The sequence below is a fragment of the Methylobacterium hispanicum genome (assembly GCF_022179285.1).
Classification (GTDB): Bacteria; Pseudomonadota; Alphaproteobacteria; order Rhizobiales; family Beijerinckiaceae; genus Methylobacterium; species Methylobacterium hispanicum.
In genome coordinates, this window is sequence record NZ_BPQO01000002.1 from 170,247 (window position 1) to 278,852 (window position 108,606).

The 108,606-nt window shown below is 71.0% G+C and carries 119 protein-coding genes, 1 tRNA gene, 1 pseudogene and 1 other annotated feature (2 of these 122 running past the window's edge); of the genes and pseudogenes, 62 read left to right on the forward strand and 59 right to left on the reverse strand.

Annotated elements, in window-relative coordinates:
* On the forward strand, positions 1–923 hold the 3' portion of the coding sequence (locus MFF56_RS02795; RefSeq protein ID WP_066926968.1) for an MBL fold metallo-hydrolase. 142 nt of this gene lie to the left of the window's left edge; 923 of the gene's 1,065 nt are visible here — the last part of the coding sequence; its start codon lies off the left edge, out of view; its stop codon occupies positions 921–923.
* A gap of 8 nt (positions 924–931) precedes the next feature.
* Here MFF56_RS02795 and MFF56_RS02800 read toward each other — a convergent pair whose 3' ends face one another.
* From MFF56_RS02800 to hslV, 4 genes are all read right to left on the reverse strand, one after another.
* Complete coding sequence (locus tag MFF56_RS02800) at positions 932–1,747, reverse strand: EamA family transporter (protein ID WP_082773332.1); 816 nt, start codon at positions 1,745–1,747, stop codon at positions 932–934.
* Positions 1,748–1,885: 138 nt separating this feature from the next.
* On the reverse strand, positions 1,886–3,199 hold the full coding sequence (gene hslU, locus MFF56_RS02805) for an ATP-dependent protease ATPase subunit HslU (protein WP_066926974.1): 1,314 nt from the start codon (positions 3,197–3,199) through the stop codon (positions 1,886–1,888).
* 244 nt (positions 3,200–3,443) lie between these two features.
* Positions 3,444–5,114 (reverse strand): methyl-accepting chemotaxis protein, encoded by a 1,671-nt coding sequence (locus MFF56_RS02810; RefSeq protein ID WP_066926976.1) that lies wholly within the window; start codon positions 5,112–5,114, stop codon positions 3,444–3,446.
* A gap of 70 nt (positions 5,115–5,184) precedes the next feature.
* On the reverse strand, positions 5,185–5,724 hold the full coding sequence (gene hslV, locus MFF56_RS02815) for an ATP-dependent protease subunit HslV (protein ID WP_066926978.1): 540 nt from the start codon (positions 5,722–5,724) through the stop codon (positions 5,185–5,187).
* 170 nt (positions 5,725–5,894) lie between these two features.
* Between hslV and MFF56_RS02820 the strand changes: the two genes are divergently transcribed.
* Complete coding sequence (locus tag MFF56_RS02820) at positions 5,895–7,169, forward strand: aspartate aminotransferase type Ic (protein WP_066926984.1); 1,275 nt, start codon at positions 5,895–5,897, stop codon at positions 7,167–7,169.
* A gap of 44 nt (positions 7,170–7,213) precedes the next feature.
* Here the strand turns inward: MFF56_RS02820 and MFF56_RS02825 are convergent, their stop codons facing one another.
* The 4 genes from MFF56_RS02825 to MFF56_RS02840 form a co-directional block, all read right to left on the reverse strand.
* Positions 7,214–8,332 (reverse strand): ATP-dependent DNA helicase, encoded by a 1,119-nt coding sequence (locus MFF56_RS02825; protein WP_066926986.1) that lies wholly within the window; start codon positions 8,330–8,332, stop codon positions 7,214–7,216.
* The gene (gene hemF / locus MFF56_RS02830; RefSeq protein ID WP_066926988.1) at positions 8,329–9,267 is read right to left on the reverse strand and encodes an oxygen-dependent coproporphyrinogen oxidase; all 939 of its coding nucleotides are present in this window, start codon (positions 9,265–9,267) and stop codon (positions 8,329–8,331) included. Before hemF ends, MFF56_RS02825 begins: the two co-directional genes overlap by 4 nt.
* 49 nt (positions 9,268–9,316) lie before the next feature.
* Positions 9,317–9,709, reverse strand: a complete 393-nt coding sequence (locus MFF56_RS02835; protein WP_066926990.1) for a RidA family protein — start codon at positions 9,707–9,709, stop codon at positions 9,317–9,319.
* 217 nt (positions 9,710–9,926) lie between these two features.
* On the reverse strand, positions 9,927–11,078 hold the full coding sequence (locus MFF56_RS02840) for an alanine racemase (RefSeq protein WP_066926991.1): 1,152 nt from the start codon (positions 11,076–11,078) through the stop codon (positions 9,927–9,929).
* Between the two features lie 214 nt (positions 11,079–11,292).
* Between MFF56_RS02840 and MFF56_RS02845 the strand changes: the two genes are divergently transcribed.
* The 14 genes from MFF56_RS02845 (at position 11,293) to MFF56_RS02900 (ending at position 22,752) form a co-directional block, all read left to right on the forward strand.
* Entirely contained in the window at positions 11,293–11,556 is a 264-nt protein-coding gene (locus MFF56_RS02845) for a hypothetical protein (protein ID WP_066926993.1), read from the forward strand.
* 197 nt (positions 11,557–11,753) lie between these two features.
* Positions 11,754–12,518: an ABC transporter ATP-binding protein gene (locus MFF56_RS02850; RefSeq protein WP_373324014.1), complete on the forward strand. Its 765-nt coding sequence runs from the start codon at positions 11,754–11,756 to the stop codon at positions 12,516–12,518.
* A complete protein-coding gene (locus MFF56_RS02855; RefSeq protein WP_066926995.1) occupies positions 12,511–13,251 on the forward strand; it encodes an ABC transporter ATP-binding protein in 741 nt (246 codons plus the stop codon). The genes MFF56_RS02850 and MFF56_RS02855 overlap by 8 nt, the downstream gene beginning before the upstream one ends.
* Before the next feature lie 83 nt (positions 13,252–13,334).
* The gene (locus MFF56_RS02860; RefSeq protein ID WP_238229389.1) at positions 13,335–14,540 is read left to right on the forward strand and encodes an ABC transporter substrate-binding protein; all 1,206 of its coding nucleotides are present in this window, start codon (positions 13,335–13,337) and stop codon (positions 14,538–14,540) included.
* Between the two features lie 57 nt (positions 14,541–14,597).
* The gene (locus MFF56_RS02865; protein ID WP_066922598.1) at positions 14,598–15,485 is read left to right on the forward strand and encodes a branched-chain amino acid ABC transporter permease; all 888 of its coding nucleotides are present in this window, start codon (positions 14,598–14,600) and stop codon (positions 15,483–15,485) included.
* Between the two features lie 23 nt (positions 15,486–15,508).
* Positions 15,509–16,507, forward strand: coding sequence for a branched-chain amino acid ABC transporter permease (locus tag MFF56_RS02870; RefSeq protein WP_066922600.1), 999 nt, complete (start codon positions 15,509–15,511; stop codon positions 16,505–16,507).
* A complete protein-coding gene (locus MFF56_RS32055) occupies positions 16,504–16,635 on the forward strand; it encodes a hypothetical protein (protein ID WP_280949077.1) in 132 nt (43 codons plus the stop codon). The genes MFF56_RS02870 and MFF56_RS32055 overlap by 4 nt, the downstream gene beginning before the upstream one ends.
* A 93-nt stretch (positions 16,636–16,728) precedes the next feature.
* Entirely contained in the window at positions 16,729–16,857 is a 129-nt protein-coding gene (locus MFF56_RS32060) for a hypothetical protein (RefSeq protein ID WP_280949078.1), read from the forward strand.
* 20 nt (positions 16,858–16,877) lie between these two features.
* Positions 16,878–17,636, forward strand: a complete 759-nt coding sequence (locus tag MFF56_RS02875; RefSeq protein ID WP_066922602.1) for an SDR family NAD(P)-dependent oxidoreductase — start codon at positions 16,878–16,880, stop codon at positions 17,634–17,636.
* A gap of 30 nt (positions 17,637–17,666) precedes the next feature.
* Positions 17,667–18,863 carry an acetyl-CoA C-acyltransferase gene (locus MFF56_RS02880; protein WP_066922604.1) on the forward strand — a complete coding sequence of 399 codons (1,197 nt, stop codon included), beginning with the start codon at positions 17,667–17,669 and terminating at the stop codon, positions 18,861–18,863.
* Positions 18,864–19,209: 346 nt separating this feature from the next.
* Complete coding sequence (locus MFF56_RS02885) at positions 19,210–19,563, forward strand: hypothetical protein (RefSeq protein ID WP_066926437.1); 354 nt, start codon at positions 19,210–19,212, stop codon at positions 19,561–19,563.
* Between the two features lie 121 nt (positions 19,564–19,684).
* Entirely contained in the window at positions 19,685–20,071 is a 387-nt protein-coding gene (crcB, locus tag MFF56_RS02890; protein WP_238229390.1) for a fluoride efflux transporter CrcB, read from the forward strand.
* A 49-nt stretch (positions 20,072–20,120) separates the two neighbouring features.
* Entirely contained in the window at positions 20,121–22,091 is a 1,971-nt protein-coding gene (gene mutL / locus MFF56_RS02895; RefSeq protein WP_238229391.1) for a DNA mismatch repair endonuclease MutL, read from the forward strand.
* A gap of 235 nt (positions 22,092–22,326) precedes the next feature.
* Positions 22,327–22,752: a helix-turn-helix domain-containing protein gene (locus MFF56_RS02900; protein WP_066918966.1), complete on the forward strand. Its 426-nt coding sequence runs from the start codon at positions 22,327–22,329 to the stop codon at positions 22,750–22,752.
* Between the two features lie 24 nt (positions 22,753–22,776).
* Here the strand turns inward: MFF56_RS02900 and MFF56_RS02905 are convergent, their stop codons facing one another.
* Entirely contained in the window at positions 22,777–23,247 is a 471-nt protein-coding gene (locus MFF56_RS02905; RefSeq protein WP_066918970.1) for a nucleoside deaminase, read from the reverse strand.
* A 137-nt stretch (positions 23,248–23,384) separates the two neighbouring features.
* On the opposite strand from MFF56_RS02905, the gene MFF56_RS02910 reads away from it, so the two are divergent.
* The 6 genes from MFF56_RS02910 to rsmD all read left to right on the forward strand — a co-directional run bounded on the left by MFF56_RS02910 (position 23,385) and on the right by rsmD (position 28,298).
* A complete protein-coding gene (locus MFF56_RS02910) occupies positions 23,385–23,579 on the forward strand; it encodes a CsbD family protein (protein ID WP_066918968.1) in 195 nt (64 codons plus the stop codon).
* Between the two features lie 60 nt (positions 23,580–23,639).
* Positions 23,640–23,816 carry a DUF1328 domain-containing protein gene (locus MFF56_RS02915; protein WP_082772855.1) on the forward strand — a complete coding sequence of 59 codons (177 nt, stop codon included), beginning with the start codon at positions 23,640–23,642 and terminating at the stop codon, positions 23,814–23,816.
* A 117-nt stretch (positions 23,817–23,933) separates the two neighbouring features.
* Positions 23,934–24,557: a LysE family translocator gene (locus MFF56_RS02920; RefSeq protein ID WP_238229392.1), complete on the forward strand. Its 624-nt coding sequence runs from the start codon at positions 23,934–23,936 to the stop codon at positions 24,555–24,557.
* Positions 24,554–25,726: a hypothetical protein gene (locus tag MFF56_RS02925; RefSeq protein ID WP_066920732.1), complete on the forward strand. Its 1,173-nt coding sequence runs from the start codon at positions 24,554–24,556 to the stop codon at positions 25,724–25,726. The genes MFF56_RS02920 and MFF56_RS02925 overlap by 4 nt, the downstream gene beginning before the upstream one ends.
* A gap of 41 nt (positions 25,727–25,767) precedes the next feature.
* Positions 25,768–27,741, forward strand: coding sequence for a pseudouridine synthase (locus tag MFF56_RS02930; protein WP_066920734.1), 1,974 nt, complete (start codon positions 25,768–25,770; stop codon positions 27,739–27,741).
* Positions 27,738–28,298, forward strand: coding sequence for a 16S rRNA (guanine(966)-N(2))-methyltransferase RsmD (rsmD, locus tag MFF56_RS02935; protein WP_066920736.1), 561 nt, complete (start codon positions 27,738–27,740; stop codon positions 28,296–28,298). Before MFF56_RS02930 ends, rsmD begins: the two co-directional genes overlap by 4 nt.
* 43 nt (positions 28,299–28,341) lie before the next feature.
* Here rsmD and MFF56_RS02940 read toward each other — a convergent pair whose 3' ends face one another.
* Positions 28,342–29,250, reverse strand: a complete 909-nt coding sequence (locus MFF56_RS02940; protein WP_066920738.1) for an alpha/beta fold hydrolase — start codon at positions 29,248–29,250, stop codon at positions 28,342–28,344.
* A 377-nt stretch (positions 29,251–29,627) separates the two neighbouring features.
* Here MFF56_RS02940 and MFF56_RS02945 point away from each other — a divergent pair, with 377 nt between their 5' ends.
* Positions 29,628–29,879, forward strand: coding sequence for a hypothetical protein (locus tag MFF56_RS02945; RefSeq protein ID WP_066920740.1), 252 nt, complete (start codon positions 29,628–29,630; stop codon positions 29,877–29,879).
* 4 nt (positions 29,880–29,883) lie between these two features.
* On the opposite strand, the gene MFF56_RS02950 is transcribed toward MFF56_RS02945, so the two are convergent.
* Positions 29,884–30,900: an alpha/beta fold hydrolase gene (locus MFF56_RS02950; RefSeq protein ID WP_066920741.1), complete on the reverse strand. Its 1,017-nt coding sequence runs from the start codon at positions 30,898–30,900 to the stop codon at positions 29,884–29,886.
* 69 nt (positions 30,901–30,969) lie between these two features.
* Positions 30,970–32,832: an ABC-F family ATP-binding cassette domain-containing protein gene (locus tag MFF56_RS02955; protein WP_066920743.1), complete on the reverse strand. Its 1,863-nt coding sequence runs from the start codon at positions 32,830–32,832 to the stop codon at positions 30,970–30,972.
* Positions 32,833–32,948: 116 nt separating this feature from the next.
* On the opposite strand from MFF56_RS02955, the gene MFF56_RS02960 reads away from it, so the two are divergent.
* On the forward strand, positions 32,949–33,884 hold the full coding sequence (locus tag MFF56_RS02960; protein ID WP_066920747.1) for an AEC family transporter: 936 nt from the start codon (positions 32,949–32,951) through the stop codon (positions 33,882–33,884).
* Positions 33,885–33,897: 13 nt separating this feature from the next.
* Here the strand turns inward: MFF56_RS02960 and MFF56_RS02965 are convergent, their stop codons facing one another.
* Positions 33,898–34,803: a UDP-3-O-acyl-N-acetylglucosamine deacetylase gene (locus MFF56_RS02965; RefSeq protein WP_066920745.1), complete on the reverse strand. Its 906-nt coding sequence runs from the start codon at positions 34,801–34,803 to the stop codon at positions 33,898–33,900.
* Positions 34,804–35,180: 377 nt separating this feature from the next.
* Between MFF56_RS02965 and MFF56_RS02970 the strand changes: the two genes are divergently transcribed.
* The 5 genes from MFF56_RS02970 (at position 35,181) to MFF56_RS02990 (ending at position 39,048) form a co-directional block, all read left to right on the forward strand.
* Positions 35,181–35,867 carry a Crp/Fnr family transcriptional regulator gene (locus MFF56_RS02970; RefSeq protein WP_066920679.1) on the forward strand — a complete coding sequence of 229 codons (687 nt, stop codon included), beginning with the start codon at positions 35,181–35,183 and terminating at the stop codon, positions 35,865–35,867.
* Between the two features lie 8 nt (positions 35,868–35,875).
* Positions 35,876–36,973 carry an ABC transporter ATP-binding protein gene (locus MFF56_RS02975; protein WP_066920681.1) on the forward strand — a complete coding sequence of 366 codons (1,098 nt, stop codon included), beginning with the start codon at positions 35,876–35,878 and terminating at the stop codon, positions 36,971–36,973.
* On the forward strand, positions 36,970–37,875 hold the full coding sequence (locus tag MFF56_RS02980) for an ABC transporter permease (RefSeq protein ID WP_082772790.1): 906 nt from the start codon (positions 36,970–36,972) through the stop codon (positions 37,873–37,875). Before MFF56_RS02975 ends, MFF56_RS02980 begins: the two co-directional genes overlap by 4 nt.
* 19 nt (positions 37,876–37,894) lie before the next feature.
* Positions 37,895–38,659 carry an ABC transporter permease gene (locus tag MFF56_RS02985; protein ID WP_066918024.1) on the forward strand — a complete coding sequence of 255 codons (765 nt, stop codon included), beginning with the start codon at positions 37,895–37,897 and terminating at the stop codon, positions 38,657–38,659.
* A gap of 224 nt (positions 38,660–38,883) precedes the next feature.
* Positions 38,884–39,048 carry a Flp family type IVb pilin gene (locus MFF56_RS02990; RefSeq protein WP_082772789.1) on the forward strand — a complete coding sequence of 55 codons (165 nt, stop codon included), beginning with the start codon at positions 38,884–38,886 and terminating at the stop codon, positions 39,046–39,048.
* A 119-nt stretch (positions 39,049–39,167) separates the two neighbouring features.
* Here MFF56_RS02990 and MFF56_RS02995 read toward each other — a convergent pair whose 3' ends face one another.
* Entirely contained in the window at positions 39,168–41,276 is a 2,109-nt protein-coding gene (locus MFF56_RS02995; protein WP_238229553.1) for a glycosyltransferase family 2 protein, read from the reverse strand.
* 47 nt (positions 41,277–41,323) lie between these two features.
* Complete coding sequence (locus MFF56_RS03000) at positions 41,324–42,436, reverse strand: hypothetical protein (protein WP_238229393.1); 1,113 nt, start codon at positions 42,434–42,436, stop codon at positions 41,324–41,326.
* A gap of 132 nt (positions 42,437–42,568) precedes the next feature.
* On the opposite strand from MFF56_RS03000, the gene MFF56_RS03005 reads away from it, so the two are divergent.
* Positions 42,569–42,643, forward strand: a tRNA-Val gene (locus MFF56_RS03005).
* Between the two features lie 329 nt (positions 42,644–42,972).
* Positions 42,973–45,927, forward strand: coding sequence for an N-6 DNA methylase (locus tag MFF56_RS03010; protein ID WP_238229394.1), 2,955 nt, complete (start codon positions 42,973–42,975; stop codon positions 45,925–45,927).
* Positions 45,928–46,034: 107 nt separating this feature from the next.
* On the opposite strand, the pseudogene MFF56_RS03015 reads toward MFF56_RS03010, so the two are convergent.
* Positions 46,035–46,858, reverse strand: a pseudogene (locus MFF56_RS03015) (IS5 family transposase).
* A 289-nt stretch (positions 46,859–47,147) separates the two neighbouring features.
* On the opposite strand from MFF56_RS03015, the gene MFF56_RS03020 reads away from it, so the two are divergent.
* The 5 genes from MFF56_RS03020 to MFF56_RS03040 all read left to right on the forward strand — a co-directional run bounded on the left by MFF56_RS03020 (position 47,148) and on the right by MFF56_RS03040 (position 50,388).
* The gene (locus MFF56_RS03020; RefSeq protein WP_238229396.1) at positions 47,148–47,303 is read left to right on the forward strand and encodes a hypothetical protein; all 156 of its coding nucleotides are present in this window, start codon (positions 47,148–47,150) and stop codon (positions 47,301–47,303) included.
* A 457-nt stretch (positions 47,304–47,760) separates the two neighbouring features.
* Positions 47,761–48,234, forward strand: coding sequence for a hypothetical protein (locus MFF56_RS03025; RefSeq protein ID WP_238229397.1), 474 nt, complete (start codon positions 47,761–47,763; stop codon positions 48,232–48,234).
* 152 nt (positions 48,235–48,386) lie between these two features.
* Positions 48,387–48,731 (forward strand): hypothetical protein, encoded by a 345-nt coding sequence (locus MFF56_RS03030; RefSeq protein ID WP_238229398.1) that lies wholly within the window; start codon positions 48,387–48,389, stop codon positions 48,729–48,731.
* Positions 48,728–49,831 carry a relaxase/mobilization nuclease domain-containing protein gene (locus MFF56_RS03035; protein WP_238229399.1) on the forward strand — a complete coding sequence of 368 codons (1,104 nt, stop codon included), beginning with the start codon at positions 48,728–48,730 and terminating at the stop codon, positions 49,829–49,831. The genes MFF56_RS03030 and MFF56_RS03035 overlap by 4 nt, the downstream gene beginning before the upstream one ends.
* Before the next feature lie 86 nt (positions 49,832–49,917).
* Positions 49,918–50,388 (forward strand): hypothetical protein, encoded by a 471-nt coding sequence (locus tag MFF56_RS03040; RefSeq protein WP_238229400.1) that lies wholly within the window; start codon positions 49,918–49,920, stop codon positions 50,386–50,388.
* 49 nt (positions 50,389–50,437) lie between these two features.
* On the opposite strand, the gene MFF56_RS03045 is transcribed toward MFF56_RS03040, so the two are convergent.
* The 6 genes from MFF56_RS03045 to MFF56_RS03070 form a co-directional block, all read right to left on the reverse strand.
* Positions 50,438–51,100, reverse strand: coding sequence for a hypothetical protein (locus tag MFF56_RS03045; RefSeq protein ID WP_238229401.1), 663 nt, complete (start codon positions 51,098–51,100; stop codon positions 50,438–50,440).
* Between the two features lie 322 nt (positions 51,101–51,422).
* Entirely contained in the window at positions 51,423–52,730 is a 1,308-nt protein-coding gene (locus MFF56_RS03050) for a hypothetical protein (RefSeq protein ID WP_238229402.1), read from the reverse strand.
* 131 nt (positions 52,731–52,861) lie between these two features.
* Entirely contained in the window at positions 52,862–53,197 is a 336-nt protein-coding gene (locus MFF56_RS03055) for a hypothetical protein (protein WP_238229403.1), read from the reverse strand.
* On the reverse strand, positions 53,194–53,364 hold the full coding sequence (locus MFF56_RS03060; protein WP_238229404.1) for a hypothetical protein: 171 nt from the start codon (positions 53,362–53,364) through the stop codon (positions 53,194–53,196). The genes MFF56_RS03055 and MFF56_RS03060 overlap by 4 nt, the downstream gene beginning before the upstream one ends.
* Positions 53,365–53,423: 59 nt before the next feature.
* Complete coding sequence (locus MFF56_RS03065; RefSeq protein ID WP_238229405.1) at positions 53,424–53,660, reverse strand: hypothetical protein; 237 nt, start codon at positions 53,658–53,660, stop codon at positions 53,424–53,426.
* Between the two features lie 220 nt (positions 53,661–53,880).
* A complete protein-coding gene (locus tag MFF56_RS03070) occupies positions 53,881–54,654 on the reverse strand; it encodes a BRO family protein (protein WP_238229406.1) in 774 nt (257 codons plus the stop codon).
* 214 nt (positions 54,655–54,868) lie between these two features.
* Between MFF56_RS03070 and MFF56_RS03075 the strand changes: the two genes are divergently transcribed.
* The gene (locus tag MFF56_RS03075) at positions 54,869–55,303 is read left to right on the forward strand and encodes a hypothetical protein (RefSeq protein ID WP_238229407.1); all 435 of its coding nucleotides are present in this window, start codon (positions 54,869–54,871) and stop codon (positions 55,301–55,303) included.
* Between the two features lie 167 nt (positions 55,304–55,470).
* On the opposite strand, the gene MFF56_RS03080 is transcribed toward MFF56_RS03075, so the two are convergent.
* The 8 genes from MFF56_RS03080 to MFF56_RS03115 form a co-directional block, all read right to left on the reverse strand.
* A complete protein-coding gene (locus tag MFF56_RS03080) occupies positions 55,471–55,647 on the reverse strand; it encodes a hypothetical protein (RefSeq protein WP_238229408.1) in 177 nt (58 codons plus the stop codon).
* Complete coding sequence (locus MFF56_RS03085) at positions 55,637–55,822, reverse strand: hypothetical protein (protein WP_238229409.1); 186 nt, start codon at positions 55,820–55,822, stop codon at positions 55,637–55,639. The genes MFF56_RS03080 and MFF56_RS03085 overlap by 11 nt, the downstream gene beginning before the upstream one ends.
* 168 nt (positions 55,823–55,990) lie before the next feature.
* A complete protein-coding gene (locus MFF56_RS03090) occupies positions 55,991–56,434 on the reverse strand; it encodes a hypothetical protein (protein WP_238229410.1) in 444 nt (147 codons plus the stop codon).
* A gap of 1 nt (position 56,435) precedes the next feature.
* Positions 56,436–56,882, reverse strand: coding sequence for a hypothetical protein (locus MFF56_RS03095; protein WP_238229411.1), 447 nt, complete (start codon positions 56,880–56,882; stop codon positions 56,436–56,438).
* 1 nt (position 56,883) lies between these two features.
* A complete protein-coding gene (locus MFF56_RS03100; RefSeq protein ID WP_238229412.1) occupies positions 56,884–57,189 on the reverse strand; it encodes a C40 family peptidase in 306 nt (101 codons plus the stop codon).
* Positions 57,190–57,237: 48 nt separating this feature from the next.
* A complete protein-coding gene (locus MFF56_RS03105; RefSeq protein ID WP_238229413.1) occupies positions 57,238–57,429 on the reverse strand; it encodes a hypothetical protein in 192 nt (63 codons plus the stop codon).
* Positions 57,422–57,676, reverse strand: coding sequence for a hypothetical protein (locus tag MFF56_RS03110; RefSeq protein ID WP_238229414.1), 255 nt, complete (start codon positions 57,674–57,676; stop codon positions 57,422–57,424). Before MFF56_RS03110 ends, MFF56_RS03105 begins: the two co-directional genes overlap by 8 nt.
* A 91-nt stretch (positions 57,677–57,767) precedes the next feature.
* Entirely contained in the window at positions 57,768–58,124 is a 357-nt protein-coding gene (locus MFF56_RS03115; RefSeq protein ID WP_238229415.1) for a hypothetical protein, read from the reverse strand.
* A 486-nt stretch (positions 58,125–58,610) separates the two neighbouring features.
* Here MFF56_RS03115 and MFF56_RS03120 point away from each other — a divergent pair, with 486 nt between their 5' ends.
* On the forward strand, positions 58,611–60,551 hold the full coding sequence (locus tag MFF56_RS03120) for a hypothetical protein (RefSeq protein ID WP_238229416.1): 1,941 nt from the start codon (positions 58,611–58,613) through the stop codon (positions 60,549–60,551).
* 39 nt (positions 60,552–60,590) lie between these two features.
* Positions 60,591–61,469, forward strand: coding sequence for a hypothetical protein (locus tag MFF56_RS03125; protein ID WP_238229417.1), 879 nt, complete (start codon positions 60,591–60,593; stop codon positions 61,467–61,469).
* Positions 61,470–62,068: 599 nt separating this feature from the next.
* Here MFF56_RS03125 and MFF56_RS03130 read toward each other — a convergent pair.
* From MFF56_RS03130 to MFF56_RS03145, 4 genes are all read right to left on the reverse strand, one after another.
* Complete coding sequence (locus MFF56_RS03130) at positions 62,069–62,980, reverse strand: cation diffusion facilitator family transporter (protein ID WP_238229418.1); 912 nt, start codon at positions 62,978–62,980, stop codon at positions 62,069–62,071.
* 56 nt (positions 62,981–63,036) lie between these two features.
* Positions 63,037–64,308: a cation:proton antiporter gene (locus MFF56_RS03135; RefSeq protein WP_238229419.1), complete on the reverse strand. Its 1,272-nt coding sequence runs from the start codon at positions 64,306–64,308 to the stop codon at positions 63,037–63,039.
* Positions 64,309–64,630: 322 nt separating this feature from the next.
* Positions 64,631–65,158, reverse strand: coding sequence for a DUF421 domain-containing protein (locus tag MFF56_RS03140; protein WP_238229420.1), 528 nt, complete (start codon positions 65,156–65,158; stop codon positions 64,631–64,633).
* A gap of 91 nt (positions 65,159–65,249) precedes the next feature.
* Positions 65,250–65,585 (reverse strand): hypothetical protein, encoded by a 336-nt coding sequence (locus MFF56_RS03145; protein ID WP_238229421.1) that lies wholly within the window; start codon positions 65,583–65,585, stop codon positions 65,250–65,252.
* Between the two features lie 305 nt (positions 65,586–65,890).
* Here MFF56_RS03145 and MFF56_RS03150 point away from each other — a divergent pair, with 305 nt between their 5' ends.
* From MFF56_RS03150 to MFF56_RS03160, 3 genes are all read left to right on the forward strand, one after another.
* Positions 65,891–66,352: a PRC-barrel domain-containing protein gene (locus MFF56_RS03150; RefSeq protein ID WP_238229422.1), complete on the forward strand. Its 462-nt coding sequence runs from the start codon at positions 65,891–65,893 to the stop codon at positions 66,350–66,352.
* 26 nt (positions 66,353–66,378) lie between these two features.
* Positions 66,379–66,663, forward strand: a complete 285-nt coding sequence (locus tag MFF56_RS03155) for a hypothetical protein (RefSeq protein WP_238229423.1) — start codon at positions 66,379–66,381, stop codon at positions 66,661–66,663.
* Between the two features lie 107 nt (positions 66,664–66,770).
* Positions 66,771–67,730, forward strand: a complete 960-nt coding sequence (locus tag MFF56_RS03160) for a mechanosensitive ion channel family protein (protein ID WP_238229424.1) — start codon at positions 66,771–66,773, stop codon at positions 67,728–67,730.
* A 9-nt stretch (positions 67,731–67,739) separates the two neighbouring features.
* Here MFF56_RS03160 and MFF56_RS03165 read toward each other — a convergent pair whose 3' ends face one another.
* Both MFF56_RS03165 and MFF56_RS03170 read right to left on the reverse strand, forming a co-directional pair.
* The gene (locus MFF56_RS03165; protein WP_238229425.1) at positions 67,740–68,510 is read right to left on the reverse strand and encodes a potassium channel family protein; all 771 of its coding nucleotides are present in this window, start codon (positions 68,508–68,510) and stop codon (positions 67,740–67,742) included.
* A gap of 388 nt (positions 68,511–68,898) precedes the next feature.
* Positions 68,899–69,573, reverse strand: coding sequence for a Crp/Fnr family transcriptional regulator (locus tag MFF56_RS03170; protein ID WP_024830156.1), 675 nt, complete (start codon positions 69,571–69,573; stop codon positions 68,899–68,901).
* 185 nt (positions 69,574–69,758) lie between these two features.
* On the opposite strand from MFF56_RS03170, the gene MFF56_RS03175 reads away from it, so the two are divergent.
* From MFF56_RS03175 to MFF56_RS03185, 3 genes are all read left to right on the forward strand, one after another.
* Positions 69,759–70,559 carry a pentapeptide repeat-containing protein gene (locus MFF56_RS03175; protein ID WP_238229427.1) on the forward strand — a complete coding sequence of 267 codons (801 nt, stop codon included), beginning with the start codon at positions 69,759–69,761 and terminating at the stop codon, positions 70,557–70,559.
* A 278-nt stretch (positions 70,560–70,837) separates the two neighbouring features.
* Positions 70,838–71,920, forward strand: coding sequence for a YeiH family protein (locus MFF56_RS03180; protein WP_024830154.1), 1,083 nt, complete (start codon positions 70,838–70,840; stop codon positions 71,918–71,920).
* Between the two features lie 65 nt (positions 71,921–71,985).
* Positions 71,986–73,077: a molybdopterin-dependent oxidoreductase gene (locus tag MFF56_RS03185; RefSeq protein WP_024830153.1), complete on the forward strand. Its 1,092-nt coding sequence runs from the start codon at positions 71,986–71,988 to the stop codon at positions 73,075–73,077.
* Positions 73,078–73,090: 13 nt separating this feature from the next.
* On the opposite strand, the gene MFF56_RS03190 is transcribed toward MFF56_RS03185, so the two are convergent.
* From MFF56_RS03190 to MFF56_RS03200, 3 genes are all read right to left on the reverse strand, one after another.
* Positions 73,091–73,975, reverse strand: a complete 885-nt coding sequence (locus tag MFF56_RS03190) for a LysR substrate-binding domain-containing protein (RefSeq protein ID WP_238229428.1) — start codon at positions 73,973–73,975, stop codon at positions 73,091–73,093.
* A 61-nt stretch (positions 73,976–74,036) separates the two neighbouring features.
* Positions 74,037–74,834 carry an anti-sigma factor family protein gene (locus MFF56_RS03195; protein WP_238229429.1) on the reverse strand — a complete coding sequence of 266 codons (798 nt, stop codon included), beginning with the start codon at positions 74,832–74,834 and terminating at the stop codon, positions 74,037–74,039.
* Complete coding sequence (locus MFF56_RS03200; RefSeq protein ID WP_056459972.1) at positions 74,831–75,340, reverse strand: sigma-70 family RNA polymerase sigma factor; 510 nt, start codon at positions 75,338–75,340, stop codon at positions 74,831–74,833. The genes MFF56_RS03195 and MFF56_RS03200 overlap by 4 nt, the downstream gene beginning before the upstream one ends.
* Before the next feature lie 197 nt (positions 75,341–75,537).
* Here MFF56_RS03200 and copM point away from each other — a divergent pair, with 197 nt between their 5' ends.
* Both copM and MFF56_RS03210 read left to right on the forward strand, forming a co-directional pair.
* Positions 75,538–75,936, forward strand: coding sequence for a CopM family metallochaperone (gene copM / locus MFF56_RS03205; protein ID WP_056459976.1), 399 nt, complete (start codon positions 75,538–75,540; stop codon positions 75,934–75,936).
* A 49-nt stretch (positions 75,937–75,985) separates the two neighbouring features.
* Positions 75,986–77,425: a YncE family protein gene (locus tag MFF56_RS03210; RefSeq protein WP_238229430.1), complete on the forward strand. Its 1,440-nt coding sequence runs from the start codon at positions 75,986–75,988 to the stop codon at positions 77,423–77,425.
* Between the two features lie 49 nt (positions 77,426–77,474).
* Here the strand turns inward: MFF56_RS03210 and sorB are convergent, their stop codons facing one another.
* The 4 genes from sorB to MFF56_RS03230 form a co-directional block, all read right to left on the reverse strand.
* Positions 77,475–77,795, reverse strand: a complete 321-nt coding sequence (sorB, locus tag MFF56_RS03215; protein ID WP_091970929.1) for a SorB family sulfite dehydrogenase c-type cytochrome subunit — start codon at positions 77,793–77,795, stop codon at positions 77,475–77,477.
* Between the two features lie 13 nt (positions 77,796–77,808).
* On the reverse strand, positions 77,809–79,020 hold the full coding sequence (sorA, locus tag MFF56_RS03220) for a SorA family sulfite dehydrogenase catalytic subunit (RefSeq protein ID WP_056459983.1): 1,212 nt from the start codon (positions 79,018–79,020) through the stop codon (positions 77,809–77,811).
* Between the two features lie 123 nt (positions 79,021–79,143).
* Positions 79,144–79,860, reverse strand: a complete 717-nt coding sequence (locus MFF56_RS03225) for an anti-sigma factor family protein (protein WP_056459988.1) — start codon at positions 79,858–79,860, stop codon at positions 79,144–79,146.
* Positions 79,860–80,348 (reverse strand): RNA polymerase sigma factor, encoded by a 489-nt coding sequence (locus MFF56_RS03230; protein WP_056459991.1) that lies wholly within the window; start codon positions 80,346–80,348, stop codon positions 79,860–79,862. The genes MFF56_RS03225 and MFF56_RS03230 overlap by 1 nt, the downstream gene beginning before the upstream one ends.
* Positions 80,349–81,108: 760 nt before the next feature.
* Between MFF56_RS03230 and MFF56_RS03235 the strand changes: the two genes are divergently transcribed.
* Positions 81,109–81,432 carry an ArsR/SmtB family transcription factor gene (locus MFF56_RS03235; RefSeq protein WP_238229431.1) on the forward strand — a complete coding sequence of 108 codons (324 nt, stop codon included), beginning with the start codon at positions 81,109–81,111 and terminating at the stop codon, positions 81,430–81,432.
* Positions 81,433–81,438: 6 nt separating this feature from the next.
* Here the strand turns inward: MFF56_RS03235 and MFF56_RS03240 are convergent, their stop codons facing one another.
* Positions 81,439–82,755, reverse strand: a complete 1,317-nt coding sequence (locus MFF56_RS03240; protein ID WP_238229432.1) for an ATP-binding protein — start codon at positions 82,753–82,755, stop codon at positions 81,439–81,441.
* Positions 82,752–83,414, reverse strand: a complete 663-nt coding sequence (locus MFF56_RS03245) for a response regulator (protein ID WP_238229433.1) — start codon at positions 83,412–83,414, stop codon at positions 82,752–82,754. The genes MFF56_RS03240 and MFF56_RS03245 overlap by 4 nt, the downstream gene beginning before the upstream one ends.
* 102 nt (positions 83,415–83,516) lie before the next feature.
* On the opposite strand from MFF56_RS03245, the gene dsbD reads away from it, so the two are divergent.
* The 9 genes from dsbD (at position 83,517) to MFF56_RS03290 (ending at position 90,491) form a co-directional block, all read left to right on the forward strand.
* On the forward strand, positions 83,517–85,256 hold the full coding sequence (gene dsbD / locus MFF56_RS03250) for a protein-disulfide reductase DsbD (protein ID WP_238229434.1): 1,740 nt from the start codon (positions 83,517–83,519) through the stop codon (positions 85,254–85,256).
* Between the two features lie 40 nt (positions 85,257–85,296).
* Positions 85,297–85,932: a DsbA family protein gene (locus tag MFF56_RS03255; protein ID WP_238229435.1), complete on the forward strand. Its 636-nt coding sequence runs from the start codon at positions 85,297–85,299 to the stop codon at positions 85,930–85,932.
* On the forward strand, positions 85,932–86,780 hold the full coding sequence (locus tag MFF56_RS03260) for a L,D-transpeptidase (protein ID WP_238229436.1): 849 nt from the start codon (positions 85,932–85,934) through the stop codon (positions 86,778–86,780). The genes MFF56_RS03255 and MFF56_RS03260 overlap by 1 nt, the downstream gene beginning before the upstream one ends.
* Positions 86,767–87,228, forward strand: a complete 462-nt coding sequence (locus MFF56_RS03265) for a DsrE family protein (RefSeq protein WP_238229437.1) — start codon at positions 86,767–86,769, stop codon at positions 87,226–87,228. The genes MFF56_RS03260 and MFF56_RS03265 overlap by 14 nt, the downstream gene beginning before the upstream one ends.
* Before the next feature lie 253 nt (positions 87,229–87,481).
* Positions 87,482–87,907, forward strand: a complete 426-nt coding sequence (locus MFF56_RS03270; RefSeq protein ID WP_238229438.1) for a YeeE/YedE family protein — start codon at positions 87,482–87,484, stop codon at positions 87,905–87,907.
* A gap of 3 nt (positions 87,908–87,910) precedes the next feature.
* Entirely contained in the window at positions 87,911–88,357 is a 447-nt protein-coding gene (locus MFF56_RS03275; RefSeq protein ID WP_238229439.1) for a YeeE/YedE family protein, read from the forward strand.
* Positions 88,354–89,163 (forward strand): sulfite exporter TauE/SafE family protein, encoded by an 810-nt coding sequence (locus MFF56_RS03280; RefSeq protein ID WP_238229440.1) that lies wholly within the window; start codon positions 88,354–88,356, stop codon positions 89,161–89,163. The genes MFF56_RS03275 and MFF56_RS03280 overlap by 4 nt, the downstream gene beginning before the upstream one ends.
* 21 nt (positions 89,164–89,184) lie before the next feature.
* Positions 89,185–90,096 (forward strand): MBL fold metallo-hydrolase, encoded by a 912-nt coding sequence (locus tag MFF56_RS03285; RefSeq protein ID WP_238229441.1) that lies wholly within the window; start codon positions 89,185–89,187, stop codon positions 90,094–90,096.
* Between the two features lie 11 nt (positions 90,097–90,107).
* Positions 90,108–90,491, forward strand: a complete 384-nt coding sequence (locus MFF56_RS03290; RefSeq protein ID WP_238229442.1) for a rhodanese-like domain-containing protein — start codon at positions 90,108–90,110, stop codon at positions 90,489–90,491.
* 112 nt (positions 90,492–90,603) lie between these two features.
* Here MFF56_RS03290 and MFF56_RS03300 read toward each other — a convergent pair whose 3' ends face one another.
* The 5 genes from MFF56_RS03300 to MFF56_RS03320 form a co-directional block, all read right to left on the reverse strand.
* Positions 90,604–91,374, reverse strand: a complete 771-nt coding sequence (locus MFF56_RS03300) for a potassium channel family protein (protein WP_238229443.1) — start codon at positions 91,372–91,374, stop codon at positions 90,604–90,606.
* A gap of 48 nt (positions 91,375–91,422) precedes the next feature.
* Entirely contained in the window at positions 91,423–92,625 is a 1,203-nt protein-coding gene (gene nhaA, locus MFF56_RS03305; RefSeq protein ID WP_238229444.1) for a Na+/H+ antiporter NhaA, read from the reverse strand.
* A gap of 250 nt (positions 92,626–92,875) precedes the next feature.
* Positions 92,876–94,360, reverse strand: a complete 1,485-nt coding sequence (locus MFF56_RS03310) for a SulP family inorganic anion transporter (protein WP_238229445.1) — start codon at positions 94,358–94,360, stop codon at positions 92,876–92,878.
* Positions 94,361–94,467: 107 nt separating this feature from the next.
* Positions 94,468–94,523, reverse strand: a sequence feature (sul1 is cis-regulatory element that is thought to sense ions involved in sulfur or methionine metabolism; They are found in Alphaproteobacteria).
* Positions 94,524–94,982: 459 nt separating this feature from the next.
* Positions 94,983–95,261, reverse strand: coding sequence for a hypothetical protein (locus tag MFF56_RS03315; RefSeq protein ID WP_238229446.1), 279 nt, complete (start codon positions 95,259–95,261; stop codon positions 94,983–94,985).
* Between the two features lie 22 nt (positions 95,262–95,283).
* Complete coding sequence (locus tag MFF56_RS03320) at positions 95,284–95,484, reverse strand: hypothetical protein (protein ID WP_238229447.1); 201 nt, start codon at positions 95,482–95,484, stop codon at positions 95,284–95,286.
* A gap of 197 nt (positions 95,485–95,681) precedes the next feature.
* Here MFF56_RS03320 and nhaA (MFF56_RS03325) point away from each other — a divergent pair, with 197 nt between their 5' ends.
* Both nhaA (MFF56_RS03325) and MFF56_RS03330 read left to right on the forward strand, forming a co-directional pair.
* Complete coding sequence (gene nhaA / locus MFF56_RS03325) at positions 95,682–96,854, forward strand: Na+/H+ antiporter NhaA (RefSeq protein WP_238229448.1); 1,173 nt, start codon at positions 95,682–95,684, stop codon at positions 96,852–96,854.
* Between the two features lie 75 nt (positions 96,855–96,929).
* The gene (locus tag MFF56_RS03330; protein ID WP_238229449.1) at positions 96,930–98,234 is read left to right on the forward strand and encodes a DUF2254 domain-containing protein; all 1,305 of its coding nucleotides are present in this window, start codon (positions 96,930–96,932) and stop codon (positions 98,232–98,234) included.
* Positions 98,235–98,681: 447 nt separating this feature from the next.
* Here the strand turns inward: MFF56_RS03330 and MFF56_RS03335 are convergent, their stop codons facing one another.
* The 6 genes from MFF56_RS03335 to MFF56_RS03360 all read right to left on the reverse strand — a co-directional run bounded on the left by MFF56_RS03335 (position 98,682) and on the right by MFF56_RS03360 (position 103,311).
* Positions 98,682–99,347, reverse strand: a complete 666-nt coding sequence (locus MFF56_RS03335; protein ID WP_238229450.1) for a response regulator transcription factor — start codon at positions 99,345–99,347, stop codon at positions 98,682–98,684.
* An 18-nt stretch (positions 99,348–99,365) separates the two neighbouring features.
* The gene (locus MFF56_RS03340; protein WP_238229451.1) at positions 99,366–101,438 is read right to left on the reverse strand and encodes a PAS domain-containing sensor histidine kinase; all 2,073 of its coding nucleotides are present in this window, start codon (positions 101,436–101,438) and stop codon (positions 99,366–99,368) included.
* A complete protein-coding gene (locus tag MFF56_RS03345) occupies positions 101,422–101,757 on the reverse strand; it encodes a hypothetical protein (RefSeq protein ID WP_238229452.1) in 336 nt (111 codons plus the stop codon). Before MFF56_RS03345 ends, MFF56_RS03340 begins: the two co-directional genes overlap by 17 nt.
* A 139-nt stretch (positions 101,758–101,896) precedes the next feature.
* Positions 101,897–102,112 carry a ribosome modulation factor gene (locus MFF56_RS03350; protein ID WP_238229453.1) on the reverse strand — a complete coding sequence of 72 codons (216 nt, stop codon included), beginning with the start codon at positions 102,110–102,112 and terminating at the stop codon, positions 101,897–101,899.
* Between the two features lie 186 nt (positions 102,113–102,298).
* A complete protein-coding gene (locus MFF56_RS03355) occupies positions 102,299–102,796 on the reverse strand; it encodes a PRC-barrel domain-containing protein (protein ID WP_238229454.1) in 498 nt (165 codons plus the stop codon).
* 86 nt (positions 102,797–102,882) lie between these two features.
* A complete protein-coding gene (locus tag MFF56_RS03360; protein WP_238229455.1) occupies positions 102,883–103,311 on the reverse strand; it encodes a hypothetical protein in 429 nt (142 codons plus the stop codon).
* 875 nt (positions 103,312–104,186) lie between these two features.
* Between MFF56_RS03360 and MFF56_RS03365 the strand changes: the two genes are divergently transcribed.
* The gene (locus MFF56_RS03365) at positions 104,187–104,354 is read left to right on the forward strand and encodes a hypothetical protein (protein WP_238229456.1); all 168 of its coding nucleotides are present in this window, start codon (positions 104,187–104,189) and stop codon (positions 104,352–104,354) included.
* Between the two features lie 123 nt (positions 104,355–104,477).
* Positions 104,478–105,224, forward strand: coding sequence for a MauE/DoxX family redox-associated membrane protein (locus MFF56_RS03370; protein WP_238229457.1), 747 nt, complete (start codon positions 104,478–104,480; stop codon positions 105,222–105,224).
* Positions 105,225–105,336: 112 nt separating this feature from the next.
* Here the strand turns inward: MFF56_RS03370 and MFF56_RS03375 are convergent, their stop codons facing one another.
* The 3 genes from MFF56_RS03375 to MFF56_RS03380 all read right to left on the reverse strand — a co-directional run bounded on the left by MFF56_RS03375 (position 105,337) and on the right by MFF56_RS03380 (position 107,425).
* Positions 105,337–105,735 carry a response regulator gene (locus MFF56_RS03375; protein ID WP_373324016.1) on the reverse strand — a complete coding sequence of 133 codons (399 nt, stop codon included), beginning with the start codon at positions 105,733–105,735 and terminating at the stop codon, positions 105,337–105,339.
* 222 nt (positions 105,736–105,957) lie between these two features.
* Positions 105,958–106,092 (reverse strand): hypothetical protein, encoded by a 135-nt coding sequence (locus MFF56_RS32065; RefSeq protein ID WP_283207400.1) that lies wholly within the window; start codon positions 106,090–106,092, stop codon positions 105,958–105,960.
* Positions 106,093–106,330: 238 nt separating this feature from the next.
* The gene (locus MFF56_RS03380; RefSeq protein ID WP_238229458.1) at positions 106,331–107,425 is read right to left on the reverse strand and encodes a PAS domain-containing protein; all 1,095 of its coding nucleotides are present in this window, start codon (positions 107,423–107,425) and stop codon (positions 106,331–106,333) included.
* A gap of 272 nt (positions 107,426–107,697) precedes the next feature.
* Between MFF56_RS03380 and MFF56_RS03385 the strand changes: the two genes are divergently transcribed.
* Positions 107,698–108,606, forward strand: partial view of an HWE histidine kinase domain-containing protein gene (locus tag MFF56_RS03385; protein ID WP_238229459.1) — the 5' end (the start) only. The gene runs 1,653 nt beyond the window's last position; the window shows 909 of its 2,562 coding nt (coding positions 1–909); it begins with the start codon at positions 107,698–107,700; its stop codon lies off the right edge, out of view.

The window sequence follows — 108,606 nt, forward strand, 5'->3', positions numbered from 1 at the left end:
ACAGCCCCGAGCAGGGCGCCGACAAGAACCTCTCGGAGGTGATCCGCTGGCAGCTCACCCGCGAGGGCGAGCGCTGGCCGACGCATTTCCCGAGCCCCTTCCCGGCGGACAAGCCGCCGGAGCGCGTGGACACCCTGCGGGTCGTGCTGATCGGCCACGCGAGCTACCTCGTGCAGGTGGCGGGCCGGAACATCCTGATCGATCCGGTCTTCGCCAAGCGCGCGAGCCCGCTGCGCTTCGCGGGACCCAAGCGCGTGAACCCGCCCGGCATCGCCTACGCCAACTTGCCGCCGATCGACGCGGTTCTGATCACCCACAACCACTACGACCATCTCGAGGGGCCGACCGTCGCGCGGCTCTGGCAGGACCACCAGCCGACCATCGTGGCGCCGCTCGGCAACGACGCGATCCTGCGCGGCTACGACGATTCGATGGTCGTGGAGACCCGGAACTGGGGCGAGGCCGTGGATCTCGGCGGCGGCCTCGCCGTACACCTCACGCCGGCCAACCACTGGTCGGCGCGCGGCGTCAACGACCGGCGCATGGCCCTGTGGTGCGCCTTCGTGCTGACCTCGGAGCAGGGCGTGCACTACCATGTGGGGGATACGGGCCTCGGCGATGGCGCGATCTTCCGGGCGATCGCCGAGCGCTTCGGCCCACCCCGGCTCGCGACGCTGCCGATCGGCGCCTACGAGCCGCGCTGGTTCATGCAACCCCAACACATGAACCCCGAGGACGCGGTGACGGCCCTCGGGCTCCTCGGGGCCGCCCAGGCGCTCGGCCACCACTGGGGCACATTCCGGCTCACCGACGAGGGGGTCGAGCGGCCCGCCGAGGCCCTGGACGCCGCCCTCGACGCCGCCGGGCTGCCGCGCGAGCGCTTCCTGGCGCTGCGCCCGGGACAGGTCTGGATGCCGGGCTGAGGCGCCGCTCAGGGCGCGGCCGGCACGGGCCGGGGCCGGCTCCGCGCCGTGATGCCGACCGAGGCGGCGATGACGCAGCCGATCGCGAACCATTGGACCGGGCTCAGGCGCTCGCCGAGCAGCGCCAGCGCGGCGAGCGACGCGATCGCCGGCTCCAGGCTCATCATCACGCCGAAGGCCTGCCGGTCGAGGCGGCGGAGCGCCACCATCTCGAGCGAGTAGGGCAGGGCGCTCGACATCACCGCGACGACGAGCCCGCTCGCGAGCGTCGCGGGGGCGAACAGGTCGGTGCCAGCCTCCGCGAGCCCGAAGGGCGCGATCACGAGGGCCGCGGTCGTCATGCCGAGCGCGACCGCCTGACCGCCATGGAGGCGGCCCGCGCGCTGGCCGAACAGGATGTAGAGCGCCCAGGCCAGAGCCGCCCCGAGCGCGTAGGCGACGCCCACCGGGTCGAGCGCGCCCGCTCCGCCCAGCGGCAGCAGCAGGCCGAGCCCCAGCACCGCGAGCCCGATCCAGGCGAGGTCGGCGAGACGCCGCGAGGCGGAGAGCGCCACCGCGAGCGGCCCCGCGAACTCGATCGCGACCGCGGGCCCCAGCGGGATGGTCAGGAGCGCCCGGTAGAACAGCAGGTTCATCAGGCCGAGCGCGGCCCCGTAGAGCACGATCCAGCCCGCATCGCGGGCGGCCAGGCTGCGCCGCCAGGGGCGCCAGAGCGCGAGCAGGATGAGGGCCGAGAAGCCGACGCGGAGCGCCGAGACGCCGGAGGCGCCGACCGCCGGGAACAGGCTCTTGGCGAAGGCCGCCCCGCTCTGCAGCGAGACCATGCCGGCTACGAGCGCGGCGACGGGCAGGAGCGGGCTGCCGCCGGGATGAGTGTCGTTCACTGGGCAGACGTCTCGACGGTCGCGCCGTCCGCGCGAGCGGCTCCCTCCCTCCCGCCGGGGAGGAAGAGAGCGCTGAGGTTACAGGATGAACCGGCTCAGATCGGCGTTCGCCGCGAGGCTCTCCACCCGTGCCCGCACATAGGCGGCGTCGATCGCCACCGTCTCGCCGGAGCGGTCGGTGGCCGTGAAGGAGATGTCGTCGATCACCCGCTCCAGCACCGTCTGCAGCCGGCGCGCGCCGATGTTCTCGACCGAGCCGTTCACCTCGACGGCGACACGGGCGAGCGCGTCGACGGCGTCCTCCGAGAAGGTCAGCGTCACGCCCTCGGTCTCCATCAGGGCGACCGTCTGTTTGAGGAGGCTCGCCTCGGTGGCGGTGAGGATCTGCTTGAAGTCCTCGACCGTGAGCGGCTGCAGCTCGACGCGGATCGGCAGGCGGCCCTGAAGTTCGGGCAGCAGGTCCGCGGGCTTCGAGACGTGGAAGGCGCCCGACGCGATGAACAGGACGTGGTCGGTCTTCACCGGGCCGTGCTTGGTCGCGACCGTGGTGCCCTCGATCAGCGGCAGGAGATCGCGCTGCACGCCCTCGCGCGAGACGTCGCCGGAGGCGCGGCCCTCGCGGGCGCAGATCTTGTCGATCTCGTCGAGGAAGACGATGCCGTTGTCCTCGACCTCGCGGATCGCCTCGCGGATCAGGGCCTCGTCGTCCACGAGCTTGTCGCTCTCTTCCGCCAGCAGCGGCGCGTGGGCGTCGCGCACGGTGATGCGGCGCGGCTTCCCCCGCTGGCCGCCGAGCGCCTTGCCCAGCATGTCGCCGATGTTGATCGCACCCATCGAGGCGCCGGGCATGCCGGGGATCTCGAACATCGGCAGGCCGGCGGACCCGCCGGCGGCGAGTTCCAGCTCGACCTCCTTGTCGTCGAGCTGGCCGTCGCGGAGCTTCTTGCGGAAGCTGTCGCGGGTGGCCTGGGATGCGGTCGGGCCGACCAGCGCATCGAGGATGCGGGATTCGGCCGCCGCCTCGGCCTTGGCGCGGACCGACTTGCGCTTCTCCTCGCGGGTCAGCCCGATCGCCACCTCGACGAGGTCGCGCACGATCTGCTCGACGTCGCGGCCGACATAGCCGACCTCGGTGAACTTGGTGGCCTCGATCTTCAGGAAGGGCGCGTTGGCGAGCCGGGCGAGGCGGCGGGCGATCTCGGTCTTGCCGCAGCCGGTCGGGCCGATCATCAGGATGTTCTTGGGCGCCACCTCCTCGCGCAGCGGCCCGGTGAGCTGCTGGCGGCGCCAGCGGTTGCGCAGCGCGATCGCGACGGCGCGCTTGGCGTCGTGCTGGCCGACGATGAAGCGGTCGAGTTCGGAAACGATCTCGCGGGGGGAAAACGTGGTCATCGCCCTGGGCTGCCTCGGCGCTCGTCCTCGTGTGCGGCTGAGCCCGGAATGGGGTCTCGGCGCCTGCGGCGCAAGGGCAGCCAGGGGATCCCAAAGGGCCCGAGGCCCTTCGGCGGGGTCCCGGGGCGCGTAGCCCCGGGCTTGGCTCTTCCGACCGGCAAAGCCGGGACGGAAGAGCCACATGCAGGGCTCTGCCCTGCACCCGCGAAAGGTCTCGGACCTTTCGAAACCATGCCCCCCGCGCTCAGGCCGCCCGGACCTCCGCAACGAAGCCGTCGACCTGCACGCCGAGGTCGCCCGCCCGGCGGGCGAGTTCGCCGGCCGCGGACAGGACCTGCGCGGCGCCCGCACCCGCAGCCTGGGCGTCGCCCCGCATCTCCGCCATGCTGCCGGTGACCGCCCGCGTCCCCTCGGCGGCGCCCGCGACGCTGCGAGCGATCTCCCGGGTCGCGGCCTGCTGCTCCTCGACCGCGGCGGCGACGCCGAGCGCGATCTGGTGCACGCCGCCGATCGTCGCGTCGATCTGGCCCATCGCCGAGACGGTCTCGCGGGTGGCGTCCTGGATGGTGGCGATCTGGGCGGTGATCTGGTCGGTCGCCCGAGCGGTCTGGGCGGCCAGTTCCTTCACCTCGGACGCCACCACCGCGAAGCCGCGCCCAGCCTCGCCCGCGCGCGCCGCCTCGATCGTGGCGTTGAGCGCCAGGAGGTTCGTCTGGCCCGCGATGCTGGCGATGAGGCCCACGACCTCCCCGATGCCGCCGGCGCTGCGGGCCAGGATCTCGACCTGCTCGCGGCTGCGCCGCGTGCCGGCGACCGCGCTCGCGGCCGCGTCGGCGGTGCGGGCCACCTGCGTGCCGATCTCGTTCGCGCTGGCGGCGAGTTGCTGCGCCGCCGCCGCCACGGCCTCGACGCTCCCGGCCGTCTCGCCGGAGCGGTAGGCGGCCGCCTCCGAGCGGCGGCTGGTCGCCTCGGCGGTCGTGGTCAGGCTGCGGGCGGTGGCCTCCATCTCGGTCGCGGCGGCGGCCAAATGCTGGACCAGCTCGCCGACGCTGCCCTCGAAGCGGTCGGCGAGCGCCGCCATCTCGGCCTGCCGCGCGGAGCGGACCGCCGCGCCGGACCGCGCCTGCTCGGCGCGCAGGGTCTCGGCGGTCCGCATCGCCTCGGCGAAGACCTGCATGCTGGCCCAGATCGCGCCGATCTCGTCGCGGGTGGGCCGCACCGGGGGCAGATCGTGCCGCCCGCCGGCGAGCGCCCGGATCGCCTCCGAGACCGCCGCGAGCGGCCGGGCGATCTGGCGCCGGCCGATCAGGCCGCCGATCACGAGGCAGCCGAGCGTGCCCCCGAGCGCCAGAGCCAGCAGGAGGGCCATGCGCTGGCTGTAGAGCGTGTCGGTGGCCGCATCGATCGCCTCGACCTCGTCGCGCCCGCGCTTGACCAGCTCGGTGATGCCGGCCTGGAAGGCGCGGCGGTTGCCCTGGTTGGCCTCGTTGAAGCCGAGCGCGGCGGCGGCCTTGGGCGAATCCTCGGTGCCGGCGCGGGCGATCTCCGTGCGCATCCGCGCGAAGGCGGCCGCGTCGCGGGAGACGGCCTCGAAGAGGGCCCGGTCCCTCTCCTCGACGATCGGCGCCCAGGCCTTCAGCAGCGCGTCCATCGCGGCGAGGCCCCGGGCGATGCCCTCGGCGTATTTCCTCGCCTCGGTGCGGTCGGCGGAGGCATAGACGCCGCGGGAATCCATCGTCACCTCGGAGGCGAGGCGGTTGAGGTTCGCCCCGTTGAGCGCGCGCGTGGCCGCGAACCGCGTCTCGCCGATGGCCGCGTTGAGGGTGCGCAGCGATCCGATGCCCAAAGCCGCCACCACGAGGGTGACGGCGCTGCAGCCGCCGACGAGCCCGAGGAGTTTGGTTCCGATCTTCATGGTGCCCAGCGTTCCGTTCCCGGGGCTGCACCATGCGCACAATATCTCAAGCTCTGATTAATGATCGGATCTATGTTGCAGAAGCGCTGTCCAGGCTCTCGATGACGAGGGAGCCGTTGGTATAGACGCAGATGTCGGCGGCGATCTTCATCGCCTTGCGGACTATAGTCTCCGCATCGTACGCGCCGTCCTCCAGGGCGCGGGCGGCCGCGAGCGCGTAGTTCCCGCCCGAGCCGATCGCCATAACGCCGGTCTCCGGCTCCAGCACGTCGCCCGCGCCGGAGAGGAGCAGGCTCACCTCCCGGTCCGCCACCAGCATCATCGCCTCGAGGCGGCGCAGGTAGCGGTCGGTGCGCCAGTCCTTGGTCAGCTCGACGCAGGCGCGGGTCAGCTGGCCGGGATACTGCTCCAGCTTGGCCTCCAGCCGCTCGAACAGCGTGAAGGCGTCCGCGGTGGCGCCCGCGAAGCCGCCGATCACCTGGCCCTTGGCGAGCCGCCGCACCTTGCGGGCGTTGCCCTTGACGATGGTCTGGCCGAGGCTGACCTGGCCGTCGCCGCCGATGACGACGCGCCCGCCCTTGCGCACCATCAGGATCGTCGTCGCGTGCATCGTGGGTAGGGCGTCGTGCTCGGCCAAGGCTGTCTCCGTCCGGTCCGGGAGTTGCGTCCCGCGCCGCAGGTAAGCGCTGACGCGCCCGAATGCCAACGCGGTGCTTGACGGCGGCGGAGATTTGGGCCGGAAGGGCGCGCAACCACCAACATCCCATCAGGAGCCGGCCGATGCCGCCGCTATCCGAACTGTCGCCCGACGCCCTCGCGGACCTGCGCGCGGGGCTGCGCAAGGAATACGATGCCCTGAAAGGCCAGGGCCTCAAGCTCGACATGACCCGCGGCAAGCCGGCCTCGGCCCAGCTCGACCTCTCGGCGGAGATGCTCGCCCTGCCGGGCAACCGCGACACCACCGCCGAGGACGGCACGGACGCGCGCAACTACGGCAACCTGCAGGGCTTGGCCGAGACCCGCGCCCTGTTCTCGACCCTGATGGGCGCGCCCGCCGACCAGATCGTGGTCGCCAACAATTCCAGCCTCGCGCTGATGCACGACACCATCGTGTACGCGCTGCTCAAGGGTGTGCCGGGTGGCCGGGGCCCGTGGTCGAAGGAGGAGCCGATCACCTTCCTGTGCCCGGTGCCGGGCTACGACCGCCACTTCGCGCTCTGCGAGGGTTACGGCATCCGCATGATCCCGGTGCCGATGACCGGCGAGGGCCCGGACATGGACGCGGTGGAGAAGGCCGTCTCCGATCCGAGCGTCAAGGGCATCTGGTGCGTGCCGAAATACGCCAACCCGAGCGGCGAGACCTACAGTGCCGAGACGGTGCGGCGCCTGGCCTCCATGAAGACCGGCGCACCCGATTTCCGGATCTTCTGGGACAACGCCTACGCGGTGCACCACCTCACCGCCGAGCGGCCGGAGCTCGCCAACATCCTCGAGGCCTGCGCGGCGGCCGGCAACCCGAACCGGGCCTTCGTGTTCGCCTCGACCTCGAAGGTGACGCTGGCCGGCGCCGGCCTCGCGCTCTGGGCCTCCTCCCCTGAGAACCTGCGCTGGTACCTCGCCCAGGCCGGGCGCCGCTCGATCGGCCCGGACAAGCTCAACCAGCTTCGCCACGTCCGCTTCCTGCGCGACGACGCGGGCATCGCGGCGCACATGGAGAAGCACAGGGAGCTGATCGCGCCGAAATTCGCGGCGGTCGAGGAGGCCTTCGCGGCCCGGCTCGCCGGGCAGGGCGTGGCGCAGTGGAGCGCCCCGAAGGGCGGCTACTTCATCACGCTGGACGTGCAGGACGGCACCGCGAGCCGCGTGGTGGCGCTCGCCAAGGACGCCGGCCTCGCGCTGACGCCCGCGGGTGCGACGCATCCCTACGGAAAGGACCCGAACGACCGGACGCTGCGCATCGCCCCGACCTTCCCGAGCCTCGCCGAGGTGCGCAAGGCGGCCGAGGCCGTGGCGCTCTGCACGCTGCTGGCGGCCGTCGAGGCGCGGCTGGGCTGAGGCGACACAATCCCTCCCCCTCCGCGGGGGAGGGAACGGTGGCATTACACCACCACCGTCACCGCCTCCGCGGCTCGCGTAAGCCCCGTGTAGAGCCAGCGCGCCCGGTGCTCGCGGAAGGCGAAGGATTCGTCGAACAGCACCACCTTGTCCCACTGCGAGCCCTGCGCCTTGTGCACGGTCAGCGCGTAGCCGTAGGTGAACTCGTCGGTCTCGCGGCGGAGGTAGAGCGGGATTTCCTCCTCGCTGCCGGCGATGATCTGGCGCAGCACCTTGATCTCGGTGGCGCGGCGCCGGAGCGCCGGGTCGTCCTCCGGCACCACGTCGAGGCGCACGAGGTCGGGACGCGGGGGCGCGCGCAGTGCCTTGACGGTCCAGGTCGAGCCGTTGAGCAGGCCCTTGGTGCGGTCGTTGCGCAGGCAGACCAGCTTCTCGCCCACCGCCGGCATCGGGTCGGTGTGGCCGGCGAGCTCCCGCAGGCGGTTGTTGTAGAGCCGCCGTGTCTTGTTCATGCCGACCAAGACCTGATCGCAGTCGAGCACCTGCTCGGAATCGATGTCGCGCCGGGAGACCACCTGGCTCGCCCCGTAGCTCCCGAGCGCCAGGCGTCCGCCCTCCCGCACCGTCATCGCCATGCGGATGATCGGGTCGTCCTCCGCCTGCCGGTGCACGTCGGTGAGCATCACGTCGGGCTCGGCCTCGGTGAAGAAGCCGCCGCCGCGCACGGGGGGCAGCTGGGCCGGATCGCCCAGCACCAGAACCGGCTTGTCCAGCGAGAGGAGGTCGTTGCCGAGGTCCGAATCGACCATCGAGCACTCGTCGATGACGATGAGGTCGGCTTTCGCGGCGGGGCCCGAGCGGTTCAGCGTGAAGGTCGGGCCGCCTTCCTCCGCCTCCTTCGTGCGGTAGATCAGGCTGTGGATCGTGCCGGCATCGTGGCAGCCCTTGGCGCGCATCACGGAGGCCGCCTTGCCGGTGAAAGCGCCGAAGACGACCGAGCCATCGACGTCCTCGGCGATGCGGCGCGCCAGCGTGGTCTTGCCGGTGCCGGCGTATCCGAACAGGCGGAAGACCTGATCGCCCCCGCCCTTGCGCCAGTCCGAGATGGCCTTGAGCGCCGCCTCCTGCTGCGGCGCGAACCGGGTCGGGACCGAATCCGTCACGGCCAGCGGACGGTGGGCGGCAGGGACGAGAGAATCGAGGCGACGTTGCCGCCGGTCTTCAGGCCGAAGATGGTGCCGCGGTCGTAGAGCAGGTTGAACTCGACGTAGCGCCCGCGCCGCACCTGCTGCTCGTGGCGGTCCTCCTCGGTCCAGGGCGTGGCGAGGTTGCGCCGCACGATCGCCGGATAGGCGTCGAGGAAGGCCAGACCCACGTCGCGCGTGTAGGCGAGGTCGGCCTGGGGGTCGCCGGTCCAGTGATAATCGTAGAAGATGCCGCCGACGCCGCGCGGTTCGTTGCGGTGCTTGAGCCAGAAGTACTCGTTGCACCACGCCTTGTATCGGGCGTAGTCGACGGCCGGCGCGTGCGCCTCGCAGGCCTCCCGCAACCGGTCGTGGAAGAGCCGGCTGTCCGGGTCGTCCTGCGTGCGCCGCCGCTCGAGCACGGGGGTGAGGTCGGCACCGCCCCCGAACCACGCCTTCGTGGTCACCACGAAGCGCGTGTTCATGTGCACGGTCGGCACGTTCGGATTCCAGGGGTGGACGATCAGCGAGAGGCCGGTGGCGAAGAAGCGCGGATCCTCCGCCGCGCCCGGCATCTGCGCGCGGAATTCGGGGGCGAACTCGCCGTGCACGGTCGAGACGTGGACGCCCGCCTTCTCGAACACACGGCCCTTGAGGATCGCCATGGTGCCGCCGCCGCCATGCGCGCCGCTGTGATCGGTGCGCTCCCAGGGCGTCTTCACGAAGGCCTGCGGCTCAGCCGGCGCGTCCGGGTGGAAGGGGCCCGCGGCCTCCGCCTCGATCGCCTCGAGCGCGGCGGTGATGCGGTCGCGCAGGGCGGTGAACCACGCGCCGGCCTCGGCCTTCAGGGCGGCGAGGTCGGCCTCGGAGGGCAGGGGATGGGGCGAGGAATTGGGGATGTCGGGCCGCGTCATGGCTCCAGGCTTTCCCATCCCGCCCCGCGAGCGTCAATGCGCCGGATCGCTACGCCGGTCGGGCCGCGATCGCCTCGATCTCCACGAGGTAGCCGTGGTTGAGCGCGGGCACCGGTACGACGGTTCGGGCGGGCTTCGCGTCGCCGAAGACCTCTGCGTAGATCCGGTTGAAGTGCGGCCAGTTCTCGACCCCGACGAGGTAGGCGGTGACGCGCAGCACCCGATCCGGCCCGCAGCCCGCCTCGGCCAGGATGGCGAGGAGGTTCGCCAGCGCCTGCCGCACCTGCGTCTCGAAGGGCTCGCCGGACGTGTGCGTGCCGTCCGGGCGCGGCCCGAGTTGGCCGGAGACGAACACGAGGTCGCGCCACGCCGTGCCCTGGACGTAGTGCCCGGCCGGCGTCGGCACGGCGGCGGTGGCGATGCGCTCGATCGGATCGGTCATGAGATCGATGGACTCCTCTGCGATGGCTGAAAGGGCGCGGGTCCCCTCTCCCATAGGGAGAAGTCTGCTCTCGCGGAACGCCGGGTGAGAGGTATGAGGCTGCCTGATCAGACGCTGTTCTGATCGCGCGTCGATGGCGTGCGCAGTCCTGTGAGGTCATACCCCTCGCCCCAACCCTCTCCCTATGGGAGAGGGGGCCTGTCGTGGTCCCGGCGCCTCACCAGCCGTTGATGCGGGGCCAGACCGCCGCGACGCGGCCGGCGCCGTCGAGGACGTGGTAGCTCCCGTGCTGCGCGCCCGTGGCGCAGGCGTGGTTGGGCAGGATGCGCAGGCGCGTGCCGATCGGCAGGTCCGGGAGCGCCGCCGTGGACCCACGGCGTAGCGCCACGATGCCGTGCTCCTGGTTGGCGTCGGCCACGATCAGGTCCGGGTAGGGCGTTCCATCACGGTCGCAGACGACGCCGTAGCCCTGGTCGAGCCCTTGGCGCGCCGTGCCGCGGTCGCGCGAGAGCGCCATCCAGCCGGCGTCGACGATGATCCAGCCCTTGGCGCGCTGGTGCCCGATGACGGTCGCCAGCACGCTCAGCGCGATGTCCTCCGGCTCGACGGCCCCGACGCCCGCCTGGAACAGGTCGCCGAACATGAAGACGCCGGCCCGGACCTCCGTGACGCCCGTGAGATTGCGGGCGAAGCGCGCGGTCGGGGTCGAGCCGACGCTGACGACCGGGCAGGGCAGGCCGTCCGCCCGCAGGATGCCGGCCGCCGTGACGGCGGCGACGCGCTCGGCCTCCGCCGCGGCCGCCAGCGCCTCCGGATCGCTCAGTGCGTAGCTGTCGCCCGCGTGGAGCAACACGCCGCGCAAGTCCGCCCCACCCGCGACAAGCCTGCGCCCGATCGCCACGAGCGCGTCCGCGTCTTCCGGCGCGACGCCGGAGCGGTGCCCGTCCGCGTCGACCTCGATCAGCACGGGTAGCCGATCGCCGCTGCGGGCCGCGTGCGCGGCGACCGCCTCGGCCTGTTCGGAGGAATCGAGGATCACCGCGAGGTCCGCGCCGGACGCCCGAATCCGCGCGACGCGCGCGAGCTTGTCCGGCGCGATGCCGACCCCGTAGATCACGTCGCGCAGCCCGGCCTCGCAAAAGTACTCCGCCTCGCGCAGGGTCGAGACGATGGCGGGCCCCGCCGGCGCCCCCATGGCGAGCCGGGCGACCTCGCGCGACTTCGCGGTCTTCAGGTGGGGACGGAACGCTACGCCGAGGCTGGCGAGACGCGCGCGCATCCGCGCGACATTCGCCCGGACGCGGGCTTCGTCGAGGAGCAGGCAGGGTGTGTCGAGCGCCTCGACTTCGGTCCCCTGCGTTGCCGCCATGATCGCCTCCGTCCGAGCCCGCCTCCGGCTTACGCGCTCGCCCGCGAGGACGCCAGCCCGACGGTCCGTTCGTATCGGCCATGTGCTCGCCCACACGTCGAGCCGGCGGCGCCCCACCCATATCGGTCTCGCGCAAGAAAAAAAACATTCGGATGCATGGACTGGAAGCTTTTCCAGAATCCGACCTCCGCAGAGAAGAGACCGGATACTCTCGATGACCAGCCGTTTCGCCACCGCCGCTGTCGCGATTGCTCTGAGCCTGACCGCCCCGGCCGCGTTCGCTCAGGCCGGCAACTGGCCGCACGCGGAGCGCGCGCCGGTCGGCGCCTACGACGACATCACCACGGGCTCGATCGGAATCGCCCGCCCGCAGGCTCGCGGCGGCTGGGAGTCTGTCAGCTCTGCCAAGGCCGGCAACGCGAACCAGCAGAACTTCCCGGTGCAGCAATACGGCCAGACCGCGGGCGGTCCGGCCTAGGGATCCGGTCGGAGGCAAGCGGAGGCGGGGCGCGAGCCCCGCCTTTTTCCCGCTTCGGCAACGACGACACGCAACGGCGCCATCCGCGCAACCGCTGGCGGTATCAGCGCCCGAGCTTTGTCCCCGGCTGAATTCGAAATGCGGTGGACGCGGGCCGCGACCGACGGTTAAACCTCCCCGGAAATCACATGGGAGGGATGCGTTTGGCACAGGACGTGATCCTGGCGACGAGCGGCCTGACGAAGGAGTTCAAGGGGTTTCGCGCCGTCAGCGGCGTGAATCTTGAGGTCGTACGTGGCACGATCCACGCCCTGATCGGCCCGAACGGGGCCGGCAAGACGACCTGCTTCAACCTTCTCACCAAGTTCCTACATCCCAGCGCCGGCTCGATCCGCTACAAGGACCGGGACATCACCGGCATGAAGCCTGCCGACGTCGCCCGCCTCGGGCTGGTGCGCTCCTTCCAGATCTCGGCGGTGTTCCCGCACATGAGCGTGCTGGAGAACGTGCGCATCGCGCTCCAGCGAAGGCGGCGCGGCGATTCCTTCGATTTCTGGCGCCCCGAGCGGGTGCTGCGGGCGCTCGACGGCGAGGCGCTCGACCTCGTCGAGGCGGTCGGGCTCTCCGCCTTCGCGGAGCATCAGGCGGCCGAGCTCTCCTACGGCCGCAAGCGGGCGCTGGAGATCGCCACGACGCTCGCCCTCGATCCCGAGATGCTGCTCCTCGACGAGCCGATGGCCGGGATGGGCCACGAGGACGTGGACCGCACCGCCGCCCTGATCCGGCGGATCGCGAACGACCGCACGATCCTGATGGTCGAGCACAACCTGTCCGTGGTGGCCTCGCTCTCCGATCGCATCACCGTGCTGGCGCGCGGTCAGGTGCTGGCCGAGGGCGACTACGCCAGCGTGTCGAAGGATCCTCGCGTGGTCGAGGCGTATATCGGGTCCGGTCATGCCTGAGGCGGCGCGCGCGATGGATCCGGCGGCCTCGGCCGCGCCCCTGCTGGCCCTGCGCGGCCTCCAGGGTTGGTACGGCGAGAGCCACGTGCTGCACGGCGTCGATCTCGACGTACGGGCCGGCGAGGTGGTGACGCTGCTCGGCCGCAACGGCGCGGGCAAGACCACGACGCTGCGCGCCATCATCGGCATCCTGGGCAAGCGCGCCGGCTCGATCACCTACGAGGGGGTCGAGACGATCGGGATGCCCTCGCGGTCGATCGCCCGGCTGGGGATCGGCTACGTGCCGGAGGAGCGCGGCATCTTCGCGAGCCTCACCGTGCAGGAGAACCTGATGCTGCCGCCGCGGGTGAAGCCCGGCGGCATGTCGGTGGCCGAGATCCACCAGCTCTTTCCGAACCTGAAGGAGCGGGCGTCGAGCCAGGGCACGAAGCTCTCGGGCGGCGAGCAGCAGATGCTGGCCATCGGCCGCATCCTCAGGACCGGCGCCAAGCTGATCCTGCTCGACGAGCCGACGGAGGGCCTCGCCCCCGTCATCGTCCAGCAGATCGGCCGCACGATCCTGAAGCTGAAGGCGGAGGGCTACACCATCGTGCTGGTGGAGCAGAACTTCCGCTTCGCCCAGACGCTGGCCGACCGCCACTACGTGGTCGAGCAGGGCCGCGTCGTGGACATGATCCCGAACGCCGATCTCGACGCCAACATCGACAAGCTCCACGCCTATCTGGGCGTCTGAGCGGGAACACGGGGCCGACGGGCCCGGAACGGCCGACCGCGCGGGCGCGGGACGGTGGACGCCCACACGGAGGACGACGACAGATGGTGAGATCCGTTCTATTCGCGAGCGCGATCAGTGCCCTGGCCATGGGCGGGGCGCTCGCCCAGACCGCCGTCAAGGTCGGCGTGCTCGGCGACCGCTCGGGCGTCTACACCGACATCAGCGGCGAGGGCTCGGTGGTCGCCGCCCGCCTCGCGGTCGAGGACTACGCCAAGATCGACCCGAGCGTGAAGGTCGAGGTGGTCTCCGCCGACCACCAGAACAAGCCGGACGTCGGCGCGGCCATCGCCCGGCAATGGTACGACCGCGACGGCGTGGACGTGATCGTGGACGGCGTCACCTCCTCGGTGGCGCTCGCCGTCAACCAAGTGACCCGCGAGAAGAACAAGGTCCTGATCGATTCGGGCGCGGGCACCGCCGACCTTACCGGGCCGCAATGCACGCCCAACACGGTGCACTGGGTCTACGACACGGTGGCGCTCGCCAACGGCACCGGCGGCGCCATGGTGAAGCGCGGCGGCGACACGTGGTTCTTCCTCACCGCGGACTACGTCTTCGGCCAGACGCTGCAGCGCGACACCGCCGCGGTCGTCACCAAGAACGGCGGCAAGGTGGTGGGCTCGGTCAAGACGCCGTTCCCGACCGCCGACTTCTCCTCGTTCCTTCTGCAGGCGCAGGGATCCGGCGCCAAGGTGATCGGGCTGGCGAACGCCGGTGGCGACACCATCAACGCGATCAAGCAGGCGGGCGAGTTCGGCATCACCGAGGGGGGCCAAGCGCTCGCTGGCCTCCTCGTCTTCTCCTCCGAAGTGCACGCGCTCGGCACCAAGGTGGCGCAGGGGCTGGTGCTGACCGAGCCGTTCTACTGGGACCTCAACGACGGCACCCGCGCCTTCTCGGAGCGCTTCTCCAAGCAGATGAACGGGCGCAAGCCCACCGCCAACCACGCGGGCGTCTACGCGGGCACGATCCACTACCTGAAGGCGGTGTCGGCGCTCAAAGGCGAGGCCAAGGACGGCGCCAAGGCGGTCGCCAAGATGAAGGAGCTGCCCACCGACGACCCGCTCTTCGGCAAGGGCACGATCCGCGCGGACGGGCGCAAGATCCACGATATGTACCTGTTCGAGGTGAAGAAGCCCGCCGAGTCGAAGGGCGAGTGGGACCTCTACAAGACGCTGGCCACCATCCCCGGCAACGAGGTCTTCCGGCCGCTCGGCGAAGGCGGCTGCCCGCTGGTGAAGGGCTGATCCTCTTCTCGCCCCGCCCGGCACCGGGCGGGGCGCCGCACTGACGCGTGAGCCATCATGACGACGATCTTCGGCGTGCCGACCCAGGCCCTGTTCGGCCAGCTCCTTCTGGGGCTGATCAACGGCTCGTTCTACGCGATCCTCTCGCTTGGGCTCGCGATCATCTTCGGACTCCTCAACATCATCAACTTCGCCCACGGTGCCCTCTACATGATGGGCGCCTTCGTGGCCTGGATGCTGCTCACCTATCTGGGGCTGGGCTACTGGTGGGCGCTCGGCTTGGCCCCGCTGGTGGTGGGCCTGTTCGGCATCCTGCTCGAGCGGCTGCTGATCGCGCGGCTGTACAAGCTCGACCACCTCTACGGCCTGCTGCTCACCTTCGGGCTTGCGCTGATCATTCAGGGCCTGTTCCGCAACCAGTACGGAGTCTCGGGCCTGCCCTACGCGATTCCGCCTGAACTCTCCGGCGGCCAGCGCCTGCCCTTCATGTTTCTGCCGAACTACCGGGCCTGGGTGGTGGTGGCATCGCTGACCGTCTGCTTGGCCACCTGGCTCGTCATCGAGAAGACGAAGCTCGGTGCCTATCTCCGCGCGGCCACCGAGAACCCGACGCTGGTCCAGGCCTTCGGCGTGAACGTGCCGCTCTTCCTGACCCTGACCTACGGCTTCGGCGTGGCGCTCGCCGGCTTCGCGGGCGTGCTTGCGGCACCGATCTACTCGGTCAACCCGAACATGGGCGCCGACATCATCATCGTGGTCTTCGCCGTGGTGGTGATCGGCGGCATGGGCTCGATCCTCGGCTCGGTGATCACCGGGTTCGCCCTGGGGCTGGTCGAGGGTCTGACCAAGGTGTTCTATCCGCAAGGATCGGCCACCGTGATCTTCGTCATCATGGTGCTGGTGCTGCTCGTGAAGCCCGCCGGCCTGTTCGGCCGCACGGCCTGATCGCGGTCGAAGGAGACGATCCCATGGCCGATACCGCCGCCGTCACCGCACCCGTGACCGACGCCCCGATCGCGGCCGCGCGGCCGGAGAGCCGCGACGACCGGGCACTCCACCGCCGCGTCTTCGTTGGCATCGCCGTGGCGCTCGCGCTGGCGCCGCTGGTGCTCTACCCGGTCTTCCTGATGAAGGTGCTGTGCTTCGGGCTGTTCGCGCTCGCCTTCAACCTGCTGCTCGGCTACGGCGGCCTGCTCTCTTTCGGCCATGCCGCCTATTTCGGCATGGCGAGCTACGTCGCGGCCAACGCCGCCAAGCACTGGGGCCTGACACCGGAACTCGCGATCCTCGCCGGCACCCTGGTGGCGGGCCTACTCGGCCTCGCCTTCGGCGCGCTCGCGATCCGGCGACAGGGCATCTACTTCTCGATGATCACCCTGGCGCTCGCCCAGATGGCGTTCTTCTTCTCGCTGCAGGCGCCCTTCACGGGCGGCGAGGACGGCATCCAGGCGGTTCCGCGCGGCCACCTGTTCGGTGTGGTCAGCCTCGCGGACGACCGGGTGCTCTACGCCGTGGTCGCCGCGATCTTCTTCCTCGGCATGCTGGCGATCTACCGCATCATCCACTCGCCCTTCGGGCAGGTCTTGAAGGCGATCCGCGACAACGAGCCCCGCGCGGTCTCGCTGGGCTACCGGGTCAACCGCTACAAGCTCGCGGTCTTCGTGCTCTCGGCCTCGCTGGCCGGGCTCGCCGGTGCCACCAAGGCCATCGTCTTCCAGCTTGCCTCGCTCACCGACGTGCATTGGACGATGTCGGGGGAGGTGGTGCTGATGACGCTGGTCGGCGGCATGGGCACGGTGTTCGGCCCGATCATCGGCGCGCTGGTGATCGTCACGATGGAGACCTACCTGGCACCCTTCGGCGCCTGGGTCACGGTGATCCAGGGCCTCGTCTTCGTGCTCTGCGTGCTGCTGTTCCGCGAGGGCATCGTGGGCGTCCTGGCCCGGAGGCTCGGCCGGCCGCTGTGAGCCTCGTCGGTGACGAGCCGACGAAGCGCCTCGCCACGGCGCCCGATACAGCGGCAACCGCGCGCCTCACGGGCGGCATCGCGACGCCGCTCGCGGGCAACGTCCACACCCTCGGCAGCGGGGCTTAGCGTAGCCGGGCTGTCCTTCGGACTGCTCGGTTGGCTGGCGGCCGCGATCTGCCTACAGTCCCCGGCGCGACGTGCCTTCCGGAGCCTCGTCCCATGAACGAGTACGCCAGCCCCGCCTTCGTGACCCCGCCGGCCCTCGCGGTCGCCATCGGCTACGGCGCCGTGCCCCTGCGCGAGCCGCGCCGGCTCGGCTACGGGGGCCACGCGCCCAAGATGCGCTGACGGCTCCGGAATCCCGCCTCATGCAGATCGCCGAGCGCGTCTTCCTCGTCACCGGCGGCGCCTCCGGCCTCGGTCGGGCGGTGGCCGAACACCTCGTCGCCGCGGGCGGGAGCGTGGTGATCGCCGACATCGCCGAGACGGGCGCCGAGACCGCGTCCGCTCTCGGGTGCCGCTTCGTGCGCACCGACGTCGCCGACGAGGCCGCGGGCCGCGCGGCGGTCGCGACCGCCCTGGAGGTCTACGGAGGGCTCGACGGCCTCGTCACCTGCGCCGGCATCGTCGCGGGCGCGCGGGTGCTCGGGCGCAACGGTCCGCATGACCTGGACGCCTTCGCGCGCACCGTCCGGGTGAACCTCGTCGGCACCTTCAACATGGTCCGGCTCGCCGCCGAGGCGATGGCCGCGCGCGATCCCGACCCGGACGGCTCCCGCGGCGTCGTGGTGACGACGAGCTCGATCGCCGCCTTCGACGGGCAGGTCGGCCAGGCGGCCTACGCCGCCTCCAAGGGCGGCGTCGCGAGCCTCACCCTGCCGCTCGCGCGCGACCTCGCGGCCCACGGCATCCGGGTGGTCTCGGTGGCGCCCGGCATCTTCGAGACCCCGATGATGGCAGGCCTGCCGGCCGAGGTGCAGGAAGCGCTCGGCCGCTCGGTCCCGTTCCCGCCGCGCCTCGGGCGTCCCTCCGAGTTCGCCGCCCTCGTCGCCCACATCATCGGGAACCCGATGCTGAACGGCGAGGTCATCCGCCTCGATGGGGCGCTTCGAATGGCGCCGCGCTGAGCCCCCGCGCCCCCTCCACAGGAAGACGCCATGCAGGATCCCGCCCGCGACCCCGTCGTCATCGTCGGCGCGGCCCGCACGCCGATCGGCGCACTCCAGGGGGATTTCGCCGACCTCGCCGCGCCCGATCTCGGCGCCGCTGCCATCCGGGCCGCGGTCGAGCGGTCCGGCGTCGCGCCGGAGGCGGTCGAGGAGGTGATCTTCGGCTGCGTTCTGCCGGCCGGCCAGGGGCAGGCCCCGGCCCGGCAGGCGGCGCTGAAGGCCGGCCTGCCGCTCGCGGCCGGGGCCACCACCGTCAACAAGATGTGCGGCTCCGGCATGAAGGCCACGATGCTCGCCCACGACGCGCTGGCGCTCGGACACGTCGCGGTCTCGGTGGCGGGCGGCATGGAGAGCATGACGAACGCCCCCTACCTGCTCGACCGGGCGCGGGCCGGCTATCGCATGGGCCACGGGCAGGTGCGCGACCACATGTTCCTGGACGGGCTCGAGGACGCCTACGAGCGCGGCCGCCTGATGGGCACGTTCGCGGAGGATTGCGCGGGGACCTACGGGTTCACCCGCGCGGCGCAGGACGCCTACGCGCTCGAATCGCTCAGCCGGGCGCGCGCCGCGATCGCGCAGGGGCGCTTCGCGACGGAGATCGTTCCGGTCACGGTGCGGACCGGGAAGGCCGAGCGCTCGGTCGCGACGGACGAGCAGCCCGGCAAGGCCCGTCCGGACAAGATCCCGGATCTGCGGCCCGCCTTCCGCCCCGACGGCACGGTGACGGCGGCCAACAGTTCGTCGATCTCGGACGGGGCCGCGGCGCTGGTGCTGATGCGGCGCTCCGAGGCCGAGCGGCGCGGCCTGCGACCGCTCGCGGCGATCCGCGGCCACGCGACCCACGCCCAGGCCCCGAACCTGTTCACCACGGCTCCGGTCGGCGCGATCCGCAAGCTTCTGGAGCGGACCGGCTGGCAGGCGGGCGCCGTCGATCTCTGGGAGATCAACGAGGCCTTCGCGGTGGTGGCGATGGCGGCGATGCGCGATCTCGACCTCGACCACGCGCGGGTCAACGTCCATGGCGGCGCCTGCGCGCTCGGCCACCCGATCGGCGCTTCGGGCGCGCGCATCCTCGTCACGCTGCTCGCCGCGCTGGAGACGCACGGGCGCACGCACGGCGTGGCGAGCCTCTGCATCGGCGGCGGCGAGGCCACCGCGGTAGCGCTGGAGCGGCTGGTCTGAGCAGCTCGCGCCGCCGTACCGGTTCCCGCGCGTCTTCGGTGGAACGGATGGAACAAGCTTCGCAGTGCCGCGTTTCACATCGGCATGCCGGGACCCGCTCCGGATCCTGCGACGCGCGCCCGCACGGCCCGCAGCCTGCAGGTCACGCCTGCGCCCCCATAACTTCTAGACTGGCTTGATCGACCCCGGACACGCGTGGGTACGAGGCGCGTTCAGTGCTCGCGGCGGCACGGCCAAGCTTAGACTGTAGCGCCCGCGCCACTGTCCTTGCGACATCTCGATCCGTTACCCTTCGTTAACCAATCGACGGCACCCTCGAGGCAACCTCTCATCCCAAGGTGCCGCCATGAATCGAGCCGCCGTGCTCAGCGTCGACGATCCCGTCCGCGACTGCCCCGTCCCCCCGGAGACCCTCGGCCGCATCGCCCGCGCCGAGGCGGATGCCCTGGACGAACTGGTCGAGGGCATCCCCGAGGCCGTGCGGGCGCGGCTCGCGGTCTACCTCTATGGCCGCAGCCACACGCACGAGCTTGGCATCCGGATCGCGGCGACCTGCGAGGGCGCGACGCTGCGACGCGCGGCCGGCCTCGTCGGCAACATGCTCCACGACCTCTCGCGCCGGCCCTACGCCCCGCCGAGCCACGGCCTGCGCGGATCGGCCCGGATCAGCCTCGGCGGCCCGGCGGCGCGCCGGGCCTGAGAATGCGGGGCCTCGACGCGCCGCCGCACCCAGCCTGCCGCATCGCCCGCGCGCTTTGACAGCCGCGCGGGCCCTTCGCTAAGGCGGCCGGACCATCGCCCGACCGCCACCGGACATCGCCATGAACGCGTTCCTCGTCATCCTCGGCGCCGGGCTGGGCGGGGGCGTCCGCCACGGGGTGAACCTCGCCGTCGCGCGCCTCCTGCCGACGATCGGCTTCCCGCTCGCCACGCTGCTGATCAACGTCGCGGGATCGTTCCTGATGGGCGTGCTGGCCGGTGCCTTCGCGCTGCGCGGCGAAGCCTCGCAGCCCCTGCGGCTGTTCCTGACCACCGGGATCCTGGGCGGCTTCACCACCTTCTCGACCTTCTCCCTCGATGCGGTCGCGCTCTGGCAGCGGGGCGAGGGCGGCGCGGCCCTCCTCTACGTGGCGGCCTCGGTCGGGCTCGGTCTCGCCGGCTTGGTCGCCGGCCTCGGCCTGAGCCGGGTGCTTCTGCCGGTGGCCTGAGGGCCGGGCACCGTGGCTCCGCAGGCGGGGCAGCGCTATACTCGGTTCGATGCCCGCCTCGTCCCGCCCGGTCCGCCGCCTCGATCCGATCCTCGTCGACCGCATCGCGGCAGGCGAGGTGGTGGAGCGCCCGGCCTCCGCCGTGAAGGAACTGGTCGAGAACGCGATCGATGCGGGCGCGCGGACGATCGAGGTGGCGATCGAGGGCGGCGGGCGCCGGCTGATCCGCGTGATCGACGACGGGGTCGGCATGGGGCCGGAGGATCTGGCGCTGGCGGTCGAGCGCCACGCCACCTCGAAGCTGCCGGACGGCGACCTCTTCCGCATCGACAGCCTGGGCTTCCGCGGGGAGGCGTTGCCCTCGATCGGCGCGGTCTCGCGGCTCACGCTGACCTCGCGCACGGACGGGGCCGCGCAGGGCGCGACGCTGACGGTCGATTCCGGCCGCAAGGGCGAGGTCCGCCCGGCCCCCGCCCAGCGCGGCACGCGGATCGAGGTCACCGAACTCTTCGCCGCGACCCCGGCGCGGCTCAAGTTCCTCAAGTCCGACCGGGCCGAGACGGCGGCCGTCGCCGAGATCGTGCGGCGTCTCGCGGTGGCCCAGCCGGGGATCCGCTTCACCCTGCGCAGCGAGGGCGGGACGCCTCTGGTCCTGCCGGCGGAGGAGGGGGAGGGCGGGGCGGCCGGCCTGCGCCGGCTCGCGGGCGTGCTGGGACAGGAGTTCGCCCCGAACGCGCTGCCGGTCGATCTCGTCCGCGAGGGCTTCGCGATCGGCGGGCATGTCGGGCTGCCGACCTTCCACCGGGGCGCGGCCAACCACATCCACCTCGTGGTCAACGGGCGCCCGGTGCGCGACCGGCTGCTCCTCGGCGCCGTGCGGGGCGCCTACGCCGACACCATGAGCGCCGACCGGCACCCGGTCCTCGGCCTGTTCATCGCCTGCGACCCCGCCCTCGTCGATGTCAACGTGCACCCGGCCAAGACGGAGGTGCGCTTCCGCGACCCCGGCCTCGTGCGGGCCCTCGTCGTCAGCGCGATCCACGACGCGCTGCGCCGGGGCGGCGCGCGCTCGGCGACGACGGGCGCTGCCCGCGCCCTCGAAGCGCTGCGGCCGGCCGCGGCGGCGCCGGCGTTGCGCAGCTACGGCGGCGGGAGCGCGCCGGGCCTGTTCCAGCCGGCGCGCACGTCGCCGCCGATGCACGCCCCCTCCGTCGCGGCGCCGCCGGGCTACGCAGGCCGGGACCGGACCGGCCGCTTCGGCGGATTCGGAGAGGCTCCGCAGGCCCTGCTGGACCCGTCCCCGCCGGATCCGATCCCACCCGGCACGACCCCGACCGGTACGCCGCCCGATGCGGGCTTCGCCCCCCAGGCCGCGGCTTTCGCGCCGGATCCGGAGGGCGAGGACGCCCTCGACTTCCCGCTCGGCGCCGCCAGGGCCCAGCTCCACGAGACCTACATCGTCGCCCAGACCCGCACCGGCATCGTCATCGTCGATCAGCACGCGGCGCACGAGCGCCTCGTCTACGAACGGCTCAAGCGCGAGCGCGCGGCCGGCGGCATCGCGCGCCAGGGCCTGCTGATCCCGGACGTGGTCGAGCTCGGTCCCGATGCGGCGGAGCGCCTCGTGGCGGCGGCCCCCGACCTGGAGCGGCTCGGCCTCACGATCGAGGCGTTCGGCCCGGGCGCGGTCCTGGTGCGGGAGGTGCCCGCGATCCTGCGCGGCGCCTCCCCGCGGGCGCTCGTCGCCGACATCCTCGACGCCCTGGAGGCGAGCGGCGACGAGGAGGGGGGCGCCCCTGCGGCCGAGACCGGCCCGCTCGGGCGCCGTCTCGACGCGATCCTCTCGCGCATGAGCTGCCACGGCTCGATCAGGGCCGGCCGGCGCCTGCATCCCCAGGAGATGAACGCCCTCCTGCGCGAGATGGAGGTGACTGAGAACGCGGGCCAGTGCAACCACGGCAGGCCGACCTCCGTCGCGCTCGCGCTCCACGACATCGAGCGGCTGTTCGGACGCCGCTGAGCCCGCGGTGTGCGCCCCCGCACGCTATCGTATCGTCACGACTGGATCCCGGTTCGAAGCGTCGGGCGGCGGCGCGCCGAGGCTCCGCACTGAACGTTTTTTGTTCACCACCGACAGAGTTCTTGATATAGATTAGCCTCGCGCCTTGGGACGGACCGGCAGGCCTTGGTGGGCAGCCCACATCCCGGATCAGCAATCTCCCGTGCTTTGCTCAACTCAGGGTCGTGCTGTCACCATGCCCAAAGCCTCCGCGCCGCCTGCGAAGCCGAAGCAGACTACGGAAACCGATCACAGCATCGGCAACCGCATCGCCCTGCTGCGCTCGGCGAGCGGCATGAGCCAGACCATGCTGGCCGATGCCCTCGGGATCAGCTTCCAGCAGGTGCAGAAATATGAGACCGGCAAGAACCGGATCGGCGCCGGCCGGCTGCATGCGATCGCGGACAGGCTCGGGGTGCCGGTCTCGGTGTTCTTCGGCGAGGATCAGGGCCCGGACGGGGGCTGCAGCGGCATCGCCATCCTGCAGGAGGACGGCGCGCTGACGCTTCTCCAGGCCTACGAGTCGATCGCGGACGAGGAGATGCGCCGCGAGATCCTGACCTTGGTGAAGGCGGCGGCGTGTATCTGCCAGCGCGCCCGCGGCGCCGACGGCACGCGCTGAAGAGGCGCCCGTCCGGCCGGCGGCTCAGGTCCGCCGCGCCGAGAAGAACGCCCGCAGCAAGCGGGCCGCCTCGCGCTCGCGGAAGCCGCCGTAGACCTCCGGCGCGTGGTGGCAGGTGGGCTGGTCGAACACGCGCGGCCCGTGCTCGACGCCGCCACCCTTCGGATCGGGCGCGCCGAAATACAGGCGCCTGATGCGCGCGAAGCTGATCGCCCCGGCGCACATCGGACACGGCTCCAGGGTGACGTAGAGGTCGCAGCCGACGAGCCGCTCGTCCCCGATCGCCCGGCAGGCGGCGCGAATCGCCAGGATCTCCGCGTGGGCCGTCGGGTCGCGGAGCGCGCGCGGCCTGTTGTGGGCGACGGCCAGCACCGTCCCGTCGCGCACCACGACCGCGCCCACCGGCACCTCGCCGGCCTCGGCCGCCCGGCGTGCCGCCGCGAAGGCGAGATCGAGCGGATCGGAGCGGATCGGCCCGGAAGTTGGCGCGGCCATCGCGGCGCCCTCAGGCACGATCGGGCGCGGCCGCGCCAACCGGACCGGGACCGGATCCCTGGAACACTTTCCCCGAGCTCACCGTTCTGTCCCCGAAGCGGCCAAGCCGCAGAGATGACCATCGCGAGGACAGAGCCATGAGCAGCACCACCGACAAGATCAAGGGTGCCGTCAACGAGGCGGTCGGCAATGCCAAGCAGGGCATCGGCAACCTCACCGACAACGATCGCCTTAAGGCCGAGGGCAAGGCGCAGGAGCTGAAGGGCACCGCCCAGCGCGGTGTCGGCGAAGCCAAGGACACGGTGAAGGACGCCGTCGGCGGCAAGCTCTGAGACGTCCGCGCTCCGCGCGAACAGTCGAGACAGAACGCAGAACAAGCACCGGAGATTACCATGATCGGTTGGGCCGTTACCTTCCTCGTCGTCGCACTCGTCGCAGCCCTGCTCGGCTTTGGCGGGATCGCGGGCACCGCCATGGAGGCGGCCAAGATCGTATTCTTCGTCGCGATCGCCCTCTTCCTCATCTCCGCCGTGTTCGGCGTGATGCGGGGTCGTGCGCCGAGGCTCTGACCCCGGCATCACGGGACCGAAATTGAGACAATCCGAGAGGCGGCCCGACCGGGCCGCCTCTTTGCATGCGGGGAACCGTGATTTGAGGCCGGCGCGCGCCCGCGCTATCAGGCGGGCATGACGCTCCAGACGTGGTGGCTCTTCCTCGGCGCGGTCTTCCTGCTCTCGGGAACGCCCGGCCCGAACATGCTGCACGTGATGACCCGCAGCGCGCGCTACGGGCTGGGGCCGAGCGTCTTCGCGATGGCCGGCTGCCTGTCGGGCCTCGTTCTTGTGCTGCTCGCGGCCGCCGCCGGCCTCGGTGCGGTTCTGGCGGCCTCGCCGCTGCTGTTCGAGGGTCTACGCTACGCGGGGGTGGCCTATCTCACCTGGGCGGGGATCCGGTCCTGGCGCGGCGGGGGCGCGGCCGCCGATCCCGCCACGGGCCTCGCGCCCGCACCCGCCGCCGCAGGCCTGTTCCGCGGCGGCTTCCTGATCGGGGTGAGCAACCCGAAGCTCCTGATGTTCGTGGCGGCCTTCCTGCCGCAATTCATCGATCCGGCTCGCGCGCAGGCGCCGCAATTCGTCGTGCTGATCCTCACCTTCGCGGCGGCGGAGGCGCTCTGGTACGGCGTCTACGGGATCGGCGGCCGGCGGATCGCCCGGTTGCTGGTCCGGCCCGGCGCGCGGCGCCTGTTCGATCGGGCGACGGGAGCGATCTTCCTCGGCTTCGGCGCCGCGTTGCTGGGCGGGCGCCCGTGAGCCGAACCCTCGACTCCGCCCGGATCCGCGACCTCGAAGGCCCGCAGGAGGAGGACGGCCCTGCACGGGGCGGCGACATCGCCGCGCGCCTGCACGCCTTCCGCAGCCTCGGCGGCAATTGCGAGTTCGGCTTCGTGCAGCGCTACGGCGGCGCGGAGCCCTCGGGGCTGCTGCGCTTCTCCTACACGCCGCTCCCGGACCTGATCCACGCGCTCGACACCGACCTCTCGGAGTTCGGCGCGCCGGGCGACCTTCACCTCGCCGAGGCCGAGAGCGGGACCTACTACTGCGCGAGCCGCCGCTACGGGATCTGGTCGAACACGGCGCAGACGGTCGGCGCCGTCGATCCTGCGGCGCTCTTGGAGCGCGAATACGGCCGCGTCGCCCACCTGAAGCGGCGGATGCTGGAGGAACTCGGCCAGGGCTCGAAGATCCTCGTGCGCAAGGTCGGGAGCGCGGACGACCCGGCCGATCTCGAGCGCTTGGTCCGGGCGATCCGGCGGCACGGCCCGTCCAGGCTGCTGCGCGTCGCGGCGGCCGGCCCGGACTGGAAGCCCGAACCGGCCCGCTGGGTCGGGGACGGCATCCTGGAGGGACATGTCCGCCGGTTCGCCCCCCAGGAGGAGGCCTGGGACGTCGATCTCGAGCCCTGGCTCCTCCTCTGCGACAGCGCCGAACGGCTCTGCCGCGGGCAAAGTCCCGAGCCGGTGCGCCCCTCGGCGCTGCCCGTGCGGACGTTCCCCGGCCTGCGCGCGCACACCGCGCGCGGGGCGGAGATCTCCTCGTTCCGGCAGGATTGCGATGCCCGGGCCCTACCGCACGGACCGGTCCACACGTTCTCGGCCTGGATCTGGTTGCCGAAGAGCTTCGCGGGCGAGGCGCTCTTCGCGGCGATCGACTACGAGCGGCTCGCCTGCACCGGGGCCGACCTCGCGCGCCGCGGCGCGTGGCAGCGGATCTGGGTCTCGGCGCGAATCCCGGACGAGCGCGAGCGGATCCGCATCGGGCTCGTCGCCCGCGCGCCCCGCGGCCAGCGGTTCTGGTCGACGGGCTGGCGCCTCGACGAGGGACCGCTGCCGCCGCCGGACCCGGAGCCCGGCATCCGGCCCGCGACCGGCCTCGGATCCTGGCTGGCCAGGCTGCGAGGTCGTGCGCGGGGCCGTATCTGACGTCTCGCGCGCCGGGTCGGCCTCTGTTATGGGCTTGGCCCATGAGCGACAATTCATCCGAGAGCGGCCGCGACGGGCGGGCCGACGAGCCGTCCGCACAGGCCTGGACGCCCGCGACCGACGCCAACACCCAGAAGCCGGACCCCGATCGGCGGCCCAAGGCCCGCGACGCGCGGGCGGAGCGCGTGGGCGGCGACGCCCCCCTGCGCCGCCGCGCGCCGGAGCCGGCCACGAAGGCGCCTCCGTCCGCGGCTCCCGAGGAGAGCGCCTTCGAGGGCGAGCGGATCGCCAAGGCGATCGCGCGCGCCGGCATCGCCTCGCGGCGGGACGTCGAGGCGATGATCGCGGCGGGCCGCGTCAGCCTCAACGGGCAGGTGCTCGATTCGCCGGCCGTGAACGTCACGGAATCCGACCGCATCCTCATCGACGGCGAGCCTTTGCCGGAGCGCGAGCGGACACGACTCTGGATCTTCCACAAGCCCCGCGGCCTCGTCACCACGGCGCGCGACCCCGAGGGGCGCCAGACCGTGTTCGAGGCATTGCCGGAGGACATGCCCCGGGTCGTGGCGATCGGCCGGCTCGACATCAACACCGAGGGCCTGCTGCTGCTCACGAACGACGGCGGGCTGGCCAAGGTCATCGCCCACCCGGACACGGGCTGGCTGCGCCGCTACCGCGTGCGCGCCCACGGCGACACGGACCAGGCGCAGCTCGACCGGCTGCGCAAGGGCGTGACCATCGACGGGATGGAGTACGGCCCCGTCGAGGCGACGCTCGACCGGGTCCAGGGCGACAACCTCTGGATCACGATGGGCCTGCGCGAGGGCAAGAACCGCGAGGTCAAGCGCATCCTCGAACATCTGGGTCTCCAGGTGAACCGGCTGATCCGGCTCTCCTTCGGCCCCTTCCAACTCGGCGACCTCGAGATGGGGCTGACCGAGGAGATCCGCACGAAGGTGCTGAAGGAGCAGCTCGGCAAGACGCTGGCCGAGCAGGCCGGCGTCGATTTCGAGAGCCCGGTGCGCGAGCCGATCGCGCCCTTCGGCTCGCCGAAGCAGAAGGAGACCCCGCAGCAGCAGGAGGGCGGTCGCCAGGAGGGCCGTCCCGAGCGCCGGAGCCGCGACGATGCGCGGGGCGAGCGTCCGTGCCGCGAGGATCGCGGCGAGCGCCCGGACCGGCCCGCGCGCCAGGCGACGCCCGAGCGCGTGCCGACCGGCGGCATGGGCCCGGGCCCGCGCCGCTCGGTCTGGCGGGCCGACGAGGGCGAGGCCCAGCGGCCCGGCCGTCCTCCCCGCCGCGGCGCCGACCCGAAGATCGAGCGCGCGGCCGCTGCCGAGCGCGGACGCGAGCGCGTCGGCGCCATCAAGAGCGGCGAGCGGCGCGTGCTGGTCGAGCGTCTGGGCCCCAGCCCTCAGGAGCCGGCTCCCGAGGCGCCGAAGCGGCGCGGGCGCTACGCCCGTTCGGACGAGGCGGGCGCGCCCCGCGCGGAGGCACGTCCGCAGCGCTACCCGCGCGACGAGGCCCGCGGCGAGCGGGCAGCCCACCCCGACCGCGCTCCGCGCCCGGATCGCGCTCCGCGTCCCGACCGAGCGGCGCGGACCGACCGGCCGGCGCGCCCCGAGCGCGCCCCCCGGGCGGAGGGTGCGGAACGGCCGCGCGGCGAGCGCGCGCCGCGTGCCGAGGGCCGGTTCACGGGAGCTGAGCGGCCTCAGGGTCGCGGCTTCGGGGATAAGGGTGCCGGCGCCCGCCCGGGCGGCGGCAAGTTCGGTGCTGGAAAGTTCGGTGCTGGAAAGCCCGGTAGCGGCAAGTTCGGCGATAGGCCGGGCGGCGACAGGCCCGCGGGCTTCAAGGGCGGGGCCAAGCCCGGGGGCTTCGGCGGACGCAGCGAAGGCGGCGCCCGGTCGGGCGGCTTCAAGGGTGGCGGCAAGCCCGGTGGCGGGCGTCCGGCCGGTGCGGGCGGCAGGCCCGGCGGCGGAGGGCGTCCGGGGGGCCGGCCGCCGCGCGGGGACCGGTGAGGATCGTCGGCGGGGCTTGGCGCGGCCGACGCCTCGCCACGCCCCGCACGGACGCGATCCGCCCGACATCGGACCGGCTGCGCGAGGCGTTGTTCAACGTGCTGGCCCACGCCCACGACGACCCCGTACCGGGCGCGCGGGTGCTCGACCTCTTCGCCGGCACCGGAGCCCTGAGCTTCGAAGCCCTGTCGCGCGGTGCCGCCTACGCGCTCCTCGTCGATGAGGGTACCGAAGCGCGGGGTGTGATCCGCTCCAACATCGAGACCTTCGGGGCGGAGGGCACGACCCGCCTGTTCCGGCGCGACGCGACGAAGCTCGGCCCGATGGGGCCCGGGGCGCCCTACGGCCTCGTCTTCTGCGATCCGCCCTACGGCCGCAACCTCGCGCCCACGGCACTGGCGAGCGCCGCCGCGGGCGGTTGGCTTGCGCCGAACGCGCTGGTCGTCGTGGAAGAGTCAGGTTCCGCCGCCGTGACGCTGCCCGAGGGTTTCCAAGAACTCGAGCGGCGCAGCTACGGCGAGACGGCCGTGGTGCTCGGACGCTTCGGAACGCCCTAAGGCTCGCTCCATCGCCACCGCGCGGGAGAACGGACGACGATCTTCAGCCCGTCAGAAAATCACGCATCGCCCGCAGCGTCTCTTCCGCATTCTCCTCCGGAAGGAAGTGCCCGCCCGCGATTGATGCGCCGACCGCGTTCGGCGCAAGGGTGCGCCGCCACGCTTCCAGCGCGGTCTCCGACTTGTCCTTGTCGAGATAGTCGCGGCTCGACAGGACCAGCACCGGCATGGCGAGCGTCCGGCCCGCCGCGATGTCGGCCTCGTCGGCGGCGCGGTCCGGGCCGGCGCCGGCCCGGTAATCCTCGCACATGGCGTGGATCCGGTCCGGCACGTTCCAGGCCTGCCGGTAGAGGTCGAGCGCGCGAGAGTCGAAGGCTCCGAGGTCGTGCTCCGCCGCCCACGCCTTCAGCAAGTCCTCGAAGTAGGCGTCGGGCCCGGCCGCGATCTTCTGCTCGGGGCCGGGGGCCGGCTCGGCCAGGAAGCGCCAGTGCGGGTTCATGCCGGGCCGGCTCGCGATGCGCTCCCACTGCACCGAGGTCGGCACGATATCGACGAGCATCAGCCGCGAGACCCGGCCGGGGTCGTCCAGGGCGAGGCGGTAGGCGACCCGCGCGCCGCGGTCGTGCCCAGCGACAGCGAAGTGGACGTGGCCGACCCGCTCCATCAGAGCCACGATCTCCCGGCCGAGCGTGCGCTTGGCGTAGGCCTCGTGCGCCGGGTCGCCCGTTGGCGCGGCCGACCAGCCGTAGCCCTTGAGGTCGAGACAGAGCACCCGGTGGTCGCGGGCGAGGTCGGGCGCGATCCGGTGCCACATCGCGTGACTCTCGGGAAAGCCGTGGAGCAGGAGAAGCGGCGGCGCCTCTTCGGGCCCGCCGGCCCGCGCGAAGGCCTTGCCCCAGGGCGCCTCGAGCCAGAGCGCCTCGAAGCCCGGAAACAGATCGGCGCCGTCCATGTGCTCGTGATCTCCCGCGTCGCGACATCGTCAACGCGGCCGGGCGTGGCGGGCTCCGTGCCGACTCAGCCGATCTGCGTGAGCAGGGTGAACGCCCCGAAGGCCAGCACCGAGACGACGGCGACCGCGAGCAGGATCAGGGCCGCGCGCGATTCCCTGAGTTCCGGCGACATGCCCACCTCCGCGTTCTACCCTCTGCGCCGGCCTATGCACCGGCCCGGACTGTGCCAGCGTAAGCGGTCCGCGCCGCCCGGCACAACGGGCGGGTGGGATGCGCGATGTGCCGCACCGCACAGATTGCAGCGATGACCGAACCTAGCTTGGCCGCAATCGGGCGTGGCGTGCTCCGCCCCGCCGTTGGAGACAGGATCGCGGTCATGTCATCGCATCGTCGCGCCGTCGCACTCGCCGGCCTGCTCGCCGGCCTCGTCGCACTCCCGACGCTGGCCACCGCCCGCGAGTTGCACCCTGCCAAGCCATCGGCGCAGCAGGCGGCAAAGCCGCCGAGCCGGGCGGCGATCGCCGCCTCGGAGGGTTTCACGGCCCGGATGAGCCGTCTCGACGCCCTGATGGGCGGCCCGCGGCAGATCGCGCCGCGCTCCCGCTCGGCCAGCGCCCTCGCGAACTGACCCCTCAGGCCAGCTCGGCCAGGAAGGCGTCGTAGCGGGCGCGGACCTCACCGAGCCGCTCGAAATGCGGGAAGGCGCCGGTCGGCAGCGCCGCGATCTGCCAGTTCGGCCGGGCGGCGAAGCGCGGCGCATCCCTGTAATCGACGAAGTCGCCCCGCTCCCCGTGCAGCATCAGCACCGGTAGCCAGAGCGCCTCGTAGAGCCGGGTCGTGTCGGTCGGGAACAGGTAGCCGGACACGAAGCTGAACGGGGCGTGCTCCGCGCCCGGCTGGTGCGTCGTGGCGTAATCGTAGTCGAGCAGCCCCTCGTCGATCTCCGGCGAGCCCCAGGTCTTCTCCAGGAAGAAACGCAGGCTCGGCCGGCTGGTCAGCGCGTCGAAGAGCGCCCGGCCGTGCGGCGGCGCGTCGAGGAGCGCCCGCGTCGTCGGGCGGCGCCGGTCTCCGTCGGGAGCTCCGCGGCCCGAGAGCCGCGCGTCGAAGCCCGCCGGGCTGATCAGCGCAAGGCTGCGGTAGTCCTGCGCCCGCTCCAGCGCCGCGCGGGCGAGGTAGGCGCAGGAGAGCGATAGCCCCAGCGCGTCGATCCGCACGCCGCCGTGCCGACGCCGAATCTCGCCGGCCGCCGCGTGGATCGCCTCGACCATCAGGCCCGGCGTGTAGGCGCGCCGGGACCGCTCCGAGAAGCCGAAGCCCGGCAGGTCGAGGGCGTAGACCGGGCGCTCGCGCCGGTAGACCCCGTAGAGCGGGCGCACCTCGTAGGCGCTCGCTGCCGCGTTGATCGAGTGGACGAGGAGCAGCGGCACCCCGGCAGCTGCGTCGTCCCCGTAGAACGACACGCGGCCGGCGCGGGCGGTATCGAGGTCCTCGCGGCGGCCGGGTAGGGCCGGGTGGAGCGGAACCCGATGCGGCACGGCGAGCCGGCTCCAGGCAAGCCAGGCCGCCGCCCCGCCGAGAGCCGCGATGCCGAGCCCTTTCGCGGCGCCCCGCGCCAGGACCGGTCCGATGCTGTGGGGTCGCCGTGCCATGCCCGTCCCGTTCCGCCGTCTCGCTCGTCTCGGGCGACAACGCTGCGGCCGCGACCCCGTTGCGGCGGATCACGCCGCCTCGATCTCGGCGCTCAGGTTCAGCCACTCCTCTTCCGCCAGGGCGAGCGCGTCGGCGGCCTCGGCGCGCATGCGGGCGATCTCGCCGGCCTTGGCAGCGTTCTCGCGGAAGGCGGTACCGTCCTCGAGCGCCGCGTCGATCTTGGCGATGGCGGCCGTGAGCTTGGTCATGCGGGCCTCGACACCCTCCAGGCGCTTGCGGAGCGGCGCGAGCGCGGCGCGGCGCTCGACGCCCGCGCGGCGGGCCTCGGCCTGCTTGCCGCCGGTGCCCTCCGCGTCGCGCTCCTCCCGCTCGGGGCCGGCCAGCACGAGGCGGCGGTAATCGTCCATGTCGCCGTCGAAGGTCTTCACCGTGCCGTCGGAGACCAGCCAGAGCCGGTCGGCGCAGGCCTCGACCAGGAAGCGGTCGTGGCTCACCAGAATGACGGCGCCCTCGTAGTCGTTGATCGCCTCGACGAGCGCCTGCCGGCTCTCGATGTCGAGGTGGTTGGTCGGCTCGTCGAGGATCAGGAGGTGCGGCCCGCGGAATGCCGCGAGCCCCATCAGCAGGCGCGCCTTCTCGCCGCCCGAGAGCTGCTGCACCGGAGTGTCGGCCTTGGCGGCGCCGAAGCCGAGGCGGGCGGCGGCCGAGCGCACCTTGGCCTCCGGCTCGCCGGGCATCAGGGTGCGCACATGCGCGACCGCGCTCTCGGCGGGCCTGAGTTCGTCGAGCTGGTGCTGGGCGAAGTAGGCGACATCCATCTTGGAGGAGCGCTTCACCTGGCCCGTGAGCGGGGGCAGGCGCCCGCCGATCAGCTTGCAGAAGGTCGATTTGCCGTTGCCGTTGGCGCCCAAGAGCGCCACCCGGTCGTCGGGCGCGAGGCTGAGGTTCAGCCCCGAGAGCACGATCCGGTCGGCGTAGCCCGCCTGCACCCGCTCCATCGCGACGATCGGCGGCGAGAGCGGCTTCTCCGGGCTCGGCAGGTGGATCACCGGCACGTCGTCCTCGATCAAGGCGGCGATCGGCTCCATCTTGGCGAGCCGCTTCATGCGCGACTGAGCCTGCCGCGCCTTGGTGGCCTTGGCCTTGAAGCGGTCGATGAAGCTCTGGAGATGGGCGCGCTCGACGTCCTGCTTGGCCTTGGCCTTGGCCTGGAGCACGCGCTTCTCGGCGAGCTGGCGCGCGAAGCTGGTGTAGCCGCCGCGGTAGATCGTGAGCTTGCCGCGGTCGAGGTGGAGGATGTGGTCCACGCTCTCGTCCAAGAGGTCGCGGTCGTGGCTGATGATGATCGCGGTGCGCGGATAGCTCTGCAGGTAGTCGTAGAGCCAGAGCGTGCCCTCGATGTCGAGGTAGTTGGTCGGCTCGTCGAGGAGCAGCAGGTCGGGCTCGGAGAACAGCACGGCGGCGAGCGCCACGCGCATGCGCCAGCCGCCGGAGAAGTCCGCGCAGGGTCGGGCCTGCGCCGCCGCGTCGAAGCCGAGGCCGTGCAGAATCGCGGCCGCGCGGGCCGGGGCGGAGTGGGCGCCGATATCGACCAGCCGGGTCTCGATCTCGGCCCGGCGGATCCCGTCCGCGGTCTCGGCCTCCCGCATCAGGCGGGCGCGCTCGGTGTCGGCGGCGAGCACCACCGCGTGCAGGGTCTCGGGGCCGGCCGGCGCCTCCTGCGCGACCGCGCCGATGCGCATGCCCTTCGGCATGCCGATCGCCTTGTCGTCCGTCGGCAGGTCGCCGAGGATCGCCCGGAACAGGGTGGTCTTGCCGGCGCCGTTGCGCCCGACGAGGCCGACCCGCGCGCCCTCGGGGATGGTGAAGCTCGCCCCGTCCAGGATGACGCGATCGCCGATGCGGTAGGTGAGGTCGTTGACGCGCAGCATGGCCCGCGTTCTGGCCGGGGCCGGGTGCGGTTGCAAGGGGACGCGCGGGCGGGCGGTGTCACCGGCGCATGGCGGCCGCGCTTCCCGCGGCGGCGCGGGCCGGTATACCGCGCGCCATGACCCTGACGATTCTCGCGGCGCTCGTGCCGATCGCGCTCCTGATCGGCCTCGGCGCCGGCCTGAGACGTTGGGGTTTCCTGGCGCCCGCCTTCTGGCCGCAGGCGGAGCGGCTCGCCTACTACGTGCTCCTGCCGAGCCTGCTCGTGCACGGCCTCGCCACGGCGCGCCTCGACGGCGTGCCCGTCCTCGAACTCGCCGCCGTATTGGTGCTCTCGACGGCGTGCGTCGCGGGGGTGCTCGTCGCCGCGCGCCCGCTGTTCCGGATCGACGGGGCGGCCTTCACCTCGGTGTTCCAGGGCGGCATCCGCTTCAACAACTACGTGGGCGTCTCGGCGGCGGCGGGGCTCTACGGGGCGCAGGGCGTCGCGCTGGCAGCGGTGGCCAACGCCGCGATCGTGCCGACCGTCAACGTGCTCTGCGTGCTGATCTTCGCCCGCTACGGCACTGCCGAGCGGGCGCGGCCCGGCATGATCCTGCGGCAGCTCGCCCTCAACCCGCTGGTGCTCGGCAGCCTCGGCGGCATCGTCCTGCAGGCGGCGCACGTTCCCCTGCCGCCGGGCCTCGAGCCCGCCCTGAAGGCTCTGGGCCTGGCCTCCCTGCCGCTCGGCCTGCTCTGCGTCGGGGCGGCGCTCGATTTCGGCACGGCGCGGGCCTGGATCCGGCCCGTGGCGGCGGCCTCCCTGTTCAAGTTCGGGCTGATGCCGGCAGCGACGGTGCTCGCCTGCCTCGCGCTCGGGCTCAGCGGCCCGGCCGCGGTGACGGCGCTGCTGTTCCAGGCGCTGCCGACCGCCTCGTCGGCCTACATCATGGCGCGCCAGCTCGGCGGCGATGCGCCCCTGATGGCCGGCATCACGGCGACCCAGACCGTGCTGGCAGCGGCCCTGCTGCCGCTGGTGATGATCGGCCTCGTCGCCCTCGCGGGTCTGACCTGAGCGGGGCTGCCGTTCAGACCAACTCCCAGGCGTCCGGCTCCGCCATCAGCTTGGACACCAGCGCGTGGTTCAGCTCGTGGCCCGTATGCGCCGCCCTGACGTGCCCGAGCAGGGGGTGACCGATCAGCGCGAGGTCGCCGACGAGGTCGAGCGCGCGGTGCCGCACGGGCTCGTCCGGCACGTGCATGCCGCCGACGACGCGGCTCCCGACGATCCCCGCCGTCGTCCGGAGGTTCGCGCCGCGCAGCACTGGCTTCCCGGTCAGGAAGCTGTAGAGCTTCAACGGCACCGCCCATTTCAGCCGTCCGAAGCTGCGCGAGGGCGCGAGATCGCGGTCGAAGGTCGCCGCATCGACGGGCCCGGTCCAGTCCATGGCCGGGAAGCGCGCCAGGGCGAGATGCGCCGAGACGCGGAGATGGTCGCAGGGCTCGACGCTCAACGAACGCTCGCCCATCCGCACCGCGACTGAACGCCGTAGCCGCAGAGACCGGCGTGGAGCGTCCTGCTCGATACGGCCAGCCCCGCGGATGCCCGCGCACCAGGGCAGGGCGCTGCCGTCGAAGATCGGCAGTTCCTCGGCATCGATCTCAACCAGCGCGTTGTCGATGCGGTGGGCGGAAAGCGCCGCCATCAGGTGCTCGACAGTGCGCACGAGGACGCCGTCGGGCGAGCGGAGCGCCGTGCACAGCGGCTGCGATTCGCGGTGACGCCAGAGCGCCGGCACCTCGGCGATCTGTCCGCCCTTCAGCCGGCGCCGGAATAGGATGCCGGCGCCGGGAGCGGCCGGCGAGACCCGCACATGCGCCCGGCGACCGGTATGCAGCCCCGGCCCGGCGCGTTCGAAGACGGCGGCAAGCGTCGCCTGCCGGGCGCCCCGCACCGCGGTCTGGGGCAGGATCGTCGAGAGGGGGGCGGACATCGCGCGGATTCGGTCGGGGCCGGAAGAGGCGCGAGGGCCGGCGGAGTGCCGGTTCGACCGGCCGGCGCGGCCCGCCGGGCCCCCCGGGGCCGGCCGCGCTCGGCCAGGGGACCTCGGTAGCGCGGGGCCAGGGCACCGGGAAGCGGCCCGCGTCTCACAATGGTGTCAGCGCGGCCCATCCACCCGAATCGTGCGGCGGGCGGGCGGGAATGGCCGGCCCAGCCTTGACCGCACCGGAGGGTGCCGTCACGATCGAGCGGTACGTCACGGCCACGTCGAAGCCCCGACCCGGACCAACCGGCCACGGGGCGCCTCCTGCGAAGAACCGGCTCCCGGGTCCCGCGGCGACGGGCCCGCGCAGCGAGGGGCTTATCCGGATGGCGCGGCTGTCCACCATACCGTTCTTCAAGGAGCCGGGCATCGACCTCGCTCCGTTCGAGACCCGCTGCCACTGGCGCCGCTTCGACGAGCACGAAGTGCTGGTCGATTTCGACGACATCTCCACGGACGTCTACTTTCTGGCGGGCGGCGAGGTGCGCATCCTCAACCGCACCCAGTCGGGCAAGGAAGTGATTCTCGGCGAGATGCGCGGCGGCGCCTTCTTCGGCGAGCTGTCCGCGATCGACGGGGTCGGGCGCTCGGCCAACGTCACGGCGCTCACCCGTGGCGAGGTCTGCGTGGTACCGGCCGCCGTGTTCCGGCAGATCGTGTTCGCCTCCGAGCCCATCGCCGACCGGCTGTTCCGCCTGCTCGCTAAGCGCGTGCGCGAGTTGAACACCCGTCTGATGGAGCACGCGCTGCTCGACCTGCGCCACCGGCTCTACGCCGAGCTCCTGCGCCTCTCGGTGCCGCGGGCGGGCGGGGGCGACGAGCGGGTGGTGAGCCCGCCGCCCTATCACCACGTGCTCGCCGCCCGCATCGGCTGCCGCCGCGAGCAGGTGACCCGCGAGTTCACCGCCATGGCGAGCGAGGGGCTGGTCGACCGCACTCGCGGCGCCCTGGTGATCCGCCGGCCGGACCTCTTGGAGGCCCGCGTCGCCGAGGCGCTGCGCGAGGACGGCTGAGCGGGATCGTGGCCGCGACGACCGAGGCCTCCGCGCCGCTCCTGCGGCTCGCGGGCGTGACGAAGCGCTTCGGCGGCGCGGCGGCCGTCGATGCCGTCGATCTCGCGCTCGCCGAGAACGAGGTGTTCTGCCTGCTCGGCCCTTCGGGCTGCGGCAAGAGCACGCTGCTGCGCCTGATCGCCGGCTTCGAGCAGCCGGATGCCGGTACGATCCGGCTGGGCACGCAGGATCTCACCGGGCTGCCCGCACACCGGCGCCCGATCAACATGATGTTCCAGTCCTACGCGCTGTTCCCACACATGAGCGTGTCGCGGAACGTCGCCTACGGCCTCGCGGATCGGCCCCGCGCGGAGCGGGCCGCACGCGTGGCGGACCTGCTGCGGATGGTGCGCCTGGAGGATTTCGCCGATCGCCGGCCGGACACGCTGTCGGGTGGCCAGCGCCAGCGGGTGGCGCTCGCCCGCGCGCTCGCCCGCGAGCCCCGGCTGCTGCTGCTCGACGAGCCGCTGACCGCCCTCGACCGGGCGCTCCGGGAGGAGACCCAGAGCGAGCTCCGCGCCCTGCAGCGGCGCCTGCGCACGAGCTTCATCGTGGTCACGCACGATCCGGAGGAGGCGATGCGGCTCGCCGACCGGGTCGGCGTGATGGCGCAGGGGCGCATCGTGCAGGTCGGGGCGACGGCCGAGCTCTACGACCGGCCCGCGAGCCGCTACGTGGCGGGGCTACTCGGCGACGTGAACCTGATCCCGGGCCGGCTCGGTCCGGGCGAGCCGGGCGGCCTCCGGGCAGTCGAGATCGCGTCCGGATCCCTGCGCGCCCGCTCTCCCGCCGCCGACTTGTCCGAGGGGGACGCGGTCGTGGTGGCGGTGCGTCCGGAGCGGGTCGCGCTCGGGCCGGACCAGGCGGGGGAGGGCGCCACGGTGGGGATCCCGGCGACGGTCGCGGAGCGCGTATTTCTTGGGGACCGCATCGCCCGCACCCTGCATCTCGGGGACGGCAGCGCGGTCCGCGCGAGCGGCCCGCCCGAGGGCGCGGACGCCTTCCCGGCCGGCGCCCGCGTGCGCCTGCGCTTCGCCGCCGAGGCGGCCACCATCCTGCCGGCATGAGGGCGCGGGCGGGAGAGCGCTGGCGCGCGCGCCTGGTGCGGCTGCCGCCGCTCATCTGGCTCACGGCCTTCTTCCTGGTGCCGTTCCTGATCACCCTTAAGATCAGCCTCTCGGACGCCGCCACCGCGATGCCGCCCTACCTGCCTGTGCTTGACTGGCAGGGGGGCCGGGAGGGCTGGGCGAGCTTCCTCGAAGCGCTCGACTTCGAGAACTACGCGGTGCTCTGGTTCGACACGTTCTACCGCGACGCCGCGCTCAGCTCGCTCGCCTACGCGGGTACGGCGAGCCTCGTCCTCGTGCTCTTCGGCACGCCGCTCGCCTACGCGCTTGCCCGGGCGCCCGCGCGGCTTCAGACGCTCCTCGTCGCGCTGGTGGTGGTGCCGTTCTGGACGAGCTTCCTCGTGCGGGTCTACGCCTGGATCGCGATCCTGAAGCCCGAGGGGCTGCTGAACGCGGGCCTGCTCCGCCTCGGCCTGATCGCGCGCCCCCTGGAGATCCTGAACACGCCGGCCGCCGTACTGATCGGCCTCGTCTACGCCTACCTGCCCTTCATGGTGCTGCCGCTCTACGCCGTGATGAGCCGCCTCGACGGCAGCTTGCGCGAGGCCGCCGCCGACCTCGGGGCCGGGCCGGTACGGGCGTTCTGGAGCGTGACCCTGCCGCTCGCCGCCCCCGGCATCGCGGCAGGCGCCCTGCTCTGCTTCATCCCGATGGTCGGCGAGTTCGTCATTCCGGACCTGCTCGGGGGCTCCGACACGCTGATGCTCGGGCGCGTCCTGTGGAGCGAGTTCTTCTCGAACCGCGACTGGCCGCTGGCCTCCGCGGTCGCCGTGCTGCTCCTGCTCATCGTGATCGGCCCGGTCCTGCTGTTTCGCGGCGCCGGCCGGGAGGCGGCCCGGTGATCCGGCGGGCGCGTCGACCATGAGTCTGTTCCTGCGCGCCGTGCTTGGGCTCGGGCTCGCCTTCCTGTACGCGCCGATCCTGGTCCTGGCGGCCTACTCGTTCAACGCCTCGCGGCTCGTCACCGTCTGGGGCGGCTTCTCGACCCGCTGGTACGCGGCGCTCCTCGCGGATGGGCCGCTCGTCGCCGCCGCCTGGGTCTCGCTCCGCGTGGCCCTCGCCTCCGGCGCCGTCGCCACCGTGCTCGGGACGCTCGCGGCCCTGGCGCTCGCCCGGCACGGGCGCTTCCGCTCCCGTCCGCTGCTCGTCGGCCTCGTCTTCGCCCCGATGGTGATGCCCGAGGTGATCGTCGGCCTGTCGCTCCTGCTGCTCTTCGTCGGCATCGGGCTCGACCGGGGCGTCGGCACCCTCGTGATCGCGCATGCGACCTTCTGCACGGGCTTCGTCGCCGTGGTCGTCGGCGCGCGCCTGCGCGGCCTCGACCGCAGCCTCGAGGAGGCCGCCGCCGATCTCGGCGCCGGTCCCGTGCGGGTCTTCGCGACCGTGACCCTGCCGCTGCTCGGGCCGGCCGTGCTGGCGGGCTTCCTGCTCGCCTTCACCCTTTCGCTCGATGATCTCGTCATCGCGAGCTTCGTCTCAGGCCCCGGCGCCACCACGCTGCCGATGCGCCTCTACAGCCAGGTCCGGCTCGGGGTGAACCCGGAGATCAATGCCGCCTCGACGCTGCTCGTGCTGGCCGTCACGCTCGCGGTCCTCGGCGCCTCCCACCTCAGCGCCCGGCGCTGAACGACGGACCTGCGTACAACCCGTTGGCGCACAACTCTCTGGCGCATTCGCGCCATCACGGCACCGCGATCAAGATTTGCAGGTGTTTAGGTCGAGTTTTCCCCGATCGCACGACAGGTTTCCTTCCGCGGCGAGACTCCGTTAAGTTGTATCCTGCTAACTCTCCGCCGTCGGGAGCGCTGGTCCGAGGCCGGACGGGCACCACGAACGGAGTGCGAGAGGACATGATGCAGCTGATCACCCGCTTCCTTAAGGATCGCGACGGTGCGACCGCGATCGAGTACGGCATGATCGCGGCGCTCATCGCCGTGGTGATCATCGGCACGCTGCAGATCATCGGCACGCAGCTCAACGCGAAGTTCAACAGCATCTCGGCCCAGCTGAACTGACCGGGCGGCGCGGACGCGCCCGATGGACCGGTCCGCTCGCGGATCCGGCTCACCCGGGCCCTCTTCGGGCCCGCGACGACGAGGAACTTGTCCCGTGGCCCGGCCGCGGGACCTTTTGCCTACAGGCGGTAATGCGCCGAGACCCGTGACAGGTTGATGTTGTAGTAGGGGTCGGCGCGCAGCTCGGGTCCCCAGCGCTCCTGCATCACCGCCGTCTCCGCCTGGAAGCGGGCGCGCTTCTCGGGCGTGTCCTCGGGCCCGCGGCTCTTCGATTCGTGGTGGACGAGCTTGGCGAAGGGCGTCCAGACGATGCGGTAGCCGGCAGCCCTTACCCGGAGGCAGAGGTCGATGTCGTTGAAGGCGACCTTCAGCGCCTGCGCGTCGAAGCCGCCGACCTCCCGGAACACCGCCGCCCGCATGGCGAGGCAGGCTCCCGTCACAGCCGAGACCTCCTGCACCAGCACCATCCGGGCGAAGTAGCCGGGATCCTCGTCGGGCAGGCCGAGATGGCCGTGGCCGGCCACCCCCCCGATGCCGAGCACCACGCCTCCGTGCTGAACCGTGCCGTCCGGGTAGAGGAGCTTGGCTCCGACCGCGCCGATGTCCGGCCGCACCGCCTGCGACACGAGCTCGGTGAGCCAGCCCGGCTCGATCACCTCGACGTCGTTGTTGAGGAAGAGCAGCACCGCGCCGCTCGCCGCAGCGGCACCGCGATTCGACAGGTCCGAGAAATTGAACGGCCCGGGTGCCGCCACGACGCGCAGGCGCGGGTCGCCCCGGTAGCTCTCGAAGAGGGCTCTCGTCCGCGGCTCGCGGCTGTCGTTGTCGACGACGACGACCTCGATGTCGGGATAGTCCGTCGCCGCGAACAGGCCATCGAGGGTGACGCGCAGGAGCTCGGCCCTGTCGCGGGTCGGGATGATCACCGAGACGCGCGGCGCGGGGTCCGGCAGCGGCCGGATCACGCGGACGAAGCCGTGCGGCCCCCGCTCCGCCCGCGCGCCCTGGCGCTCCACCACCTCGGCGACCGCCCGCAGCCGCGCCGCCTCGGTGCGGGCGAGCGCCCGGTCCGAGAAGGTGCCGGAGCCGCCCGCCGCCCGCCAGTGGTAGAGCACCATCGGGATGTGCCGGATCCGTGCGGGATCGAGATGTTCGGTCAGGCGCAGGAGCAGGTCGTGGTCCTGGCTGCCCTCGTAGCCGGGACGCAGGCCGCCGAGCGCCCGGATGGCCGCGGTGCGCATCACCGTCAGGTGGTTGATGTAGTTCTGCCCATAGAGCAGCTCGCGGTCGAAATCCGCCTTGAAATGCGGCTCGAACCGGCGCCTGCGCCCCTCGATCTTGTCCTCGTCGCTGTAGACGAGCACCAGTTCGGGATCGTCCCGGACGGCGCGGGCGACCTCGTAGAGCGCCTGCTCGGGGAGCGCGTCGTCGTGGTCCATGAAGGCGCAGAAGGCCCCTGCGGCCAGCGCCAGCGCGTCGTTGGTGGCGCGCGCGATATGACCGTTCTGGGCGCGCCGGACCACGCGGATGCGGGCATCGCGCGCGGCGAGCCGGTCGATCAGGCGGACCACCGCCGGTTTGCGCGAGGCGTCGTCGCAGAGGCAGAGTTCCCAGTGCGGGTAGAGCTGGGCCTGCAGCGAGCGGATCGCCGCGGCCAGCACCCGCGGGGCGGGATCGTGCACCGGCATCAGCACAGAGATGAGCGGGGCGCCATCCCACCCCGCGACCTCCGTCCGGATGCGGGCGCGGTCGGCGGAGCTGAGCGAGGCGCTGCGGCGGATCCAGGCGCCGTAGCCGGTCTCGCGCCGGTGCCGGAGCGCCCGGTCGAGGAAGGCGCGTCCGCGTACCCGCTTGCCGAGGCTGCGCCAGAAGGCGGCCCGCGCGGTGAGGACGGGGTCGCGGAGCAGGCCACGCGCCAAGAGGGCGGGGCGGGTGCGGCGGCGCAGCTCGATCCGCCGGAGCGAGAGCGGACGGCCCGGCACGAGCCCGGTGACGCGGAGCGCGCGCACGTCCTCGGGCAGCCGGCCGGTCCAGGCGAAGACGCCGCCCCCGAGCGCCTCCTCGGCCAGCGGCGCGCCCGGCCGCGCGGACTCGCCCGCCACGAAGCTCATCAGCAGGCGGGCGTTGCGCGCGGCGCCCGGATCGTCCGTGAGCGTGATGGTGACCCAGGTGCCGCCCAGGCCGGCGAGGTCGAGTCTCACCCCATCGGGCTCGCGGTGCAGCCGCAGGGGACGCGGGCGACCGCGCCCGGAGAGGAGGGCGTCCGGCTCCACGCTCAGCGCGTCCAGCCCTTGGCCAGGGAGGCGGTGACCGCATCCGCCATGGCGACGTCGAAGACCAGCATGGATTCCACGGCTCGTACCGCCCGCAGGCGCTCGGCCAGCGCCAGCGCATCGGCCGGGATCGGGGCGGGAGCCGGGATCGGCGCGGCGATGCCGAGCCGGTCGAACAGGGTCGAGGCGAAGGCGTCAAAATAGTCGCGGTGGCCCACGATGGCGACGCGGGCCAGGATCTCGATCGCCACGATGGAGTTGCCGGGATTGAGCGGGTCGTCGGGCAGCCGCGTGCCGAGCTGGCGCGTCAGCGGATTGTAGAGCAGGTAGTAGGCCGGCTCGGGCAGCAGGCGGAAGAAGCGCTTGAGGCTGCGCGGGTCGGCATAGTCGAAATCCGCGCTGAACCGCGCGGCCTCCGCGAAACGCCCAAGGCGCCAGGCGCGGGCGGGATCGTTCGCCACCGGCGCGTGCGCGCGCATCCAGAGCATCCGGGTCGCCATCTCGACATAGGGGTCGTGCAGCAGGATCGCCGCAACCGCGACGTCGGGTGTGAAGTGGCCCTCGTAGCGCGGCACGGTGACGGCGCCCGCGAGCAGGGCGGAGGCGACGTAGCGGCAGCCGAAGATGCTGGTGAGGACCTCGTCGGAGAGGCGCTCCAAGCCGAAATGGCACTGCTGGAAATGCGGGAAGAGCGCCGACTGGAGCACGCTCTCAGGCTGGATGCTGGTGTTGATCAGCATGACGCGCTCGGCCACGAGACCCTCCGGCGGGGCGCGGCGATAGACCAGCACGTTGGTGTCGGCGTCGTAGAGCTCGAGGCGCGGCAGGCTCGCGATGCCCGGCACCTCCGTCTCGGTGAGTTCGAAGGTGCATTGGCCGGTGGAGTGCCAGCCGTTCTGCTTGAACACGATGTCGGTGTGGGCGGCCTCGACCTCGGCGACGCGGCGCCCGTCGACCGCCACCGCGACCCGGCTGATCGCGAGCGGGTTGTCCGGCACGATCCAGCCGCGGATGCGCTCGCCGTTGTCGTAGTCGATGAAGAAGCGCATGTCCCGTCGCTGCGGCCCGGGCGGGCGCCGCCCGCCGCCGGCCACCGGGCCGGCCGGAGCGCGCATAGCGCATTTTCGGTGCGGGTGCAGCGGTGCGCGCGGACCACCCGCTGCGGGGCTCCCCGGTAAAAACCCGCTTGCGTACCCGGGGAGCACCCGTTATAGCCCCGTCTCACCGGAGCCGAGGCGCTCCGGACCGGGCGCGTAGCTCAGCGGGAGAGCACTACCTTGACATGGTAGGGGTCACAGGTTCGATCCCTGTCGCGCCCACCATTCCAACCCACCGGAATGGCTATGAAAATCGGCTCCCTAGCGGGAGCCGTTTCCGTTTCGGGACCAGAATTGGGACCAGAACGCGCTGAAACCCCGCCCGGAATGCCATCCGGCGGGGTGGTCGGCGACGCGGGTGCCGGCACGCGGCCGGCCGCTGGAGGGTCACGGGACCAGCCTGCCACCGCCCCCGTGGCCCGTTCCAGGCCACGCCCCATCCGGGTGTTGCATCACGGGCATTGCCAACGACGGCCCCAGGTGCCCGATACAGCCAGGTTTCTTTACCGCCGCGCCGCAAGGTCGGCGGCGGGCGGCTGGTTAGGGTCAATGGCGTGAGCGCAACAGCAAAGCCGGCCGGCGCGGCCGGCGCAACGCGGGCCTATAGCTCGCTCAACGCCCGCAACGAGCTCGAACAGCGCGTCTCCGAGGACCTCCGGCGGGCGCTTGCCCCGCGCGGGGCATCCGTCACCCATTACGGCACCGCGGCCTCGCACGCCCCTGCGAGCGCCCCCTGCGACATCTCCGTCGAATACGGGACGGCGAGCACCAGGCGCCACCTCATGGTGGAGGTGGCCCAGCGGCCCGACGCAAGCGAGTTCGAGTCCATCGTTTCGCACCTCGACGCTTGGGTCGATACCCGGGGCTCGCGGGTCAACCTGCTCTACTCCGGCCGTTCGACGTCGGCCAGGATGGCGCGCCTCATCCGCAACGAGAACGAGCGCCGCGCCTCGCTCAAGCGGGCTGGTCGCATCGTCTTCATCAAGCTCGACGACCTCCAGGCGTACCTGGCGCGTTGGGCTGCGCTTCCGGCGGCGGAAGTGCCGGCGACGGCCATCGACGCGATCTTCAAGCGCTCCGACGCGTTCCGGGACGACAGCGCGACCGCGGAGGTTATCCGCGCCGCACTGTTCCCGACCTGGACCGAGAAGGCCGAGTCCCTCCAGAAGGAGGCGGCCCAGCGCCTGGTGCTGGAGCAGGAGCGGCTGAAGAAGGACATCCAGTCGCTGGAGAACAAGCTGCGCGAGCGGGGCGTCACCGGTGCAAGGTCGCACAAATACCTGATTTACCTTTTCTTCATGGCGCTGTTCGAGGACAAGCGCGGCATGCGTACCCGCGCAACTCCCGCCGGGTTCGTCACCTATAAGGAGGGCATCCCGGCCGCGGACAGTCTCGAACCGGAGTTCGCCAACCACACCGTCCACCACCTCATGGTGAAGGAGATCCTGGCGCACGCGGACGTTCGGGCGGCAGGCATCCACACCCAGTACGAGCGTATCGAGCTCGCCGACGAATTCGTGCTCCGGCAGGTCATTCCGGTCTTCGAGAAATACTCGTTCAGCGACGCGTCCATCGACGCCATAGGCGCCGTCTTCGAGGCGCTCGCCCGTCGCGCGGAGAAGGACAACCGGATCGGTCAGTTCTTCACGCCGGAGACAGCGGTGGCGGCCACCTGCAGGTTGGCGGGCATCAGGCCGACCGACCTCGTCCTCGACCCAGCCTGCGGGACCGCCCGATTCCTCATCCGGGCCATGGCGATGATGCTGGCCCGCGCCTCGGAGGTTACGGGGGCCACCCTCGCCACGACGAACGCCAGGATACGGGAGCGGCAGCTCCTGGGCACCGACATCGACCCGTGGGTGTCCATCATCGGCAAGATGAACATGTACATCCATGGGGATGGCAAATCGAACATCCGGCACGCCAACGGGCTGACGCTCGCGGCGAGGCCGATCTTCGCCCCTCAAGTCGCGGGTCCCCTCGTCGAGACCATCGATGTGGTCGCCACGAACCCACCACTCGGCGACATCGACTTCGCGGCGGTGGCCGAGGAAGTCGGCAATCTCATCGCAGGACCCGACGCGCCACCGGAGGCGGTAACCGCGGCGGCGAGACAATGGTCGAGCGAGGCGTTCGACGTCGTGCCGCACGCTTTGCGGGAGGAAGGCGAACGCGACGTCGCGAGGGCCAAGGTCGAGGAATACGCCATCAAGGTCGCGACGCTGAAGGCTGCCGGTGAAGAGGGCAAGGCGGCGCGTGCCAGACAGCGCTTGGTGGAGTGGCAGGCGAAGGCTGACGCGGCGACATCGGCAATCGCGGCCGGTCGCGTGACGCCGGTACCTGCCGGTCGCACCGCGAAAGGCGGCGCCTTGTTCATCAGCGCCCTTGTGCGTGTGCTCAAAATGTCCCGCGACGCCGGAATGCCGGCCGAGTGGCAAGGCGGGGTACTCGCTCTCGTTATCGACGAGGCCGTTCTGAACACCCGTGAGTATGCTGCCGCGCGCGGCTTCATCCGCCGCAACTTCTACCTCAAGGCAGTCGTGTCGTTGCCTCGGGACGCTTTCGAGGAGATGGCACGCACCACCGCCAAGACATCCATCCTGGTGCTTGTCCGGAAGGAGCCGGGCGTAGTGCAACGCGAGCCGGTGTTCTTCGGCCAAGCACTACGCACGGGTCCGAGCGGTGGCGACCTGCTCCGCCCGAACGACCTCGACGTACTCTGTGACGCTTACGACGTGTGGCGCAACGCGATCCTGACCGCTTGCCGAGCCGACGGCACGCCGGTGCCGACCCCGGACCGGATCGCGGAGGCGACCGAAACCGCTCAAGCCGTACTGGCCGGCCTCGGGGACGAGGCGAGCTTCGGCACGTGGGAGCTCGATCCAGAACGGCCGCAGGAGCGCCTCGACGTCGCGCATTGGCGGATGAAGGCCGTCGTCTCCGAGTTGCCGGCAACCATACCGCTCTCGGATCTCGCCGACCTCGTGCCGACCGGACGCACCCCGGGGCAGGCCGACTTCTACTCGTTCGCCTTCGTTTCGTGGGGGTCCGCCCTGGTTGGCCTGAAGCCTCTCACTGCGACACGGTATGCGACCGAAGAACTGCAGCAGGTCGAAGAGGGCGACGTGTTGGTGTCGGGCATCGACTTGATCAACGGAGCCGTCGGGGTGGTGGGTTCGGACTGCGAGGGCGCCGTCGTGTCGAAGGAATACTACATCCTCCGCACCAAACCCGGCGTCGATCCGCATTGGCTCGTCGCCATGCTGAGGACGCCGCTCGTCCGGCGCATCATCGAGGGCATGGTGACGGGCACGTCGAAGCGGACGCGCTTCGAGAGCGGGGATACACTTCTGGCACTGCAGGTGCCCCCTATGCCCCCACCCGATGTCCAGAAGGCATCTGGGGATCTGTTGCGCGAGGCCCACAAGCACCAGCGGCTGGTGACCTTCGAGGTCACGGAGGCAAGCCGATTGGCGCTCGGCGAGGAACCAGCGCCCGACGCAGACTGACGCCGGTCGCTCAACACGTCGTTCCTCGACCCGCGGTACCCGGCGGGCCGGAAATCCGGCGAAACATCTCGGAATTCGGCGATCCGTCTCACCGCTCCTTAGAGCGCCTAACAGAACCGTCTGATCTGGTTGAGGGTGATGAGGCTGGCTGCGAGGGTGGTGAAGGCGTCGTAGATGTCGGCGCGGCGCTCGTAGCGGACGGGCAGGCGGCGGAAGCGGTTGAACCAAGCGTGAGTGCGCTCCACGACCCAGCGGTGGCGGCCGAGCTTTTGGCTGCTCTCGATGCCTTTGCGGGCGATGCGTGGGACGATCCCACGCGCCCGACACTCCTGGCGGCGCGCCTTGGCCTCGTAGGCCTTGTCGGCGTGCAGCTTGTCGGGGCGTCGGCGCGGTCGACCGCGCCGGCCCGTGCTCAGCGGCGGGATGGTATCGAGGGTCGGCGCCATCTCCGGACTGTCGTGCCGGTTGGCGCCTGTCAGTCTTACGCCAAGCGGCGTGCCGCGAGCGTCGGTGACGAGGTGGCGCTTCGTACCCGGCTTGCCCCGGTCCGTCGGGTTCGGGCCGGTGGCAGGCCCCCCTTTTTGGCCGGGACGGAAGCACTGTCCAGGCTCGCCCGACGCCAGTCGATCTCACCGGCCGCGTGCAGGCGCTCCAACAGGACCTGATGCAGCCGCGCCCACACGCCGGCTGCCTGCCAGTCGCGCAGACGCCGCCAGCAACTCATGCCGCTCCCGCAGCCCATCTCGGCCGGTAGCATCTCCCAGGGTAGGCCGGAGCGCAGCACGAACAGGATGCCGGTCAGCGCCGCCCGATTGTCGATCGGAGGCCGTCCGCCCTTCGGGCGCGGCCGAGGCGGCGGCAGGAGCGGGGCAATCTCCGTCCAGAGATCGTCGGGAAGCAGAGCGCGAGCCATGCCACACCAACGCACCATCCACCGCTTCGTGCCGTTCTGTTAGGCGCTCTTAGTGTTGGCGCACTACCTTCACGACATGCGCCTCGCGACTCTCGCCCTGCTCCTCGTCGCCACCCCGGCCGTGGCCGGCGGGGTGGAGCACACGACCGCTGAATACACGGCGGCGTACGCCCGGGCGCGATCCTACGCCTTGGCGCATCCCGGGGAGGAGAAGCCACTATCCTGCCGGCGCGCCATCGGGGCGCGAGCGGCAAGCGTCGTCGTGCAGCGTTGCCTCGACGTCTCGGCGTCATCCCGGAACAGGTGCATGCCCCGGGACGGCTGCGAGGACGTCGTGCAGCGGCTGACCTGGCACTGCCTGTTCTGGAAGGGAGATGTCCCCTGCGTCTACCTGGAGGACGGTGGCGAGGTCCGCCAGCCTTCCGACCGGATCGACTGGCGAGCGAAGCCCGCCAAGTCGTAGGGCCTCGTCAGCCCCCTGAAAGGCGCTGCCTGGGCGGTCGACGGGCCTGTCTGAACCGCCGCGGCGAGGCGTCCGTCCGACACCCCGCACGTTTCACGGCATCACGTGCGCACACCGTAGCACGCGAAACTGAACGGACGTTCAGGTAACAGCAGACGAAGACGGGGGGAGTCAACCTGTCGCGGCCAAGCTTCGCTTTCTCAAGGACAGCGACCAGGCAACGCGCGGGTCCGAGTGCTTCAATCCCAATGGCGGCACCACGCTCGCCTGGGAGATCCCGTTGCCCGTCGTCGGAGCCATTCTCGCCTTCATCGGGCTGACGCCCGCCCCCAAACCGCTGCCCCGCCGGCGCCGTCGCCCGTCCGGCGCAACACCCGTCAATGTGCCGGCGCCGGTTGCCCCGACCACGGTTGCCCCGGCTCGCCCGGCCGCTAGTCCTCTCGCATTCCCGAGCCCGTTGCCCGCGGCCAAGGCGGTGCGCGTCCTACAGGCTGCCGCCGGCCTACCGGTGCAGCACGACGGCCTCGGCGGGAACGGGAAGACGCCCGCCGATGCCCGCGAGGCGCTCGGTCGCGACCTCGCCGCCTACGTCGACCTGTGCATCGTGGCGGGGCAGCCACTTCCGGGACAGAGCATCGCCACCGAACGGGCAGACGATGCCGCGTACCGAGGCCGCCTGCGCCGGGCCTGTGTTTCCGACCTGGATCTCTGGGAGCGGGCACGATCCCGCCGCGAGCGCGAGCGGGCCGAGGCCGCCGAGGACGGGCGCCAGGAGCCTCCGGCCCTGTACGTCCCCGCGGCCGTCGTCGAGGCGCTCGCCACGAGGAAGGCCGCCCGCGAGGCGGAGCGTACGGCGCGCAGGGGCGATCGTGGTTCCGGTACGCCGCCCCACGGTCCCAGGCCGGCCCCGCCCGCCGGCCTGCAGCGCTAAGGGAGGATCGCATGACCGCACCTGTTGCCCCGACCCCGTTGCCCCAGGCGTTGCCCTGCGGTGGAGAAGATGGATTTAAGCCAGCCATGGCGGGGCAACTGTGCCCCGCCAGCGCCCCCGTCCCGGCGGCGGCTAGCCAGGGGCTCCGCCCCGTGGACCCCTCCAAGAAGCTGCCGTCAGTCCTCGGCGTCAAGCTGACGTCAGACCTGCGCGGGAGGATCGCGGCGGCGGCCCGCGCGGCCGGCGTTTCGGATTCGGCGTGGCTCCGCCAGCGGGCGCTCGACGCGCTCGGGCTAGTGAGCGCCCCGGACACCGCATCCGGACGCCGGCCGCGCGTCGCCCTGGAGGATCAGGCGGCACTCGCCGGTGTCGTGCGCGAGCTCGGCGAGGCCACGCTCGCCGCCAGGATCGGACGCACCGGGGAGGCCGTCGCCGCCATGGAGAGAGCGAGGCAGGTGCTGGTGCCTGTCGTCGTCGGGTTCGAGAGGCGCGCATGATCTCCGGCGCCATGCGCGGCAAGGGTGGCCGCGCCCTTTCCGCCCATCTGCTCAAGGCGGAGAACGAGCAAGTCGTCGTCATAGGTCCGCGCGGCCTCGGAAGTCCGGACCTTCACGGCCAGCTCGGCGAGCTCGTCGCGTTGTCCCTTGGCGGCCGGACGGACGCACCCTGCTACCACGTGCACGTCGATCCCGAGATCGGCATCTCAGACAACGTGGCGGCCAGGGCGATGTGGTGGCGACTGTTCGAGGCCGAGTTCGGCCTTGGCCAGCAGCCGTACTGCGGGGCCGAACACGTCAAGCACGGCAGGGCGCACGAGCACCGGGTCTACTCCCTGGTCCGGCGGGACGGGTCCGTCGTCGACGTCGGATTCGACTTCATCCGGCGCGAGAAGGTTTCGCGACGGGTCGAGCACGCGTTCGGGCTGGAGCCGGTGCCGAGCAAGCACGCGCGCGGGATCGAGCGAGCGCTCCGGGGCGAGGGCCACGTCGCCGTCGCGGACTGGCTCGTCGCCTCCGGGAGCCTAGACGCCGAGCGGCCGGTCGCGCCGCTCTCACCCCAGGAAAGGCTCATCCAGGAGCGGACGGGCGTGCGCCTCGCCGACGTGAGGGCGGCCGCGCTGGACGCCTGGCGCGCGTCTGAGGACGGCGAGGGACTGCGGGACGCGCTGGCGGCGCGAGGGCTTCGGCTCCACGCCGGCCGGGCCGGTCCCGTCGTCGTCGACGCGTCCGGGACGGCCCATCTCCTGAAGCGCGTCATCGGAGCGGCGTCGCGGGCCGAGGGGCAACGCATCCCTGCGGCTGCCGTCCGGGCGCGGTTGGCGGGCGTTGTCCTGACGCAAGTCGCTGACGTCCCGGCGTCCGGGACAACCCGGCCGGCGTCGGAGCCCCGGGACGACAGTGGGCGCGGTGCCGCACGGGAACCGCAGGTGGCGGTTTACGGGCCGCGTCGGCGGTTGGGTCAGTGGCCGTTGGGCGGCTTGCGGTACGACCAGCGCCGCCGCCTGGAGGAGATCGACCGGGCGCGCGAGCGGCTCGGGAACGGCCTCGCGGTCACGGACCAGAACGGCGTAGGCATCCTGGCGCCGCCGGGTCCGTAACGGCTTGGTAATGCTATCCGGGAAATGCCTGGGGAGAGCCGTGGCGAGGGGATTCGGTGGATCGGCGGGGTCGGTAGCATCGCCCAATGAAAAGCTTTTCCGCCTCCCTCGCCCTGGCCCTCGCGATCGCCCCGGCCGCCGCGCAGAACGCGAACCCCGCGCCCTACTTGCCCGACGACGGCCCGGGGTCGGTTTTTCCGAGGACGGGGGACCGCTGGTATTACGAGGTGCGGCAGCCCGCCGGCCGCCACGCGCAGCGCTACACGCGCGTCGATGCAGTGCCGGCGCGGGGGAGCGGGTCATGGACCGTGACGGTGACGTGCGGTCTGGTCTCCACGCGCAACGGGAAGGAGACGGACGTCATCACCGGCACCGGCACGGTAGGACGTGGCCGCATGCCGATGATCGGCCTAAATTTCATTTTCCGCGACGGCTCGCCCCGCACGGGCGGCATGATCAATCAGGCCCCCTCCGACGGCGACCGTCTCGACCTGCTGTCCACTTTTTCGGACAGCAGGTGCGCCTCGGGACGGGGCGATCTCTCGACGGGCGATTGAGGATCGCGGCTCGCCCCGAGCGGGCGGGCCGGGCGCCGGATTTCCGGCGCTAGTTCGCCCGTGGTGGCCTAGCGAGGGACACGAAGAACCGCGGGCTAGCGATGGTCTCGGCGGCGATCTTGGTCCGCCTCGCGCAGTCGGTTTTCCACCAAGCCTCGAAGCGCGCGAGCCTGGCGTCCTCCTTGGCTAACGCCGCGGCCTTCTTCGCGTCGGCGATGGCGACGTTCCTTTCATGGATCTTCACTGCGCGCTCTTGGGCGGCGCTCCTTCGGCCCGCTTTGAGAGCGACCAAGGGGGTCGCGAGATCCGTTTCTCCGATGGCTACCAGCGCCTTGATCGCAATTTCAAGGAGATGGTCCCTCGCCTTTCCCATCTCCTCTTTGCCAGGCGCACCTTCCCCGTCTCGCCACCGCCGAATAATCCGCTCATCGCTGACACCGATATCCTCCCTGGCCTTCCCATGCCAAAGCGGGCCAAACACCGACGAGTACATGCGGTCGAGATTGGCGTACGTCGGCTCCAGCTCGGGCAGGGGAGCGGTGAAGGGGTCGGCAGGAGCGGGCTCGTCGGGCGGGGGGCCGTTCGCGCCGATGGAATGTCGTGCCGCCTCTGCCTGCTGGGCGAGGATGGCAGCGTCGAGCAGGGGGATCATGTCGGTCTGGTCGGGATGCTCGATGCGAGGACCGAACACCGTCGTGACGTTCTTTGCCATCAGCCAAGCCTCGGTGCGAGTTCGTTGTCCGGATCGAGCTCGGGTTCCGGGTAGAGTTCCGCGCGCAGATCCTCGGCGTCCCGGCGGCACGCGGCCGCTGCCGCCGTATGTTTTGACGCCCGAATGTCCAAGAGGCGTATCAAGGCCGGGCCGACCCATGCGGGGATCGGCCTCTCTCCGGACGCCCACCGCCTGACGAGACGGTCATCGATGGCCTCGCGCGCACCGTCCGGATGGAGCGGGCCGAGCCCCCGCGAAAGGGGCCTCTGCCAGTCCGGGCCGTAGATTCGCGCGGCTATGCGCGTCAGTAGCCCGACAGTGATCATGTCCGCTTTCGCCTTTCGTTCTCCGCCCGCAGGGACGCGACGCGCTCGGGCGTGGCCTCAATGCGGTCGCCACGGGTGTTGTAGCCCAGGGCGAAATTCCCCCAGGTATCCCCGTCGAGCCCGCGGTACTCGCACCGCCAGATCCACCTGCCGTCCTCGGACAGGACACACCAATCGCGCGTGCCGGACAGCCCGCGATGATCGTCGAGGATTATCTCACCGGCCGGGACGGTGCCGACCTCGACGATCTCGCCCGGCTCCCGGAGGATGGCGCCCGCGGCCTGGGCGACCTGGCGGTCTGCCTTCGCCTGCGTCTCGGATGCCTCTAGGGCGGCGACCTCGTCGGGCGTGGCGGCGCGGAAATACGCGTAGACGAAGAGCTCGCCTTCCTCCTCGGGATTCCACAGGCCGTCGTCCGGGGCACGGAACGGGCGACCGAGATCCGTCACGAAAACAGGCGTTCCACCGTCGCGGACGACGGTGCCGGGTCGAGGCGCCCGGTCGTGGCGGACGAGGAACCGCCTCCGGTCGATCTCAGCCTGCCGGGCGCGCTGGGCCTCGGCCTCGGCTCGCTTGGTGGCGACGATGTGCGCGTCGACTTCGTCGGAGAGGGCGTTGATCCGCGAGACGGACGCCAGGACGCTCGGCTGAGCCGACGCCGGGACGATCCAGCAGCGAGACGTGGGGTCCCAACGGGAACCGGGCAGCCCCCTGAGGACGGTGACGATCCGGTCGGCGTAGGGCGTGCGGACGGTGAACTGGCCATCCGGTTTCACGCCACCCCACCGGCTGAACGATATGCGCGGCGACATCGCGGCGGTCTCGACGCATGCTGCCTTCAGCGCGGGCCACGCTGCGTTCCACGCCTGGAGCCGCGCGTAGGCCTCGGCGTCGGCGGCGGCCTGGCGCGCCTTGGCCTCGGCGGCCCGGACCTCGGACGCCGCCGCTTCCGCCTTGGCCTTGCGGGTGGCCGCGGCCTTCCTGCCGGCAGAAGTTCGCGCCGCAGCCCTCTCGGCCCCGCCACCCGCAGCCCATTCCTCAACGAGCGTGACGACGCTCGCGAGATGCTCTGTCGGGACGACGATTCGCTCCAGGACGACCTTCGTGTGGATCGGAAGCCTCTTTGCGAGGGCAACCGGCACGATGGCGCGGTCAAGGACCAGCCAGCGGCTCTTCTTGCCGGGCTCGGCCACGAGGAGGCGACCGTCAAGGCGGCGCTCAACGATGGGAGCCGGCTGCGCGGCGCTCCGGATGAGGATCTCGGTGTCGGTGACGATAATGCTGTCAGGGTCGCGGAACGACATGGCGGGGTCTCCCTCACGGTCCGGACGGGGCAGCGCCCGCGTCCATGTCCCTAATTTATAGGGACATGGACGCGGGCGCAAGTGGGGTTCTCGAATTTCCGGCCGCGCTGTTCAGACCATTGAGGCGACGCCTACATCCCCATCGTCGGACCTTCGGCCTCGGGCTCGGCGTCCGGCTCGGGCTCCGGGAGCGGCGGCACCAGCACGAGTTCCAAACGCTGGGCCTCGGCGTACGTGGCGCGGGCCTGCCGCTGCAGCTCGTGCGCGTGGCGCTTGAGCACGGTGACGATGACGTCGGCGACCCACGCGGGCACGGGCCGTGCGCCCGACGTCCACTGATGGATCTGCGTGGCCGCGACCGTGCGGCCGGCCTCACGCGACAGGGCGTCGGCGAGGGGCGCGGCCCATTTGACGCCGAACGCGAGCGCCGCGGCGCCCGCGAGCTCGTCGATGGTGAGGCGGCTCACCGGCTCACTCCGACGACGTGGAGGGACTGCGGGCGGCGGCGGTCAGTGGCGCGCGGGCGGTCGTTGACAAGGGACTCGTGCGCGCGGCGGACGTGGACGACGACGGCCCAGGCGGCGAGGACGCCGCTCAGCAGGCCGCCAGAATAGGCTAGCGCGATCTCGGCCATGGTGGCGAGCTCCTGGTGGCGGGCGGGAAGCCGGGGCGAATGGCCCCGGCGGTGTTGGTTCAGTCGGCTCTCATTTCGGCCGCCACGACCGACCGGAGCGTTTCGGCGCGCATCGACCGGGCGCCCCGGCGGCGGTCGGGATAGACGGTGCCCGACCGGACGTAGACCTCGCCCCGGCGGCGATAGACGCCGACGCGGAAGCAGGGGGCGCCGTTGAGCGTCAGGGCGCCCTCGGTCATGAGGCGCAGACCGTCATCGAAATCCACGCCGTCGTTGTCGAAGCGAACGAGCCTCATGGGCGATCCTCTCACGATGCCGGGTTATTCGGGCGACCGCCTGTTCGGCGGCAGTGGGCATAACAAATATGCCCACGCATCGGATGCGTTGCAATAGGTTTAGATAAAATAATTATGCCCATCTTGGGCCGGCCCGAAGCGATGCGGGCCGGCCCCGTGTGGGAGCCGGCCCGTCGAGGAAAGCGAGACCCTCCTCGCTTCCCGTTCGTGGCACTGGGGATCAGAGGCCCGGGAGAAGGCCCTGCGCGGGGGCGCTCGGCGGCTTCACGCCGAGGAGCTTGGCATAGTGGACGACGCCCTTGCCGGTGATCTTCGTGACCGGACGGGGCTTGCCGCCGTAGGGCTCCCACCGGACGGTGAGGATGCCGCGGTCGATGAGATACTGCCGACCGCAGAGGCTGCCGGCGCGGCGGTAGATGTCGCTCCGCCCAAGCAGCCAGTTGACGAAGCCGTTGGGGGCCTGACCGAGCGCCTTGCCTGCCTGCTGCAGACCCCACGTGTCGTCGCTCGCGACGAGGGCTTCCTGGAACGCGACGGCGGGCGCGGCCGCCTCGACGCGTTCCTGCAGGGCAAGGTTCGCCGAGGCGTAATGACCGATCAGCTCCAGGGCAGCAGCCGGGTTTTTGAGAAGGTCCATGAGGGCGGCCGCGCCCTGCGCGGGAGCCGGTGCGCCATAGGAGCCGGCTCGGCGGATCTGGGGGAGGACCTCGCCGGTCACCCACTTGCGGAACCGGTGCGGCAGCGTCCCGGGCGTCGTCGCGCCCCGGCACCGCAAGATCAGGGTATAGAGGCCGCTCTCCGTGACGGTCCGGACCGCCTGTAGCCCGCCGGGGGTAGGTACTGAACACCTACCCCTTTCGTCGGCGTCGAGCTTGTCGAGGGACTGGGCGGCGTCGGCGAGTTGGAGGGCGCGGGCGACGTCGTTCGCGACGAATTGGGGCTCGCCGTCGACCATGACGACGCGGACGCCTTGCAAGGCGAAGCTGAAGGTCATCGGGTCGTGGACGGCGCCATCGGATGGGGCGACAGGCGCGAGGGCCGTGGTAGAGTTGAGGCTAGCCTGGGTCACGGTGCACTCCGTGTCTGGGTCAGGCCCCGGTGCTGGCGTTCCCGCGCCGCCCGGCGGCCGCCTCGCTGTGCGAGGGTGCTCTGGATTCTAGCGATTCGTTTTTTCGGCGCCTGGGCGCCCCAACTGCCGAGGCCGCCGCTTGGACGACGACGACGAAATCCCGCTCGGGCTGTCGAAGGAAGAGTGGGCGGCGATGGTCGCGGACGCCGAAAGGCGCGAGGCAGCCAGCAAGAAGCGCTCGGAGACAAGGAAGGCGCATGCCGATGCCGAAAAAGCGGCGCGGCTGGCGCGACCGCCGGTAGATCTCGACGAGGCGTGGCGCCGGCACGCCGATACCTGCCCGCATCCGTCAGGATCGAACGAAGCATCCGCTTGGTCCAGGGAGCACCATCGGTTCGCGTTCGATGGCACGACATGGCGGCGCGAGCGGACATTCCAGAAGACGAATTCAGGCAAGGGCGAGCGTCTAAGAAGCGTCGTCTACTATGGTGACGACGGGCGCGAGGTCACGACGTTCGATGCGGGACCTAATCGCAGGAACGACGAGGATCGGAATTTCGGGCTTCACGAATAGCGCCTTCAGGCCAGAGCGCGGCCGCCGCCAGGATGGCGAACACCGCGAGGTAGGCCTCGTCCGCCGCACCCGCCGGAATTCCGGACATCACGTGTCGCGCCGCCCGGAGCGCGTCCGGGGCGAACAGCGCGGCCTCCTCTGTCGGCGTCAGAACCCGCCGGCAGGGATCAGCCGCGGGCAAGCTCGGCCTCCGCCGCGTCGAGGGCGGCGAGCGCCCGCTCCAGGGCAGCCGTCAGGTCGTCGGGCAACGGGCGGTCGTCGGGCAGGTCGAGGAACCAGCGCCTGCTCGCGACCAACCGGTTCGCGGCCTCGACGACTGCGGCGATTGCGATATCAACGGCCATGACGGGGTTTTCGATGCAGGACAGTCGCGCCCCGGGCGGCGTCGGCGACCGCCTGCCGGGCGGGTGCAGCCGCGACCGATTCGCCCCGGAGCGCGCGGTGCACGTCGGCACCGACGAGGGGCGCCGGGGCCGCGGCGTAGCAGGCCAGCGCCAGGACGGCGGCGACGGGCGTCATGGCTGCGCCCCGGGGCTGGCGAGTTCGTCCCGGACCCGCCCGTACGCAGCCCTGCCGTCAACGAGGGCGGCCCCATTCGCGTCGCCGTAGTCGAGCGCCCGGCGCGCGAACAGGCGGGCGTCGTCGCCCTTGCGGGGAACGGGACGTGGCGCCGGCGCGCGGATCACGTCATCGACCCGCGGTAGCATCCGCGCCGTCACGTCCGGCCGGGACAGGCCAGTGGTGGTCGGGGCGCAGGCGGTCGAGGTCAGCGTCGTCGAGAGCGCAACCGCCACGAGGGCGCCGCGCGAGGTCCTGGCGGTAGGCATCGAGGCTATCCTCGGCGAGGGATCGGGCGGCCTGCACGGCCGCGGCGGTCTCGGTGGCCCGGGCGGCCGCGGCGTCGGCGGTGGCCCTGTCCGCTTTTTCGGCGGCGAGGCTCTGGCGCAGGCCGTTGAGCTCGGCCTGGTGCCCGGCATCGGCTTGGCCCCTGGCATAGCCGGCGCGGTCGCCGAGCACGGTCCCGACGCGGTAGGAGACCCAGCCGCCGGTGACCGCGCCGACCGCTAGCCCGGCCGCGACGGTCAGGGGCAGGACGGGGACTCCCAGGCGCTCGGCGACGGTCGCGAGCATCTCAAGCGCTCGGACGGTCGGGGGTGGGCTCGGGCTCGACGGGATTGAGGTCGAGCCAGAGCCTCAACGGGGAGCAGTCGCCGGTGTCGACGGCGCGTTGCATGGCGCCCCGCATCGAGAGGCACATGCGAACCATCGCGCGCACCTCGCGCCGAAGGGCGGCGATGTCGGCCTGGAGGGAACCGTTCTCGGCTCGCAGGCCCCGGACCTGGGAGGACGCCTCCTCCAGGGCAGTCGTCAGGGTCGCGACCCGGGCCTGCTTCTTGTCGAGGAGCTCGCCGAGTTCCTTCCGCAGGGCGTCGGCGGCGGTGCTGATGGCGTCGCCGTCCGAGATCTCGCGTAGCTGCTTCCGGACCCAGGGGTAGCACAGGGCCAGCGTGCCGAGGATGCCGGCGACGATGACGACCGGCTTCGCGTCGCCGAGGAGCTCGGCCAGGATGGCGTCCACGTCAGGCCTCGTTCACGGAAAGGGCGCCGCCGGCCGCGAGCTTGATCGGGCGGACATTGGAGGGCTGGGCGAGGCGCCAGGGGCACCGGCGAACGGCGAGACAGCGAGCCTTGGCGACGCGCACGATGCTGACCGCGTCCCCCTGGTTGCCGCCAAGGACGTGGTAAGCAGAGGTGTCCTCGCCGACGTAGATGCCGACGTGGCCGCCGCCCCCGGCGCGTTCGAACACCAGGATGTCGCCGAGGCTGGCCTTTGGGGCCTTGGTGCCGAAGGCTGCCCAGTTGCGTGCCCAGAGGGGCGCCTTCACGGGTTCGGACCTGGCGCGCTTGACGACCGTCGCCACGAACAGGCCGCACTAGGCGACGTCGTCGGAGCGGTAATCGCGGTCGAGGCCGGTCTCCTTCGCCCAAGCGAGGATGGTCGGATTGTTCGCGGCGCCGGCGGTCTCGCGGGTGCCGTAGAGCGCGAGGGTCTCGACGAGGACGCGGGGACCGGCCTCGGCGGCGAGCCAGGCGTAGGCGGCGGGGAGCGAGGTCGCCTTAGCCACGGGGGGCGACCTCGTCATGGGTGAGGGTCGTGCCCGCGATGGACGACATCGGGACCGCGGCCTCCAGTTCGAGGTCGAGGACGCCTTGCAGGCCGCAGCGCGTGCAGGTGGCCGTCCGGCTGGAGAAGCCGTCGGCCTGGAACTCCGAGCCGCAGGAGGCGGGGTCGGCGCAGCGCGTCGCGGCTTCGGCGACGGCCTCGGCGCCGGCGGCCGAGAAGGAGGTGGCAAGGTCGGGGGAACGGGACACGGGGCTGGCCTCGGGGGCCGCCGACGCGGCCGGGATGCCCGAAGCGTGCGCGTCGGCCCGTGGCCAGTTCCAGGCCACGCCCGGTTCCGGGTCAGGCCCCCCGCATCACCACCGTGACGACGCGGCTCCCGGAGAGCACCAGCCCGACCCGGCCGACGGTGACGCCGTTCGCGCCCCACCGGGGGCCGGGGTAGCCGTAGAACGCCAGCCACGCCCGGATGCCCGGCACGTCGTAGCCGAGCCCCGTCAGCGCCTCGACGGCCTCGCGGTCGGTCAGCCCCTCCAGGACCGGCTCCAGGCCGCAGATCCGGTCGGCGAACCGGCGGACGGCGTGGAGCGTGACGTGTGCCCGGTACCCGCCCGATCGGTCATGGACGATGCCGGGTGGCGGGGGCGACGGATCGGACGGCGGGGCGGCCACGGGGGCCAGGGCGAGGCAGGGAGGCACGGTGCGGCTCCGGGATGGGTTCGGACTAGGCTGCCCCCCGGAACCCCGCCAGGCGAGCCCGCCTGCGCCACCTCGTGCCCCCGCCGGTCCCGTTACGGTTCCCTCTCTGCCGTCCCTCCTAGGCCCTGAAGGGCATGCTATTGTCCGTGACGGTTCGTAAGGTTTGACGTGGCCGGGCTATAGGATCGGGCATCCGGTTCATCCGAACGACGCCCCGGGGGTTCGCGTCAGCCCCCCATCGGGCCTCGCCCTCACGGATCGTCACGGACAATAGCATGCCCCTTCAGGGCCTATCCTTGAGAGGGGCTGGACCATCGTAGCGGTCAAGGCTTGTCGAATTCAGGAGGCAGCTGCACGATGGCCTAGTCGCGACATCGCGTCGTTGCCGTCCGGCGGGTAGAGGTGCCTCGCCAAGGCGGTCCAAGCTCGGGACCCGCTGTGACCCTGACTGTCATCGACCGCCCCCCCCTTGGGGCATCCCTGGCCGTGCCAGGCCCATCCGACACCGACGCCGCAGCGCCGATCTTCGAGCTCCGCCGGCTGAACGCGTCCGAGCTCGTATGGTCCGCCTACGCCTCGCTCCTCCACCCGGCCGATGCCGAGGGCGTCAGCATCTACGCCTACCAGGAGGGCGACCGGACCCTGCGTACCGGGGCGAAGGGCGCCGAGGTCGTCGCCACCGTCCGCGGGTACAAGCCCCGGTTCGTCACCCTCAACGCCTTTCGGGAGACGGTCCCCGGCTGGGCCCGCAAGAAGAACCTGACCTACACGACCGCGCCCATCTCGGCCGAGTGGAACCTCGCCACCCTGAACTCGGTCTGGGTCGAGCTCGACTTCTATAAGAAGCCCCGCTGGCGGCACCTGGCGCCCGAGCTGATGGTGCACTTCGTCCTAGAGCGGTGCGAGGAACGGGGCTTGCCCCAGCCGAGCCTCATCGTCTGCTCCGGCCGGGGGCTCTACCTGCTGTGGCTCCACGACCGGCTTCCGGCATATGGCAAGCACGGTGCCCTGTCCGTCTGGAAGGCGCTGCAGAAGGCCATCAACGATAACTTCATCGACATGGGCCGCGACATCGCCGCCATGAGCGCGACGACGAACCTGCGCGTCGCCGGCAGCAAGAACACGTTCACGGTCGATGGCGTGAAGGTCAGCGAGACCGTTCGCATCGTGTGGCCGACGTTCGCCGACCAGATCGAGCGCTACTCGTTCTCCCGGCTGAAGGCGGAGTGCTTCACCTACACGGCCGATGAGGTGAAGGCGTTCCGCGCGGCCAAGGCCGAGGAGCGAGCCGCTCGGAAGGCCGTCCGGGAAGCCAAGCGGGCCGCTGCCGTCGCCACCCGGGAACCACCCAAGGCCCGGTCCTTCAAGCTGACCAGGGCAACCTTCCAGCGCGCCGTCATGGCCGACCTGGAGCGGCTGTTCGACGACACATTCGACGGCCGGCCAGTGCCCGAAGGCCAGCGCGATATCTGGCTCTATCACCTCACGACCGCTGCGGCCTGGCTCCTGGATCCGGCCGCGCTGCGGGAGGAGGTCAAGCGCCTCGCGCCCCTATGTGGCCTCTCCCCGCGCAGGGCCCTGACGCTCATGGGCTCGGTCCTGCGCAACGCCGACCGGGCCGCCAAGGGTCAGACCCGGACGCACAAGGGCCGCGCCGGTTGCGATTACCGGTACCGCACGAACCCCCGCAGGATGGTCGAGGAACTCGGCGTGACCGTCGAGAAGGCCGTGCGCCTCGACATGCGCGTCCTCGTCCCCCGGGCGCTCAAGGCGACCCGCATGGCCCAGCGCGCCGAGGCGTACCGCCGGAGCCGCGGGGCGGAGAGCCGGCGGGACCAGCAGGCCGAGCGCCTCGCCTACGGGAAGTACGCCCTGGAGCGGCGCAAGGCCGGGGTCAGCGTCGACGAGCTCGCGTTCGAGGCGCGGGCCAAGTACGGGCCGAAGAAGGGCTCGAAGTCATGGGTCGAGAAGGCGATGCGCGAGGCCCGTGCGGTCGCCCTCGGCACGCCCAAGGCCAAGCCCGGGCGCCCTCGGAAGCCCCCCGTCGAGCTCGTCGCCGTCGCACCCGAGAAAAAACCTCACGGTTCGTCACGGTCCATGACGGGTCTCGACAAGGACGTGCCTGCCGTTGTCGCGTGCGAGGCCCCGGCCTATGATGGCGACGTTCACAGCGAGCACCTCACGATGACGGACACGACGCCTGCCGAGGTCCCCGAGACCTCGGCAGGCGTTTCCGTTTGGCACGACGAGCCCGACGAACTCTTCCTCGGCCAGTTCAAGCAGTCGCTGGTGGACGGCCTTTGGCGGGAGTATCGCGTGTCCCATTGGGCCGTAGTCGACGCCGCGATGGTCGAGGGCTTCGCGAGCCTACTCGGGCTGCGTCCTGAGGAGACGCCTGGTAGTCTGGCCTGGCTCAAAACCCTGTAGCCTGGAACGGGACACGGGTGGCAGGGCACCTTGCCGGGCATGGCCAACAGCTTCGACATGGCGGTCCTGTCCGACCTGGGCGCGCAGCTTGCCGCTTGGGAGGACGCATACGTCTCGGCGGTGGGATTCGAGAAATACCGCCGCGCCTCGGCATGGGCGGCGTCCGAGGCCGCCAAGACGGTCGCGACCCGGATGCGCGCGGCGACCGCCGAGGTCATCGACCGCCCGACGCCGTGGATCGGGCGCGCCTGGCAGTACACGCGCGCCCTGAGCCGGGGCTCGGGCGACGCGGTCTCGGCCGACGCGTTCGCCCTCGACGACCAGAGCGTGGTGCTCAAGTTCCTGATGGGGGACGGGCCAAGGACGCGCTTGCCCGGCGACGTCGGCCTGGCGCGTGAACGCATCCTGGTGCCGAACTGGCGCGCGCTGGAGGCGACGCAGGGGATCAAGCCGAACAAGCACGGCAACTTGCCGGGTGGCGTCGCGGCCAGGCTCAAGCGCGAGGCGGCCGGGACGGTGGCGCGGCGCCGCGTTCGAGGGCGATGGGGCGTCTACGAGAGCGAGCTCCCGGTCGGCGGATCGCACATCATGGGGTACATCGCCCGACCCCCCAGGGTGAAGAAGCCGGTCGGGAAGAACGGGCGCATGATCTGGGTGAACCAGGGCCGGCCGCGCCTGCTTCTCGCCGCCATCCCACAGGCGACCTACCGGCCGATCCTCCAACAAAAGTGGGTCGAGGCCCAACGGGAGGCGCTCGCCGCCGTCTCTGGGACCGTGGCGGCTCAGCTTGAGGAGAACCTGCGCCACGCCGTCGAGCGCGCCCGCCTCGATCAAGCCGCCCTCTATTGGGCGCTGGAGGCGATCCAGCGCACTGGCGCCAGCGGCCGCGAGGACCAGACCCGAGCCCTCCTGGCATAGCCCCACGCCCTACTCGCCACGGCTGGCTGATGCGCCTGATCGTGACCGCGCCGGATTTTCGGACAAGTAGACTTTTTCCACTTCTGCTGCAGGTCAGGAATTCGCAACCCCTTTGCTCAGCTGTACGCCATCAGCGGACATTTGGGCGAGACCAACGGAATGATCGCTTAGAGCCTTACCGCTACCGCCGAGACGGAATGGTTGGTCCAGTGGCCACAACGTCCTGAGATACGGGCACACTGGCGACGGCGACCCGTCAGCCGCGTAAGGCGTTGGATTTCCTGTCAATCGCCGCCTTGGATGTCGTATGCCGGAAAGGCTTCGCCATGCCGTATCAGATCTGTTCCGTGCCCCATCTCCGGCCGGCTTTAACGGAGGGGCGCTGCACCGAACGGGTCAAGCTAACGGAAGTCGGAAATCGGAGACCTTCTCGGATGGCGGCGCGTCCGCCGCCTCCAGCATCAGGCCGCTTTCCCTCGGGGGACACATTGCATTTCTCATTCAACCCAGCGGACAACGCCCGCCCGTCTGGGCCGTCCCGGGGCACGCCGACGTTACATCCGTGCGGCAATAGACGCATACTGCCCTGTGCCGGCGCCTCACGGCCCGCCACGGGCCGGCATCAGGTACAAATAGGCGAGGCTCGGCAGCCGCGCCCTCAGGCGACCGTGCGCCTCGTTGAGGACGGCGTCCCGATCCTCGGCCGAGGTCCCGTCGCGAAAGGACAGGACCATGGCCAACACCACGCTGTCGGTCCCGATCTGCAGGCTGCGCACGTCCTCGATCCGCGCGATCCGACCGTCCTGCGCGACGAGGTCCCGTGCCTTGGCCAGGAGCCCCGCGGAGGCGCTCTCGCCGATGAGCAGGCTGCGCGTCTCGCGCGCGAGCACGACCGCCACGCCGACGAGCAGCACGCCGATGGCGAACGAGGCCACGCCGTCCGCGCGGGGCTCGTCGAACCCCACGGATACCGCCACACCGGCGGCGGCCACCACCAGGCCGATCAGGGCCGCGCCGTCCTCCAGGATGACGGTGAAGGTGCTCGGGTCCTTGGAGCGGCGCAGCGCCGACCACATCCCGACGTCGGCGTGCCGCCGGCGCATCTCCCGCCATGCCACGCGGAACGAGTAGCCCTCGAACACGACCGCGAGGCCGAGCACGGTGAAGTTCACCCAGGCATCCCTGATCGGCTCGGGATGCCGGATCTTCTCGACGCCCTCGTAGATGGCGAAGGCCCCGCCGAGGCTGAAGATCAGCAGGGCGACGACGAAGGACCAGAAATACAGCTCCAGGCCGTAGCCGAACGGATGGGCCTCGTCGGGCGGCCGCTTCGCCCGGTGCATGCCGTAGAGCAGGAGCCCCTGGTCGACCGTGTCGACGAGCGAGTGCAGCGCCTCGGTGAACATGGCGCTCGACCCAGTGTAGAGCGCCGCGCCGAACTTGGTCACGGCGATGGCGAGGTTGCCGCCGAGCGCGGCGTAGACGACGGTCGTCGAGCCGTCCCGTTTCATGGGTGGTACTCCGGAGGGGCGGGTTGACGGGAGGCGGCGCGGCCGAACCGCTCCCGTCAGGCGGCATCCCGCCCCGGCATATCCTTGAGCGTCCGGCGTGCCACCATGCCCAGCGTCGAGCCCTGGACGACGATGGTGAACAGCACCACCGCGTAGGTCGCCGCGAGGATGGCCGGCTTGGCGTCGCTCTCGGGGACGGACAGGGCCAGCGCCACGGAGATGCCGCCGCGCACGCCCGCCCAGGTCAGGAACGGCACGTTGCGCGCCGAGAGGTTGCCGCCCCACCGGAAGGCGAGGAGCGGCGTCGAGACCGCCGCGAGCCGCGCGGCCAGCACGATGGGGACGGCGCACGCGGCGAGGACGAGCCCGCCGGCCTCGAAGCGCAGCACGAGGACCTCCAGGCCGATGAGCAGGAACAGAACCGAGTTCAGCACCTCGTCGATCAGGGTCCAGAGCGAGGACACGTACCCTTGCGTCTCCTCGCTCATCGCGTCGCGCGGCGCCCGGTCGCCGACGAGCAGCCCCGCCGCGACCACCGCGAGCGGGCCGCTGAAGTGGAGCTTCTGCGCGAGCGCGTAGGTGCCGGCGACAAGCGCGAGGGTGATCAGCACCTCCACGGGGAAGTCGTCGATGGCCCGCATGGCGCGGTAGGCGACGTAGCCGGTGGCCACGCCGAGGACGAGCCCGCCGCCGGCCTCCTGCAGGAGCAGGCGGGCGACGCCGCCGGCGCTCGTGGCCTCGCCGCCCGACCCGGCGGCGAACGCGACGAGGACCGTGAACAGCACGATGCCGATGCCGTCGTTGAACAGGGCCTCGCCCTGCATCTCGACCTCCAGGGCCTCGGGCACCCGCACGTTCTTCAAGGTGGCCAGTACCGCGACCGGGTCGGTCGGGCTGATCAGCGCGCCGAACACGAGGGCCCAGGCGAGGGGGACGGGCTGGCCGAGGGCGTCGGCCGCGAACCAGAAGGCGCCTCCGACGATGGCCGTCGAGATCACCGTGCCGACGAGGGCGAGCGTCGCCACCGCCCAAGCCCGGTCGCGCAGTGCCCGCAGGTCCAGGCTCATGGCGCCGGCGAACAGCAGGAAGGCCAGCATGCCGTTCATCACCACGTCGGTGAAGTCGACTTGGCGGAGGACTTGCGTCAGATCCTCGTAGAGGTGCTGCCGGGGGAAGGCGAGGTCGAGGCCGACGAGGGCGAGCGAGGCGAGCAGCCCCATCACCAGCAGCCCGATGGTGTGCGGCAGCCGCAGGAATCGGTGGTTCAGCCAGCCGAACAGGGCCGACAGGGTCAGCAGCAAGGCTGCGAGGTCGAAGATGGAGATCACGGCCGTCCCCCGCCCAGGCCGCAGGCGGTGCGGGGGCTTCTTGGTAAGTAGGCTCAACGCGCCTGCACCCGTTCGGTCGCGCCGACGACCGAGAGCAACGCTTCGGCGGCGACGACGTCCCCGGTCTCCCGCGGCGGCTTAGGCGTATGAGCTCAGGGTGGTGGTCCGAGCCGAAGGCGCCGAGGCATTCGACCGAGACCGCCGCGAAACCGCCCTCTTGGGAGCAGCCGTTCCGCCCACCATTCGGTCGGAACCGGCGAGACGACGCTCGCGGTCGCGAGGGTCCCGGCGAGCACGGTCACGGTGACGCGTGCGAGCGCCGTCATGAGCGGGACCGGTCCGTGCCCGGCCGCGCGACGCCGTCCAGCCCGTCCCCACGCCCGGACAGGGCCTTCAGCACGCTGATCGACCCGTCGGTCTCAAGCACCACCGCGGCGGCCTGCGAGAGGTCGTCGAGCCCCTCGGAGCGCAACGCCGCGAGGACGTCGTCCCGGGTCATGCGCTGGCGGCGCATCGCGCCCTCGATCAGACGCCCGTCATGGGCGAGCAGCGTCGGCTCCGCCTTGACCAGCGCCTTGACCCTGGGCGTGCGCACGCTCGACCACGTGATCAGGAACTGGAGCCCGATCAACGTCGCCAGGGCAAGCACGCCCTCCAAGAGCGCCACCGACTTGGTCAGCACGATGGAAGACAACGTCGAGCCGAGCGCCACGGTCACGACGAGGTCGAAGGCGTTGAGCTTGGTCAGGGTGCGCTTGCCGGAGATCCTGAGGAACAGGATGAGCGCCAGGTAGGCCAGCGGCCCGACGACCAAGACCCGGAGCAGGCCGTGCCAAGTGTCGAAGAACATCGACCGGGACCTTTCGGATCGTCGACCGTGGGCTGCGCTACCGCGTCGGGCAAGTTGGGACGCCGGCCCGCACGGGCGCGGGAGCCGGCCGTCAGCGCATGTCCTTGGGCAGGTGCTTGACCGGGTTCGTCCCGCCTCCCTCGCCCTTGCCCTGGACCGTCGCCTCGGACTGCATCACGTCTGTTGAGGATTGGATGGCGCTCGGCGGGGCGACCTGGCCGGACGACTGGTCGCGCGGCGCGGCGCCGTTGCCCTTCACCGTCGACGTTCCGGACGGAAGGGTCCCGGCCGTCGGCTGGTCGATGGCGCTCCTGGCCGACTGCGCGGCGGCCGGCGGCGCCGAAGCCACGACCCCCGAGAGTACGGCGGCGGCAAGCAGGATGGCCGCGGTACGACCGGAAGGGAGAAGTCGATGGGCGGTCGCCAAGATGCCTCGCTCCGTTTCATACGCCCGTGCGACGGGCATGCCAGATTGCAAGCATTCCCCCCACGGCTTGGTTCCTGGCGGGGCGAGACGTGAAACCCCGCCGGCCCGCACCCAGCCAGTCGAAGGCGGCGTTCCGGTCGCACCTGGCCGGGGGCGGTAGGTCCCGCATGGATGAACCGCCGCTGAACGGTTTCCGGAATCGCACGTTACCGACCGCGATCACGCGTCCGAGGGGGACGCGCCGCAGCCCTCCGCCGACGGGCACAGGCCCGACCGCCGGAGGCGTGGCTCAAGGAGTTTCCAGCGTGAAGAAGACCGTCCTCGCCGCACTCGCCGTCGCCTGCATGTCCGTGCCTGCCCTGGCCCAGACGACGCCGACGGCGCCGCCCCCCGGCACGGCGATGCCCGCCGCCACCGACGCCGGCACCGGCATGAAGATGGCCGACACCGCGACGGTGAAGCTGAAGTACGTGACGGTGAAGCCCGCCGACGTGATGTCGTCCAAGCTCGTCGGCACCACCGTCTACAACAACAAGAACGAGACCGTCGGCGAGGTCGAGGACCTCGTGATCGAGAACGGCAAGACGCTGACCGGCGTCGTCGTCAGCGTCGGCGGCTTCCTCGGGCTTGGCGAGAGCTACGTCGTGCTCGACCCATCCACGTTGGCCATCAGCAACAAGGACGGCAAGTGGGCGGTCCACGCCGACACCGACAAGGACACCCTGAAGAACGCGCCGAAGTTCGAATACTCGAAGAAGAAGAGCTGAACCGACACATCGAAGGAGAGCTTACCATGAAGCATACCGTCCTCGCCGCGGCGCTGCTGGCCGGCCTCGGCCTCGCCGCCTCGACCCTGCCGTCGTCGGCCCTTCCCATGAACGCCGCCGGCGTCACGGCCCCGAACGGCAGCGACGTCGTCCATGTCCGCATGTCACGTCGCGAGATGCGACGCCATCGCATGATGCGCCATCGCCACATGCGGCAGGGTTCGGCCAGTCGCGGCAACGCCGGCATGCCCTCGCGCAGCAGGTTCGGCGGGCAGCAGTACGGCCAGACCACCGGCGGCCCGCGGCGCTGACCCTGGAACTCGACCGCTCCGCGGCGGTTAAACGCCGCCGCGGGTGACCATGCGCCGCCGGATGGCCCGACCGCCTCCGGCGGCTTTCCCTTGCTCCCTGGTACACCATGATCTTTTCCGAAGCGCTCGGGCGGCTCGAAGAACTCGGTCGCTCGGCCGTGGCCCTCTTGCCGGGGCTCGCCGTCGCCGTCGTCCTGTTCGGTCTCGGCCTGCTCGTCGCCCGCTTGGTTCGCGCCGCCGTGCGCCGGGCGGCCGCGATGCGCGACGCTTCGCCGGGCTCGGCGGCGGTGCTGGGCCGCATCGCGGGCGGCGTGACCGTCCTCGTGTCCTTCCTGGTGGCCGCGTCCGTGGCCTTCCCGTCGGTCTCGGCTGCCGACCTGTTCAACCTGCTTGGCATCGGCGGCGTCGCCATCGGCTTCGCCTTCCGCGACGTCCTCCAGAACCTGCTCGCCGGCATCCTGATCCTGCTGACCCGCCCCTTCGTCATCGGCGACCAGATCCGGGCCGGCTCGCACGAGGGCACCGTCGAGGACGTCTGGGTGCGGGCCACGGTCTTGCGCACCTACGACAACCAGCGGGTGCTGATCCCGAACGCCACGCTGTTCGTCGACAAGATCACGGTCATTACCGCGCACGAGAAGCGCCGCCTCGCCTTCCCGTTGACCATCGGCAACGGTGACGACATCCGCGAGGCGCGCCGGGTCATCGTCGAGGCGCTGAGGGGCACCGAGGGCGTGCTGGCCGACCCGCCGCCCGAGGCCCTGGTCACGGGCCTGGGCGCCGCCGGCGTCGACATGACCGCCCGGTTGTGGATCGACCCGCCCCGGCGGCGCGACGCGGTCGACGCCCTCGACCACGCCATCGCCAACGTGAAGGACGCGCTCACCGCCGCCGGCATCGACCTGCCGTACCCGACCAGCCAGGTGCTGTTCCACGACCAGACCGAGGAGACCGACGGCGACCGGACAAGGCAGCGCGAGGGCTGGCCCGCCGGCCGGAATCTCCCGCGGGCGCGTTGGCAGGTCATGCGGGAGGAGAAGGCGGCTGACGGGGAGGAACGCGCGTGAGCGCCCGCTTCAGTAGGCACCCTCGTCGGGGATGTTGAGGCCGGTGCCGCAGGCCTTGCAGTGCACCGCATCCGTCTCGTGCCGCTGCAGGCCGCAGGTCGGGCAGGGAAAGCGCACCTTGTAGGGACGGAACAGCACCTGGGCGAGGCGCAGGAACAGCGTCACCCCGCAGATCATCACCACGACCGAGACGAGGCGACCGCCGGTCCCGTGTAGGGTGACGTCGCCGTAGCCGGTCGTCGTCAGCGAGGTGACCGTGAAGTAGAGCGCGTCGACGTAGTTGCCGATGGCCGGGTTGCGCCCGTGCTGCGTGGCGAAGACGATGCCGGTCATCACGAACACGAACACCGCCAGGTTCACCGCCGCGATGATCACCTCCTCATTGCGGCGGAAGAACGGGAAGTCGGCGCGCAGGCGGTCGAGCAGCTGGTAGGTGCGCAGCAGCCTCAAGGTCCGCAGGATGCGCAGGAAGCCCGCGCCCTCGCCGACGATGGGCGCGAGGAACGAGGCGATGGCGGCGAGGTCGGCCCAGGTGGTCGGACGCAGGAACTCGCGGCCCGGCCGTGGGCAGATGGCGAGCCGCGACAGGAAGTCCGCGGTAACCGCCACCCCGATCAACACGTCGACGCCCTCCACCAGCGGTTCGCGCGGCATGAACGAGGAGACCACGATGAAGAGGAGGGTAGCGAGGTCGAAGGCGAGCAGGCCGTAGCGGAAGCGGTGGGCGCGGTCGGTGTCGCCCTCGTAGAGGGTCCGAAGCCTGTGGGTCAGGTACGTCATGCGTCAGGATGCGGTCGCTCGCGGGTCTCGGAGGCGAAACCTGTACCGTGGACACAGCGACGGCAATCTGAACGGAACGTCGGCCACAGGCGTGCCTCGCGAATTAGCACGAAAAGCTCATCGGCTTTGCCTTACGACGGTTTGCCCTCGACCCCTCTCAAACATTTCACCCGCGCGCCTGCAATTCACGCTGTTGACCCATTGCAGACGGTCGGAATGTCCGCTTCCAGGCAGTTCAATGGACACGGTTCGGCAACTACTGGCCAGTAGTGGCCTGTCTGCTCTGGGGAGGGCTTGCCAAAAAGAGCAGACAAGGTCCTGCCGAACCAACCCAGTCGTAAAGCTCGATTGGCGTCGGCCTCAAAAATGGACACCAGCACGCCGCCAGTCACCGCCGCCCTGCGGCCTCCAAGCGGGTCCGGTCAACAATCTCGACCGCGCCTCGACGAAGTTCGATTAGGCCCGCCTCGGCCCATTGTGCCAGGATGCGGCTCACCACCTCGCGCACGCTGCCGACATCGTCCGCGAGTTTCTGATGAGTCACCGCGGCGACGCCCCGCGGATCAGCCTCGGCCAGGAGCCGTTGCGCGAGGCGCTGCTTCAGCGGTGCGAACGCGACCTCGTCGATCAGCGTGAACAGGCCGGACATCAATCGCGTGTAATCATCCATGACGAAGCTGCGGAACGCCGCGCTGTCGCCCATCAGGTGCTGGAACGTGCTGTCCGGCAGGGCCGCGAGCTCGGTCCGCTCCTCGGCCACGCTCTGCGCTGGAAAGGTGCCGCCAGACAGGAGACACTGGGTGGTCAGGGCGCAGGTGCCACCCGGGCCAACCTTGTAGATCAGCACCTCGCGTCCGCCCTCCGACATCCGGAAGATCCGCGTGCGTCCCTCCAGGCACATCAGGTAGTTGGCACACTCGCCATTCAGTTCGTAGGCGATGGCGCCTGCATCCAGCACCGGGAAATGCACGGTTCCCCGAGCGATCTGAAGGTGCGCCGGGCTGAGAGCCTGTAGGAGCGGAAACCGATCGATCCACCGCTCGACCTTCTGGGCATCCGTCATGGCTGGCGTGGTCGCCCGGCCATGACGACGGGTTGATCGTCCGGCGCGCGTTGCGCTTTTCTCCCGCCGCGCCGGATTTGTGTGACCGGGGTCACCGACCGGGTGCAGCGGCCCGGCATAGCATCGCGACACAACGAACACGATAAGGGTGCCCGCCATGCGTGGCGCCCGCCGGGAGTAAACCGATGCGCCGTTTCGCCCTCAGCTTCATGCTCGCCGTCTTCGCTGCCGGCCCTGCCGCGGCCGAACAAGATCTGCTGCTCGGTGCCGATATGTCCTCACCCGCCATGACGAAGGCCGAGATGAGCCGCGCCGACGTCGAGGCGATGATCCAGGACGCGAACGGAAAGCCCATCGACCTGCACGACAAGGCGCTGTCGGGGCTCGATCTCTCGGGGCTGAATCTCCGGGGCGTCAACTTACGCACTGCGCGCCTGAACAAGGCCAATCTGCGCGGCGCCGATCTCAGCGGCGCAAACCTCGAACAGGCATGGCTCCTGAAGGCAGACCTTTCCGGCGCCAAGCTCGCAGACGCGAAGATGTTCGGCATCACGGCGCGGGACGCCAACCTCAGCGAGGCCGACCTCAGCCGGTCCATGCCCATCGGCGATTTCAAGGGCGCCAGCATGAGCGGCGCCACGCTGGTCGATCTCAAGGGCGGAGCCGACATCAAGAATCAGTCCATGGGTCTGATGCGGGCGGTGTTCACCTCGGTGAACCTGTCGGGCGCGAACCTCAGGGGAGGCAACCTCGGCCGGTCACGCCTGGAGTATGCGAATCTCAAGGATGCCGATCTCACCGGCGTGGTGCTGATGGGATCGGACTTGTCCGGGGCCAATTTGACCGGTGCTACGGTCACGGGCGCGGACTTCAAGAACGTCGACGTCAGCGGTGCCCGGCTGATCAACCTCAAGGGTCAGTCCGAGGCCAAGGACTGGGCGGAGAGGGTGAACATCGACCGTGCCGTCACTCAGGCATCCAATTGACGCGCCCGTTCACCGACCTGACGGCCCGCCGCTGACCTCAACGGCTTGTGTCTCCGGAGACCCAGTCAGCGGGGATCTGCAACGTTCCTTGCATATCAGCGAAGCCACAAACTCGGGTTGCCCGATCGACAAGGCTCGCTTCAGTCCGAAGCACGACGTTCGTCGTCGCCAGCCAAATCATCGCATCATGTGATCAAAACGATTGATACGTTCCGTTGGAGCGAACGAATGGATGCGGTCATGGTCGTAGCAGATCCATTCCACGAGGTGCACGCACCATGCCCGCAGCAGCATTTCTCCGATCACGCGCGCTTGCCCTGCCTTCCATCCTGCCCGGCCTGAGCCTTTGCCTCGCGGTGACGGGCGTCGCCCTCGGGCTGGAGAGGGTCGAGAAACATATCTTCGGCCGTGCGTGGCTGGAGGCTCTGGTCCTCGCCATCGTGCTGGGCACGGCCGTCCGCACGGCCTGGAGCCCAGGTCGGCGCTTCGTTCACGGTATCGCGTTCGGCGCCAAGACCGTCCTGGAAATCGCCGTCGTCCTGCTCGGCGCCTCGCTCAGCCTCGGGACGCTGCTCGCGGCCGGGCCGGGGCTTCTCGTCGGCATCGCGGTGGTGGTGGCTCTCGCCATCGCGGCGAGCTACGGCATTGGCCGGGCTCTCGGGCTGGCCCCGCGTCTCGCCATCCTCGTGGCCTGCGGCAACTCGATCTGCGGAAACTCGGCGATCGCGGCGGCGGCCCCGGTGATCGACGCGGACGGCGAGGACGTCGCCTCGTCCATCGCCTTCACCGCCGTGCTCGGCGTTCTCGTCGTTCTCGGCTTGCCCCTGCTCGTGCCCCTGCTCGGCCTCTCGCCGATGCAGTACGGCGTGCTCGCGGGGCTGACGGTCTACGCCGTGCCGCAGGTTCTCGCCGCAACCGCGCCGGTGGCCGCCCTCAGCGTCCAGGTCGGCACCCTGGTCAAGCTGGTCCGCGTGCTGATGCTCGGGCCGGTGGTCCTGGCTCTCTCGCTCGGGATCGGCCGGCTGCGGGCGGAAACGGACGCGACCGTACCGTCCCAGGCGGTCGATGAGCGCCCCGCCCCGGGCCGGATGCCGCTGCACCGGCTGGTGCCGTGGTTCATCCTAGCCTTCCTGGCCCTGGCGGGTCTTCGCTCGGCGGGGCTCGTTCCCGAAGGGGCTCTGCACCCCATGGCCGCGACGGCGAACGCGCTGACCATCGTGTCGATGGCGGCCCTCGGCCTCGGCGTCGACGTGCGCAGCGTCGCCAAGGCGGGACCGCGCGTCACCCTGGCGGTGGTCGCTTCGCTCGCCGCCCTCACGGCCGTGAGCCTCGGGCTGATCCGCCTGCTCGGCATCGCCTGACAGAGGCCTGCCACCTGGCGCGTCCGCGCGCGTTGAGCTCCGACCTTCTGCGATAGAGACACCCGATGTCGAGCTTGACCGAGCGTATGGCGCGCCTGATCGTTCATGGGGAGCGCCCCTACAACGCCGAGCCGCCGCTGACTCGCCTGCGGGCCCGTTACCGGACCCCTGCGGAAGACTTCTACGTCCGCTCCCACGGCGACCTGCCGGAGATCGACCCCGCCACATGGCGTCTGTCCATCGACGGCGCGGGTGTCGGCCCCCTCGATCTGTCGCTGGCGGATCTGCGCGCGCGTTTTCCCGAGGCGACCGTCACGGCCACGATGCAGTGCGCCGGCAACCGCCGCGCCGATATGCGGGCGGTGGCCCCGGTCTCGGGCGATCCCTGGGACGGCGGCGCCATCGGGACGGCGGACTGGACCGGAATCCGCCTCGGCGACGTCCTGCGTGCGGCGGGCGTAGCGCCGGGAGCGAACCTCCACTCGGACCTCCACGTGGCCTTCGAGAGCCACGATGTGGTCGAGGGCCAGTTCTACGGCGTCTCGATCCCGCTCGCCAAGGCGGTCGCCGACGAGACGCTGCTGGCCTTCGCGATGAACGGGGCCCCGCTGTTGCCCGAACACGGCTTCCCCGTGCGAGCCGTCGTGCCGGGCTTCGCAGGCGTGCGCAGCCCGAAATGGCTGAAGCGCATCACGGTGCAGGACCACCCCTCGACCAACCCGATGCAAGCCGACGACTACAAGCTGTTCCCGCCGGACGTGACGGCCGAGACCGCCGATCCGGCGAAAGGCCACACCATCGAGACGATGCCGCTCAACGCCGCGATCTGCGAGCCCGCACGCGGAGCCCGGCTCAAGATGGGCGAGACCACCGTCCGCGGGTACGCCATCGCGGGAGACCGGGCGGTCGTGCGCGTCGATGTCTCAAGCGATGGCGGTCGGTCCTGGCATCAAGCCGTGCTGGAACACGAGGCCGGCGCCCCCTTCGCCTGGACGTTCTGGGAGATCGTGCTGGACCTTCCGTCCGGCGAGCGCGACCTCGTGGTGCGCGCCTGGGACGCCGCTGGGCAGACCCAACCGGCGCGGCCGGACGAGACGTGGAACTTCAAGGGCTATCTCAGCGCTTCCTGGCACTGTGTGAGGGTCGAGGTCGCCTGAGTTCCGCGACGGATCAAGGAGCGGCACGGATCAGGTCGAGCAGCGCGTCGGCGGCGCGGCTGCGGTAGCGCTCCTTGTGGCGCAGGACCCGGAAGGTCCGCGTCGGCAGGGCGAAGGGCACGGCGACGAGCGCTCTGGTTCGCAGCGAGGGTCCGACCACCGCTTCGGACAGAACGCTTGCCCCGGCCCCTGCCACGACGGCGGCGAGGACCGCCTCGTTCGACGGCAGTTCGAGGGCAACCGTGAGTGCGTCCGGTGCGATGCCCAGTGCGGTGATCGCCGCCTCGAAGGCGGAGCGCGTGCCCGATCCGGGTTCGCGCAGAACCCAAGAGACTGACGCGAGATCGGATCGTCCCGGCCGCGCGCATGCGGCCAACGGGTGGCCGGGCGCGATGACGAGGATCAGCCGATCCTCGGCGATCGGGGCGCTCGCGAGACTGCTGTCGTCGATCGCGCCCTCCACGAAGGCGAGTTCCGCCGTCCCCGCCCGGACCGCCTCGGCGGCCTCTGCGGTGTTGCCGATGCCGAGCCGCAGGACGATGTCGGGATAGGCCGCCCGGAAGGCGACGAGGTGCCGGGGAAGCCAGTGGCTGGCGATGGTCTGACTCGCCTGAATGGCCAGCGTGCCGCGCCGCATGCCGCTGAGGTCCGCGAGCACGAGTTCGGCCGCTTGGGCGCGGGCGAGCACCGCGCGAGCCTCGCCGAGAAAGACGCCGCCCGCCTCGGTCAACTCGATGCCCCGGCCGACCCGGTGGAACAGCTTGACGGCGTGCCGGCTCTCCAGGGCGTTGATGGCGGCGCTGACCGCCGACTGGACGAGGTTCAGCGCCTCGGCCGCCCGCGTGACGTGCTGGCGCTCGGCGACCGCCACGAAGATGCGCAACTGGTCGAGGGTCATGGCGTCTCGGGCTCGGCGGAGGCCTTGGCCGGCGTGGTCCGGCAGGGTTCGGATACGAGCGTCACCGCGCGCCTTCGCGCTTGCCCGAGACCTGCGCATCGACCGCCTCGGCGACCCGGAGCAGCCGCGCCTCGTCCGTGCGGGCCGTCACCACGTAAGACATCCCGGCGTCGATCCACGAGAAGGCGGCGACGTCGTCGGCGCGGGCATAACGGAACACGCCGCGCCCGCCGGTCGGCCCGGCCCGGCTGTAGAGCGTCAGGCGGGTGCCCCGGTCGTCGTCGTACATCAGCATCGCCGCCGGCTCGTCTCCGGCGGGGAGCAGGCGCCCGCCCATCAACCGGAAGCCCTGCGCCCGCAGGTCCGGCACGGTGACGGGTCGGCCTAGGCGCGCGCTGAGCCATCGCACGAGGTCGGTCGAGCCGTCGGCGCGGACCTCGACCGGATGGGCGGCCTCGACCACGTAGGTGCGGAAGGCAGAGACGGCCGCCTGCGTCATTGGTTCGGCCGGGGCGCCAGCGCTCGGCACGGCGCCGCGCCCGACCCACCCGGCCGCGCCGCCGACGGTGAGCAGGAGCGCCGCCGCCGCCGCGTTAGGCCACCAGCGCGGGATGCGCCTCCGGCGTGGGCCCGCGAGATTCGCGATGCGCAGGCGGGCGGGGATCGGCTCGTCCGCCACGGGCGCGAGGCGCGCCCGCAGGCGTTCCCGCACCGCCCGGTCGGCGGCGACCCGGGCGGCCGCCTCCGGATGCGCAGCGAGCCACGCCTCGACGCGGTCGCGGCGGCCTGGATCGAGCCGTCCGTCCACGAAGGCGTGCAGATCGTCCTCGCCGACGGGACGCGGGTCGGACCCGGTCATTTCACCCTCCGCAGATGCCCGGTGACGATAGTCGGGGCCTGATCGAGGAAAGCGCGCATCCGGCCGCGTGCCCGGCTGAGGCGCGACATCACGGTGCCGATGGGGACCGCGAGCACGGTGGCGACCTCGGCATAGGACATGTCCTCGACCGCGACGAGGAGCAAGACGGACCGCTGCTCCTCGGGAAGCGCGGCGATCCCGTCGAGCACGTCCCGCGCGCCCACGGCCGCCTCGGGATCGACCCCGACCTCCGCAATCTCCATCAGCGCCTCCGGGCCGACCTCAATGCCCCGGCGGCGGCGCACGCCTTCGAGGTAGCGGTTGCGCAGGATCGCGAATAGCCACGCCCGCAGATCGCCCTCGCGGCGTTGCGGCCAAGCGCGGATCGCCCGTTCCAGCGTGTCCTGGACGAGGTCGTCGGCCGCCTCGCGCTGCCGTAACAGCGCGGTCGCGTAGCGCCGCAGGGCCGGGATCTGCGGTTCGATCAGGACGGCGAGGTCGTCCAAGGGCGGTCTCCGGTTCGCGCCGACGGCAAGGCCCGCGCCGCCGCTCGGATGAGAGATGCCGGAAACGCCCGAACTATTCCAAGCCTCGCCCCGGTAAGCTGATCACGCATCCGTGATCGATTGGCCGGGAGCGGCGGGGAATATCCCGGCCCGGCCGGCATCTCTCCCCGCGTGACCTCGACACTGCGGGAGAGACCATGCGCGGAGCACCGACGGCGATCCTCATCACACTGCTCATGGCCGGAGGCGTCCTGGCTGGCGGGATGATGATGCGCGCCGGGCATGCGGAGACCGCCCCCGGCGGCTTCGATGCGATGATGGCCCAATCGATGGCGCGGATGCACGCGGACATGGCGGTGGTGCCGTCCGGCGATCCCGACCGGGACTTCGCCGCCATGATGATCCCGCATCATCAGGGCGCGATCGAGATGGCTAAGGCCGAACTCGCCTACGGCCGCGACCCGGTCCTGCGTCGGCTCGCGCAGGGCATCATTGTCGAGCAGGCGCAGGAGATCGAGGTCATGCGCCGCGCCCTCGCCGAGCGACCGGCCGTGTCAGCCACGCCGCCGCAGGCCCCGCCCCGCCACCATCACTGAGCCGATCGCCGCTTACCGACCCAGCAATCAGAGCGAAGAGACCCCCACGATGCGACAACTCATTCCGGCGACCTTGCTGATCGCCTTCCTTGGCGGGACCGCCCTGGCGGGCCAAGCGCCGGGGCCCGCCTCGGCGCCGGACGTGCCCGTCGGCCCGCGCGACCGGTTCTATACCTCGGACCAGTTCTCCAACACGGTCTCGGTGATCGATCCCGCCGCCAACACGCTTCTGGGCGTGATCCGCCTCGGCGACACGACGCCCGCGAACCTGAGCCCGCTCTATCGCGGCCAGCTCCTCGTGCATGGCATGGGCTTCTCGCCCGACCGCAAGACTCTGCTCGCCGTCTCGATCGGCTCGAACTCGGTCAGCTTCATCGATACCGCCACCAACACGGTGCGCCGCACGACCTATGTCGGGCGCTCGCCGCACGAGGCGTTCTTCACGCCGGACGGGCGCGAGGTCTGGGTCAGCGTGCGCGGCGAGGACTACGTCGCGATCCTCGACGCCGGTACGGGCCGGGAGACGGGCCGGATCACGGTGCCGAACGGGCCCGGCATGACGATCTTCTCGCCCGACGGGCGTTACGGCTACGTCTGCTCCAGCTTCAGCCCCGAGACGGTCGCCATCGACGTGAAGAGCCGCGAGATCGTCGGGCGGATCAAGCAGGAGAGCCCGTTCTGCCCCGACATCGCGGCGACGCCCGACGGAAAGCAGGTGTGGTTCACCCTCAAGGACGTCGGCCGCGTCCAAGTGTTCGAGGCCACGCCGCCGTTCAAGGCGCTCAAGACCATCGAGACGGGACCGATCACGAACCACGTCAACATCGCGCGCACGAAGGCCGGGCAGTTCGCCTACGTGACGGTCGGCGGCCTGAACCGAGTGGAGGTGTTCCGCACCGACGACTTCTCGCAGGTCGCGACGATTCCCACCGGCGCGCTCCCGCACGGCCTCTGGCCCTCGGGCGACGGTTCGCGGATCTATGTCGGCCTGGAGAATGCCGACGCGGTCGCGGTGATCGACACCGGCAGCGACGCGGTGATCGCCACGATCCCGATCGGCCAGGGGCCGCAGGGGGTGGCCTACGTCCCGGAGGCGGTACCGGAGGGAGCGGGTGCGCCGAACCTCCAGCCGCTGGGCGCGGCGGGCCAATCAAGCACGCTGACGCTGGCCGGCCCGGACGGCAAGGCGGCCACGCAGGTCACGCTGTTCGACCAGGGCGTGTTGCAGACCCTGCAGGCGGCGGTGACGGGCCTCACGCCGAAGAAGCCCTACGTCCTGGCCCTCGCGGCCGATCCAAAGGGCACGGGGCTTCTCGAGCCGCTCGCCGCCTTCATGACGAACCCGGCGGGCGCGGCCATCGTCAACGCCGTCGGTCCGATCCGGCAGGTGACGCAGAACGCCAACGAAGCCACGCGGCGCAGCCTCGTCATCGTCGAGGGCAAGCCCGGCGAGACCGGCGCGACGGTCCAGACCCAGGCACCGCGCTGACGGGACGAGGGGGCGGTCGCCGGACCGCCCCCCTGTTGCCCGCCTCGCCTCAGTAGGTGTCGGCGAGGTAGGCGGCGATGGCCTTGGCCTGCGCCGCGTCGATCGGCGCGTGGTAGACCTTGACCATCTTGGTCACCTCGGACTCCCAGAAGGCCGCGCCTTTGCCCGGTGGCTGCATCGCGATGTAGTCCACCGAATGGCAGACGAGGCAGTTCGCCTGGGCCGCCTCGAAGCCCTCCGCGTGCATGCCGGCCTTCGGCGCCCGCAGCTCCGCGGTCGGCTCCGGCACCGCGTAGGATTTCGGCGCGGCGAGCGCCGCGCCGGTCGCGAGGGCGAGGGCCGCCGCGAGGGCGAGGGTGATGCGGGTCATCGTCGTCACTCCCTCAGACCGCGCGCACGCGGGTGGTCTCGACCACGTTGCGCAGGTACCCGGCCGGGTTCCAGCGCGGCTCCATCGGCTGGCTCGCCCCGTCGTTGGCGGTCGCCCGCACCCGGATCGCGTGCGATCCCGGCGACAAGTCCACGTCGAGGGTCCAGGGCCGGAAGGCGTAGGGGCCGAGATCCTGCCCGAGCCGCGCCTCCGTCCAGGTCTTGCCGTCGTCGGTCGAGACTGCCACCGCCTTGATCCCAGAGCCGCCGTCGAAGGCGATGCCGCGCAAGGGCGTGTGGCCGGCCTTCACCTGCCCCCCGTCGGTCAGGTTGGTGAGGAAGGAGCGCACCGTGAAGCGGTTGATCGGCACGGTCTTGTCCGCGGCCTTGCCGGGTTCGGTGCAGGCGCAATCGTTGTCGGGGATGCGATAGGCCTTCTGCATCCAGAAGCCGTCGAAGGGTTTGTCGAGCACGCTGATGCTCTCCAAATGCTTGACCCAGTAGGTGCCGTAGAAGCCCGGTACGACGAGGCGCAGGGGATAGCCGTTGAGCCAGGGTAGGTCCTGCCCGTTCATGCCCCAGGCCAGCATCACCTGCCCGTCGCTGGCATGGTCGAGCTTGAGCGACTTGGCGAAGTCCGGCGTCTCGGGGATCACCGGGCCGTCGAGCCCGGTGAAGGCGACCTCCACGGCGCCCGCCTTCACCCCAGCCTTGTCGAGCACGGCCTTCAGCGGCACGCCGGTCCAGCGGGCGCAGCCCATGGCGCCGTTGGCGAGCTGCCCGCCGGCCATCCGCGGCGTGAAGAAGCCGCGGGAATTGCCCGAGCACTGGTTGACCGCGACGATCTCGGTCGTCGGCATCGCCTTCAGGTCGGCGAGCGAGAGCGAGACCTCCCGCTCGACATGGCCCTTGATCGCGACGCGATAGGTCTCGCGATCGATCTCGGTCGGGATGTCGGCGAGATGGTAGCGCACGAAGAACGCGTCGTTGGGCGTGATCGCGCCCTCGTCGAACACCGAGAACGGAGTCTCCAGCTGCGGCGGACGCGCGGTCATCTGGAGCAGCGGGCGCTTGCCCGGATAGGCCACCAGGGGCCGTTCGCCGTTGCCGAAGGGCAGCGTGGCGTTGTCGCCCGCGAGCGTGCGCAAGGACGCGAAAGTGCCACCGCCGAGGCCCGCCAGGGCGGTGAGGCCCGCCCGCCTGATGAGATCGCGTCTGTCGAGCATCCGAAGTCCTCCCCTGTCCGCGCGTGACTCCGGCGACCGGGCCCACGACGTGCGGAGGAGGAGACGCATGTCGCCCCCGGTCTATTCGCGGCGGGTCGAAATAAATTCCGCGGCTCGCGCCGGTCAGCCGGTGCAGGGGCGCTCCGCGAGGCTGGTCGCCCGGTCCAGCGCGAGCCGCAGGCGGTCCGTCTTGTTCGGTTCGGTGAGCAGCACGGCCGCCTCGGCCAGCAGGGCGAACCGCTCGGCCGGCACCGTCTTGGACAGGAGGACGTAGTGGCGCCCCTCGCTGTCCCAGCGCGCCACACGCAGGCCGCCGCTCCCTTGCGCGATCTCCCGACCGGCCTGCCCGCGCGACGGTCCGCTCCAGATGGCGAGCCGGCAGCCGTGACGCCCCTCGTAACCTGCGAGCCGACCGGCCGAACCGTCGTCCGGGGACAGGTAGACCAAGCGGAAGCCTGCCGCCCCCAGATCGAGGGGGAAGCCATTCGGGCCGCCCGCGGGCCGCACGTCGTTCGCGGGTGAGCCCGCCGCACCCCATGCCGTGAAGGCCGCGCGCGCGGGGTCCGCCGGCGCGCGAGACGACAGGGCGAGCCAGCCGGCGCCGACGAGGACGACCAGGGCCGCGGCGCACGCCCATCCGAGGGAGGCGCGGGCGATCGGCGCGCGCCGGGGCGGCACGGCCGCAGCCTTCACCTCCTGTTTCACTCCCTGCTTCAGCCGGGTCAGGGTCGCGACCCGCGCGGCCAGGACCGGATCGCGGGCCAGCGTCTCCGCGACTGCGCGCCGGTCCTGCGGATCGAGTTCCCCATCGACGTAGGCATTGAGGGTCTCCCAGCGCATCACGGCCCCTCGCTCCCATCGGACGGCCCGGCGATCCGGTGCAGCATGATCCGCCTCGCCCTGTGCAGACGGCTCATGACCGTGCCGACGGGAATGCCGAGCCGTTCGGCGGTCTCCCGGTAGCTCAAGCCTTCGACGTCCACGCAAGTCACGACAGCCCGGCAGGGCATATCGAGAGCGGCGAAGGCTTGGCGCACGGCGATCGCCTCGATCAGGCGGTCGTCGAACCCCTCGTCGGGCCAATCGAGGAGCTCATCCTCGTGGTGGAGGCGGGTCCGGCGGATCCGGTCGATCCAGGCGTGGCGCACGATCTGGAACAGGTAGGCGCGGGCCGCGTGAGGCTCACTGGGAGTCGTATGCGTGGAAAGCGCCTTGAGAGCACTCTGCTGCATCAGGTCACGTGCGGCGTCGGGCTCACGCGTCAGGGCTAGCGCGTAGCGGAACAGGCGCGGCCACGCATCGACGAGGTGCTGACCGATGGACCGCATCCTGATGTGTCGTCCTCCCCGCACTCCATAGCACATCAATGCATGTCCACACAGAGCCGCAACGGTCGACGATGGTTGTGGATGTCGGGAGGCCTTACACCTCTGCAGCGCTACTCGGAGCGTTGTTATTGCTGAACAATCGATAGCAGGCTCGCATGTCTGCTTTCAGGCATGTGAGGATGCGGTTTTAAGGCAGGGGTGGGCGCGAAGCTGAATGTCCGGTTACGGGTATCGAGTTGATGTCCGCTCATGGCGCACAGCTGAACAAGCGACTGGCGAACTCCTGACCCATAGCGGCCCCTTCACACCGCGGCCTTCGCCGTCCGCTTCGACGCGGCAAGCGGACGTCGTAGAAGTCCTTGATGCCTTGTTGGTAGGGCGGATGCACCACGTGCCGTAAACCCTGCGATCAAGATCACCAACATCACCGCCTTGCCGCTGCTGACCGTGCCGACGCGTAGCTGTTTGATAGCCGAGCCATTGTTCTGACTTCGAACACCAAAGTTCCGCACTGCGGCAACTTAGAGTAAATAAGGGCCGCCATCGCTAAGGCGGCCCTTATTCGTTGCTACCGGCTCAAATCAGCCCGTGGTCGCTCCGCCCGCCCACTTCGGGGACGACGCTAGCAAGGCGGCACCGGTGAGCCGCGATGGCCTTCCGGGCGAAGCCGAAAAAGGGCGACAAGGAAGTGGGCGCAGCTGGTGACTTCATATTAGAAATACCTAAATAAGGTAATTCTGACATACCGGAACATCGACCGATGGACGCCGTCACGCCGACCGACCTGATGCGCCTGCAGGACAAGGCCGCCGACGCGGCCCGCCTGCTGCGTCTCCTCGCCAACGAGAAGCGGTTGCTGATCCTGTGCCTGCTGGTCGCCCGCGGCGATATGGACGTGACCAGCCTCGCCGGGGAGGTCGAGCTCAGCCAGTCGGCCCTGTCGCAGCACCTCGCCAAGCTGCGCGAGGACGGGTTGGTCGCGTTCCGGCGCGAAAGCCAGACGATTTACTACCGGCTTGAGGACCCAAGGGCTGCGCGGGTGTTGGCGACCCTCAAGGACATCTTCTGCCCGGAGCTCGGCTGACCGATCTCAGGCCGGTACAATCTCAGCCTCAAGGCCCGGGCGATCCGTCCGATTGCGCAGCCGCAGGCTCAGGCCACTCCGGCGGGACGCCATCTCGGCGATGGCGAGGCCGAGGCCGCTACCCGTCGCGCTCTTGTGGCGCCCCCGGAAGAACCGTGTCGTGACGTGGGGCAGCTCGTCCTCCGGAATGCCCGGTCCCTCGTCGCGAACGACGATGCCCCCGCCACCCGGCCGGGCGACCCACGCCACCGTGCCCGTCTCCATGTGCTGCACGGCATTCTCGTGTAGGTTCCGGACGGCGAGGCGCAAGCCCTCCGGGTCGGCCCGCAGCATGTAGCCCTGTAGCCCCGGGTCGATCTGAGTTCGAACCCCGGGTGGCGTCCGCATCCCCTCCACGGTCTCCGTCACCAGCGCACCGACGTCGACCTCCGCGAGGGAAGGCGCTTCCCCGGCGGCATCGAGCCGGGCGGCGTCGAGCAACTGGCGGACGAGGCGCGTGGTCCGGTCGACGGCCGCCAGGATCTGGCGCAGCGCCGCCTTAGCCACGTCCGGGTCGGTGGCAGCCATGGCGACCTGGGCCTGGACCTTGAGGCCGGCGAGCGGTGTTCGCAGCTCGTGCGCGGCGAAGGCCGTCACCTCCCGTTCGTGCCGGCGTGCCGATTCGACCTTGAGGAATAGCCCGTTCAGGGCGTCGGCCAGGGGACGCACCTCCGCCGGCGCCAGATTTGTGTCGATCGCACTCATTTCGTCGGCGCCGCGACCTGCCAGGTCCCGCGCCATCAGCCGCAAGGGACGCAAGCCCCGCCCGAGGCTCGCCCAGATCAGCATGCCGAGCAGCGGCACCATCAGGATGGCGGGCGTGACCAGGCCCATGATGAGGTCGGTGACGAGGCGCTCGCGCAGGCCGAGGCGGTCGCCGACTATCACGCGAACGCCCTTGTCGGCGTCCTCCACCGTGAAGACACGCCAGGTCTCGCCGTCGACCTCGCGCTGCGAGAAGCCCGCCGGCGCGTCGGTCAGGCGCCGTTCCGGGGCCCCGGTCGACCGCGCGACCATGCGTCCGTCGAGCGACCAGATCTGGCAGGAAAGCTGCCGCTCGTAGGCCGTCGGGGCCGGGAAGGTTCGGGCCCCCCCGTTCGGGTCCATGCCGCCAACCGCGCCCACCAGGGAGCTGACCATGCGGGCGGCTTCCTGCAGGCGGTTGTCGAGGACCTGCTCCACCTCGCGCTTCGAACCGAGGTAGATCCAGGCGACCGCGCTGAGCCAGATCAGGCCGGTGGCCAGGACGAGGATGGCGAAAAGCCTGACGCGCAGCGACCTCATGCGGGTGCCCTCATCCGGTATCCAAGGCCTCGGACCGTCTCGATGGCGTGCTTGCCGATCTTGGCGCGCAGGTTGTGCACGTGGACCTCGACCGCGTTGCTCTCGACCTCCTCCTGCCAGCCGTAGAGCCGCTCCTCCAGCTCGGCCTTGGACCGAAGCACGTCAGGTCGTTCCATGAGGGCCGCCAGAACCATGACCTCGCGCCGGGAGACGGCGACCGGCAAACCGTCGACGGTGACGGCGAGGCTACCGGGGTCGAGCCGGATGGCGCCGTGCTCCAGGATCGCCGCGGCCCGACCCGAGGCCCTCCGGACGACGGCGCGGATGCGGGCGGAGAGCTCGTCGAGGTCGAAGGGCTTGCCGAGGTAGTCGTCGGCGCCACCGTCGAGCCCGGCGATCCGGTCCGACACGGCGTCCCGGGCCGTCAGCAGGACGACCGGCGTCCGGTCGTTCCGTCGCCGAAGCCCCCGCAACACGTCGAGGCCAGAGCCGTCGGGCAGCATCAGGTCGAGCACGATGGCCGAGAACGCGCTCGTGGCCAGCGCAGCCTCGGCGTCGGCGCAGGTCGCGACGCAATCGACCGTCGCCCCGCCCAGACCCAAGCCAGCCCGGAGCCCGTCCGACAGGATGGTGTCGTCCTCGACGACGAGGATGCGCATGCGTGTCTCCCTTCACCGCCCCCATCCTCCGGGCACCGCTTAAGCCTGGCTTAAGCTGCGTTTCCGACCCGCGGCGGGCCGATCCGAGCCCAGACCCCGCCCATGCCGAACGTGTTCACTCACCTCATCCTCGCCGCCCTGGTCTGGACCGGCTCCTCGCTGTGGTCGCCGGGGCAGTGCCGCGAGCCCGGTACGCTGCCGACGCCGTTCACCGTCGATGCGGCCCGCGACCCTGACCTCTCGCTGCGCCTGCGATGGACTATCGCCCCCGGCACCTACCTCTACCGGGACAAGATCGCCGCCACCGACGCGAGCGGCCGGGAGCTTCCCGTCAGCACCCAGCCCGGCGAGACCAAGGACGACCCGAACTTCGGGCCGACGGAAGTCTATCACGGCGCAACGGAGGCCATCGTGCCGGGCGCGGCTCTCGCGGGGGTGCGCGAGGTGCGCGTCACCTATCAAGGCTGTGCCGAGAAGGGCATCTGCTACCCGCCGATGAACAAGGTCTTCGAGGTGCCCGCGCCAGGTCCGCAGGCGACCGCCGCGACGCCGGCAACGGACGCGCAGCCCGAGCCCGAGAGGGGCCTGCTCTCGGGCCATCTCGCGGGCGTCCTGGCGACCTTCCTCGGGCTCGGCCTGCTCCTGGCCTTCACCCCTTGCGTGCTCCCGATGGTCCCGGTGCTGGCGGGCATGCTGGCCCGGTCCGGGGAGCGGCTCTCGGCCGGACGAGGTTTTGTACTCTCCGGCACCTACGTGCTCGCGATGGCGCTGGCCTACGGGACCCTTGGTGTGGCGGCGGCATGGTCCGGGCGCAACCTCCAGGTCGCGCTCCAGACCCCTGCCGCGCTCGGGCTCCTCGCCGCGGCCTTCGTCGCCCTGGCGCTGTCGATGTTCGGGGCGTTCGACCTGGCGCTGCCGTCCGGCGTCTCCGGCCGGCTGTCACGCCTGAGCGGGCGTAGGTTCGGCGCGCTCGGCGCCGCCGCCGTCATGGGCTTCACCTCCGCCCTGATCGTCGGGCCCTGCGTGACGCCGCCACTCGCTGCGGCCCTCCTCTACGTCGCCAAGACCGGCGACGTGGCGCGCGGCGCCGCCGCCCTGTTCGCGCTCGGCCTCGGCATGGGCCTGCCGCTGATCGCGTTCGGGACGTTCGGGGCGGGGATACTGCCGAAGTCAGGCCCTTGGCTGGTCGCGGCCAAGCAGGCCTTCGGCGTGGTCTTCCTCGGTTTGGCCATCACGATGGTCTCCCGCCTTGTGGCCGCCGAGGTCTCCCTTGTGCTCTGGGGGATGCTGGCGATCGGCATCGGCGCATTCGTCGGGGCGTTCGACGTCGTGGCAGAGGGCGCCCCGAGCCGGCTTGGCAAGGGCGCCGGTATCGTTGCCGTGACCTACGGCTGCGCCCTCGTCGTCGGCGCCGCGAGCGGCGGGACCGACCCGCTCCGGCCGCTCGCCGGCCTCGGCCGGACGCAGGCGGTCCACGTCGAGGAGAGCCGGACGGTCTCCTCCGTCCCGGCGTTCGAGGCAGCCCTCGCGGCGGCCCGTACCGAGGGCAAGCCGGTGCTCGTCGAGTTCGCCGCCGATTGGTGCACCGTCTGCAAGACGAACGAGCGGACGGTGCTGGCCGATGCCGGCATCCAGGCGAGACTGAAGGCCGTCTCGGTCATCCGCGCCGACGTCACCCGCGACGACGATGCCACCCGTGCCCTGATGCGGCGCTTCGAGGTCGTCGGACCGCCGACCCTCATCCTGATGCGCCCCGACGGCGACGAGGTCCGCGAGGCCCGCACCGAAGGCGAGCTCACGGTCGATGACCTGAAGCGCCGCCTCGCCCTCGTCGGCGCCTGAGCCGCTCCCTTTCGGAAAACCGACTTCCAAGGAGAACACCATGGATCGCAGGACCCTGCTCGCCCTTCTGCCCGCCGTCGCGCTCGCGCCCGCCCTGCTTTCGCTGGCGCCCCCCATCGAGGAGGCTTTCGCCCAGGGCGTCGACCCGAACGCCATCCTCAACGACCCGGAGGTGCCGGTCTCGGGCAATCCAAAGGGTGACCTGACCATCGTCGCCTTCCTCGATTACAATTGCCCCTTCTGCAAGAAGGCCGAGCCCGACCTCACCCGCTTGGTGAAGGCGGACGGGCGCATCCGCCTCGTCCACAAGGACTGGCCGATCCTCGGGGACGCCTCCGTCTACGGCGCCCAGCTCGCCCTCGCGGCGAAGTACCAGGGCCGCTACGACGAAGTGCACCGCGCGCTCATGGCGATCCCAGGTCGCAAGCTTCCCAGGGAGCGGATGCTGGAGGCGGTGGCCGCGTCGGGCGTCGACGTCGCTCGCCTGGAAGAGGACCGGAAGGCGCACCAAGCCGAGATCGCGGCCCTGCTCCAGCGCAACCTCGACCAGGCCGACGCCCTGGGCCTCCAGGGAACGCCGGTCTTCCTGATTGGCCAGCTCAAGGTCGCGGCGGCGCTCGATTACGACGGCTTCAGGCAGGCGGTCGCCCAGGCCCGGGCGCGGGGTCGCTCGTGATGCCGCGGCCCCTCCGCCTTACGACGTTGATCGCGCTCGCCTCGGCGCTCGGCGCCTGCTCGACCTCGCAGGGGGCTCCGGCCCCCGTCGCGGAAGCCCGGCCGCAGATCACCCCGGAGGTCTTGCGCCGGTACGCCGCCGTCACGGACGAACCCTTCCCGGTCGAGGCGGTCGACCCGCGCGACCTCAAGGCTCGCAACGTCCGCCAGTTGGTCGACTACCCGTCGAAGGAGCCGCCCGGCACCCTCGTCGTCGATCCATACAAACGCTTTCTCTTCCTCGTCATGGAGGGCGGCAAGGCGATGCGCTACGCGGTCGGGGTGGGCAAGGCCGGCTTCGAGTTCACCGGCGAGGCGACCGTCGCCCGCAAGGCGTCCTGGCCACGCTGGACGCCGACGCCTGACATGCTCCGGCGTGATCCGGAGCGGAACGGGCGCTGGGCCGGCGGCATGCCGGGCGGCGACAGGAACCCGCTCGGGGCCCGGGCGCTCTACCTGTTCAAGGACGGCAAGGACACGCTGTACCGCATCCACGGCACGACGGAGCCGTGGAGCATCGGCGAGGCGGTGTCCTCGGGATGCATCCGCATGCTGAACCAGGACGTGATCGACCTGCACCGGCGCGTCCCCACCGGCACGAAGGTGGTGGTGCTCGGGGCCCGAGGCACCGTCCACGCCCCACGGCCAAAAGCGCCGGAGACGACGGGCAGCCTCGGGAACGGCGCATCCTCCGAACCGAAGCCGGACGACGGCCTCGATCATGCGGGGCTAGACAACCTATCGCGCAGCGCGTCGGAAGCACCCGAGCCTCCGGCCTACGACAGGAAGGCGGACGATGACGGTCTTTAGCAGCCTGATGATCGCGGTCGTTCTTGCGACCCTGGGCTTAGGGGAGGCCCATGCCGGCTCGGAGGCGCCGGCCGGGTACTATGCCGACCAGAAGGTGGTCTACCATAACGACGGCGGCCCCGACGGAGCCACCTACTTCAAGCGCCTGCTCGGCAACCTGCGCAACCACATCGAGGCCGTGGGCAAGTCTCACGTCGAGATCCGCGTGGTAAGCCACGGCGACGGGGTCGCGCTCTTCCAGTCGGCCGCAAGCGACAGGGAGGTCGCCGCCCGCATCGATGCGCTCAAGGGAATGGGCGTTCGGTTCCTCGTCTGCGCCTATACCCTGCGCGAGCGGAAGATTGACCGTGGAACGCTCTACGGCGTTACCGAGGACGACGTCGTGCCGAGCGGCGCCGCCGAACTGGCGCGGCTGCAGGGCATGGGGTTCGCCTACATCCATCCCTGAGCTGGTCGAACGGGGGAAGATGATCCTCCCGTCGGCATCGACGCCACGCCATCGATGGCGTCCGCCCAAAGGCCAAGGCTTCTGTGCGCCATCGCACCCCCGCAGCGCATCCCAATCCAGGCCGTCGGTTTCACGCTTGCCATTACATTAGATGATGCTAAATAAGAGTCATCTAATGTAATGGTTTGGCAGGGGAGGACGTCTCTTGCAGCCAGCCGGGCATCCCCCGGACCACCGCCTGGGAGCGACCACCATGGATGGCTTCACGCCTGTCAGCGCCCTCGCCGGCGGTGCCTTGATCGGCACCTCCGCGGCCTTGTTCCTGCTCCTCAACGGACGGATCGCCGGCATCAGCGGCATTCTCGGCGGCCTCCTAACCCCGCCGCCTCGCGAGACCGGCTGGCGCGCCGCCTTCGTGGCAGGACTCGTCCTGGCGCCGTTCGCCTACGCCGGCCTGGGTGGCAGCCTGCCGCCGGTGACGGTGGATGCCTCGTTCCCGCTGCTCGCCGTCGCCGGCCTGCTGGTCGGGTTCGGATCGCGCCTCGGTGCCGGCTGCACGAGCGGCCACGGGGTCTGCGGCATCGGCCGTGGCTCGCCCCGCTCCGTGGTCGCCACCGGCACCTTCATGGCCGTCGCCATCCTAACCGTCCTCGTCGTGCGCCATCTCGTCGGAGCCTGAGCCATGGCTAAGACCGCCTCCGCCTTCGCCGTCGGCCTCCTGTTCGGCCTCGGCCTCCTCGTCTCCGGTATGGCCGATCCGGCCAAGGTCCTTGCCTTCCTCGACGTGACCGGGCGCTGGGACCCGAGCCTCGCCTTCGTAATGGCTGGCGCCGTCGCGGTCTCGGCGACGGGCTATCTCGTGGCGCGGCGCCGTGGGCGGCCGTTGCTCGCCTCCCGGCTTGAGATCCCGAACCGGCGCGACCTCGACCCGCGCCTGATCGCCGGCGCCGCGGTGTTCGGTATCGGCTGGGGCCTCGTCGGCCTGTGCCCGGGGCCCGCGCTCACCCTGCTGACGGTAGCACCGGCGCAGGCGGTGACCTTCGTCGTCGCCATGGTCGTCGGGATGCTGGCGTTTCGCCTTCTCCCGGCGGCAGCCCCGAAGCCGGAGGTCCAGGGAGCCGACGCATGACGCCCGGCCTGCTGACATCCGGCCTAGCCGCCGGCTCGGGCGGGGTCGTCGGCGTGATCCTCGGTCTCGTCGGCGGGGGTGGCTCGATCCTGGCCGTCCCGCTCCTGACCTACGTCGTCGGCGTGTCCTCGCCACATGTGGCGATCGGCACCAGCGCCTTGGCGGTCTCGGTCAGCGCGGCCGGCAACCTCGTCCCGCAATGGCGGGCTGGGAACGTGAAGTGGCGATGCGCGGCGGCGTTCTCGGTCGCCGGCGTCCTCGGCGCGCTGGCCGGCTCGGTCGCTGCGAAGGCGGTCGACGGGCAGAGCCTCCTGGCCCTGTTCGGGATCGTGATGCTGGTGGTCGGGAGCCTGATGCTGCGCAAGCGGCGCGGCGACGGCGACCCGGAGGTGCGCCTGACCAAGGCCAACGCCCCGGTACTCCTGCCCTGGCTGCTCGGCATCGGGTTCGCGGTCGGCCTGTTCTCCGGCTTCTTCGGCATCGGCGGGGGATTCCTCATCGTGCCGGGCCTGATGCTGGCGACGTCTATGCCGCTGACGATGGCCATCGGCACCTCGCTTGTGGCGGTCAGCGCCTTCGGGGCGGCGACCGCGGCGAGCTACGCCGCCTCCGGCCTGATCGACTGGCCGTTGGCCGGGCTGTTCATCTCGGGGGGCGTGCTCGGCGGCCTCGCCGGCACGCGCCTCGGCCAGCGGCTCGCCGGGCGCAAGCGCGCCCTGACCGTCACCTTCGCCGGCCTCGTCATCCTGGTCGGTCTCTACGTCGTCGCCCGCGGGGCCCTGCCGCTCCTCGGCTCCAACACCTGAACCTGGAAAAGGAGGCGTTTCATGTCGGACCAGACCATTGAAGCCCTGCGCGGGCATCCCATCGTGACCGGCTTCCATGACGAGCCGACCGGCAGCATCCAGTACGTCGTCGCCGATCCCGGGACGAAGCGCTGCGCCATCATCGACCCGGTGCTCGACTTTGACCCGAAATCCGGCGCGACCGCCACCCGGTCCGCCGACGCCCTGCTCGCCCACATCGAGCGCGAAGGCTACGAACTGGAGTGGATCCTCGACACCCACCCGCACGCCGACCACTTTTCGGCGGCCGGCTACCTGCACGACAAGACCGGCGTCCCGACCGCCGTAGGCGAGAAGGTCGTCGACGTGCAGCGGCTCTGGAAAGGGCTCTACAACCTGCCCGACACGTTCCGGACGGACGGTTCGCAGTGGGACCGGCTGTTCGCTGACGGCGAGCGCTTCCGGATCGGCGACCTCGACGTCGAGGTGCTGTTCACGCCGGGCCACACCCTGGCCTCCATCGCCTATCGGGTCGGCGACGCCGCCTTCATCCACGACACGCTGTTCATGCCCGACAGCGGCTCGGCGCGGGCCGACTTTCCGGGCGGCAGCGCGCACGCGCTCTGGCACAGCATTCAGCGCATCATGGCGCTGCCGGACAAGACGCGGCTGTTCACCGGGCACGATTACCGCCCGGACGGGCGCGAGGCGGCCTGGGAGAGCACGGTGGCCCGGCAGCGGGCCGAAAACCCGCACCTCGTCGAGACCCCGACCGAGGAGGCGTTCGTCCGCATGCGCGAGGCACGCGACCGCGAACTGCCGATGCCCAAGCTCATCCTGCATTCCCTGCAGGTGAACATCCGAGGCGGCCGCCTGCCCGAGCCCGAGACGAACGGCAGGCGTTACCTGAAGATTCCGCTGGACGCCCTCGACGGCGCGGCCTGGGGCGAGTGACGGAGGAAGCTATGACCATGAGAAGCGCAAAGGATTTGGTGGCGGAAGCCAACCGCGAGGTTGAGACCCTGTCGGCCGAGGAGGCGCTCGCACGCCTCGGCCAGCCCGACACGATGCTCGTCGATGTGCGCGAAGGCGAGGAATTGGCCAAGACCGGCAGGATCGCCGGCGCGGTCCATGTGCCGCGGGGCTTCCTAGAGTTCCAGGCCGATCCGGAGAGCCCGACCCATAAGGCCGAGCTCGGCGGCAGGCGCCTGGTTCTCTACTGCGGCTCCGGCAACCGCTCGGCCCTTGCCGCCAAGGCGCTCAACGACATGGGCCTCGGGCCGGTCGCCCATGTAGCCGGGGGCTTCCCGGCACTGGAGAAAGCGGGGGCGACGGTCGAACCGGCCTAGGAGCGGCTTACCTCGTCGATTGCCACTACGAGCGGAAGGAGCGGGAGTCGGAACGGCTGCAGGCGATGGCCGCCGATATCGGGGGCGCGAGGCGCTGACGCCGGGCGTCGGCTCAGTTCGCCCCCTCGTCGGGGATGCTGAGGAGGTGACCGCACGCCTTGCAGTGGACGGCATCCGGCTCGTGCCGCTGCAACCCGCAGGCGGTGCAGGGATAGCGCACCTTATAGGGGCGGAACACCACCTGCGCGAGGCGGAAGAACAGCGTCACGCCGCAGATCATCACGAAGACCGACAGCAGCCGACCCGTCGTCCCGGGCAATGTGATGTCGCCGTAGCCGGTCGTCGTGAGCGACGTCACCGTGAAATAAAGGGCATCGACGGGCGTGCGGATCGCTGGGTTGCCGCCGTGTTGGGTGGCGTAGACTATGCCCGTCATGACGAACACGAACACCACCAGGTTCGTGGCCGCCAGGATCGCGTCCTCGTTGCGGCGGAACAGGTCGCTGTCCTGCCGCAGCCGCTCCAGCAGGTGGTAGGTGCGCAGCAGGCGCAGCGTCCGCAGGATGCGAAGGAAGCCGACGCCCTCGACGACCACCGGCGCGACGAACGAGGCCACCGCCACGAGGTCCGTCCAGGTGCTCAGGTGCCGGAACTCGCGCAGCGGCGCGCGGCTGATGAGGAGGCGGGCGGCGAAATCGGCCAGGACGCAGGCGCCCACCGCCAGGTCGCAGGCGACGATCCACGGCGACAGCGGCAGGAACGAGGTGACGACGACGAAGGCGATGGTCGCCACGTCGAATACGAGCAGGGCGTAGCGGAAGCGGTGCGCTCCCGGCGTGTCGCCTTCGTACAGTTCGCGCAGCGTCGCTTTGGGTGATGTCATCGGGGTCGAGGCGCGAACTTTGAAGGTGGGAGTCCTGCGTAGGCCGGTTCAGTGCCGGGACGGATGGGCCGGGGCGAACCACAGCACCAGCGCCCCGGCGGCCATGCACGCCAGCGAGCCGATCAGCACGCCGACCTTGGTCTCGGCCTCCAGGGCCGGGGCGTTCGCGAAGGCGAGCAGGCCGATGAACAGGCTCATGGTGAAGCCGACGCCGCAGAGGAGCGAGACGCCGTAGACCTGCGGCCAGGTCGCGTGCGCCGGCCGCTGCGCCAACCCGAGCCTCACCGCGGCGAGGACGAGGCCGAACACGCCGACCTGCTTGCCGACGAACAGGCCGAGGGCCACGCCGAGCGTCACCGGGTCGAGCAGCATGCGTGGTGTGATCCCGGCGAGCGACACGCCCGCGTTGGCGAAGCCGAAGACGGGCAGGATGAGGTAGGCTGACCAGGGATGGACCGCGTGCTCTAGGATGTGCAGCGGCGAAGTTGGGTCGTCCGGCTTGCCGACGCTTAGCCGCAACGGGACCGTCAGTGCCAGCAGCACGCCCGCGATGGTCGCGTGGACGCCCGACCTGAGCACGAATACCCACAGCACCACGCCGAGCAACAGGTACGGCCAGAGGCGGGCCACGCCGGCCTTGTTCATCCCGTAGAGGACCGCGAGCGTGAGGGCCGCGCCACCGAGCATCGGAAGCGACAGGTCGGCGGTGTAGAACGCCGCGATGATGAGGACGGCGCCCAGGTCGTCGATGATGGCGAGCGCCGTCAGGAAGACCTTGAGGGAAACCGGCACCCGGGAGCCGAGCAGCGCCAGCACGCCCAGGGCGAAGGCGATGTCGGTGGCGGCGGGGATGGCCCAGCCCCGCAGGGTCTCGGGCGAATTCCAGTTCACGGCGGCGTAGACCAGGGCCGGGGCCGCCATGCCGCCGAGCGCGGCCAGCCCGGGCAGGACGCGGTCGGGCCAAGTGCGCAGGCGCCCGTCGAGCACCTCGCGCTTGATCTCCAGTCCGACGAGCAAGAAGAACACCGCCATCAGCGCGTCGTTGATCCAGTGCAGCACCGAGAGCGGGCCGACGTAGGCCTTCAGCGCGGCGAAGTAGGTGTCCGCCAGCGACGAGTTGGCGATCACCAGGGCGAGCGCGGCGCTCGCCATCAGGACGAGGCCGCCGCCGGCATCGCCGGTCAGGACGTTGCGCAGGGCCGACAGGGGACGGCGGCGAGGCCGCAGAACGATGTGCGAAGGCGACGCCACGGGCACGGGTCTCCGGCGCTGGCGGCCCGACCAGCGCTCGTCCTGCCGGCCCGACCGACGGACCGCGCACCCTGCGCGGGCTATCGCATCGAAGCGGGATAGGGACAACCCGTCCCGCTTCGGATCCCCAGGAGAGGGACGCCGGAACCCGCCATGGTGTCGTGAGAAGGGCGGCAGGTCACGCCCGAGCGGCCTCGGGTCGGGCGGTATGGGCACGGGTCATCGCCTGCGCCCATGCCTCTTCCTAGGTTCAGTGACCGGGGGCGGCCAGCGCAGCCCCCGGCTTGTCATGGGTGCCGAGCCGTTCGACCATCGTGGCCGTGGCCTCGTTCATGCCGATGACGTCGACTGGGATGCCGTGGTGCCGAAACTTGAGCACGACCCGGTCGAGCGCGTTGATGCTGGTGATGTCCCAGAAGTGCGCAGCCGTCAGGTCGAGCACGACGCCCCGGAGGTCCTCCTTGCGAAAGTCGAAGGCGGAGTGGAACGCCTCTGCGGTCGCGAAGAAGATCTGGCCGGTCACCTTGTAGGTGCGCACCGCACGGGCCTCGTCACGCGAGGACGCGACGCCGAAGAACTTGGTGACCTTGTGGGCGAAGAACAGGCCGCTGAGGATCACCCCGAACAGCACGCCCTTGGCGAGGTCGTGGGTGGCCACGACGACCACGACGGTGCCGAGCATGACGAAGCTCGACGACTTCGGATGGGTCACCAGCGTGCGGAAGGACTTCCACTGGAAGGTGTTGATCGAGACCATGATCATGACCGCGACCAGCGCCGCCATGGGAATCTGCGCGACGTAGGGGCCGAGCACGACGATAAGGAACAACAGGAACACGCCGGAGAACAGGGTCGAGAGCCGTTGCCGGCCGCCGGAGGAGACGTTGATCACCGACTGGCCGATCATGGCGCAGCCGGCCATGCCGCCGAGGAGCCCGGAGGCGATGTTGGCGACGCCCTGGCCGGTGCACTCGCGGTTCTTGTTCGAGGTCGTGTCGGTCATCTCGTCGACGATAGCCGCGGTCATCAGGCTTTCCAGGAGCCCGACCATGGTCAGCGTCAGCGACACCGGCAGGATGATGCGCAGGGTCTCCCAGGTGAACGGCACCTGCGGCAGGGCCACCCAGGGCAGCTCGCTCGGCAGCGCGCCCATGTCGCCGACCTTGTGGATGCCGAGGCCGAGGTACATCGAGACCCCGGTCAGCAGGACGATGGTGACCAACGGCGAGGGCACCGCCTTGGTGAGGTACGGCAGGCCGTAGATGATGCAGAGGCCGACCGCCGTCATCAGGTAGACGGTGGTGCCCTGGCCGATGAGTTCCGGCATCTGCGCCAGGAAGATCAGGATGGCCAGGGCGTTGACGAACCCGGTCACGACCGAGCGCGAGACGAACCGCATGAGGTTGCCGAGCTGGAGCGCGCCGGCGGCGATCTGGAGAAGGCCGGTGAGGATGGTGGCGGCGAACAGGTAGCCGACGCCATGGTCCTTCACGAGGCCGACCATCAGGAGCGCCATGGCGCCGGTCGCGGCGGAGATCATGGCGGGCCTGCCGCCCGCGAAGGCGGTGACGACGGCGATGCAGAAGGAGGCGTAGAGGCCGACCTTCGGATCGACGCCGGCGATGATGGAGAAGGCGATGGCCTCCGGGATGAGGGCGAGGGCCACGACGGCGCCCGCCAGCAACTCGCGCGTGACGTTCGGAGCCCACTCGCTCCGTAGGTGGACGAGATCCATTGTTGTGAAAGGCTTTCCTTGTCCCAGGCGCGTTCGGTACGTCGCATGGGGCGCGCAACAGGGCCGGTCGGCCTCCTCGGAGGTCCGCAACTCAGCACCACAATTTGCGTTGTCCGGCGGATCGGCGGCCGGAAGAGCCACCCGGGCTTTCACCGGGTCCGGTCTTGTGGGACGAACATAACCCGAGAGTTCGCTGCGGCGCAATACGGCAGGTACGTTCGATTGGCGACCTGGGCTTCGGAGGACTCTGGGTTCCCGTCAGAGGTCGATGGCACCGAGAGCCGCTCCGATGGCGAGAAGGCCACCAGGCACGGCTGCGAAGATCGCGCGTGCCCGGACCCAGGCACCACCCTCGTTGTCGTTACAAGCCGTCGGTGGCGTGCAGGGTCGACGCCGCCACTTGCGGGTCGAGCAGGGTGCTTCCCGGAAGCTCGGCGTGGGCGGGCTATCGGACTGGTGGCGACACGACATAGGCGAACCGCGGCGGTGTTGCTGCCTTCCTGCGGGACGGCTCCGGGATACTACAAGGCTCGCCGCTCACCGCCAGTACGTCTTGGTACCAATCGGCCCTGGCGACGACCGACAGGAAGCGCTTGGCACCCTGGCTGGGCATCCGCGCGCGTCATCCGGCCCGGCGGGCGTAGCGTCCCTCGTCGCGAGGCTCGAAGTAGCGCCCGAACGACACCCGCACGTCCATCTTCTTCTTGAGCGTGCCCGGCGTCAGGGGCTCCTTGTGCAGCGCGGCGCCGCGGTGGGTCACAGCCCTGAGCTCGGGCAGGATCTCGACAGGCGTCAGGGGCCCCCGCTCGAATAGGAGCTCGGCTATCTCCTGCATGACGCGGTCCCAGAGTTCCTCGGCGTGGAAGCGGTCGAGCTGGTACTCGACCTCAGCGAGGCGCACCTGGACGCGCCCGGCCTCGTCCTCAGCAGCCTTGGCCGGGGTGGCGAGCGCGCCGTTCCCAGCCTGAAGATTTGTAGCCTTCTGGCCCGACCATTCCGTTCAGAGGCCGCTTGCGAGCGAAGAGCTGCCATTCCAGCGGTTGTTGCAGAAGGTCTGCTTGTGGCGCGAAGCCGTCGTTCAGCGGGCAGATGCTCAACAGCACTTTTCCATCCTCGACGGCCATTCACATGGTCAAGCTGTTTGGTTTCCGACCTCAGCGGCGCAGGTTGTGCCAACTGCGCTTCGATGCGATAGGCCGCGCGAGGGTGCGCGGTCCGTCGGTCGGACCGGCAGGACGAGCGCTGGTCGGGCCGCCAGCGCCGGAGACCTGTGCCCGTGTCGTCCTCCCCCCATGCAGTTCCGCGGCCTCGTCGCCGTCCCATGTCGGCCCTGCGCGACACGCTCGTCAGCGAGGCCGGCGGCGGCCTCGTCCTGATGGCCTCCGCGGCGCTCGCGCTCGTGGTGGCTAACTCGCCGCTCGCCGACACCTACTTCGCCGCGCTCAAGGCCTATCTCGGCCCGCTCTCGGTCCTGCACTGGATCAATGATGCCCTGATGGCGGTGTTCTTCCTGCTCGTCGGGCTGGAGATCAAGCGCGAGATGCTGGACGGCCGCCTGCGGACCTGGCCCGACCGGGTGCTGCCGGGGCTGGCCGCGGCGGGGGGCATGGCCGCCCCGGCCCTCGTCTACGCCGCCGTGAACTGGTCCTCGCCCGAGACGCTGCGGGGCTGGGCGATCCCGGCCGCCACCGACATCGCCTTCGCGCTCGGCGTGCTGGCGCTGCTGGGGTCGCGGGTGCCGGTGTCGCTGAAGGTGTTCCTGACGGCCCTCGCCATCCTCGACGACCTCGGCGCGGTGCTCATCATCGCGGTGTTCTACACCGCCGACCTGTCGCTTCCGATGCTGGGCGGGGCCGCCCTGGTCCTCGCCGTGCTCTACGGGTTGAACAAGGCCGGGGTGGCACGGCTCTGGCCCTACCTCCTGCTCGGCGTCATGCTTTGGGTCCTCGTACTCAAATCGGGGGTTCACGCCACCGTCGCCGGCGTGCTGTTGGCGATGACGGTGCCGTTGCGGCTGAGCGTCGGCAAGCCAGACGACCCGACCTCGCCGCTCCACATCCTCGAACACGCGGTCCAGCCGTCGTCGGCCTACCTGATCCTGCCGGTGTTCGGCTTCGCCAACGCGGGCGTGTCGCTGGCCGGGTTCACCCCGCACATGCTGCTCGATCCGGTGACGCTCGGCGTGGCGCTCGGCCTGTTCGTCGGCAAGCAGGCCGGCGTGTTCGGGCTCGTGCTGGCCGCGGTGAGGCTCGGGCTGGCGCAGCGCCCGGCCCACGCGACCTGGGCGCAGGTCTACGGCGTCTCGCTTCTCTGCGGAGTCGGCTTCACCATGAGCCTGTTCATCGGCCTGCTCGCCTTCGCGGACGCCCCGGCCCTGGAGGCCGAGGTCAAGATCGGCGTGCTCGCCGGCTCGGTCGCCTGCATGGTGGCCGGGGCGCTCGTCCTTCTGGTTGCCGCCCCGAGGGAACAACGCGGGCGGCGGGACCTTGCCTGAGCCGGAACGGGTTCGCGAAGCTGGCCGGGTGACCATCGGTCCCCGGCGTCTGGACAGCAGGGGAAAGGGTCGCCGGTGAGGGCGAGGATACGGGCCTGGATCGAGTTCCTGGGCGACCAGTTCTGGCTACGGCCGGCCCTGGTCGTGCTGGCCTGCATCGGCTTGGCGCAGGCGGCCGTGTGGCTGGAGACGGCGCACATCGCCGGCTACGACCCATCCTCCCCGGACGCGAACTGGGGCTGGGCCGGGGGTGCCGAGGGCGCGCGGGCGCTGCTCAGCGCGGTGGCCTCCTCCACCATCGGGGTGGCGGGCACCACCTTCTCCATCACCATCGCCGCGCTGACGCTGGCCTCGAACCAGATGGGGCCGCGGCTGCTGCGCAACTTCGTGCGCGACGCCCGCAACCAGCTCGTGCTCGGCATCTTCCTCGGCACCTTCGCCTACGCGCTGATGGTTCTGCGCACGGTGCGCACCGTCGAGGAGGACACCTTCGTCCCGCACCTCGCCGTCTCGGGTGCCGTGCTGCTCGCGCTGGTCTCTCTCGGGACGCTGGTTTGGTTCGTCCACCACGTCGCCATCAGCATCAACGTCGAGACGGTGGTCGACGCCGTCCACCGCGACCTCTGCGCGGCGGTCGAGGCACGGACCCGCGACGAGGCCGACGTCCAGCCGCCGGCGACGGCACCGAACGGCGCCCCGGTTGCGCCGGCGGCGGGGGGCTACCTGCAGGCGGTCGACACGGAGAGCCTCGCCAACTGGGCGCACGAACGGCGCGTCGTCCTTGCCCTGAGGGTCCGGCCGGGCGACTTCGTGCCGAGGGGATTCCCGGTCGCCTTCCTCTCCGCGGGCTTCGAGGACGCTGCCGAGGCGGTCGCCCGGTCGCTCACCTTCGGGCGGCGCCCTGCTGCGCTTCAGGACCTGGAATACTCGGTGCGGCAGCTCGTCGAGATCGCGGTGCGGGCGCTTTCGCCCGGCATCAACGACCCGATGACGGCGGGCAGTGTGCTGGACCACCTGGGCGACGCCCTGTGCCGGATCGCGCCCCGCCATCTGCCGACGGGGGCCGTAGCCCGCGAAGGCCGTGTCGTGCTCGTCCACCCGGTGACGGACTACGATGGCCTGTGCGACGCGATGTTCCACATGATCCGCCAGAACGCCGCCGGCTCGGTCCACGTGCTCGCCCGGATGCTGGACGTGTTGGCCCGCGCCGCGGAGGTCGAGCGGCTGACCTCGCGGCTGTCCGAGCTCGGGCGCCATGCCGACCTCGTCCTGGCCGCCGCGCGGCGCGACGTCGCCGACCCGAACGACCTCGCCGACCTGGAGGAACGGCACGCTCGCTTCGTCCAAGTGCGGACCGGAGCGGGCCGATCCGTCGGGTGAACCGCCGCCGCACGCTAGGTCGATGAAACCGGAGTGCTTGCGGGGTCGACCCGTTGGGATCAAGCGGCGGCCGTACAAGTTGAGCGAAGGACCGCGCCTGACGAGGATTCGATGATCGACAAGCCGAAATATGGTTCGACCCTGGCACGCTCGCTCGTAATCATTCCGTTGATGGGCTTCGCAGGCGGCTTGGTGCCGCAACCGGCTGCTGCGCGGGACGGGGGACCGGTGGATCGCGCGCGGGCACTCACGAAGGACCGCAGCCTCCCCAAGGCAAAGCCCGGCGCGGTCGGGACGCCTCCGATCATCACGAGGAGGGGCTCCTCGGTCCCGGGTACGCCCGCCCCGTCGAAGGCGCGCGACGCCAGGAGCCGTTGATCGCCGGGGAGCGGTCTGCGGCAGGTCCGTTCGGCCCGTGGCGCGCGCGGCGGGGTGAGAGGGACGGCGCTACCGCAAGGCCAAGGCGTCGAACCAGCCGTGCGCCGCGCCGTAGCGGATGATCTCGGCGCGCGTCCGCAACCCAAGCTTTTCGGCGGCCCGCGCCTTATAGGTCTCGACCGACTTCACGCTGACGTCGATGCGCCGGGCGATCTCCTTGTTGCTGAAGCCTTGCGCGATCAGCCGGAGGGTCTCGGCCTCGCGCGGGCTCAGCGGCTCGCGCCCTTCCGCTGCGCCCGGGCGCCCGTCCGAGCCGGAGGTTTCCGCCAGGGCGTGGCCGGCGATGGACGGGTCGAGGAAGACGCCGCCCGAGGCCACGGCCCGGACCGCCCGGAGCAGGTCGTCCGCCGCCGAGCGCTTGAGGAGGTAGCCGCGCGCGCCGGCCCTCATCAGCGGCTGCACGTAGGCCGCGTCCTCGTGGACGGTCAGCACCAGCACCCGGGTGCCGGGGCATTCGCCCGTCACCCGCTCCGTCAGTTCGAGGCCGTTCAGGCCGGGCATCGAGACGTCGATCACGGCGACGTCGGGCGCGACGGCGCGGATCATCGGCAGCGCCTCGCCGCCGTCGGTGGCCTCGCCGACGAGCTCAACCTCGGGGTCGGCGTTGAGCAAGGTCCGGATGCCCGCGAGGACGACCGGATGGTCGTCGGCCAGGACGACGCGGATACGGTCCATGCTGGTCCCTCTCGTGGGTCAGGCAGCGGGTGCCACCGGGATGCGGACGAACAGCGTGGTGCCGACGCCCGGGGTTGCCTCCAGCGTGAGCGTGCCGTTCAGGAGGGTCAAACGCTCGCGGATGCCCGAGAGACCCAACCGCGGTTCGGTCGGCGTGCGCCCCAAGGACGGGGCAGAGCTTGAGCCAGGTTCGAAGCCGACGCCGTCGTCCTCGATGATGACCTGGACCTCGTCCGGGCGACGGTCGACGCAGACGCTGACGGTGGCCGCGCGAGCGTGCTTGAGGACGTTGGTGAGCGCCTCCTGCACGATCCGGTAGACTGCGCTCTCGACGGCCGCCGGAAGGCGGGCGGCCTCTCCGACGAACTCCAGGTCGGACCGGACGCCGTGGCGCTGGCCCCACTCGCGCAGCAGCGTCGCCAGCGCCTCGCGCAGCCCCAGGTCGTCCAGGGCGGTCGGGCGCAGATCGACGGCGGCGCGGTGGATGTCGCGCCCGACCTCGCCGGCGAGGCGCTGCAGCCATTGGATCTGCCGTCCGGCCTCGGCCGAGCCCCCCTGCGCGTCGAGCAGCCGTTCCAGCCCCTTGAGGCCGAGCGACAGGCCGGTCACCGTCTGCCCGACCTGATCGTGCAGCTCGCGGGCGATCCGGCGCTGCTCGTTCTCCTGCGCCTCGCCGAGGCGGCGCAGCAGGTCGAGCCGCTCCGCCTCCGCGCGCTTGCGCGGCTCGATGTCCGAGACCACGCCGTAGACGAGCACGGCTGGGTCCTCGTTCTGAAGCCGGGGCGCTCGCCCGGTCAGGCGCACCCAGCGCGACGCCGAATTCGCCCGGAAAACCCGGAACTCCACGTCGAGAGGCACACCCTCGCCGAGGCTTCGCCGCACCTCCGCCGCCATCCGCTCCCGGTCGCCGGCATCGACCGCCCGGAAGGCGATGTCGGCATCCGCGGTCATCTCACGCCCCTCCGGCACCTCCGCTTCCCAACCCAGGAGCTCGGCAGCGCGTCGGGAGGCGGTCACGGTCTCCTCGGCTGTATCCCATCGCAGGGTGCCGAGCTCCGCGGCCTCGGCGGCGACGGCGCCCTGCTCCTCGCTCGACCGCAGCGCCAGGGCGAAGCGCGCCCGCTCGCCCGCCCGGCGTTGGGCCATGTCGCGGCCGACCAAGCCGACCAGCGCGAGGCCGAGGCCGATGCTGAGTACGCTTCCGCCGGCCAGCACGAGGTAGGAGCGCGAGACCGGTGCGTTCAGCGTGGCGACCGGCATGCCGAAATGCACCGACCAGCCGCCGGTGTCCTTCAGGGTGCGGTAGACGACCTCGACGTCCGGCCCCTCCAGCGTCGATCCCGTGTAGAACCCCTGAGGCGCCCGCCGGATGGCAGCCAGCAGGGCGGCGCCGGCCGGGTGGCCGAGTTCCTCCGCCTCGGCCCGGGTGCGGGCGATGGTGTTGCCCGCCGCATCGACGATGGTCCCGACCCAGCCCTCCGGCGCGCCCGCGTCCCGAAGGATCGAGCTGACCGCGTTCGTGGCGAGGCCGACCGAGAGGACGTAGCGGAGCGTTCCGTCCCGGACGACCGGCACCCGCAGCGCGACGAGGCGCTTGCCCGAGATCGGCCCGAGCGGCCCGATCCCGCCGACCACCGGCCGCCCCGTCCGCACCACCGCATCGAAGCTCGCGCGGTCGGCGGTGGGTCCGAGTTCGTCGTCGAGGGAGCGGAGCAGGTTGACGACCTGGACGCCGTCGGGACCGGCGAGCTCGACGGTCTCCCAGAGCGGGTGCTCCAACCTCAGTCGCTCGGCCTCGGCGTAGAAGGCGGCGAGGTCCGGCCGGTCGAGGCTCGCCGAGGCGGCCTCGGCTCTGAGGACCGCGACCTGCGTCGCGATGTCGGAGGCGACGCGCTCGGCCACCCGGGCGGCACTTGCCACGGCGGCGCTCCGGGTCAGTCCACGCTGCTGCTGCGCCATGAGCGTCGCCACCCAGCCGCTGAGCAGCAGCACGGGAATGGCGGCCGCCACCGCGAGCGCGACGAAGGTCCGTCCGTTGCCGCGATGGATCTCGGGCCGGCCGGCATCGCCGTTTTCACGTCCGGCGGTCATGCGGGGGTAACCGATCAGGGAGGGGCGTTGCGGACGAACCCGCCGGGAAAACCGGCCGAGCCATACTCCCTACCACATGGTCGGCCGAGACCACGCCGTCCTCGAAAGGCACGCCGACCATGCCGTCATCGGTCAGCACGCGCGGGTCGGTCACCGCCTGCTCGTCGCCGAGGAGGCGACGTCCCGACGCGATCACCTGCAGGACTTGACGGTCGCCCCCGGCGGCGGCGTTCCGCTCCAGGTCCCGCAGCCGCCCGATCAGGTTCGGCGGCGCGGTCGCACTGTCCTGCAGGCCGGCCTCGACCAGGGCGGTGACCACCCGTTCCAGGCGCCCGAAGGTCCGGCCCTCGAACGAGTGGGGTCGTTTCCGTCCCATCGTCCCTCCGTCGCCTTCCCGACGGTCCTCAAGCTTTGCTCTAGGGCCAGGGGAGCCTAGGGTGGAGGGGAAGGTCCGCGACCTAGACCAAGGTCGGCTCAACCGCCCCGTTGCGGGTCGCGGGGCTGCGGGCCGTCACGGCCGGATGCGGAACCCGCTCGGCGAAGTCCCAGGTCGATCCGTCGTAACCCTCGTACCAGGCCCGACGCTCGCGGGAGTCGGCCGGATGGGGGCAAGCATCCCGCGGGCGCCCGAGGGCCCGGGCGCGGGAACCCTGCATGATGACGTCCATGAGCATCGCCACTCTCTCCACCGCATCGACGTTTACGAAGCGGCTTCGAGTAGGGCCCGGACCTCGGCGGGCGACAAGCGGTTTCGCCTGGCGTCACCGTTCTCACCGACACCTGTCAGGTTCATCCCGACACCGCCCGGGTGCTGGAATGCTTGGGCGTGGCCCCGCGGACACGGGACCACGCGCCGGGGGTCAGGAGTTCTTGTTGTACTTGAACTCGGGCGCGTTCTTCAGCGCGTCCTTGTCGGTGTCGACCATCGCCTTGAGCTTGCCGTCCGCCTTGTGCAGGAAGATCGACGAGGGGTCGACCAGCACGTAGCGCTCGCCCATGCCCAGGAAGCCGCCGACGCTGACGACGACGCCGGTGACCGTCTTGCCGTTGTCGATGACGAGATCCTCGACCTCGCCGATGGTCTCGTTCTTGTTGTTGTAGAGGTTCTTGCCGACGAGCCTCGACGAGGTCACCTCGGCCGGCTTGGCGGTGACGAACTTGATCTTGGCGGTCGCGGTGTCGGCCATGGTCATGCCGCCCATGCCCCCGGCCGTCGTCGGCATCGCGGTGCCGGCCGGCGGCGTCTTCATCTGGTTGGTTTGGGCGTCGGCGGGCGGCTGCGCAGCCTTGTCCTGGGCGAGCGCGGGGCCGGCGAGCAGGGCACCGGCGACGAGGGTGGTCGTGAGAAGCGTCTTCATGGGTTCACCTCGGTCGTGTCGGGATGGTGTCCCTGGCGGAAGGAGCCGCCAGGGTGCAGGTGGTCATGTCCGCGAAACGGAGGAACTCAGTAGCCGCAGCCGTAGTAGGGGCGGCGAACGCCGTAGCCGTACCCGTATCCGACCGGGGCATAGCCGTAGCCGCCGTATCCCCCGTAGTAGGCCGGCCGGACCGCCGTTGCGGCGAGGCCGAGCCCGAGGCCGGCAGCCAAGCCGAGGCCGGGATAGCCGCGGCGGTAGCCGTAGCGTCGCCCGTAGCCGTACCGCGGACCTCCGAAGCCGACGCGACGGTACCCGCCGAAGCCGCGGCGATAGCCCCGGAAGCCGACCGACCGGTATCCCCGGAAGCCGTGGCGGACGCCCCGGAAGCCGCCGTGGTGCCCGGCGAAGCCGCCATGGTGAAAGCCATGGCCCCTGCCGAAGGGCCGCGCCTCGCTCGACGGCGAGAACAGCATCAGGCTCGATACGGCCGCGAGGGCCAGTGCGAGACGTCTCATCGGGTTTCAACTCCGTGATGGTGGTGGCTGACCCTTGCGGGCCACGACCGTGACGGGTTCGACGGGGTGGCCGGTTTGCCGGCCGCGGGCCGGACGTTCCTGCGCCGGACCGCCGGGGACGCTCGGGCTCAGCGCCCCTCTCTTCCCGCTCACCGGGTGATCTGTGGCACTAGGGATGGGCGCGCAGTCGGAGAAGACCGCATTCCTGTCGGGACAAACCTGACACGCCCCTGGGCACCGCCTCGGGGTCGGCTTGCGCGGCCGGTTTGGTTCACGAAAGCTTAGACCGTAGCCGCTGACCCTGCCGCCATCGTGCGGGCGGCGGTGTCCGGCCCGCCCCGCTCACAGGGACGAGGGAGAGACATGAGGACGGCCATCGTTCGGAAGGCTCGGCTCGTTTGGGCGAGGCGGGCGGCCTCAGGAAGCACGGTCGGCACGGGTGATGCCCAGGTGCCGGTGGTCCCGGCGGACGGGTCCATTGAGGATTGGGCACGCCTCGGCGGCGGGTTGGCATCGGCCGATGCCGATCTCCGGTGCGTCCTTGGCGGCACTGCCACGGGCGACCGCGGCACCCGATATCTCGGTCATGTCGTGTCGCCATCGCCATGACGCCGGATCGGGCCCGTCGGTCCTGCAAGCCCCGTCGTCCTGCCGACGGTGGCGGCGCTGGCCGAGCGAGTTGCCGGGTCCGGCCAACGACAACAGGGACGGCGCCACCCCGTGGCCGCTGTGGGCCGCGCTCGGGATCGCGGTGGGTCTGGTCCTGCTCGTCGGCCTGGCCGGTATCCTCGCGTCCTGAAGCCGGTCGCTCGCGAGCGCTGGCGGTCCACCCGGATTCGCATGCCCCGGAGCGAACCGGGCGAAGGAGACCCAACATGTCCCGTTCCATGTTCCGCAAGGGCCGCTGGCGGCACCTCGCCTTCGGGCCACGCCCAGCGGCGCCGCGCGCGTCCGATGTGGTCTTGGCCGTCGTCGCGACGTCCTTGCTCGCGGGTCTCTGCCTGCTGGCGGTGGCCAATGTCGCCGGCGACTTGGCAGGCTGACCGTCACGGGTTTCAGCGGCCCTCCCGGGCGGAGCCGGCGGACGCGGCACCGCCGCCCGTGCCCGATCCGAAGGTTCGCGGGTTGTCCCGCGAATGGGACCGCTGGCGAAAAGGAGCCGATCTATGCTCGACACCACCCGCAGGGCCATCGTCTACCGCATGGTTATGGAGAAGCACGTCTGCCCCTACGGCCTGAAAACGAAGGACCTCCTCGAACGCGAAGGGTTCACCGTCGACGACCACTGGCTGACGACGCGCGAGGAGACCGACACCTTCAAGGCCGAGCACGGCGTGAAGACCACGCCGCAAACCTTCATCGGCGGACAGCGCATCGGAGGCTACGACGACCTGCGGCGCCACCTCGGCAAGGAGGTCAAGGACCCCGACGCGACGAGCTACACGCCCGTCGTCGCCGTGTTCGCGATGACCGCCTTGATGGCGCTGGCCGCGAGCTACGCGGCCTACGGGACGCCGCTGACAATGAGGGCGGGCGAATGGTTCATCGCCTTCAGCATGTGCGTGCTGGCCATCCTCAAGCTGCAGGACGTCGAGACCTTCTCCTCGATGTTCCTAGGCTACGACCTGCTCGCCCGGCGCTGGGTCCGCTACGCCTACGCCTACCCGTTCTGCGAGGCGCTGGCCGGCGTGCTGATGGTGGCGGGCGCCTTGAACTGGCTGTCGATCCCGGTGGCCCTGTTCATCGGCACGGTCGGCGCCGTCTCGGTGGTCAAGGCGGTCTACGTCGACAAGCGCGAGATCAAGTGCGCCTGCGTCGGCGGCTCGGGAAGCGTTCCGCTCGGCTTCGTGTCGCTGACCGAGAACCTGATGATGGTCGGCATGGCGGTCTGGATGTTGGTCGCGCACGCCTGAGCGGGCCGTACGCGCAACAGCACGGGGTCCAACATCGGGAGGCCGATCAGGTGCCGTAGGGCAGTCTGGACGCGGCCGGTCGAGGGAATCGGCGCCGTGCCCGGCGCCGCGGTCAGGCCCGGCCCGGGGCCAGCCTGTGCCGCCGCCGTCCCGCCGCCTTGCGAAGCACGCGGGACAGTTCCTCGATGGAGTAGGGCTTGTGCATGAACTCGAAGCCGGACGTCCCCTTCCGCGCGAGGACGTGGCTGTAGCCGGAGGCGAGCACCACCGGCAGGTCCGGGTACCGGCGCCCGATCTCCCGGGCGAGGTCGATGCCGTCCATGCCCGGCATCACGACGTCCGAGAAGACGACGTCGAACGCGGCGTCCGCCTCGGCGAGCCGGGCGAGCGCGTCATCGCCGTTCCGCGCCCAGACGGTGCGGTAGCCGAGCTCGGCCAGCGCCTCGGTGGAGAACGCCCCGACCTCCTCGTTGTCCTCGACGACCAGGACGACGGCGCCATGGCCGTTCACGACCGGCTCCGCCGCCGCGGCTGGCGCCTGCGCGGGAGGAGATAGCCGACCTCCTCGCTGACAGGGGTCCCCTGACGCCGTCGGAGATCCTGCCGCGACTCGGGGCTGTGACGGTCCGCAACGCCACCCTGCACAAGGAGCCGCTCGCGCTGGGCACGCTCAAGAAGAAGATGACGTCCGCATCTTCCACGGTCGCTACTTCGAACCACGAGACGAGGGCCGCTACGCCCGGCGCGCAATCAGCGTCTCGTCGTGCTCCTCGATGGAGGCGAACGGGCGGCGGGTCGCCATCCGTTCGTCGAGGATGGCCCTGTGGCCGAAGTGGTGGTCGCTCGACCAAATGATTCTTGATGGCATCTGAGCCTCGCGGTTTGCGGAGGCTCGTCACGCGGCGGCACTCCGCCGATCAGTCGGTAGGGTGCTCGCCCGCGTGTTTCATGGCTGCGTCTCCTGGGGGATGGTGAACCTGTCCCCGTCCGGATGCCCGCGCAAGGCCCGCGCGCGGGGACCCACGGTTGGCGGGGAACGTCCTCCCGCCGCGTCGTCCCGGACATCTTGCGAAGGGGCGACATCGGCGCGGGACGCCTGTCCTTCGTCAGCGGCGAGCGTTCCGCGCCGGGCGGATGCCGGGCATCGCGTCGGGCTCGAAGGTGAACTCGATGCCACCTGTCTCCAGCGCCGCCCGTATGGCCGCGAGGTTGTCCGGGCGCGGGACGTTCGGCCGTGTGTCGGTTTCTAGCCGCTGGATCGTCGAGGCTGAGACGCCCGAGCGTCGCGCCAGCTCGCCGGCGGACCAGTTGAGCATACTGCGGGCGCCGCGCACCTGGGCGGCGGTGATCTCCCGGTCGGAATTGTCGGTCGCAGGCGCCACGGGGGACGGCGCGGGCGGCGTGGCCGGAAGGTAGCGGTTGCGGCCGGGCACGGTCAGGCAGACCCCGACCCATTCGCGGATCTCGCCGTCGGGGTCGAGGATGGGGATGCCGCGGGCGTTGTACCAGCGGTAGACGCCGTCCGCGCACAGGACGCGGTAATCCGTGTTATAGGACGCCTGGTGCGCGACGGCCGTGGCCCAGGCGGCCTCGACCCGGCCGCGGTCGTCCGGATGGATGGCGTCGATCCAGCCCCGCCCCTGCACGTCCTCGTGCGACTGCCCCGTCAGCGTGAGCCACTGGGGCATGTCGAGGGCCTGGCCGTCCGGGCTGACCGTCCAGACCACCGCCGCGGTGGCCTCGATCAGGGCGGCGAGGCGGGCCTGGCCGGTAAGGTCCGAGCGCTGGTTCATGTGGCGCAGCGTGACGTCGCGCGCGATGCCGACGGCGCCGAAGGCCGCGGTCCCGTCGAAGCGCGGGTTGGCCGCCCGCAACTCGATCCAGGCGCAGGACCCGTCGCCGCGGGGGGAGCGCACCTCGCACTCCGCCGAAAGACCGTTGCGGAGGGACGCCTCCATCTCGCGGAACGACGTCCGGTCCCCGGGATGGACCGCGGAGGCGAGATCCTCCCAAGCATGGTCGCGCCCGTCGGCGAGGCCGAAGAGCGCGTTGAAGGCGGACGACCCCCGCACCCGGTGCCCGTCCGGACCCAGCACCCAGACGCCGACCCAACCGGCGTCCTCGACGAGCGACGCCACCTCGCAGGGTGGCCAGCCCGGGCGCTGGCGGTTCTCCCTGGACGCCCCGTTCCTGGCGGTCATCGTCCCGTCTCCCTTCACGGGAGCCATCGCGGCTTCTCCTCGAATACGCCGTGACGGATTTTTACTCACGAACGCAGCGGATTGCAAGCCTGGGACAGGGCCTTGGGTTGGTAAAATTTACCCACTTGCGGGCATTATGGTGTCGATATAGTCATATCGCTGTCATGAGGGTAGCTACTCCGCCGCCAAGTGAGCATCGTAACGCAAATTACGTCAAACATGAGCGCCGGACGGGCCGTGCCGTCCGTGAACTCTCAGCGAGGACGGACCCCATGGCCGAACGGAACGTCGCGGTTGAACACTGCCCTCCCCGTATCGACGTGTCGGCCTGCGACCGCGAGCCGATCCATGCCCTGGGCTCGGTCCAGCCCTTCGGCTTCCTGCTCGCCCTGTCGAGCGACTGGATCGTCTCCCACGCGTCCGGGAGCCTGGAGGACCATGTCGGGCGGTCCCCCGTCGATGTGCTCGGCATGCCGGCCAACGAGATCCTGGGCGTCGAGGCGCTCCACGTCCTGCGCGGCAGGCTCCAGACCCTTCGCGGACCCGACCAGGTCGAGCGCGTCTTCGGTCTCGACCTCCTCGGCGGCGGGGTGCGGTTCGACATCGCCCTGCACCGCGGTGGCGAGGGCTTCCTGGTCGAGGCGGAGCCGCACATCGCTGAGGAACTCGATACGGGCGAGCTCGTGCGCACCCTGTTCGCCCGCCTCCAGCGGACCGACGGCATCGACGCCTACCATCGCGAGGCGGTCCGGCAGATGCGCGTGTTGACCGGCTTCGACCGCGCCATGGTGTACCGCTTCGCGGAGGACGGCTCGGGGGAGGTCGTCGCCGAGTCGGCGCGGGCGGGCCTGGAGAGCTACCTCGGGCTGCGCTACCCGGCCTCGGACATCCCGCAGCAGGCGCGCCGGCTCTACGAGCGCAATCCCATCCGCCTCATCGCCGACGTGGACGCCGAGGTCTCGCCCGTGCATCCGACGCTCGACCCGCACGGGCGCCCCCTGGATCTCTCGCTCGCCGCCCTGCGGGCCGTCTCGCCCGTCCACATCGAGTACCTCAGGAACATGGGCGTGGCGGCGTCGATGTCGGTGTCGATCCTGCGCGACGGCAGGCTGTGGGGGCTGCTCGCCTGCCACCATGGCGAGCCGCGCCACCTGTCGATGGCGCGGCGTTCCGCGTCCGAG

Bases quoted from the DNA above. Each gene is read 5' to 3' on its own strand.
- MFF56_RS02820 (WP_066926984.1), top strand. From the start codon at position 5,895: ATGCCGCCGCTATCCGAACTGTCGCCCGACGCCCTCGCGGACCTGCGC.
- MFF56_RS02885 (WP_066926437.1), top strand. From the start codon at position 19,210: ATGAATCGAGCCGCCGTGCTCAGCGTCGACGATCCCGTCCGCGACTGC.
- MFF56_RS02980 (WP_082772790.1), top strand. From the start codon at position 36,970: ATGAGGGCGCGGGCGGGAGAGCGCTGGCGCGCGCGCCTGGTGCGGCTG.
- MFF56_RS03235 (WP_238229431.1), top strand. From the start codon at position 81,109: ATGGACGCCGTCACGCCGACCGACCTGATGCGCCTGCAGGACAAGGCC.
- MFF56_RS03290 (WP_238229442.1), top strand. From the start codon at position 90,108: ATGACCATGAGAAGCGCAAAGGATTTGGTGGCGGAAGCCAACCGCGAG.
- mutL (WP_238229391.1), top strand. From the start codon at position 20,121: ATGCCCGCCTCGTCCCGCCCGGTCCGCCGCCTCGATCCGATCCTCGTC.
- MFF56_RS03140 (WP_238229420.1), bottom strand. From the start codon at position 65,158: ATGTTCTTCGACACTTGGCACGGCCTGCTCCGGGTCTTGGTCGTCGGG.
- MFF56_RS03035 (WP_238229399.1), top strand. From the start codon at position 48,728: ATGATCTCCGGCGCCATGCGCGGCAAGGGTGGCCGCGCCCTTTCCGCC.
- MFF56_RS02810 (WP_066926976.1), bottom strand. From the start codon at position 5,114: ATGAAGATCGGAACCAAACTCCTCGGGCTCGTCGGCGGCTGCAGCGCC.
- MFF56_RS03080 (WP_238229408.1), bottom strand. From the start codon at position 55,647: ATGGCCGTTGATATCGCAATCGCCGCAGTCGTCGAGGCCGCGAACCGG.
- MFF56_RS02965 (WP_066920745.1), bottom strand. From the start codon at position 34,803: ATGTCCGCCCCCCTCTCGACGATCCTGCCCCAGACCGCGGTGCGGGGC.
- MFF56_RS03280 (WP_238229440.1), top strand. From the start codon at position 88,354: ATGACGCCCGGCCTGCTGACATCCGGCCTAGCCGCCGGCTCGGGCGGG.
- MFF56_RS02880 (WP_066922604.1), top strand. From the start codon at position 17,667: ATGCAGGATCCCGCCCGCGACCCCGTCGTCATCGTCGGCGCGGCCCGC.
- MFF56_RS03270 (WP_238229438.1), top strand. From the start codon at position 87,482: ATGGATGGCTTCACGCCTGTCAGCGCCCTCGCCGGCGGTGCCTTGATC.
- MFF56_RS03190 (WP_238229428.1), bottom strand. From the start codon at position 73,975: ATGACCCTCGACCAGTTGCGCATCTTCGTGGCGGTCGCCGAGCGCCAG.
- MFF56_RS02970 (WP_066920679.1), top strand. From the start codon at position 35,181: ATGGCGCGGCTGTCCACCATACCGTTCTTCAAGGAGCCGGGCATCGAC.
- crcB (WP_238229390.1), top strand. From the start codon at position 19,685: ATGAACGCGTTCCTCGTCATCCTCGGCGCCGGGCTGGGCGGGGGCGTC.
- MFF56_RS32065 (WP_283207400.1), bottom strand. From the start codon at position 106,092: ATGCCATCAAGAATCATTTGGTCGAGCGACCACCACTTCGGCCACAGG.
- MFF56_RS03060 (WP_238229404.1), bottom strand. From the start codon at position 53,364: ATGGCCGAGATCGCGCTAGCCTATTCTGGCGGCCTGCTGAGCGGCGTC.
- hslV (WP_066926978.1), bottom strand. From the start codon at position 5,724: ATGCACGCGACGACGATCCTGATGGTGCGCAAGGGCGGGCGCGTCGTC.
- MFF56_RS02875 (WP_066922602.1), top strand. From the start codon at position 16,878: ATGCAGATCGCCGAGCGCGTCTTCCTCGTCACCGGCGGCGCCTCCGGC.
- MFF56_RS03040 (WP_238229400.1), top strand. From the start codon at position 49,918: ATGAAAAGCTTTTCCGCCTCCCTCGCCCTGGCCCTCGCGATCGCCCCG.
- MFF56_RS03180 (WP_024830154.1), top strand. From the start codon at position 70,838: ATGCCCGCAGCAGCATTTCTCCGATCACGCGCGCTTGCCCTGCCTTCC.
- MFF56_RS03125 (WP_238229417.1), top strand. From the start codon at position 60,591: ATGGCCAACAGCTTCGACATGGCGGTCCTGTCCGACCTGGGCGCGCAG.
- dsbD (WP_238229434.1), top strand. From the start codon at position 83,517: ATGCCGAACGTGTTCACTCACCTCATCCTCGCCGCCCTGGTCTGGACC.
- MFF56_RS02940 (WP_066920738.1), bottom strand. From the start codon at position 29,250: ATGGACGGCGCCGATCTGTTTCCGGGCTTCGAGGCGCTCTGGCTCGAG.
- MFF56_RS03065 (WP_238229405.1), bottom strand. From the start codon at position 53,660: ATGAGGCTCGTTCGCTTCGACAACGACGGCGTGGATTTCGATGACGGT.
- MFF56_RS02860 (WP_238229389.1), top strand. From the start codon at position 13,335: ATGGTGAGATCCGTTCTATTCGCGAGCGCGATCAGTGCCCTGGCCATG.
- hemF (WP_066926988.1), bottom strand. From the start codon at position 9,267: ATGACGCGGCCCGACATCCCCAATTCCTCGCCCCATCCCCTGCCCTCC.
- MFF56_RS03355 (WP_238229454.1), bottom strand. From the start codon at position 102,796: ATGAAGACGCTTCTCACGACCACCCTCGTCGCCGGTGCCCTGCTCGCC.
- MFF56_RS02855 (WP_066926995.1), top strand. From the start codon at position 12,511: ATGCCTGAGGCGGCGCGCGCGATGGATCCGGCGGCCTCGGCCGCGCCC.
- MFF56_RS03210 (WP_238229430.1), top strand. From the start codon at position 75,986: ATGCGACAACTCATTCCGGCGACCTTGCTGATCGCCTTCCTTGGCGGG.
- MFF56_RS02870 (WP_066922600.1), top strand. From the start codon at position 15,509: ATGGCCGATACCGCCGCCGTCACCGCACCCGTGACCGACGCCCCGATC.
- MFF56_RS03285 (WP_238229441.1), top strand. From the start codon at position 89,185: ATGTCGGACCAGACCATTGAAGCCCTGCGCGGGCATCCCATCGTGACC.
- MFF56_RS02985 (WP_066918024.1), top strand. From the start codon at position 37,895: ATGAGTCTGTTCCTGCGCGCCGTGCTTGGGCTCGGGCTCGCCTTCCTG.
- MFF56_RS03380 (WP_238229458.1), bottom strand. From the start codon at position 107,425: ATGACCGCCAGGAACGGGGCGTCCAGGGAGAACCGCCAGCGCCCGGGC.
- MFF56_RS02865 (WP_066922598.1), top strand. From the start codon at position 14,598: ATGACGACGATCTTCGGCGTGCCGACCCAGGCCCTGTTCGGCCAGCTC.
- MFF56_RS02950 (WP_066920741.1), bottom strand. From the start codon at position 30,900: ATGGCACGGCGACCCCACAGCATCGGACCGGTCCTGGCGCGGGGCGCC.
- MFF56_RS02945 (WP_066920740.1), top strand. From the start codon at position 29,628: ATGTCATCGCATCGTCGCGCCGTCGCACTCGCCGGCCTGCTCGCCGGC.
- MFF56_RS03230 (WP_056459991.1), bottom strand. From the start codon at position 80,348: ATGCGGTCCATCGGTCAGCACCTCGTCGATGCGTGGCCGCGCCTGTTC.
- MFF56_RS03240 (WP_238229432.1), bottom strand. From the start codon at position 82,755: ATGAGGTCGCTGCGCGTCAGGCTTTTCGCCATCCTCGTCCTGGCCACC.
- MFF56_RS03090 (WP_238229410.1), bottom strand. From the start codon at position 56,434: ATGCTCGCGACCGTCGCCGAGCGCCTGGGAGTCCCCGTCCTGCCCCTG.
- sorB (WP_091970929.1), bottom strand. From the start codon at position 77,795: ATGACCCGCATCACCCTCGCCCTCGCGGCGGCCCTCGCCCTCGCGACC.
- MFF56_RS03085 (WP_238229409.1), bottom strand. From the start codon at position 55,822: ATGACGCCCGTCGCCGCCGTCCTGGCGCTGGCCTGCTACGCCGCGGCC.
- MFF56_RS03245 (WP_238229433.1), bottom strand. From the start codon at position 83,414: ATGCGCATCCTCGTCGTCGAGGACGACACCATCCTGTCGGACGGGCTC.
- MFF56_RS03175 (WP_238229427.1), top strand. From the start codon at position 69,759: ATGCGCCGTTTCGCCCTCAGCTTCATGCTCGCCGTCTTCGCTGCCGGC.
- MFF56_RS02910 (WP_066918968.1), top strand. From the start codon at position 23,385: ATGAGCAGCACCACCGACAAGATCAAGGGTGCCGTCAACGAGGCGGTC.
- hslU (WP_066926974.1), bottom strand. From the start codon at position 3,199: ATGACCACGTTTTCCCCCCGCGAGATCGTTTCCGAACTCGACCGCTTC.
- MFF56_RS03170 (WP_024830156.1), bottom strand. From the start codon at position 69,573: ATGACGGATGCCCAGAAGGTCGAGCGGTGGATCGATCGGTTTCCGCTC.
- MFF56_RS02845 (WP_066926993.1), top strand. From the start codon at position 11,293: ATGACCAGCCGTTTCGCCACCGCCGCTGTCGCGATTGCTCTGAGCCTG.
- MFF56_RS03160 (WP_238229424.1), top strand. From the start codon at position 66,771: ATGATCTTTTCCGAAGCGCTCGGGCGGCTCGAAGAACTCGGTCGCTCG.
- MFF56_RS02915 (WP_082772855.1), top strand. From the start codon at position 23,640: ATGATCGGTTGGGCCGTTACCTTCCTCGTCGTCGCACTCGTCGCAGCC.
- MFF56_RS03365 (WP_238229456.1), top strand. From the start codon at position 104,187: ATGTCCCGTTCCATGTTCCGCAAGGGCCGCTGGCGGCACCTCGCCTTC.
- MFF56_RS02850 (WP_373324014.1), top strand. From the start codon at position 11,754: ATGCGTTTGGCACAGGACGTGATCCTGGCGACGAGCGGCCTGACGAAG.
- MFF56_RS03340 (WP_238229451.1), bottom strand. From the start codon at position 101,438: ATGACCGCCGGACGTGAAAACGGCGATGCCGGCCGGCCCGAGATCCAT.
- MFF56_RS02955 (WP_066920743.1), bottom strand. From the start codon at position 32,832: ATGCTGCGCGTCAACGACCTCACCTACCGCATCGGCGATCGCGTCATC.
- MFF56_RS02930 (WP_066920734.1), top strand. From the start codon at position 25,768: ATGAGCGACAATTCATCCGAGAGCGGCCGCGACGGGCGGGCCGACGAG.
- MFF56_RS03185 (WP_024830153.1), top strand. From the start codon at position 71,986: ATGTCGAGCTTGACCGAGCGTATGGCGCGCCTGATCGTTCATGGGGAG.
- nhaA (WP_238229448.1), top strand. From the start codon at position 95,682: ATGTCGGCCCTGCGCGACACGCTCGTCAGCGAGGCCGGCGGCGGCCTC.
- MFF56_RS03130 (WP_238229418.1), bottom strand. From the start codon at position 62,980: ATGAAACGGGACGGCTCGACGACCGTCGTCTACGCCGCGCTCGGCGGC.
- MFF56_RS02905 (WP_066918970.1), bottom strand. From the start codon at position 23,247: ATGGCCGCGCCAACTTCCGGGCCGATCCGCTCCGATCCGCTCGATCTC.
- MFF56_RS03265 (WP_238229437.1), top strand. From the start codon at position 86,767: ATGACGGTCTTTAGCAGCCTGATGATCGCGGTCGTTCTTGCGACCCTG.
- MFF56_RS02900 (WP_066918966.1), top strand. From the start codon at position 22,327: ATGCCCAAAGCCTCCGCGCCGCCTGCGAAGCCGAAGCAGACTACGGAA.
- MFF56_RS03050 (WP_238229402.1), bottom strand. From the start codon at position 52,730: ATGTCGTTCCGCGACCCTGACAGCATTATCGTCACCGACACCGAGATC.
- MFF56_RS02835 (WP_066926990.1), bottom strand. From the start codon at position 9,709: ATGACCGATCCGATCGAGCGCATCGCCACCGCCGCCGTGCCGACGCCG.
- MFF56_RS03360 (WP_238229455.1), bottom strand. From the start codon at position 103,311: ATGAGACGTCTCGCACTGGCCCTCGCGGCCGTATCGAGCCTGATGCTG.
- MFF56_RS03155 (WP_238229423.1), top strand. From the start codon at position 66,379: ATGAAGCATACCGTCCTCGCCGCGGCGCTGCTGGCCGGCCTCGGCCTC.
- MFF56_RS02960 (WP_066920747.1), top strand. From the start codon at position 32,949: ATGACCCTGACGATTCTCGCGGCGCTCGTGCCGATCGCGCTCCTGATC.
- MFF56_RS02840 (WP_066926991.1), bottom strand. From the start codon at position 11,078: ATGGCGGCAACGCAGGGGACCGAAGTCGAGGCGCTCGACACACCCTGC.
- MFF56_RS03020 (WP_238229396.1), top strand. From the start codon at position 47,148: ATGCCCCGGGACGGCTGCGAGGACGTCGTGCAGCGGCTGACCTGGCAC.
- MFF56_RS02920 (WP_238229392.1), top strand. From the start codon at position 23,934: ATGACGCTCCAGACGTGGTGGCTCTTCCTCGGCGCGGTCTTCCTGCTC.
- MFF56_RS03370 (WP_238229457.1), top strand. From the start codon at position 104,478: ATGCTCGACACCACCCGCAGGGCCATCGTCTACCGCATGGTTATGGAG.
- copM (WP_056459976.1), top strand. From the start codon at position 75,538: ATGCGCGGAGCACCGACGGCGATCCTCATCACACTGCTCATGGCCGGA.
- sorA (WP_056459983.1), bottom strand. From the start codon at position 79,020: ATGCTCGACAGACGCGATCTCATCAGGCGGGCGGGCCTCACCGCCCTG.
- MFF56_RS03070 (WP_238229406.1), bottom strand. From the start codon at position 54,654: ATGACCTTCAGCTTCGCCTTGCAAGGCGTCCGCGTCGTCATGGTCGAC.
- MFF56_RS03350 (WP_238229453.1), bottom strand. From the start codon at position 102,112: ATGCTCATGGACGTCATCATGCAGGGTTCCCGCGCCCGGGCCCTCGGG.
- MFF56_RS02990 (WP_082772789.1), top strand. From the start codon at position 38,884: ATGATGCAGCTGATCACCCGCTTCCTTAAGGATCGCGACGGTGCGACC.
- MFF56_RS03310 (WP_238229445.1), bottom strand. From the start codon at position 94,360: ATGGATCTCGTCCACCTACGGAGCGAGTGGGCTCCGAACGTCACGCGC.
- MFF56_RS03000 (WP_238229393.1), bottom strand. From the start codon at position 42,436: ATGCGCGCTCCGGCCGGCCCGGTGGCCGGCGGCGGGCGGCGCCCGCCC.
- MFF56_RS32060 (WP_280949078.1), top strand. From the start codon at position 16,729: ATGAACGAGTACGCCAGCCCCGCCTTCGTGACCCCGCCGGCCCTCGCG.
- MFF56_RS02800 (WP_082773332.1), bottom strand. From the start codon at position 1,747: ATGGTCTCGCTGCAGAGCGGGGCGGCCTTCGCCAAGAGCCTGTTCCCG.
- MFF56_RS03335 (WP_238229450.1), bottom strand. From the start codon at position 99,347: ATGGACCGTATCCGCGTCGTCCTGGCCGACGACCATCCGGTCGTCCTC.
- MFF56_RS03225 (WP_056459988.1), bottom strand. From the start codon at position 79,860: ATGCGCTGGGAGACCCTCAATGCCTACGTCGATGGGGAACTCGATCCG.
- MFF56_RS03045 (WP_238229401.1), bottom strand. From the start codon at position 51,100: ATGGCAAAGAACGTCACGACGGTGTTCGGTCCTCGCATCGAGCATCCC.
- MFF56_RS03195 (WP_238229429.1), bottom strand. From the start codon at position 74,834: ATGACCGGGTCCGACCCGCGTCCCGTCGGCGAGGACGATCTGCACGCC.
- MFF56_RS03260 (WP_238229436.1), top strand. From the start codon at position 85,932: ATGCCGCGGCCCCTCCGCCTTACGACGTTGATCGCGCTCGCCTCGGCG.
- MFF56_RS03320 (WP_238229447.1), bottom strand. From the start codon at position 95,484: ATGGCCGTCGAGGATGGAAAAGTGCTGTTGAGCATCTGCCCGCTGAAC.
- MFF56_RS03165 (WP_238229425.1), bottom strand. From the start codon at position 68,510: ATGACGTACCTGACCCACAGGCTTCGGACCCTCTACGAGGGCGACACC.
- MFF56_RS03255 (WP_238229435.1), top strand. From the start codon at position 85,297: ATGGATCGCAGGACCCTGCTCGCCCTTCTGCCCGCCGTCGCGCTCGCG.
- MFF56_RS03300 (WP_238229443.1), bottom strand. From the start codon at position 91,374: ATGACATCACCCAAAGCGACGCTGCGCGAACTGTACGAAGGCGACACG.
- MFF56_RS03275 (WP_238229439.1), top strand. From the start codon at position 87,911: ATGGCTAAGACCGCCTCCGCCTTCGCCGTCGGCCTCCTGTTCGGCCTC.